Annotated in this window: 84 protein-coding genes and 17 pseudogenes; 54 read left to right on the top strand and 47 right to left on the bottom strand. The window is 63.9% G+C overall.

From position 1 onward, the window contains the following. Positions 1-89 precede the first annotated feature (89 nt). Together ABNQ39_RS36520 and ABNQ39_RS36515 are read left to right on the top strand one after the other, a co-directional pair. Positions 90-980 (top strand): hypothetical protein, encoded by an 891-nt coding sequence (locus tag ABNQ39_RS36520; RefSeq protein WP_376967727.1) that lies wholly within the window; start codon positions 90-92, stop codon positions 978-980. A 93-nt stretch (positions 981-1,073) separates the two neighbouring features. Then, positions 1,074-1,463 (top strand): DUF4167 domain-containing protein, encoded by a 390-nt coding sequence (locus ABNQ39_RS36515; protein WP_376968071.1) that lies wholly within the window; start codon positions 1,074-1,076, stop codon positions 1,461-1,463. Between the two features lie 320 nt (positions 1,464-1,783). On the opposite strand, the gene ABNQ39_RS36510 is transcribed toward ABNQ39_RS36515, so the two are convergent. Further along, a complete protein-coding gene (locus tag ABNQ39_RS36510) occupies positions 1,784-2,311 on the bottom strand; it encodes a tautomerase family protein (protein WP_376967725.1) in 528 nt (175 codons plus the stop codon). A 110-nt stretch (positions 2,312-2,421) separates the two neighbouring features. Between ABNQ39_RS36510 and ABNQ39_RS36505 the strand changes: the two genes are divergently transcribed. Next, on the top strand, positions 2,422-3,447 hold the full coding sequence (locus tag ABNQ39_RS36505) for a GlxA family transcriptional regulator (protein WP_376967723.1): 1,026 nt from the start codon (positions 2,422-2,424) through the stop codon (positions 3,445-3,447). 234 nt (positions 3,448-3,681) lie between these two features. On the opposite strand, the gene ABNQ39_RS36500 is transcribed toward ABNQ39_RS36505, so the two are convergent. Further along, positions 3,682-5,013, bottom strand: coding sequence for a hypothetical protein (locus ABNQ39_RS36500; protein ID WP_376967721.1), 1,332 nt, complete (start codon positions 5,011-5,013; stop codon positions 3,682-3,684). Between the two features lie 672 nt (positions 5,014-5,685). On the opposite strand from ABNQ39_RS36500, the gene ABNQ39_RS36495 reads away from it, so the two are divergent. Then, entirely contained in the window at positions 5,686-6,435 is a 750-nt protein-coding gene (locus ABNQ39_RS36495) for a hypothetical protein (RefSeq protein ID WP_376967719.1), read from the top strand. On the opposite strand, the pseudogene ABNQ39_RS36490 reads toward ABNQ39_RS36495, so the two are convergent. Then, positions 6,430-7,187 (bottom strand): annotated as a pseudogene (locus ABNQ39_RS36490) (IS5 family transposase). The gene ABNQ39_RS36495 and the pseudogene ABNQ39_RS36490 overlap by 6 nt on opposite strands. Positions 7,188-7,546: 359 nt before the next feature. Between ABNQ39_RS36490 and ABNQ39_RS36485 the strand changes: the two are divergent. The 3 genes and pseudogenes from ABNQ39_RS36485 to ABNQ39_RS36475 form a co-directional block, all read left to right on the top strand. Next, positions 7,547-7,654, top strand: a pseudogene (locus ABNQ39_RS36485) (DUF1353 domain-containing protein); the annotation flags it as partial. After that, on the top strand, positions 7,635-8,003 hold the full coding sequence (locus tag ABNQ39_RS36480; RefSeq protein WP_376968068.1) for a DUF1353 domain-containing protein: 369 nt from the start codon (positions 7,635-7,637) through the stop codon (positions 8,001-8,003). The pseudogene ABNQ39_RS36485 and the gene ABNQ39_RS36480, both read left to right, overlap by 20 nt. Positions 8,004-8,335: 332 nt before the next feature. Continuing rightward, positions 8,336-9,046, top strand: coding sequence for a hypothetical protein (locus ABNQ39_RS36475; protein WP_376967717.1), 711 nt, complete (start codon positions 8,336-8,338; stop codon positions 9,044-9,046). A gap of 32 nt (positions 9,047-9,078) precedes the next feature. Here ABNQ39_RS36475 and ABNQ39_RS36470 read toward each other — a convergent pair whose 3' ends face one another. After that, the gene (locus ABNQ39_RS36470; RefSeq protein WP_376967715.1) at positions 9,079-10,425 is read right to left on the bottom strand and encodes an IS701 family transposase; all 1,347 of its coding nucleotides are present in this window, start codon (positions 10,423-10,425) and stop codon (positions 9,079-9,081) included. A 57-nt stretch (positions 10,426-10,482) separates the two neighbouring features. Between ABNQ39_RS36470 and ABNQ39_RS36465 the strand changes: the two genes are divergently transcribed. Then, a complete protein-coding gene (locus ABNQ39_RS36465) occupies positions 10,483-10,764 on the top strand; it encodes a hypothetical protein (RefSeq protein WP_376967713.1) in 282 nt (93 codons plus the stop codon). 32 nt (positions 10,765-10,796) lie between these two features. Here the strand turns inward: ABNQ39_RS36465 and ABNQ39_RS36460 are convergent. Further along, positions 10,797-11,114, bottom strand: a pseudogene (locus ABNQ39_RS36460) (transposase); the annotation flags it as partial. A gap of 395 nt (positions 11,115-11,509) precedes the next feature. Between ABNQ39_RS36460 and ABNQ39_RS36455 the strand changes: the two are divergent. After that, on the top strand, positions 11,510-12,049 hold the full coding sequence (locus ABNQ39_RS36455; protein ID WP_376967712.1) for a TRAP transporter small permease subunit: 540 nt from the start codon (positions 11,510-11,512) through the stop codon (positions 12,047-12,049). Further along, entirely contained in the window at positions 12,046-13,497 is a 1,452-nt protein-coding gene (locus tag ABNQ39_RS36450) for a TRAP transporter large permease (RefSeq protein ID WP_376967710.1), read from the top strand. The genes ABNQ39_RS36455 and ABNQ39_RS36450 overlap by 4 nt, the downstream gene beginning before the upstream one ends. 36 nt (positions 13,498-13,533) lie before the next feature. Here the strand turns inward: ABNQ39_RS36450 and ABNQ39_RS36445 are convergent, their stop codons facing one another. Beyond that, positions 13,534-13,914, bottom strand: a complete 381-nt coding sequence (locus ABNQ39_RS36445; protein ID WP_376967708.1) for a hypothetical protein — start codon at positions 13,912-13,914, stop codon at positions 13,534-13,536. Between the two features lie 230 nt (positions 13,915-14,144). On the opposite strand from ABNQ39_RS36445, the gene ABNQ39_RS36440 reads away from it, so the two are divergent. Beyond that, the gene (locus ABNQ39_RS36440) at positions 14,145-14,327 is read left to right on the top strand and encodes a hypothetical protein (protein ID WP_376967706.1); all 183 of its coding nucleotides are present in this window, start codon (positions 14,145-14,147) and stop codon (positions 14,325-14,327) included. 25 nt (positions 14,328-14,352) lie between these two features. Here the strand turns inward: ABNQ39_RS36440 and ABNQ39_RS36435 are convergent, their stop codons facing one another. After that, positions 14,353-14,745 (bottom strand): response regulator, encoded by a 393-nt coding sequence (locus ABNQ39_RS36435; RefSeq protein WP_376967704.1) that lies wholly within the window; start codon positions 14,743-14,745, stop codon positions 14,353-14,355. Between the two features lie 645 nt (positions 14,746-15,390). On the opposite strand from ABNQ39_RS36435, the gene ABNQ39_RS36430 reads away from it, so the two are divergent. The 4 genes and pseudogenes from ABNQ39_RS36430 (at position 15,391) to ABNQ39_RS36415 (ending at position 21,800) form a co-directional block, all read left to right on the top strand. Then, on the top strand, positions 15,391-15,579 hold the full coding sequence (locus ABNQ39_RS36430) for a type II toxin-antitoxin system ParD family antitoxin (RefSeq protein ID WP_376967702.1): 189 nt from the start codon (positions 15,391-15,393) through the stop codon (positions 15,577-15,579). Next, positions 15,569-17,998: a PAS domain-containing protein gene (locus ABNQ39_RS36425; RefSeq protein WP_376967700.1), complete on the top strand. Its 2,430-nt coding sequence runs from the start codon at positions 15,569-15,571 to the stop codon at positions 17,996-17,998. The genes ABNQ39_RS36430 and ABNQ39_RS36425 overlap by 11 nt, the downstream gene beginning before the upstream one ends. Before the next feature lie 279 nt (positions 17,999-18,277). Continuing rightward, a pseudogene (locus ABNQ39_RS36420) lies at positions 18,278-18,800 on the top strand (recombinase family protein). Continuing rightward, positions 18,800-21,800, top strand: a pseudogene (locus ABNQ39_RS36415) (Tn3 family transposase). Before ABNQ39_RS36420 ends, ABNQ39_RS36415 begins: the two co-directional pseudogenes overlap by 1 nt. A 65-nt stretch (positions 21,801-21,865) precedes the next feature. Here the strand turns inward: ABNQ39_RS36415 and ABNQ39_RS36410 are convergent. From ABNQ39_RS36410 to ABNQ39_RS36345, 14 genes and pseudogenes are all read right to left on the bottom strand, one after another. Continuing rightward, positions 21,866-22,447, bottom strand: a pseudogene (locus tag ABNQ39_RS36410) (IS5 family transposase); the annotation flags it as partial. 99 nt (positions 22,448-22,546) lie between these two features. Next, positions 22,547-24,211 carry a glucose-6-phosphate isomerase gene (gene pgi, locus ABNQ39_RS36405; RefSeq protein WP_376967698.1) on the bottom strand — a complete coding sequence of 555 codons (1,665 nt, stop codon included), beginning with the start codon at positions 24,209-24,211 and terminating at the stop codon, positions 22,547-22,549. Then, the gene (locus ABNQ39_RS36400; protein ID WP_376967696.1) at positions 24,208-25,188 is read right to left on the bottom strand and encodes a carbohydrate kinase family protein; all 981 of its coding nucleotides are present in this window, start codon (positions 25,186-25,188) and stop codon (positions 24,208-24,210) included. Before ABNQ39_RS36400 ends, pgi begins: the two co-directional genes overlap by 4 nt. 30 nt (positions 25,189-25,218) lie before the next feature. After that, positions 25,219-27,897, bottom strand: coding sequence for a phosphoenolpyruvate--protein phosphotransferase (gene ptsP, locus ABNQ39_RS36395; protein WP_376967694.1), 2,679 nt, complete (start codon positions 27,895-27,897; stop codon positions 25,219-25,221). A 19-nt stretch (positions 27,898-27,916) separates the two neighbouring features. Beyond that, positions 27,917-29,374: a glycoside hydrolase family 32 protein gene (locus ABNQ39_RS36390; protein ID WP_376967692.1), complete on the bottom strand. Its 1,458-nt coding sequence runs from the start codon at positions 29,372-29,374 to the stop codon at positions 27,917-27,919. Between the two features lie 34 nt (positions 29,375-29,408). Beyond that, positions 29,409-30,779 (bottom strand): sucrose-specific PTS transporter subunit IIBC, encoded by a 1,371-nt coding sequence (locus ABNQ39_RS36385; protein ID WP_376968065.1) that lies wholly within the window; start codon positions 30,777-30,779, stop codon positions 29,409-29,411. Between the two features lie 317 nt (positions 30,780-31,096). Next, the gene (locus ABNQ39_RS36380; protein ID WP_376967690.1) at positions 31,097-33,397 is read right to left on the bottom strand and encodes a methyl-accepting chemotaxis protein; all 2,301 of its coding nucleotides are present in this window, start codon (positions 33,395-33,397) and stop codon (positions 31,097-31,099) included. A gap of 136 nt (positions 33,398-33,533) precedes the next feature. Continuing rightward, the gene (locus tag ABNQ39_RS36375; RefSeq protein WP_376967688.1) at positions 33,534-34,661 is read right to left on the bottom strand and encodes a porin; all 1,128 of its coding nucleotides are present in this window, start codon (positions 34,659-34,661) and stop codon (positions 33,534-33,536) included. Between the two features lie 385 nt (positions 34,662-35,046). Then, positions 35,047-36,045, bottom strand: a complete 999-nt coding sequence (locus tag ABNQ39_RS36370; protein WP_376967686.1) for a LacI family DNA-binding transcriptional regulator — start codon at positions 36,043-36,045, stop codon at positions 35,047-35,049. Between the two features lie 101 nt (positions 36,046-36,146). Continuing rightward, positions 36,147-37,244 carry an ABC transporter ATP-binding protein gene (locus ABNQ39_RS36365; RefSeq protein WP_376967684.1) on the bottom strand — a complete coding sequence of 366 codons (1,098 nt, stop codon included), beginning with the start codon at positions 37,242-37,244 and terminating at the stop codon, positions 36,147-36,149. A gap of 51 nt (positions 37,245-37,295) precedes the next feature. After that, positions 37,296-38,243, bottom strand: a complete 948-nt coding sequence (locus tag ABNQ39_RS36360) for a hypothetical protein (protein WP_376967682.1) — start codon at positions 38,241-38,243, stop codon at positions 37,296-37,298. A gap of 3 nt (positions 38,244-38,246) precedes the next feature. Next, positions 38,247-39,113 (bottom strand): carbohydrate ABC transporter permease, encoded by an 867-nt coding sequence (locus ABNQ39_RS36355; protein ID WP_376967680.1) that lies wholly within the window; start codon positions 39,111-39,113, stop codon positions 38,247-38,249. Continuing rightward, complete coding sequence (locus ABNQ39_RS36350; RefSeq protein WP_376967678.1) at positions 39,110-40,057, bottom strand: carbohydrate ABC transporter permease; 948 nt, start codon at positions 40,055-40,057, stop codon at positions 39,110-39,112. The genes ABNQ39_RS36355 and ABNQ39_RS36350 overlap by 4 nt, the downstream gene beginning before the upstream one ends. Positions 40,058-40,134: 77 nt before the next feature. Beyond that, positions 40,135-41,412, bottom strand: coding sequence for an ABC transporter substrate-binding protein (locus tag ABNQ39_RS36345; protein ID WP_376967676.1), 1,278 nt, complete (start codon positions 41,410-41,412; stop codon positions 40,135-40,137). Between the two features lie 181 nt (positions 41,413-41,593). Here ABNQ39_RS36345 and ABNQ39_RS36340 point away from each other — a divergent pair, with 181 nt between their 5' ends. Together ABNQ39_RS36340 and ABNQ39_RS36335 are read left to right on the top strand one after the other, a co-directional pair. Continuing rightward, on the top strand, positions 41,594-42,181 hold the full coding sequence (locus ABNQ39_RS36340; protein ID WP_376967674.1) for a transposase: 588 nt from the start codon (positions 41,594-41,596) through the stop codon (positions 42,179-42,181). An 88-nt stretch (positions 42,182-42,269) separates the two neighbouring features. Then, positions 42,270-43,208 carry an IS5 family transposase gene (locus tag ABNQ39_RS36335; protein ID WP_376967672.1) on the top strand — a complete coding sequence of 313 codons (939 nt, stop codon included), beginning with the start codon at positions 42,270-42,272 and terminating at the stop codon, positions 43,206-43,208. A gap of 85 nt (positions 43,209-43,293) precedes the next feature. Here the strand turns inward: ABNQ39_RS36335 and ABNQ39_RS36330 are convergent, their stop codons facing one another. After that, the gene (locus ABNQ39_RS36330; protein WP_376968062.1) at positions 43,294-44,982 is read right to left on the bottom strand and encodes a methyl-accepting chemotaxis protein; all 1,689 of its coding nucleotides are present in this window, start codon (positions 44,980-44,982) and stop codon (positions 43,294-43,296) included. Between the two features lie 662 nt (positions 44,983-45,644). On the opposite strand from ABNQ39_RS36330, the gene ABNQ39_RS36325 reads away from it, so the two are divergent. Next, positions 45,645-46,031 (top strand): hypothetical protein, encoded by a 387-nt coding sequence (locus tag ABNQ39_RS36325; RefSeq protein WP_376967670.1) that lies wholly within the window; start codon positions 45,645-45,647, stop codon positions 46,029-46,031. Positions 46,032-46,250: 219 nt separating this feature from the next. On the opposite strand, the gene ABNQ39_RS36320 is transcribed toward ABNQ39_RS36325, so the two are convergent. Next, a complete protein-coding gene (locus tag ABNQ39_RS36320; protein ID WP_376967668.1) occupies positions 46,251-47,219 on the bottom strand; it encodes an IS5 family transposase in 969 nt (322 codons plus the stop codon). A 247-nt stretch (positions 47,220-47,466) separates the two neighbouring features. On the opposite strand from ABNQ39_RS36320, the gene ABNQ39_RS36315 reads away from it, so the two are divergent. The 3 genes from ABNQ39_RS36315 (at position 47,467) to ABNQ39_RS36305 (ending at position 48,404) form a co-directional block, all read left to right on the top strand. Continuing rightward, the gene (locus tag ABNQ39_RS36315; protein WP_376967666.1) at positions 47,467-47,751 is read left to right on the top strand and encodes a type II toxin-antitoxin system RelE/ParE family toxin; all 285 of its coding nucleotides are present in this window, start codon (positions 47,467-47,469) and stop codon (positions 47,749-47,751) included. After that, complete coding sequence (locus ABNQ39_RS36310; RefSeq protein ID WP_376967664.1) at positions 47,751-48,062, top strand: HigA family addiction module antitoxin; 312 nt, start codon at positions 47,751-47,753, stop codon at positions 48,060-48,062. Before ABNQ39_RS36315 ends, ABNQ39_RS36310 begins: the two co-directional genes overlap by 1 nt. 153 nt (positions 48,063-48,215) lie before the next feature. Continuing rightward, positions 48,216-48,404: a hypothetical protein gene (locus tag ABNQ39_RS36305; RefSeq protein ID WP_376967662.1), complete on the top strand. Its 189-nt coding sequence runs from the start codon at positions 48,216-48,218 to the stop codon at positions 48,402-48,404. Between the two features lie 71 nt (positions 48,405-48,475). On the opposite strand, the gene ABNQ39_RS36300 is transcribed toward ABNQ39_RS36305, so the two are convergent. The 4 genes and pseudogenes from ABNQ39_RS36300 to ABNQ39_RS36285 form a co-directional block, all read right to left on the bottom strand. Continuing rightward, positions 48,476-48,604, bottom strand: a complete 129-nt coding sequence (locus ABNQ39_RS36300; RefSeq protein WP_376967660.1) for a hypothetical protein — start codon at positions 48,602-48,604, stop codon at positions 48,476-48,478. Between the two features lie 317 nt (positions 48,605-48,921). Continuing rightward, positions 48,922-49,871: pseudogene (locus ABNQ39_RS36295) on the bottom strand (IS5 family transposase). Positions 49,872-50,054: 183 nt separating this feature from the next. Then, positions 50,055-51,959 carry a ShlB/FhaC/HecB family hemolysin secretion/activation protein gene (locus ABNQ39_RS36290; RefSeq protein ID WP_376967658.1) on the bottom strand — a complete coding sequence of 635 codons (1,905 nt, stop codon included), beginning with the start codon at positions 51,957-51,959 and terminating at the stop codon, positions 50,055-50,057. 21 nt (positions 51,960-51,980) lie between these two features. Next, positions 51,981-57,131, bottom strand: coding sequence for a beta strand repeat-containing protein (locus ABNQ39_RS36285; RefSeq protein WP_376967656.1), 5,151 nt, complete (start codon positions 57,129-57,131; stop codon positions 51,981-51,983). Between the two features lie 510 nt (positions 57,132-57,641). Between ABNQ39_RS36285 and ABNQ39_RS36280 the strand changes: the two genes are divergently transcribed. The 6 genes and pseudogenes from ABNQ39_RS36280 to tnpC (ABNQ39_RS36255) form a co-directional block, all read left to right on the top strand. Then, complete coding sequence (locus ABNQ39_RS36280) at positions 57,642-58,331, top strand: response regulator (protein WP_376967654.1); 690 nt, start codon at positions 57,642-57,644, stop codon at positions 58,329-58,331. Between the two features lie 4 nt (positions 58,332-58,335). Next, positions 58,336-60,228: a sensor histidine kinase gene (locus ABNQ39_RS36275; RefSeq protein ID WP_376967652.1), complete on the top strand. Its 1,893-nt coding sequence runs from the start codon at positions 58,336-58,338 to the stop codon at positions 60,226-60,228. A gap of 258 nt (positions 60,229-60,486) precedes the next feature. Beyond that, positions 60,487-60,714: pseudogene (locus ABNQ39_RS36270) on the top strand (transposase); the annotation flags it as partial. Between the two features lie 120 nt (positions 60,715-60,834). Further along, positions 60,835-61,245 (top strand): IS66-like element accessory protein TnpA, encoded by a 411-nt coding sequence (gene tnpA, locus ABNQ39_RS36265; protein ID WP_376967650.1) that lies wholly within the window; start codon positions 60,835-60,837, stop codon positions 61,243-61,245. Further along, positions 61,242-61,589 (top strand): IS66 family insertion sequence element accessory protein TnpB, encoded by a 348-nt coding sequence (gene tnpB / locus ABNQ39_RS36260; RefSeq protein WP_376967648.1) that lies wholly within the window; start codon positions 61,242-61,244, stop codon positions 61,587-61,589. The genes tnpA and tnpB overlap by 4 nt, the downstream gene beginning before the upstream one ends. A gap of 86 nt (positions 61,590-61,675) precedes the next feature. Then, positions 61,676-62,737 (top strand): annotated as a pseudogene (gene tnpC, locus ABNQ39_RS36255) (IS66 family transposase); the annotation flags it as partial. A 552-nt stretch (positions 62,738-63,289) separates the two neighbouring features. Here tnpC (ABNQ39_RS36255) and ABNQ39_RS36250 read toward each other — a convergent pair. After that, positions 63,290-64,351 (bottom strand): annotated as a pseudogene (locus tag ABNQ39_RS36250) (recombinase family protein); the annotation flags it as partial. 354 nt (positions 64,352-64,705) lie between these two features. Here ABNQ39_RS36250 and tnpC (ABNQ39_RS36245) point away from each other — a divergent pair. After that, positions 64,706-65,249: pseudogene (gene tnpC / locus ABNQ39_RS36245) on the top strand (IS66 family transposase); the annotation flags it as partial. Between the two features lie 42 nt (positions 65,250-65,291). Next, positions 65,292-65,396, top strand: a pseudogene (locus ABNQ39_RS36240) (IS5/IS1182 family transposase); the annotation flags it as partial. A gap of 61 nt (positions 65,397-65,457) precedes the next feature. Here the strand turns inward: ABNQ39_RS36240 and ABNQ39_RS36235 are convergent. Next, complete coding sequence (locus ABNQ39_RS36235; RefSeq protein WP_376967646.1) at positions 65,458-66,168, bottom strand: IS6 family transposase; 711 nt, start codon at positions 66,166-66,168, stop codon at positions 65,458-65,460. A gap of 276 nt (positions 66,169-66,444) precedes the next feature. On the opposite strand from ABNQ39_RS36235, the gene ABNQ39_RS36230 reads away from it, so the two are divergent. Continuing rightward, on the top strand, positions 66,445-67,404 hold the full coding sequence (locus tag ABNQ39_RS36230; RefSeq protein WP_376967644.1) for an AraC family transcriptional regulator: 960 nt from the start codon (positions 66,445-66,447) through the stop codon (positions 67,402-67,404). Between the two features lie 400 nt (positions 67,405-67,804). On the opposite strand, the gene ABNQ39_RS36225 is transcribed toward ABNQ39_RS36230, so the two are convergent. Then, a protein-coding gene (locus ABNQ39_RS36225) for an IS3 family transposase (protein WP_376967642.1) occupies positions 67,805-68,967 on the bottom strand; the annotation gives its coding sequence in 2 pieces (ribosomal slippage) (positions 67,805-68,718 and positions 68,718-68,967; 1,164 coding nt in all). 151 nt (positions 68,968-69,118) lie between these two features. Here ABNQ39_RS36225 and ABNQ39_RS36220 point away from each other — a divergent pair. From ABNQ39_RS36220 to ABNQ39_RS36200, 5 genes and pseudogenes are all read left to right on the top strand, one after another. Then, a pseudogene (locus tag ABNQ39_RS36220) lies at positions 69,119-69,704 on the top strand (Tn3 family transposase); the annotation flags it as partial. Between the two features lie 636 nt (positions 69,705-70,340). Continuing rightward, positions 70,341-71,783 (top strand): methyl-accepting chemotaxis protein, encoded by a 1,443-nt coding sequence (locus tag ABNQ39_RS36215; RefSeq protein WP_376967640.1) that lies wholly within the window; start codon positions 70,341-70,343, stop codon positions 71,781-71,783. A 61-nt stretch (positions 71,784-71,844) separates the two neighbouring features. Continuing rightward, entirely contained in the window at positions 71,845-72,639 is a 795-nt protein-coding gene (locus ABNQ39_RS36210; protein ID WP_376967638.1) for an EAL domain-containing protein, read from the top strand. A 493-nt stretch (positions 72,640-73,132) separates the two neighbouring features. Then, entirely contained in the window at positions 73,133-74,827 is a 1,695-nt protein-coding gene (locus tag ABNQ39_RS36205; RefSeq protein ID WP_376967636.1) for a methyl-accepting chemotaxis protein, read from the top strand. 28 nt (positions 74,828-74,855) lie between these two features. Beyond that, the gene (locus tag ABNQ39_RS36200) at positions 74,856-77,375 is read left to right on the top strand and encodes an ATP-binding protein (RefSeq protein ID WP_376967634.1); all 2,520 of its coding nucleotides are present in this window, start codon (positions 74,856-74,858) and stop codon (positions 77,373-77,375) included. 137 nt (positions 77,376-77,512) lie between these two features. Here the strand turns inward: ABNQ39_RS36200 and ABNQ39_RS36195 are convergent, their stop codons facing one another. The 10 genes from ABNQ39_RS36195 to ABNQ39_RS36150 form a co-directional block, all read right to left on the bottom strand. Further along, positions 77,513-77,728 carry a hypothetical protein gene (locus ABNQ39_RS36195; RefSeq protein ID WP_376967632.1) on the bottom strand — a complete coding sequence of 72 codons (216 nt, stop codon included), beginning with the start codon at positions 77,726-77,728 and terminating at the stop codon, positions 77,513-77,515. Between the two features lie 437 nt (positions 77,729-78,165). Next, positions 78,166-79,278, bottom strand: a complete 1,113-nt coding sequence (fbaA, locus tag ABNQ39_RS36190) for a class II fructose-bisphosphate aldolase (protein WP_376967630.1) — start codon at positions 79,276-79,278, stop codon at positions 78,166-78,168. Between the two features lie 197 nt (positions 79,279-79,475). Continuing rightward, positions 79,476-80,567 carry an IS1595 family transposase gene (locus ABNQ39_RS36185; protein ID WP_376967628.1) on the bottom strand — a complete coding sequence of 364 codons (1,092 nt, stop codon included), beginning with the start codon at positions 80,565-80,567 and terminating at the stop codon, positions 79,476-79,478. A 1,037-nt stretch (positions 80,568-81,604) separates the two neighbouring features. Next, entirely contained in the window at positions 81,605-82,627 is a 1,023-nt protein-coding gene (locus ABNQ39_RS36180) for an IS110 family transposase (protein ID WP_376967626.1), read from the bottom strand. A 622-nt stretch (positions 82,628-83,249) separates the two neighbouring features. Next, positions 83,250-84,221, bottom strand: a complete 972-nt coding sequence (locus ABNQ39_RS36175; protein WP_376967624.1) for an acetamidase/formamidase family protein — start codon at positions 84,219-84,221, stop codon at positions 83,250-83,252. Positions 84,222-84,253: 32 nt separating this feature from the next. Continuing rightward, positions 84,254-84,949, bottom strand: coding sequence for an urea ABC transporter ATP-binding subunit UrtE (gene urtE / locus ABNQ39_RS36170; RefSeq protein WP_376967622.1), 696 nt, complete (start codon positions 84,947-84,949; stop codon positions 84,254-84,256). Position 84,950: 1 nt separating this feature from the next. Beyond that, positions 84,951-85,709 carry an urea ABC transporter ATP-binding protein UrtD gene (gene urtD / locus ABNQ39_RS36165; protein WP_376967620.1) on the bottom strand — a complete coding sequence of 253 codons (759 nt, stop codon included), beginning with the start codon at positions 85,707-85,709 and terminating at the stop codon, positions 84,951-84,953. Then, a complete protein-coding gene (gene urtC, locus ABNQ39_RS36160) occupies positions 85,706-86,830 on the bottom strand; it encodes an urea ABC transporter permease subunit UrtC (protein WP_376967618.1) in 1,125 nt (374 codons plus the stop codon). Before urtC ends, urtD begins: the two co-directional genes overlap by 4 nt. After that, the gene (urtB, locus tag ABNQ39_RS36155; protein ID WP_376967616.1) at positions 86,827-88,431 is read right to left on the bottom strand and encodes an urea ABC transporter permease subunit UrtB; all 1,605 of its coding nucleotides are present in this window, start codon (positions 88,429-88,431) and stop codon (positions 86,827-86,829) included. The genes urtC and urtB overlap by 4 nt, the downstream gene beginning before the upstream one ends. A gap of 148 nt (positions 88,432-88,579) precedes the next feature. Next, positions 88,580-89,830 carry an urea ABC transporter substrate-binding protein gene (locus ABNQ39_RS36150; protein WP_376967614.1) on the bottom strand — a complete coding sequence of 417 codons (1,251 nt, stop codon included), beginning with the start codon at positions 89,828-89,830 and terminating at the stop codon, positions 88,580-88,582. Between the two features lie 319 nt (positions 89,831-90,149). Between ABNQ39_RS36150 and ABNQ39_RS36145 the strand changes: the two genes are divergently transcribed. Then, complete coding sequence (locus tag ABNQ39_RS36145; protein WP_376967612.1) at positions 90,150-91,469, top strand: ROK family transcriptional regulator; 1,320 nt, start codon at positions 90,150-90,152, stop codon at positions 91,467-91,469. A gap of 287 nt (positions 91,470-91,756) precedes the next feature. On the opposite strand, the gene ABNQ39_RS36140 is transcribed toward ABNQ39_RS36145, so the two are convergent. Beyond that, the gene (locus ABNQ39_RS36140; RefSeq protein WP_376968060.1) at positions 91,757-93,313 is read right to left on the bottom strand and encodes an ISL3 family transposase; all 1,557 of its coding nucleotides are present in this window, start codon (positions 93,311-93,313) and stop codon (positions 91,757-91,759) included. A 164-nt stretch (positions 93,314-93,477) separates the two neighbouring features. Here ABNQ39_RS36140 and ABNQ39_RS36135 point away from each other — a divergent pair, with 164 nt between their 5' ends. Together ABNQ39_RS36135 and ABNQ39_RS36130 are read left to right on the top strand one after the other, a co-directional pair. Then, on the top strand, positions 93,478-93,603 hold the full coding sequence (locus ABNQ39_RS36135) for a hypothetical protein (protein WP_376967610.1): 126 nt from the start codon (positions 93,478-93,480) through the stop codon (positions 93,601-93,603). A 42-nt stretch (positions 93,604-93,645) separates the two neighbouring features. After that, positions 93,646-93,852 carry a transposase gene (locus ABNQ39_RS36130; protein ID WP_376967608.1) on the top strand — a complete coding sequence of 69 codons (207 nt, stop codon included), beginning with the start codon at positions 93,646-93,648 and terminating at the stop codon, positions 93,850-93,852. Positions 93,853-93,864: 12 nt separating this feature from the next. Here ABNQ39_RS36130 and ABNQ39_RS36125 read toward each other — a convergent pair whose 3' ends face one another. After that, positions 93,865-94,821, bottom strand: a complete 957-nt coding sequence (locus tag ABNQ39_RS36125) for an aromatic alcohol reductase (RefSeq protein ID WP_376967606.1) — start codon at positions 94,819-94,821, stop codon at positions 93,865-93,867. Positions 94,822-94,915: 94 nt separating this feature from the next. Here ABNQ39_RS36125 and ABNQ39_RS36120 point away from each other — a divergent pair, with 94 nt between their 5' ends. After that, entirely contained in the window at positions 94,916-95,329 is a 414-nt protein-coding gene (locus tag ABNQ39_RS36120; RefSeq protein WP_376968057.1) for a winged helix-turn-helix transcriptional regulator, read from the top strand. A gap of 363 nt (positions 95,330-95,692) precedes the next feature. On the opposite strand, the gene ABNQ39_RS36115 is transcribed toward ABNQ39_RS36120, so the two are convergent. Further along, the gene (locus ABNQ39_RS36115; protein ID WP_376967604.1) at positions 95,693-97,261 is read right to left on the bottom strand and encodes a matrixin family metalloprotease; all 1,569 of its coding nucleotides are present in this window, start codon (positions 97,259-97,261) and stop codon (positions 95,693-95,695) included. 837 nt (positions 97,262-98,098) lie between these two features. Between ABNQ39_RS36115 and ABNQ39_RS36110 the strand changes: the two genes are divergently transcribed. Next, positions 98,099-98,674 carry a hypothetical protein gene (locus tag ABNQ39_RS36110; protein WP_376967602.1) on the top strand — a complete coding sequence of 192 codons (576 nt, stop codon included), beginning with the start codon at positions 98,099-98,101 and terminating at the stop codon, positions 98,672-98,674. Between the two features lie 183 nt (positions 98,675-98,857). Beyond that, positions 98,858-99,615 (top strand): IS5-like element ISAzba5 family transposase gene (locus ABNQ39_RS36105; protein WP_376967600.1). Its coding sequence is split into 2 segments (ribosomal slippage): positions 98,858-99,191 and positions 99,191-99,615, totalling 759 coding nucleotides; the frame shifts between segments, so codons are not numbered across the junction. A 25-nt stretch (positions 99,616-99,640) separates the two neighbouring features. Here the strand turns inward: ABNQ39_RS36105 and ABNQ39_RS36100 are convergent. Next, positions 99,641-100,590, bottom strand: a protein-coding gene (locus ABNQ39_RS36100) for an IS630 family transposase (protein ID WP_376967598.1) whose coding sequence is annotated in 2 segments (ribosomal slippage) — positions 99,641-100,251 and positions 100,251-100,590 — 951 coding nt in all. Because the reading frame shifts where the segments join, the coding sequence is not laid out codon by codon here. Positions 100,591-100,642: 52 nt separating this feature from the next. Here ABNQ39_RS36100 and ABNQ39_RS37290 point away from each other — a divergent pair. Both ABNQ39_RS37290 and ABNQ39_RS37285 read left to right on the top strand, forming a co-directional pair. Then, positions 100,643-101,002, top strand: a pseudogene (locus ABNQ39_RS37290) (TniQ family protein); the annotation flags it as partial. A 795-nt stretch (positions 101,003-101,797) separates the two neighbouring features. Continuing rightward, positions 101,798-102,592 (top strand): IS6 family transposase, encoded by a 795-nt coding sequence (locus tag ABNQ39_RS37285; RefSeq protein ID WP_428846429.1) that lies wholly within the window; start codon positions 101,798-101,800, stop codon positions 102,590-102,592. A gap of 312 nt (positions 102,593-102,904) precedes the next feature. On the opposite strand, the gene ABNQ39_RS36090 is transcribed toward ABNQ39_RS37285, so the two are convergent. Next, entirely contained in the window at positions 102,905-103,996 is a 1,092-nt protein-coding gene (locus ABNQ39_RS36090) for a ribonucleotide-diphosphate reductase subunit beta (protein WP_376967596.1), read from the bottom strand. A gap of 49 nt (positions 103,997-104,045) precedes the next feature. Beyond that, positions 104,046-104,450, bottom strand: a pseudogene (locus ABNQ39_RS36085) (ribonucleoside-diphosphate reductase subunit alpha); the annotation flags it as partial. Between the two features lie 161 nt (positions 104,451-104,611). On the opposite strand from ABNQ39_RS36085, the pseudogene ABNQ39_RS36080 reads away from it, so the two are divergent. Then, positions 104,612-104,926, top strand: a pseudogene (locus tag ABNQ39_RS36080) (IS66 family transposase); the annotation flags it as partial. A 99-nt stretch (positions 104,927-105,025) separates the two neighbouring features. Next, positions 105,026-105,312 (top strand): annotated as a pseudogene (locus tag ABNQ39_RS36075) (integrase core domain-containing protein); the annotation flags it as partial. 38 nt (positions 105,313-105,350) lie between these two features. Here the strand turns inward: ABNQ39_RS36075 and ABNQ39_RS36070 are convergent. Further along, positions 105,351-105,638: a hypothetical protein gene (locus ABNQ39_RS36070; RefSeq protein ID WP_376967594.1), complete on the bottom strand. Its 288-nt coding sequence runs from the start codon at positions 105,636-105,638 to the stop codon at positions 105,351-105,353. Positions 105,639-106,142: 504 nt separating this feature from the next. Between ABNQ39_RS36070 and ABNQ39_RS36065 the strand changes: the two genes are divergently transcribed. From ABNQ39_RS36065 to ABNQ39_RS36025, 9 genes are all read left to right on the top strand, one after another. Further along, positions 106,143-107,114 (top strand): hypothetical protein, encoded by a 972-nt coding sequence (locus tag ABNQ39_RS36065; RefSeq protein WP_376967592.1) that lies wholly within the window; start codon positions 106,143-106,145, stop codon positions 107,112-107,114. A gap of 78 nt (positions 107,115-107,192) precedes the next feature. Further along, positions 107,193-107,432, top strand: coding sequence for an AbrB/MazE/SpoVT family DNA-binding domain-containing protein (locus ABNQ39_RS36060; RefSeq protein WP_376967590.1), 240 nt, complete (start codon positions 107,193-107,195; stop codon positions 107,430-107,432). Between the two features lie 6 nt (positions 107,433-107,438). Further along, complete coding sequence (locus ABNQ39_RS36055) at positions 107,439-107,765, top strand: type II toxin-antitoxin system PemK/MazF family toxin (RefSeq protein ID WP_376968051.1); 327 nt, start codon at positions 107,439-107,441, stop codon at positions 107,763-107,765. Positions 107,766-107,990: 225 nt separating this feature from the next. Continuing rightward, positions 107,991-108,365 (top strand): GNAT family N-acetyltransferase, encoded by a 375-nt coding sequence (locus ABNQ39_RS36050; RefSeq protein WP_376968048.1) that lies wholly within the window; start codon positions 107,991-107,993, stop codon positions 108,363-108,365. A gap of 41 nt (positions 108,366-108,406) precedes the next feature. Further along, positions 108,407-108,634 (top strand): DUF2188 domain-containing protein, encoded by a 228-nt coding sequence (locus tag ABNQ39_RS36045; protein WP_376967588.1) that lies wholly within the window; start codon positions 108,407-108,409, stop codon positions 108,632-108,634. A 550-nt stretch (positions 108,635-109,184) separates the two neighbouring features. Further along, entirely contained in the window at positions 109,185-113,714 is a 4,530-nt protein-coding gene (locus ABNQ39_RS36040) for an nSTAND1 domain-containing NTPase (protein ID WP_376967586.1), read from the top strand. Between the two features lie 34 nt (positions 113,715-113,748). Further along, the gene (locus ABNQ39_RS36035; protein ID WP_376967584.1) at positions 113,749-114,069 is read left to right on the top strand and encodes a CU044_2847 family protein; all 321 of its coding nucleotides are present in this window, start codon (positions 113,749-113,751) and stop codon (positions 114,067-114,069) included. Between the two features lie 236 nt (positions 114,070-114,305). After that, complete coding sequence (locus tag ABNQ39_RS36030; RefSeq protein WP_376967582.1) at positions 114,306-114,557, top strand: pilus assembly protein HicB; 252 nt, start codon at positions 114,306-114,308, stop codon at positions 114,555-114,557. 24 nt (positions 114,558-114,581) lie between these two features. Continuing rightward, positions 114,582-115,325: a hypothetical protein gene (locus tag ABNQ39_RS36025; RefSeq protein ID WP_376967580.1), complete on the top strand. Its 744-nt coding sequence runs from the start codon at positions 114,582-114,584 to the stop codon at positions 115,323-115,325. Positions 115,326-115,343 lie beyond the last annotated feature (18 nt).

The following is a 115,343-nucleotide window of genomic DNA, read 5'->3' as shown; positions in this document are numbered from 1 at the left end:
CCCCTCTGTGGTCTGGCTCTCAAACCGCGCTCGATCGGCTGGCGGGGGCCGCGCTACACTCGCTTCCGGCGCAGCGTCGGAGTTTGGCGATGAAAGCGTTCGCGGTCGCTCTTCTGCTGTGGACGGTGGGGACGGCGCAGGCGGCGCCCCTCGATCGGTATCTGGCCGTACGTGACCGACACATCGCCGCCCTTAACCGGGAGGCGGAGGCCGGTGGCGTCGACAGCGCGAGCCGGAAGGAGGCGGACGCCCGCCGCGAGCTGGAAGGGATGCTCAAGGCTATGGTCGGGCCGGTCGCCGTCCGGGGCTTTCCTGCCGATGGCCGGATTAGCCTGCAGACTCTGCTGAAGGAGTTGGGCTTCGGCATGCTGGACGGCATCGCCTACGGCGAAACGGACAACCAGCGGGTCGTCGTCGCCACTACGGAGGAACTGCTGCGGAATTGGCTGAAGGAGCATCGTGAGTGGTGGCCAGGGCTTGGCCGCATGCCGCAGGATCCCAGGGCGGCCCTCGGGGAGGAGGATTTCTACACCCAGGCGATCAGCACCGAGGCCGCTGTCGCCCGCTTCGCTGACCTGCCGATCAAAGCCCCAGGGGCGGGGTTCGCCGTCGCCATGCTGGCGGCCGCCCGGCAGGACATCGGGCTGGGGGTGCCGGACCGGATCGTCCTGTCGGTGCTCCAGGGTGGCAGGGTGTTCGTCGCGGTCGAGCCCGTCGCCGCGCCCATCGCACCCATCCCTGCTTGCAACGCGGTGTGGACGCAGCACGAGGAGGCCGCGCAGCGCGCTTGGAAGGTCTTTTCCGCCTCGAAACAGGACGAGGCGACGCGTGAGATGCTCTTCAAGAAGGCGACCGGTCTGGAGACAGAAGGCGACAGAGCCTACCGCCGCTGCTTCGCACAGCGGCTCTTAAGGGAGGCTGCCTTTCAGGCCGTGGTCCAGCAGGCGCAGGCCCTGATCGACCGCCTACCGCTGCCCTAAGAGCACCTTACTCTGTCGAAGGCCTCGCGCGCCGAGCCATTGAGCCGTTCCGCTCATTCTTCCAAGAAGGGGCGGTATGGCTATTCCGCCGGCATGACGGCGCCAGCGCCGGCGGCGCCATTCGCGCACCGGCAGACCCACCGTGTCGGAGAATTTCCGCGCGTTGTAGCGATGCACGGCGTAGACTCTGCCCGGTCAAAGGATGCCCCTCCACTCTATCCAAGGAAGTCGGTAGGCCCCATGCCACCCTCCAGGCCCTACGTGCCAGTACCGCGACCAAATTTCAGCAAGCCCCGTCCCACCACTGCCGCCTCGACCGGCGTTCGACCAGCCCCCGCGCGTGTGAATGGATCCGCGCTTCAAAAGCAGAGTCAATGGCTCGCCCGCGCTGCCGATGCCGAACGCACCGGAGATGGCGTGGAGGCTGAACTGTGCCGGCAATATGCCGAGCATTGGTTCCGCGTCTTCCGAGGACAGGATTGAGGGAGATGAGCTGGTGTCTGGATTATGACCGATGCTGGCGAAGAGGTTGTCGTTGATGCTCGCTACATCGTCGATGCAGAAACCCCGACCGATCCAAAATAGGAGCCTTCTGCCGTCTATGCGCGACCAGACCGCCAACAACGGCGGTATGGGCACCTCCGGGCCACTACGCAAACGTGCTTCTTTCGAGTAGTGACCCCAGTCCGGCCAAATCTGATCATGCCATCCGGAAGCCTCGGCAGATCCGCTTTAGATCGACTGGCTTGGCCGGGAGAGGCTGCCTCTGATGTCCGAAAGCTCCAGGCGCAGCTGGGTCGACCTTAACCGGCTCCTCTTCCAATGGCATCAGCCATACTCGCAATGACGTCCAACGCTTTCGTCCTGCGGCGGCGGGCCAGCCTTTCGCTACCCACACTGCGGTCCTGATCCCCGGAGATGAAAGCCTGGATCTCTGGAAGGTGACGGATTACGCCGCGGCTGCCCCAATGGCCGTCGGGCACCTCAGTCGGGAAAACCCAGACCCTCGGAGCGACATCCTCAAAGCGTCCACCATCGGCACGGACGATAGCTTCCGTCAGCTCCTTGACCAGACGCGCCATGGACTCCTGCGTGTACTGCCCCTCCGGGACGCTCGGGACGATCCGATAGCGCGGCGCCGCGGCGGGAAGGCCACCGACGAAAGTAGCGTCGGGCCGATGGAGGAAAAGCACGGATACGCTCTGCGCGACTTCGTTGGCAGGGTCGAACCCTTCGGCCCGAAGCAGGATGTCGGTCATCTCCTTGAGCAACCGCGCCTCGACGTCTTGCGCTAAGGCGCCCTTCGGAATCACCACGTCGATCATTGGCATGCTTGCATCTCCTTTATCTGCAGCCTTGACGGTTTGCATCATGCGGCTTGAGTACGGCGTGCGGGAGTGGCAGATTTGACAATGTTCGAGGCAAATCAGACAGGGTTGCGATGATCATCCGGATTTGGGTGTGTGATGGCACTCTGTCGTCTGGCGTCGCCGGTCCGGTGGATGTTTTTGCCGTCGCGAACATGCTTGCCGCCAAGCGAGCGGACCCCAGCGGGCAGCCGCCGTTGCGGTGGTTCGTCGAATCTATGGACGGTCGACCGGTCCAAAGCGCGTCCGGACAGATGATTGCGGTGGATGGCCGTATGAACCCCGAAGCGTCGGCCGACGCCATACTGGTGACGGCGCCCTACGCTCCAGACATCGACAGATTTCTGGAACGCCGCGAGGAGGTCGCTGCACTAACGCGGGCCCTGCGGCGGCAGCACGAGAGAGGGGCGGTGCTGGCATCCTACTGCACCGGCAATTACCTGCTCGCCGAGGCCGGCCTTCTCGATGAACGGCCGGCGACCACGCACTGGGCGAAGGCCAGGGATTTCACCCGGCGTTATCCACGGGTCGCGCTACGCGCTCAGGAAATCCTGACCGAGCAGGATGGTATCCTGTCCGGCGGCAGCGTGACTTCATATCTCACGCTCGCCATAAGGCTTGTCAGCAGGCTGTCCGGCGCGGAACTCGCCGCTGCCACGGCCAGGATGCTGCTGATTGATACCAATCGGGTCTTGCAAGCGCCGTTCGCGACGCTGATCGAGGAGCATGGACATGGCGACCGGCTGGTCGCCCGTGCCCAGCGCCGGATGGCCGCGACCATCCAACAGGCCTCATCCCTGTCAGAACTCGCCACCCATCTCGCGGTCAGCGAGCGGACGCTCAACCGTCGCTTCAAACAGGCAATTGGGATCGGTCCTTTGGAATATCTTCAGGCGTTGCGGGTGGAGATCGCAAAGCAACTGCTGGAGGCAGGAACTTTGAGCATCGATGAAATCTGCCTGCGCGTCGGCTACGCGGATAGCAGCACGTTCAGGGCGCTATTCAAGCGCTTGGTCGGGCATTCGCCGCGTGAGTATCAGCGGTGGTCTCAACAGTTGCGGCCACAATGCAACACCGCACCGGAAAAAGCCGTTTGCTGACAGACGAGGCCGCTCACGGATATGCCGGTGGTTCGACGGCGGCCTGTCGGAAGCATCCGACAACGATTTGAATATTTTCAATGCCGTGGCGGAACGTATCCATCAAAGGAGCGAATACAGGACCATTCCTTCGTGAGCGAGATCACCCGGAACCCCGACGACGCGGCGATCGCCGCCACCATCATCGCCATGGCCCACCGGCCGCCGGCAGCCTCGCCGTGCCGGTCTGAGCGCTCAGGCCTGCTTGAGGAACAGCGGCGCCGACGGGTTGTTGAGCGGAGCCCCGACCACCGTCCAGCGGCCGGCGCGGTACTGGAACAGCTCGAAGCGCGCGGTCGGCCGGCCGCTGCGGTGCAGGAGGACGATGCCGTCGTCCTTGGTCCGCCAGGAGGCCTCGGTCTCGCGGCCGCCCTCGACCCGTCCGTCCGGCTGGAGGCGCAGGACGGACAGGCGGTTCCCGCCGGCATCCTCCAGCACCCAGTCGCCAGCGGTCACGTCCACCGGCAGTGCTGCCGCGGCGGCGGGGGGCGGGGCGGCGGGGTCCGGCCGACGGGTCGCCGGCGCGCGCAGGACATAGACCTGCGCCGGATCGGCCGGGGCGTGGCCGCGCAGCACCCCGTCGCCAGCGACGGCGGGGAACAGCAGGGCGGTGCGGCCGTCGGCGTCGTAGAAGGTCAGGCCGCCGTCCTCGACCGACCAGAAGCGCGCCTGCGCCTCGTTGCCGCCGACGATGACGCCGTCCGCCGCCAGGGTGAGCGTGCCGGTCGGTGCGCCGTCGGCCGGGCCGAACGACCAGATGCTGTCCTCCAGCCCGCCGGGGGCCAAGGCGGGCTGGGACTCCACCGATGCGGGAGCGGGTGTCGGGAGCGGGGTCGCGGGGGGCGGTGCCGACGTGAAGGTGGGCGCCGGTGCCGGAAGGGGATCGGGCTGGCTGCTGTTGCCATCGACGACGCGCAGCGAGGAGACCGGCACGGTGCCGTACTGGCTGGTGAAGGTCAGCGTCCAACCGTTGCCCTGCTGCTGCAAGACTCCGGAAATCTGGTGGTCGCCGGTGTCGTAGACGGTCAGCGACCCGGCGACCTCGACCGCCAGCCGGCTGGTGCCGCCGAAATAGGCGTAGCGCAGGTCGTTCTGCGAGCCGCTGGAGTTCGGCATGCCGAGATCCGCCGGCCACCAGTTGCCGCCGCCGAACCCCATGCTCATCCCGGAGGAGAGGGAGGCGCCCTGGCCCTGCTGCTGGTGCTGCCAAGACGGGGTTGCCGGCGCCGGTGCGGCGTCCTGCCACAGGCCCTGCTGCGGGTTCAGCATCAGTCCGGCGAGGTCGTTGCACAGATTGTCGACGGTGGCCTTCAGCGCGTTGTTGAACAGGTCGCTGACCATCGTCATGCCGCCCTGCATCCACTGTCCCGAGCCACCGAACTCCGGATGGCTGAACTGCGCCATGGTGCCGCCGCCGTTCAGAAGTGCTGCCAGCATGGACTGCGCGGCGTCGGTGCTGACGCCCTGGCGGCGGGCGATCTCCGCAAGGCGGTCCTGGCCGGCCGCCGTCAAAACCCGCATCGCCATGGCCCGTCTCCCGCCTTTGCACCGCATCTCCGCCACGTCGCGGAGCGTCTCGCGTCTCCTTATCATGGCGGACATCCGGCGTCACCCGCGCACCGGAGCGCTGGCACCGGGGCAGGAATGCCTCGGCGTTGCAGCAACGGTGGCCGGGACGCGCGGCGGATGAGACGAATGGGACAGTATGGAACATGGAACGTCGCCATGTTCGATCCGGTGCGGGTGGCAAGCGGGACGGGAATGGGCTTTGCAAGTCCTTTTCCCCCTGCGGCAGGGCAATTGCATTTGGAAACTACATTCCTTGGAAAGGACCTCCGTCATCCCCGCGAAGGCGGGGATTCAGAGTTTCCAAGGCGAATCTGATGGAGGCCCCGCGCGCCGACGGCGCCGACCAGCAGAATTTTCGCGCATGGCGAGCATGCGCGCTGTAATCTCCTGCGGCAGACAAAGCGAGGCCTCATGAACCGCCGGTTATCACCCGTCCAGGATCCCGAAGTGACCGACATGCGCCGCCCGGCAGTTGCCGAGCCTCCGGAGGCTCTTGATCCGGCCGCGGCATTCGCACTGGGGCAGTGGTGCATGGCGGAACGGCTTGCCCAGCCCGGTCGACCGCCGCGCCGGCGCTGAAATGTCCGGGCAGGCATTGACCTGCGGCTTTCTATCAATGGAGAAGGTGTCTTGACTGCAGTTCTCGACCTGACCGATCCAACTTCATGGCCGGACAATCTGCACCGATGCCTCGACACTCTCCAGGACGTGTTCCATGGTTGGGAGAAAGGGGCAGGCGCCGTAAAAGCTGCGGATTACGATCATGCTGGTGCCGAACTGTATGAAGTACTGCAACCGTACTCGCTCCTCGCGTGGCACTGCACGCGGCTGACAGACCATGAACATCATTGCATTGTGCGGGAAGGTATGAAGCTGCCGAACGGCGACATGCTCCTGCGACGCATCGTGGCGGCTCGGACGGATGGGCTTCTAGCGCCGGACGTGACGGATCTCCTTCTGGCAAAGCATCAGGCAGATCACCCGAACCGGGTGAGTCGGATCTGGTTCTGCTTCTTTCCGCCGCGAGTTGCCGGAGAATCCGGCATCGGCCGGTTCTTTCGGTACTGGGGTGGTGAGGCGCTCTACGGGATGCATGAGCCTGATCCGGTAACCGGCCCGGCATTGAGGGTGATCGGGAGGCCCAGCCTGGTCGAGGCGGAGGTACCGGTCGCCAGCCTTGGGCGACACACGTACCTGACCACCAAGGTCGCTCGACGTTACCTCGTTCACCAGGGCTTTGAGACACGGGAGTGCACGGATCACGAGGGCTGTGCGCTCCAACCGTTGCCGGCTGCTGCGATCCGGCGGGTGATCACCTTGGACGATCCAGACTTTGTGGCGTTGACGGGATGCGATGGCTGGAAGGGTCCGGACTCATAACCAGTAGGCAACGGTTGCGGCGATGTGGATGGCCGCCATGAAGTTGGTGGCGGACCGGTCGTAGCGGGTGGCGATGCGCCGGAAGTCCTTAAGGCGTCCGAACATGCGCTCGATGACGTTGCGGTTCCGGTAGAGGTAGGGAGAGAAGCAGTTTTTCCAGCGCTTGTTGGCGCGTGGCGGAATGTTGGGCGCGGCCCCTGCCTCTTCGATCTTCCGGCGAACAGCGGCACTGTCGTAGCCCTTGTCGCCGTGCAGAAGGTCGGTGGCAGGCATCCGGTCGAGCAGACGGTCGGCGGCGGTGCAGTCGGCGACCTGACCGCCGGTCAGCAGGAAGGCGAGCGGCCGACCGCGCGGATCGCTCAGGGCGTGGATTTTGGTGGTTCTCCCACCTCGGGACCGTCCGATGGCCTGGGCACGCTCCCCCCTTTGCCGCCGCTCGCCGAACGATGGGCGCGCACGGCCGTGGAGTCGATCATTACCTGGGCCGGTGGCCCACCCGCCGCGGCCAAGGCATGGAAGATGCCCTCCCACACGCCCTTGGACGCCCAGCGGACAAAGCGGTTGTAGAGCGTCTTGCGCGGACCGTAGGCCGGTGGAGCATCCGCCCAGCGCCCGCCCGACTTCAGCACATGGACGATTCCGCTGATCACACGGCGATCGTCCACGCGCGGCTTGCCTCGGGTGTCGCGCGGAAGGTGCGGCTCAAGCCGCCCAAACTGCTCCACCGTCAACCAGAACTGACCGTCGCTCATCGCAAAGCCCCTTTCCAGGGTGTTGAATCACAACGGCTCCCTGCTGGAAAGACTCTTTATGGGTCCGGACCCGAAGGAACGTCTTGACGGTGGAGTAGCCAAGGGCCAGGGGGCTGCTTGCGCAGCGACATAGGCATTCGGCGCGGACCGCGCGAAGGACATCATGATGGACGCGAACTCGCCGGCGCAAACTGACGACGTCGTCCAGTAAAGGAGAAATTCATATGGATCGCATGTTGGTCACGGTTGTCAGCGTGGCTGTAGGGAGTGTTGGTGTATTGGCTGGCCTTTACAGACACCCACCTACAAAGGATTTTGCTGACGGCTGGCATGTAGTTTTGTAGGATACTCCGTATGAAAACCCAATAACAGGGGAAATATTAGTTGTTCCTGCAGGGTTCGTCACCGATTACGCAAGCACGCCTATGTTTTTTTGGGTACAAGTATATTGCATATACGCCTTATAACTACGCAGCAATATTACATGATTATCTTTATTGGACACATGCTTGTAGTCAGGATAACGCAGATCGACTTTATTACGAAATAATGAAAAGAACATCCGTTGGATGGGTTACCAGAAATATACATTATGGTGTTTTATGGGGTGTCGGTAAACGGGCATATGATGCCAGTGAACAAGAACAAAAAGAGGGGTTCTCAAGATTTGTTTACTTATCAGATCTAAATGACATAAAGATAAACAATACTTGTGCTTATTTCCGTGATAAGATTCGTCGAAGAGGACAGCAACCAGACGCATTACGGACATTTGAGGAAAAGATACGCCGATTCCCAATTTCTGAAAAGACTTAGCAATGCGTTAGGTGATGGTGATCGCAAGGAATGATTGTCCAAGAAGGGAGCAAATATACCGTCATGCTGAGAAATACCTCATATTCGGCAATCGCTGGCGTAGTTGGCGCGTCCCTCGCACTGCTGCTCACCACGTCTGGCGTTTGGGTTCCCGATATGCCCGGTGTGGCGGTTGTCCTGGCGGGTGCGTTTGCGGCTGCTATTACCTTCGGTTGGCGAGCTGGCGCTCGACACTGAGCATCATCTGGAAAAGGAGACTCTGATGCTGATGCCATCAAAAAACGCCTCGGGAAATTACGTGCCATCAACAATCGGTTGTCATGGGGTTAAAAATGACGGCAAGCGGTGACTTATCAGAAATCATTCTTAACGATGCTCTCTCTGACTTTCAAAAGCAGAACCTAGGCATTGCTGACCTGGAACGGGGATATGTAGGCCTTCAACTGAAGGCAATTATGGAACAATATGTCTTGATAGGTCTGCACACACAGGTGGAATTTGAATTAGCAATTAAAGAGCTTGAGGTTGCGAAACTAATAGATACGGGGCCATACGTTCCTTACGAGAACGATCCCGGATCGTCCGTCTTGCTTTTTGGAGGCAGTAGTAAGAGAGAGTATATTTTTCTCACTGAAAAAGGCTACAAAGCCGCTAGCATCGCAAGAAGGCCAAAAATTGCACCAATCGCGGCACACAGCGTTCATATCTCGAGGGGCGTATTTCATCAATCCCCCTTGGGTATTGGAACGAACATCCGACAAGACGTGAATTACACCGATCTCTCCATAACTGACTTCCAACGCTTGGCGTCCGAGTTGTCATTGTTGTGCAGCGCGGTCTTACCGCATGCCACCGCTCCGGAACACATAGCCGCAATCGGTCGGCTGGCCGAGGCGCAAATGGCAGCCCAAGCGAACGATGCACCAAAGGTCCAGCAAGCACTATCATCTGTTGGCCAAGCTGGAAAGTGGCTCCTGTCAACCGCTGAGAAAATTGGCGTCGGTCTGGCTGCTGCTGCATTGAAGACGCACCTCGGCCTGTAAACTTGATTCCATCTAAGCTGGACTTTGCGCATTTACGCCGGGAGGCAGACGGCATGAATGAGGCGGTTGAGGATAGGGTCCGGGGGTTTCACGATCTCCGCGTGGGAAGCTGATGCTGAGAAAGTCATTTCACGCCAGAGTTGGAGGCGTATGGCGGCGAGTGCATCACTGAAGGTTGGCTCAGCTTTGCGGTACCACAGCGCGGCCCGTGGTTTGATCGCTGCCCTCGCTGCAATGTCGTTGGCCCACAGCGTGACGAGCGAGAACAGCCCGAGCAGGGCCGGAGTGGTGCGGGCGATGGCTTGGTCTGCCCATTGCCGCTGGGTCTCAACCCCCAGGTGACGGCGTACTTCGGCGAAGGTCCCGTCGACGGCCCAGCGCCGAACAAACCAGCGCAGCACATCGAGTGGATCAGCCTGGAGGTCGGTGCAGAGAAAGCCCTGTGGCTCGAAGCCGCCCTGCACGTCGCGCACCAGCACCCATCGGATCGGAACCTGTTTGCCCGGATGATACCACAAGGCTGTGCCAGAGCTGATCTCCAGTTGCCGGTCCCCGCCGCCGTACCAGCCGTTCACCCGAACGCAGCGCCACGAGGTTCCTGCATCCTCAAGGCGTTGTGCCAAGGACGGCAACCGGGAGCCCGATACCCGCGGGCGCCCTATCGTTCCTGGAGATCGTAGCGGAGCTGGTTCGAACAAGCGGGCATCCAGGCGCAAGCGGGTGACGACGGTGAGATGGGCACGCAGATCGCTGAGCAACTCGATAGCCGCGTAGCTGCTGTCGGCAACGACGATCAGCTGGCGATCGGGCACCCAGCGCCTGACCTGGAGCAGAAGCTGGCGTGCCCAGTCGGTGAGCTTCTTATGCCGACGTCCGGTTTCCCGGGCAAACCGCTCCGACGGCGCCAAAGCGCTGAGGAACGGCAGTGCCCAGACCCGTCCGGCCCAGGAGATCGGCACCAGAAGCATGACCACAATCCAGCGCAGGCCGCTGGCTTTGACGAAGTGTCCATGGCTGGAGCGTACGGGGTCTCGATAGATGCCGCGCGCCTTGATCTTGGAACCCCAGCGCCGCTCGATCGTCTCGTCGATGCCGATGACCACCGGGCCCTGCGGCACGAAGGTGGCGATCAGGAGCGTGAACAGACGCTGGGCGACAGCGCGACCAGACCAGCGGTTCCGATTGAGCACACGGTGGAAATTGGCGAAGTTGCCGGTTTCGCGCCGTCCCATGATGCTCAATGCTGCCGTCACGGTGCGCCGTCCAGGGGTGAGAAGCGCTCCGGCAACCAGCACCAGGACATGGCGCCAGGTTGGCCGGGTGAACAGCGCCACAAAAGGCGCCATCCAGCGCTCGAGACTGTCTGGAACCGGAGACATGACAGGGCTCCGCTGGTTGGAACCCTTGGGTAACCCGGCTGGAACGGGAGGATCACGATGGGCGTGGACGCTATGCTTGAGCACATCCAGGGCTTCAATTTCGCCCGAGGCGGCGGTGTGATCGTGCGCAAGGTCGCGCGCGGTTACACGCTCCTCAGCGAGCGCACTGGCGCCCCCATCGTCAGGTTCCGACCCATCGGTGACGGTGACAAGGTGAAGGTGCTCTGGTGGAACGGCGAAAGTTGGGGGGCATCAGGCCCCCTCGGCGTCGCCACCATGCCGCTCTTCCAAGCCCTCGATTACGTCGCCAATGAGCCGGACTTCTGGATCCACGCCTGATCCCAACACAACAAAATTGGCCAAAGTCCAGGCTCACGGTCGATCATCAACGCCACGTCGTGGATCGTCTGGAACAGCAAGCGCCGCAGGAGATGCCGGAACCACCAATACACCGTCTGCCACGGTGGAAAATCCTTCGGTAAAAGCCGCCAGCCACAGCCCGTCCGGGCCAAGTAGCGCAAAGCGTTCAGGACTTCCCGAAGGTCAACAGACCTTGGACGGCCGGTGTCGGCCTTCTGCGGCATCAGCGGTTCGATCAAAGACCATTCCTCATCGGTCAGGTTCGTCAAATACCGCTTCGTCTGCTTCTCGATCCTGGCCATCCGGCTGCGCGTCGCTTCGGTCCACATCCGAAGCTTGAATCACATCACGCTTTCAGCGCCAACATTTTTCGTACGGTCTCTGAAGCGAATTGATACGCCCAACAATGTTGGGAGATAGAAGCGATCTGATTGCTAGAGAAGCGCCGGCATCTCCATTTAAGGTTGCATGACGACCCCGTAGATTTGTTCATGCGTCAGGCAATTATATTACGACACAAGCAGAAATGTGGATTGTACGTAGCTCCAACGTATGGGGTTCCTCTCCCTGCCCATTTGGTATACCCATCAGGAATATTCGCGTACTGGATTTCTGGCATCTTCTGCGCCTTCAACCAGTCATGCCGCGAGTGGATGCGGATGTTCGCGACCTTTGAAGTCAACAAAACGGGAGACACCTCTCTCCCGAGCAATGGGGGGATGCGGTGAGACGCCTTCTCGCTTTAAGCCGAGATATAGACTGGTTTAACGAACGCTTGGGCTACATTGCCAATTGGTTCGTCTTTGCCGCTTGCATGATCAGCGCCGGCAATGCCGTGGTGCGATACACATTCAATTATAGCTCCAATGCCTGGCTTGAGATCCAATGGTACCTGTTCGGTGCTATGTTCATGCTGGGTGCCTCTTATACCTTGAAAGTAAACGGGCACGTCCGGGTCGATCTCGTCTATGGCCATGTCGGGCCAAGAGCCAAGCTCTGGATCGACGTGTTCGGCACCATTCTTTTCCTGTTGCCAATGACGATCATCATCGGCTGGCTGTCCTGGTCGATGTTCTTTTCATCTTTGACCTCGATGGAATATTCCAGCAATGCCGGTGGCTTGATCCGTTGGCCGATCAAGTTCTGCCTCCCCTTCGGCTTTCTGATGCTGACCGCCCAGGGATTGTCCGAGCTGATCAAACGGATCGCGGCATTGCGCGGCGACGCGGACCTCGTCCAATCCTATGAGAGGCCCGTGCAATGATCCCCATGGACATGATGGCCCCCCTGATGTTCGGCGGGCTGGTGGTTTTCCTGCTGTTCGGTTATCCCGTCGCCTTCTCTCTCGGTGCGGTTGGCCTGTTCTTCGGCTTCATCGGCATCGAGCAGGGATTCTTCCAGACTTCGCTGCTACAGGCCCTTCCCGAACGGGTCTACGGCATCATGGGCAACGATCTGCTGCTGGCCATTCCGTTCTTCACCTTCATGGGAGCGATCCTGGAGCGTTGCGGATTGGCCGAGGATCTGCTCGACAGTATGGGGCAGTTGTTCGGACCGATCCGCGGCGGCCTTGCCTACGCCGTGATCCTGGTTGGAGCTGTTCTCGGTGCGATCACCGGGACCGTCGCCGCGTCGGTGATCGCCATGGGCATGATCTCGCTGCCGATCATGATCCGGTACGGCTACAATATGCGGCTGGCCACCGGCGTCATTGCGGCGTCGGGAACGATCACGCAGCTCATCCCGCCGTCACTGGTGCTGGTGGTGCTGGGCGACCAGCTTGGCAAGTCGGTCGGCGACATGTATGCCGGCGCGATCGGCCCGTCGATTGTCCAGGTCCTGCTGTTCTGCGCCTACATCGCCGTGCTCAGCATCGTGCGGCCGAACGACATGCCGGCACTACCGCCGGAGTTCCGCACCCTGCGCGGCTGGCCGCTGATCTGGAAATGCCTGTGGGGGATGGTTCCCTCACTCGTGCTGATCTTCCTTGTGCTCGGCACCATCCTGATGGGGTTAGCCACGCCGACGGAAGGCGGCGCGATGGGAGCGGTCGGCGCCATGGTCCTGGCGGCGATGCACCGGCGCCTGAGCTGGCAGTTGCTGTGGCAGGGGATGTCCTCCACCATGGTAATCTCGACCATGGTCGTGTTCATCCTGGTGGGATCGACGGTGTTCGGTCTGGTGTTCCGCGGCGTGAACGGCGACCTGTGGATCGAGCATCTGTTGACCGGGCTACCGGGCGGCGCCGTCGGCTTCCTGATCTTCGTCAACATCTTCGTGTTCGTCCTGGCGTTCTTCCTCGATTTCTTCGAGATCGCCTTCATCATCATTCCGCTTCTGGCACCGGTGGCTCAAAAGCTGGGCATCGATCTCGTGTGGTTCGGCGTGTTGCTCGGGGTGAACATGCAGACCTCCTTCATGCACCCGCCCTTCGGCTTCGCCCTGTTCTATCTGCGCGGCATTGCCCCGCCGGAGGTGAAGAGCCGCGACATCTATTGGGGCGCCATACCCTGGGTCGGCTTGCAGCTCATCATGGTGGGAATCGTGATCGCCCTCCCCTCGCTGGTGACGAGCTTCCTGGACGCCGAACCGAACATCGATCTCAACACGATCAGGATCGAGATCCCGCTGAGTGAAGACAATGCGCCTCCGCCCTTCCCGGATCAGGAAAGCAGTCCGAACGACGATCTGATGAAACAACTCCAGAAGTGAATAGCCACGGCTGCCAGTATGGCAGCCGTGCTTTTTCTACTCGAGAGAACTCCATGCCTCACAGTGGAATGAATCGAGCTGGAGACGATGGAGGGACCGAACCCTGCGCCCACCTACCGTCACTTGAGTCCCTACCGACTCGTCCAGGCGCTCGGCTACCTCTGCCAAGGTCAGGTCGAGCTTCTCCTCGATCCAGTCCAGGATGAGGTCCCGGTGCTCGTCGATCCGATGCGAGCGGACATTGCCACCGCGCTTGTCCGGGCTCAGGTCGCCGCGCGGTCGTGCACGGGCAACCCAGCGGATCGCCAGCCCGCCGGTATCAGCTTTCGCTACCTCGATGCAACAGCGTCCCAGCACATCGTCCGGGATGTCAACGCCAGCATACTGGCGCAACGTGGCGCCAGTGGTGGCGGCCACAACGCCAGCGAGGCCAGAGGCCCAGACCTAACGAGCCGGGCTCAGGGAAGCCATGATGATTGCCCTTCCTTTTGGGCACGAAAAAGCCCGCTACCTGAATGGCGCGGGCAGATGGATTGTCAGGTGGATCGGGTGGGCGCATGCTGACCGGCAGCAGGGAGGTCAGCATGCCCAAGCCACAGTATAGCAGCCGGACCGCCGCGTAGGGGTACCTGACACAGGACCAGGTCATGTGCCTGCTGACGGCAGATCCAGACACAGGGGAAGTTCGCGCGCCCGGCGCCGAGATCCCGCCGGACTGGCTGCTGGAAGAGTACCAAGACTTGGGGCTGGTGACGCCGGGCGAGAAGCCGGGCGTCTGGAAACTCAGTCCGGACGGGTGGGATGCGCGGGTTGCGCTGCTGTCCGAATGAGGTGGTCAGCCGGCGTCGAAGCTGGTCAAGAAATGTCTTTCGCTTCAAAGATCGCTCGCAATGCCATGAGCAAGGCGTTAGCGGGTATGGGTTTGTGCAATAGAACGGTCATACCGGGGGCGTCGCCTATAAGGTCCCTCACCCCGCCAGCAGGAGGATCGGCCGTCACAACGATAATTGGCAGGCATGGCCATTCAGCGCGCAGTTCTCGGATCATACGTCGGCCATCGCATACAGGCATTTTGAGGTCGGTTACTACCACATCAAACGGTGATGCGGCAAATGCCCTTAGTCCGTCTTTCCCGTTGTAGGCGCAGGTCACGGAATAGCCGACGGCTTCACATGTTTCGGCAAGTCCCAACAAGACAAGACCATCATCTTCTACAATTAAGATCCGAAAATGTTGTGAAATCATCATGGTATCCGTGATCCATGGTTGAGAACGAACGCGAGGCCATCGTCACGGCCATAATTTGCGAAATTCAAAATGCGCTCAACTTGCGGTCAACCCGAATATGGTTCCTAATCGGATGTCGACGTGGCTGCATACGTTTTCACTTGAAGTCGCGGCCAGCCGACACCTGAGCTATATTGGGGAATGCCCATGCTTTATCCTGGGGTCGCAGCCAGTGGCGAACAGGCTATTCCCCACCCGTCCACCGTGATCCTCTTCGCCTAGATGTTTAGTCCCGGCATTTGATGGTGCATCCTACGTGCAGGAATTGAGGGATGCACTATGTGTAGCTGCTTGAGATCGTCGGCGGCCATGCTCGCTTTCATCGCCGAATCCTGCTCGAAATCGGTGAGAATGGGACGGGGGTTGTGCTCAGATTAACTGCGACTGTGCTCACAGTCGGTGCGACATGCTCACAATCATCCGGTCTTGCTCACATTCCGTGAGACGATGGCTGATCGGGGAAAAGGTCCAGCAGCTTCGCTGGTCCCTCAAGCAACATTCAATCGTCATTTCGGAAGAATCTAACACTCTTCCCCATTGGATGCTTTTGCTCTAGTCTATCTGACGGACATTGTCGTACAGTTGATCTTTGCAAAAGGTCGGCCCATGGCAAGACGCATCAGCCAAAGCATCTCCCTGACACGGGAGCTCGATTGTTTCATCCGGGCTGAGGTTGCCTCCGGCCGCTACCAGACGGCCAGCGAAGTGATCCGCGACGCTCTTCGCCGGCTTCAGGAGCAGGAAGGTCCTCATAGGGGCGATCCATCCATTCAAGGTGAAGGACATGACCGCTGACGGAGAGCGCGTCTCGAAAGTTTGGCCGGTCGGCGGCGGTGTGATGGGCGAACTCATCCGGACCTTCAATTGGTCCTGTACACCTCTTGGTCCAACAGACGGGTGGCCGGCGGCTTTGCGCGTCGTCGTGGATCTGGTGCTGAGCTCTCCTATGGCCATGGCCGTTCTGTGGAGCCCCGACCTTCTGGTGATCGGCAATGATACCTGCCGCGAAATTGCCGCGGCCAGGCATCCCGGTTGCCTGGGGCGCCCGCTATGCGAGGTTTGGCCGGATGCCTGGCGGAGCAACTCGGCCGTCCTCGGGGCCGTCCTGCGCGGCGAAGCCCGCAGCATCCTCGACCAAAGGCTGACCGTTCAACGGCACGGCCTGCTGGAGGAGGCTTGGTTCGATCTGACCTATACCCCGGTTCGCGATGAGACCGGAAGCGTCGCCGGCATTCTGGCGATAGCGGCTGAAGTCACGGAGCGTCACCGCGTCGAAGCGGAAAACCGGCGGGCGGCTCAGGATCTACAGCGCAAGCGCGAATTGCTGGAAACGACCTTCGCGCAAAGTTTCGGGAGCGTCGCTCTGATCCGCGGCTCGGATCTCGCCGTCCTTCTGGCCAACTCCGCGTACCGGACCATGAGCCTTGGCAGTGGGCCGGCTGGTCTGCCGGCTCATGAAGTCTGGCCCGACGCCATACCGCAGTTCAAGGAGATCTGCCGGCGGATGCTGGAGACCGGCGAACCCTACGTGAGTGACGACGAACGGATCACGCTCCAGCATGATGAGGCCGGGCAGGGCCCGGCTTGGTTCAACTGGCGGCTGAGCCGTGTGATCCTGCCCCGTGGCGAGGGGTGGGGCCTTCTGCTCACGAGTTGGGAAACCACCCAACGGCGACGTGCGGAAAGCGCCCTTCGCGAGAGCGAGGCCCGCCTTCGGGCTTTGGTGGAGGCGACCTCCTATGCCGTTTACCGGGCGAGCCCCGATTGGGCCGAGGTCTTCCTGCTCTCCGGTGGCGGCTTTCTTGCAGCACCACAGGAGTTGAGCCGGACTTGGTTGGACGATAACATCCATCCCGACGACCGCTCTTTGGTTGAGAAGGCAGTCCGAGAGGCCATCGACACCCGGAGCGTTTTTGCGCTGGAGCATCGGGCTCGCCGGAGCGACGGCACGTTCGGATGGACACTCTCGCGGGCGGTGCCTCTGCTGGACGCCAATGGCGAAATCATCGAATGGTTCGGCGCAGCCAGCGATGTGACGGAGAGCCGTCTGGCGAAAGAGAACATTCAGAATGCAAAGCACGATGCCGAACGAGCGCGCGAGGCTGCTGAACAGGCAGCCCGGAGCAAATCGCGTTTCCTGGCGGCGGCCAGCCATGACCTGCGGCAACCCTTGCAAGCGTTGTTCCTGTTCCTGGAGGTTGTCAAACCACATATCAGTGCAGAGGGACAGGGCACATTCGGGCATTTGTCAGCTGGGCTGAACACGTTGCGCGAGTTGCTGGACAGCTTGCTGAATATCTCTCGCCTGGACGCTCAGATTGTCCGGCCGGCCATCGAGGACTTTGCCATAGGGGAAGTGATCGAACCGATCGCCAACGCCTACGCGCCGGTGGCTGCTGCCAAGGGCCTGGAGCTTCGCGTGTTTCATGGAAACGAGATGGTGCGCAGCGATCGTACTCTGCTGGGACAGATGGTCCGCAACCTGATCGAGAATGCCCTACGCTATACCGAACAGGGGTACGTCTCGATCACGTGTGCGAAGGCGGTCGGCGCCCTGCGCATCGACGTTGGAGACAGCGGAATCGGTATTCCAGCCGAGCATCTGGATTTGATATGGGAAGAGTTTCACCAAGTCGGCAACCCGGAACGGGACCGCAGCCAGGGACTGGGATTGGGCCTCGCCATCGTGAACCGTCTTTCGGAACTGCTCAACCACGCGGTGGAGGTTCGCTCGACGCCAGGGGCAGGGTCGGTGTTTTCCATTGAGATACCCTTCGGCTGCGATGCATTGCCCCCGGTTGCTAACCCGGTTGCCAACCCGGTCGCCGCCGTAGCAGAGGGCGGTGGGCTTGCCGTGCTGGTGGACGACGACACCATCGTGCTGCTGGGATTGACCGCGATCTTCGAACACTGGGGGTATGAGGTCCTGGCCGCCGATTCCCTTGACCTAGTGCTGGACATGCTGAAGGCAGATGGCCGGGTGCCGGATGTCATTCTTGCCGACTATCGCCTGCGTGCCGGGCAGGTCGGCATTGAAGTAATCTTCAACATACGGGATATCTACGGATCTGATATTCCCGGACTTCTTCTGACGGGCGAGACCGATGATGAGGTCAGCGGGAGGGCGGCTGCGCATGGCCTTGTCATCGTCCATAAGCCAGCGACGTCGCAAGGGCTGCGCACGGCCCTGCAGACCATCGCGCAACAGAAGTGATTTCGGACGGTTGGAAACACTTCTGTCCTCCAGGCTATGGAGGCGTCGTGGCGGTTTGCTCCCTGATCATCGGCGAAGGCCACACTCCCTCCAACCTCACCAAGTGTAGGCAAGGGGCGGGGGTGTATCTCTGTGGTATACCCATACGATGCGGAAACGTGAGACGATCCTCAGCGGCTCATTTGCATGGATTTCGTGTGAGCGAGACGTTACCGTTTGCTGGTTTAGAGGCAAATGAGACGATTCATGGCGGTCTAAGGCTACGCCCGCGCCTCCAAGCTGGATCAGGACGTTGTGATCCAAGAGGAGACGCTTCGCCATTTCGGGTGCGAGGTCATACGCTCGGAGAAGGCGAGTGGCACGACCCGCGCCGGCCGGTCGGAACTCGCTTTGCTCCTCCAGCTCCTCCGCCCCGGTGAAACGCTGCTGGTAACCCGCGTCGATCGCTTGGCGCGATCGATCAGGGACCTCCAGGACATCGTGCACGAGCTGCGCGCCAAGGGCGTGGCACTGAAGGCGACCGAACAGCCCATCGACACTTCAACCTCGGCCAGCAGGGCATTTCTCGACATGCTCGGCGTGTTCGCCGAATTCGAAACCAACCTACGCCGGGAGCGGCAGATGGAGGGCATCGCGCGCCAAGGCCAAGGGGGTTTACAAGGGCCGCAAGCCGTCGATCAACCCGGCGGAGGTCTGGCGCTTGCGGACCGAAGAGAAGCTGGGACCAACCGCCATCGCCCAGCGGCTCGGGATCGGGCGTGCATCCGTCTATCGAGCCCTCGCCGGCACCGATCGAACCTGATGCCGGTCAGCTTTCTCACCCCGGAACAGGAAGGGCGGTACAGCCAGTTTCCGGCCGATATGTCCGCCGAGTAGCTGGCCCGGTCTTTCCACCTCGATGATGCGGATCGCGCGTTCATATTGGCGCACCGCGGCCCCCACATGCGGCTCGGTTGCGCCGTTCAACTCGGCACGGTGCGGTTTCTCGGAACGTTTCTTGAAGATCCATGCAAGGTACCGCCGGGCGTGGTCGGCTTCCTTGGCGACCAACTTGGCGTGCCCGTCAACGGAGCGCTCGACGCATACCGGGCCAGTCAATGGCGTTGGCGACACCCGGTTGAGATCCGCAAACGCTATGGCTACCGCGATTTTTCGAATTCCGCCGCGCAACGGCGCCTCCAGCGTTGGCTTTACGCACTGTGCTGGATGGGGACCGACCGGCCGACGGCCCTGTTCGACCAAGCGACGGCTTGGCTGGTAACGCACAAGGTGCTGATGCCGGGGGCGAGCGTGCTCGAACGGACCGTCGCGCAGGTGCGGTCCCGTGCCAATAGCCGCCTGTGGCGCCCGCTGGCCGCCCGGATCACGTCCGAGCAGAAGGCACAGCTCGACGCCATACTGGTGGTGCCGGAGGGGGAGCGACAGAGCCCAATGGACCGGCTCCGCTCGGGACCGACCCTGCAAAGCATCAATGAATTGGTGCGCGCGATCGAGCGCCTCGACGAGGTGCGGCACCTCGTGGCTGGTCTGCCGCTCACCAACCATCTGCCGAAAAACCGCATCCTGGCTTTGGCGCGGTTCGCCGGCGTCGCCAAGGCCCAGGCGGTTGCCCGGTTGCCGGACGAGCGCCGCGCCGCCACCCTGCTGGCGTTTCTCCGGGCGCTGGAGGCAAGCGCGCAGGACGATGTGCTCGACCTGTTCGACCTGCTCGTCACCCGAATGTTCGTCGATGCTGTCCGCAAGGGCCGGGAGGCGCGGTTGCGCAGCCTGGGCGACCTCGACGCCGCCGCGCGCACCCTGAGCAGGGTCTGTGCTGTGGTGCTCGACGATGCTGTCGGCGATGCCGATCTGCGAGCCGCGGTCTTCGCGGCCGTCCCGCAAGCTGCCCTGGAAGCCGCCGTAGCACAGGTGGACGGCTTGACCAAGCCGCCGGACAATCCCTATTTCGACGAGTTGCTGGCGCAGCACCGCCGTATCCGGCGTTTCCTGCCACATTTCGTGCGCGTGGTCGGTCTGGGCGCCATGCCGACCGGACCCGGTACTGAAGGCCCTGCAGCACCTCCGAACAGTTGAGGACGGCGGCGCCCGCGGTGCGCCGTGGCCCACGGAGTTCGTGCCGAAGTCTTGGGAACGCCGGGTAACCCGGAACAGCGTTCTCGATCGGCGCGCCTGGACCCTCTGTCTGGTCGATCGACTGCGCGGCGCGCTTCGGCGCCGTGACGTGTTCGCGACGCCGAGTCTGCGCTTCGCCGATCCCCGCATCGGCCTGCTCGACGGCGACGCTTGGGAGGCTGCACGGCCAACCGTCTGCCACACGCTGGGAAAGTCGCAGAATGCGGGCGAAGAGATCGGTCAACTGACCGAGCGGCTCGATCAGGCGTTCCGAACGGTGACCGACAACCTTCCTCAAACTGCCGGCATCCGCCTCGAACGGAATGGCACCGACGAGGAACTGATTCTGACCGGCCTCGACCGCCTCGACGAGCCGGCCAGCCTCGTCGCTCTGCGGGACGCCGTGACAGCGCGCCTGCCGCGTGTCGATCTACTGGAATTGCTACTGGAAATTGATGCTCGGACCGGCTTCGCTGGCGCCTTCACCCATGCCAGCGAAGCTGAGGCGCGGGCGCAGGACCTGCCGACGACGCTGTGTGCATGCTGCTGGCCGAGGCGTGCAACACCGGCCTGGAACCGCTGGTGCGCCCGGACCTGCCGGCGCTCCGGCGGTCGCGCCCGAGCTGGATTCGGCAGAATTCTCTGCGGGCAGAAACCCTGTCCCTGGCCAATGCCCGCCTTGTCGCCGCCCAGAACGGCATCGACTTGGCGTGGCGGTGGGGCGGCGGCGATGTCGCCTCCGCCGACGGGCTACGCTTCGTGGTACCGGTGCGCCCTATCCACGCCGGCCCCCAACCCGAAGTACTTCGGCTCAGAACGCGGCGTCACCTACTATAACCTCGTGTCCGACCAGTTCACCGGCCTGAACACCATCACCGTGCCCGGCAGCCTGCGCGACAGCCTGGTGCTGCTGAGCGTCGTGCTCGAACAGGAAACGGAATTCGAGCCAACCGAGATCATGACCGACACCGGCGCCTACACGGACGTGATCTTCGGCATCTTCTGGCTGCTCGGCTACCAGTTCAGCCCGCGGATCGCCGATGTCGGCCGCGCCCGGTTCTGGCGGGCTGATCCGGCGGCCGACTACGGCCCCCTCGACAAGCTGGCCGCGCACAAGGTGAGGACGGGCCTCATCGCCGAGCATTGGGACGATCTGTTGCGCCTGGCTGGCTGGCTCAAGCTGGGCCTTGTGCAGGCCGGCGGGCTGATGCGGACTCTCCAGACGAACGACCGGCCAACCCGGATGGCACGGGCGCTGGAGGAACTGGGCCCGATCATCAAGACGCTCTATCTGCTGGCCTACATCGACGACGAAGCCTATCGCCGCCGCATCCTCACCCAGCTCAACCATGGTGAGGGCCGCCACCAACTCGCCCGTGTCGTCTTCCATGGCAAGCAGGGCGAACTGCGTCAGCGCTACCGGGAAGGGCAGGAGGACCAGCTCGGCGCCCTCGGTCTGGTCGTCAACGCCATCATCCTGTGGAACAGGATTTACATGGACGCCGCGCTTGACCAACTGCGAATGGAAGGTTTCGACGTTCGTAACGAGGACGTGGCCCGCCTGTCGCCGCTCGCCCATGAGCAGATCAACATGCTCGGCCGTTACGCCTTCACCCTGCCCGAGCCGGTCGCTCGGGGTGAACTGCGGCCACTGCGCAGTCCGGTGGCCTTGGCCTATGAGGACGCCTGAATGGTAACGCCGTCAGCCAGCATCCGCCGCGGCCTTACCTAGGTTTTCTGTTTCGCTACAACTTTGATCTGGTCGAGCAGCGGGCCGACCAGCGAGGCATCGCCGTCCTGCATGGTCGTCAGCTCCGAGGCGAGGATGTCGCCGGTATCAGGATCGACCGCCAGGTGGAGCTTTCTCCAGCTCCGGCGCGCCTGGCCTCCATGCTTTTCCAGGTGCCACTCGCCTTTCCCGAACACCTTCAGCCCGGTCGAATCGATCACCACGTTGACTGGCCGGTCCGTCCTGGAAAGCGCTGACACGACCTCCAGATTGGCGCCACGCCGGGAGAAGGTCGTGTGATTGGGAACCGGCAGGTCCAGGCCGAGCAGGCGCATGAGCGAGCTCAACAAATCTTCGGTCTGCCGCCATGGCCGACCGAACGCCAGACACAGCATCAGCCCGGCTTTGATCGCCACGTGCGAGTAGCGGGAAGGCCGCCTACGCCGCCCCGTGGCGGGCGGCGTCCACACGGCGATCGTCTCCGGCGTCACCCAAAGCGTCAGATCGCCACGCCGACGCAGCGCCGCATCGTAGGCAGCTCAGTTCTCCACACGGCACCGGGCCTTTGGGATCTCATGGCGGCGGGGCTCATTGACCTTGTACGGCATCAGCGGCTCGACTTCAGCGGGACGCCTCTGTCCCGCTCGCCCTCCCGACCACCACCAGTCCGGGCTTTGTGCACCAACGTCCGCGGAAGCTGGACGGGATCACCCACCGGCTTGCCGGTGTGCCTGCCACCACGCCATCAGTCCGGTGGTGGAGCTATCATGTGCCCCCTCAGCCGGCCCGCTCTCCATCTTCGGCAGGATGGAGTTGGCCAACTGCTTGCCCAACTCCACGCCCCACTGGTCGAAGCTGTTGATGTCCCAGACGATGCCCTGGACGAAGACCTTGTGCTCGTACAGTGCGATCAGGGCGCCCAGCGTCGCGGGGGTCAGGCTTTCCATCAGGATGGTGTTGGACGGGCGGTTGCCGGGGAAGACGCGGTGGGGGACCAGCGCCTCCACCTCATCCGCCGGCTTGCCGGCCTTGGCCATCTCGGCCCGCACCTCGTCGGCTGTCTTGCCGCGCATCAGCGCCTCGGCCTGGGCGAAGACGTTGGACAGCAGGATGCGGTGATGGGCGCCGGCCTCGGCCCCGATCGGGTTGTGGGTGGTTGCCGCCGCCACGAAGTCGCAGGGGATCAGCGAGGTGCCCTGGTGGATCAGCTGGTAGAAGGCGTGCTGGCCGTTGGTGCCGGGCTCGCCGAACAGCACCGGGCCGGTCTGGTAGTCCACCGGCTCGCCGCCTCGGGTCACCGACTTGCCGTTGCTCTCCATGTCCAGCTGCTGGAGATAGGCGGGGAAGCGGTGCAGATACTGGTCGTAGGGCAGCACCGCGTAGGACGAGGCGTCCCAGAAATTGCGGTGCCAGACGCCCAGCAGGGCCAGCAGCACCGGCATGTTGCGCTCAAGCGGCGCGTTCTGGAAATGCTCGTCCATCGCATGGGCGCCGGCCAGCATCTCGGCGAAGCGCTCCGGGCCGATGGCGATCATGATCGGCAGGCCGATGGCCGACCACAGCGAATAGCGGCCGCCGACCCAGTCCCAGAAGCCGAACATGTTGGCCGGGTCGATGCCGAACCTGCGCACCTCCGCCTCGTTGGTGGAGACGGCGACGAAATGCTTGGCGACATGCGCCTCGTCCTGCGCGGTCTCCAGGAACCAGCGGCGGGCGGAATGGGCGTTGGTCAGCGTCTCCTGCGTCGTGAAGGTCTTGGAGGCGATGACGAACAAAGTCGTCTCCGGGTCCAGCCACTTCAGCTGTTCGGCCAGATGGGTGCCATCGACGTTGGAGACGTAATGCAGCGCCACATGGGCGTGGGCGAAGGGCTTCAGCGCCTCCGTCGCCATGACGGGGCCGAGGTCGGAGCCGCCGATGCCGATGTTCACCACGTCGGTGATCGGCTGGCCGGTGTAGCCGCGCCACTCGCCGTCGCGCACCGAATTGGCGAAGGCATCCATCCGCTCCAGCGCCGCGCGCACCCCCGGCATCACGTCGCGGCCATCGACGGTGACGGCGCGGTCGGAGCGGTTGCGGAGCGCCGTGTGCAGGACCGCGCGCTTTTCCGTCAGGTTGATCGGCTTGCCGCCGAACATGCGGGCACGCGCCCCCTCGACATCCTGCTGGCGGGCGAGATCGAGCAGCAGGCGGACCGTGTCCTGGGTGATGCGGTTCTTCGAATAGTCGAGGAACAGCCCGGCCGCCTCCGTCGAAAAGGCTTTGAACCGGCCGGGATCGGCGGCGAACAGGTCACGCATGTGCGTGCCGGCCATGTCCTGGCGGTGTTGGGCGAGAGCAGCCCAGGCGGGGGAACGGGTCAGCGCGGTCATGATGCGTTGGACTCCTTGATGTCAGCGGTCCTTTGACGCGGCTTGACAAGCTGGGAAAGTTCGGCAGCACGGGGAAGATCGGCACCACGCCGCGAACAGGTAATTGCCGCGGCGGTGGCGGCCCTTTCGATGATCGGACGCAAATCGGCGAGGTCGAGGGTGCCGATCGCAGTGCGCGAGAGAAAGCCTTGGCTGGCGAGGCCATCGAGGAGGGCCGCCTGGAAGGTGTCGCCGGCACCGATCGTGTCGACGACGCTCACCGCCGGGCTGGGAACATGAATGACCTCTCCTGCGATCGCCGCGAAGGCACCATCGGGACCGGCGGTGACGACGGCGATTCTGGGTCCGAGCTGCGACCATGCGCTGACGGTCCTGGTGAGGTCGGCATCGCTGTACAGCCAATCGACATCCTCGGCGCTGGCCTTGAGAATGTCGACGAACGGAAGCAGCCGATTGAAGCGGGCGACGGTGGCGTCCCGGTCGGGAGTGACGGTCGGCCGCATGTTGGGATCGAACGAGATGACGCTTTGCATCCGTCGCGCCGCGACGAAATCAGCCAAGGTCTTCCCCGTCGGATCCAGGAAGGCGGCGACCGACCCGAAATGAATGGCGGGAAAACAGGCTTCCGCCATTGGCAGATCGCCTTCGGTCATCGCGAAGTCGGCGGCGCCGGCAAGGAAGAAGGTGTAGTCGGGGACACCCCGGTCGTCGAGCGCGGCCAGGACCAATGACGAGGGCCTGTCCGACCGGCGGGTGAAGCGGAGATTGACGCCCTCGCGACCCAGGGCAGCCGTGATCCGCATTCCAAGCCGGTCGCCCGACAGCGCGCCGAGGAAGGCGACGGGCTGTCCGAGCCGTGCCAGCCCGACGGAAACGTTGAGCGGTGATCCGCCAATGACCGGCTCGAAGACGTGACCGCCATCGGAATGGTGGCGCTCGACGAGATCGATGACGGCTTCCCCTGCGACCAGAATCATTGTTGTTCTCCTTGAGCGCGGCGGTCTTGTTTAGAGTTCCGGCCAATGGGTGGCGAGTAGGCTGCGGACCGCCTCGCCGTCGTCGAGGTCGAGAGCGGCCTTCGCCACCGCGATGCAGTCGGGCATGATCAGTTTGCGCACGGCGGCCTTTATCTCTGGGATCGCCTCGGGGCCGGCCGAAAGTTCGGTGACGCCAAGGCCGATGAGGAGCGGGGCCGCGATCGGGTAGGAAGCGAGATTGCCGCAGACCCCGATCCAGCGGCCATGCGTCGCCGCTCCTTCCGCGGCATCGGCGATCAGGCGCAGGACGGCCGGATGGAAGGGGTCGAGTTGCTGTGCCAGACGAGGGTTGCAGCGATCCATCGCCAGCGCATACTGGGTCAGGTCGTTGGTTCCGACCGAGAAGAAGTCCACCTCCCGTGCGAAGCGCTTCGCCGTCAGCGCCGCGGACGGCACCTCTACCATCACCCCCACCTCAATCGGCGTTTCGCGGCCGAGGGCGATCCGTTCCGCCTCGATCACCGTCTTGACGGTGCGGAAGTCGGCGAGCGTGGCGATCATCGGCAGCAGGATCCGGCAAGTGCCGAAGGGTTCGACCCGAAGGATCGCCCTGACCTGCGTTCGCAGGATCTCCGGCTGCCACAGGCTGGTGCGGATGCCGCGCAAGCCGAGCGCCGGATTCTCGTCCGCCGGCAGGTGGATGTACGGCACATCCTTGTCGGCGCCGGCGTCGAGGGTGCGGATGATGGTCGGGCGGCCTTCGAGCGCGGTCGTGATCGCCTGATATTCGCGATACTGCTCGTCCTCGTCCGGCGCCTCTGTGCGGTCGAGGAACAGGAATTCGGAGCGGAGCAGTCCACAGCCTTCCGCGCCGTTCGCCATCGCCCGGCCGGCGTCCGCAAGCGAACCGAGATTTGCGACGACCTCGATGCGGACCCCGTCGGTGGTGCGGCAATCGGCCCCGGCCGCCGCGCGCGCCTCGGCGAGGCGGGCACGGCGAACCGTGATCGCCCGCTCGACCGACGTGATGGAATCCGACGGAGGATTGATCCACACGTCGGCCTTTCCGGCGTCGATGATCACCGCCTGGCCGTCCTGCACACGCAGGGCGTCGGGGCCGATTGCCACCACGGCCGGGATGCCGCGGGACGCGGCGAGGATGGCGACGTGGGAGGTGGGGCCGCTAGCGGCGAGGCAGATGCCGGCCACGCGGTCGAGTTCCAACTCGGCGAACTGCGATGGCAGCAGGTCGTCCGCGATCAGGACGGTACGGTCGCCCAGTCGCAGACGCTCCTCCGTCCGCCCGAGAAGTTGGAGCAGGACGCGGCGCTGGATATCTTCCAGATCGGTCGCCCGTTCGGCGAGCACCCGGTTGCCGAGACCGCGCAACGCGGTGATCTGCTCATCGACCGCGGCCTTCCAGGCGAAGGGCGCGCTCTTGCCCGAGGCGATCAGGCGGTCGGCCGCGGCCTTCAGGAAGGGATCGTCGAGAAAGGAGAGATGGGCGCCAAGGATCTCGGCTTGCTTGCCGCCGTGGCGGCCCCGTTCGCCCTCGTCGCCGAGTTCCGCGATCAGGGCGGCGATCCGCGCGCGGGTCGCCACGAGCGCCTGTTCGAGAGCGGCGGTTTCCGCGGCGGGGTCGGCGGCCGTGGCGGCGAAGGCGAGATCTTCGCGGACCAGCCGCAGCGTATGGCCCACGGCTTGCCCGGGAGCGGCGGTGACGCCACGCAGGCTCACCGGCTCGCCGAACGGCAGGGGGGAGGCATTCACGGCGACCGGCGCCGCTTGATGCTCCTCTGCGGCGGGCCGGTCCTCGCCGGCCGCTGTCGGCGTACCGAGAAAGGCGACGATCGCATCGACGGCGGCGGCGCCATCCTGTCCCTGCGCCTCGATGGTCAGCAGATCACCGCAATGTGCGCCGAGCACCATCAACGAGACGGCGCTGCGGGCATCGGCCTGCCGGCCGCCAAGGCTGACGGTGATCGGCACCGGGCTTTTCTTGGCGTGATCGGCGACGACGCCGGCCGGTCTGGCATGCAGGCCGAACGGATCGCGGATTTCCGCGATCCGGCGGACGATTGCGGTCTCGGCAGGGGCCCGGGTCGCTGGAACGGTCATCGGAAGGGAGGCGCTCAACGGGGAGGCGTCGGTGGCCTCATCGACCGGCGCCAGCCGGCAGCAGATCTCCCCGATGCCGACCGGTCCGGGCTCCCGGAGGTCGCGCAGGCTCCAGCTTTCGCCGTTGGTGACGATCATCAGGACGACCATCGAGCGGGCCTTCGGCCTGATCACGTCCGGTTCGAAGGTGACCAGCGGGGCGCCGCGGCCGACCTGGGCGCCTTCGGCGACATGCAGATGGAAGCCATGCCCATGGAGGCCCACGGTGTCGATGCCGATGTGGATCAGGACCTCCGTCCCGTTCGCGGCGCGCAGATTGATCGCATGGCGGCCTTCGTGCAGCCCCGTGACCCGCCCGTCGAACGGCGCGTGGAGCACGGCGCCGTCGGGGTCGATGGCGATTCCATCCCCCAGAACGCGCCCGGCGAACACTGGATCCGGCACCTCGCCGATATCGATCAGCCGGCCGGCGAGCGGCGCGGCGACGTCGACCGGGCCGGACACCGGGGCGCCGGTCGGGGCGCCGGTCGGGACGGTGGCTTCCGCGGTCTCGGCGGCCGGCTTGCGACCGAACATGCGGCTCAGGAACATGGTCTCGTCTCCTTGGATGTCAGCGCTGTTCCGCGCGACATGTCTGCTTCTCGTGGCTGAACGACTCGCCAAGCGGCCAATGGGTCAGGCGCAGCACCCTTGCGCCCTGCTCGGAGCGGAGGCCGATTCTCGTGGGCGACGGATGCGGATAGGTCCTGGCGGAAAGAACGATGTCTCCGCCGTCGATGAAGACCTCGATGCTGGAGCGGTCGACGAAAACGGTGACCGTCTCGACCGGCCGGCTGGCGAGCGCCAGGCCCAGCAGCGATATCCGCCCATCGATCCCTGGCCCATGCAACCGGATTTCGCCGGTGTCGCGCCGGAAGGCGAGGATGACCGGCTCGCCGGCGGCGGCCCGCAGGACAAGCGCAAGATCGCCTGTTTCCTCCGGGGCTAGATCAAGCCTGATTTCGCATGCCGTGGCTTCGAGGCCGTCGATCCACCGTTTCCCGGCGACGGCGAGACCCTCGAGGCTACGTTCTTCCCCCCGCAGGGCGGCAAGCTCGCGGGCCGGACGCTGGTGGAGACGATCACCGGCCAGCACCAGTTCCCTGGGGATGGTCAGGCAATGCATCCAACCTGCGTCTACGGTGGGAGCCGCCGTCTGTTCCGGCAGCCCCATCCAGCCGATCAGCAGGCGTCTGCCGTCGGGTGCCAGCCAGCTCTGCGGTGCATAGAAGTCGCGGCCATGGTCGAGCGGATGGAAGAGGCCATGGTCGAAACGGCCGGTGTCGAGATCGATGCGCCCGATCACCACCCCGGCGACGTTGGGGGAAAACCCCGAGCCGCCATCACCGTGCCCATGGTGCTGTTCGCAGAATATCAGCGCGTCGCTGCCGCCAATCCGGAACAGATCGGGGCATTCGCACATGTAGCCATGTTGGCCGGCTGCGAGGATCGGTCCGACGACGCTCCAGCCCAGCAGGTCGGGCGAACGCAGCAGCAGCACGGTGCCGGCGAGATCCGTGGTCTGGACGCCGAGCACCATCCACCAGCCCGTCTCGTCGCGCCAGACCTTCGGGTCGCGGAAATGGGTGGTATAGCCAGGAGAGGGTCCGGTGATCACCGGACCCCGCTTGTCGAACCGGATGCCGTCGCCGGAGCGGGCGAGGCATTGGTGGGTTTCCCGTTCCCCCAGCCCGTTCCTGACATTCCCGGTATAGACCAGCACCAGCTCGTCCCCGTCGGCGACCGCGGAACCGGAATAGCAGCCGTGGCTGTCGAAGCGTTCCGTCGGCGCGAGCGCGAGCGGCAGGAACTCCCAGTTTACGAGATCGGCCGACCGCGCATGGCCCCAGCACTTGTTTTCGTGGGTGCAGCCAAGCGGATTCCATTGGAAGAAGATGTGATGAGCCTCCTTCCAATGGATCAGGCCGTTCGGGTCATTGATCAGCCCGACCGGTGCCGAAAGGTGGAACTGCGGGCGCCAGGGATCACGATTCGGGTCCGGCATGGGAATGCTGTTTTCGGTGCGCAAAGAACGCTCTTTCCGAGGTCGGGGAATGGGGAAATCAGGCTTGGCCCTTCTTGAGACCGAAGAGCCAGGAGCCGGCGAAGGCGACGGCGAACGCGATCAGCATCCCGATGAGATAGCTCGGGATGGAGGTCGGCTCGACGATGGCGATGCCGGGAATGCCGGTGACGCCGACCGCCGTCATGCCGACCTTGGTGGCGACGACGAAGGCGCCGCCGACCGCGCCGCCCGCCGCCGCGCAGACAAAGGGCCGGACGAAGCGCAGGTTGACACCGAAGATAGCGGCCTCGGTGATCCCGAGCAGGCAGGAAAGCGAAGCCGGCAGGGCGATCTGCTTCACCTTGACGTCGTCCGTGCGGAAGAAGACCGCCAGGGCGGCACCGCCCTGGGCGACGTTGGCCATCGCCCAGATCGGCAGAAGGAAGTTGATGCCGATCGCCGGATTCGCCAGCAGGCCCGCCTCGATCGCATGGAAGGAATGGTGGACGCCGGTCACCACGATCGCCGAATAGACGCCTCCGAAGAGGAGGCCGGCGAGGACGCCGCCATGGGTGTAGAGCGCCTGGAGGCCGACGGAGATGCCGTCCCCGAGGATCCGGCCGGCCGGACCGAGGACCGTCAGGGCGAAGAAGGCCGAGACCAGGAGCGTGAGGAACGGCGTCAGCACGATGTCGAACATATCGGGCACCACCCGGCGGACCAGCCGGTCGATGTGGCTCATGACCCAGACCGCGATCAGGATCGGCAGCACGGTGCCTTGATAGCCGAGCTTGGCGACCGGAATGCCGAACAGATCCCAGTATTCCTTCACGCCGGTGCCGACCGTCCAGGCATTCTGCAAATCCGGATGGATCATGATGCCGCCCAGCGCCGCAGCCATGAAGGGGCTCACACGGAACTCTCGGGCGGCGGAGAAGGCGACGAGGATCGGCAGGAAGACGAACGCGGTGTTCGACACGATGTTGAGAAGCTGGAACAGCGACGACTGGCCGGTCAGCCAGCCGAGCGTCGTCGCCATGCCGAGGGCGCCCATCAGCAGGCCGCTGGCGACGATCACCGGGATGATCGGAACGAAGATGTTGGAGAGCAGCCGTGCCAGGCGCTGGAGGATGTTGAGGTTCGCGGCGGCGTCCGCCTTCGCCTCCTCCACCGACACCGATTTGACGCCGAGGGCGATGACGCCGTCGAACACGCGCTTCACCGCGCCCTGACCGATGACGATCTGGAACTGCCCGCCGGAGAGGAACGTCCCCTTGACGGCCTCGATCTTCTCCAATGCCGCCTTGTCGACAGCGGCGGGGTCTTTCAGAACGAGGCGCAGGCGCGTTGCGCAATGGGCTGCGCTGACGATGTTCCCCGCCCCTCCGATGGTGGAAAGGATCGCTCTGGCGGCGTTGAGTTCCAAGATGACTTCCTCCTGTTCGAACGCGTTTGTTGTTGCAAAGGCAGACCGCCGGACGCATGGCGATGGCGGCTTGAACAGACTGTCTTCTCGGCATGACGGCCGGACCCGCCGGGGAGAAGGCAGCGCCGGGAGCAGCGGACCGCTTGCCGCATCCTGTTCGGACCCCGTTCGGATCCGCTGGACATGGATGCTATAGGGTACGTTCCACTATCAGTCAATCGGTTCAATAAAACGCTTTATCAAACCGGCGCGCGCAAGCTGTCGTGGCTGACGGAGGCATTTCGGTCACTGGTCTCCGGGCTGGCCAAAGGGCTAGGGAGTCAGCGCCTCATGCGGGCCACCAGCGTGCCGACCTGCGTGTCCAGGGCCTCGACCGCCCGGACGACCGTCGCCGAGGCGGACAGGACCCGATCCGCGGTCTCGCCGGCAGTGCCGGCGGATCTGGTGACGGTGTCGATGGTGTCGCGGACCCGCCCAGCGCCCGTCATGGCGACTTCGACGTTCTGCGCGATCATGCCGGTGATGTCCCGCTGCCGTTCGACCGTTTCGGACACGTCGAGGGAGAGGTCGTTGAGCTGGTTGACGACGGTGGCGATGCTGCGGGTCGCCGCTACCACCTGTTCCGTCGTGTTGCGGATGCTGGCGATCTGTCCGGTGATGTCGTCGGTTGCCGCCGCGACCTCTCCGGCCAGGGCCTTCACCTCGGCCGCGACGACGGCGAACCCCTTTCCGGCCTCCCCGGCATGGGCTGCCTCGATCGTGGCATTGAGCGCCAGGAGATTGGTCTGGGCCGCAATCCGGCTGATCAGTCCGACGACGTCGCCGATAGTGCGCACGCTGGCGGCAAGGCCGTCGATGGCCTCGTTCGTGCGCGTGACCGTCGCGGCCGCGTCGCGGGCGATCGTGCCGGAGCGCAGCACGCGGTCGCGCACCGCGCCGATGGAGTGCGACAGTTCCGCCGTCGCCGCCGCCACCGCCCTGACGCTGTCTTCCGCCTGACGGGAGCTGTCGGTCGCCATGACGGTCTCCTCGGCGGTCGCACGCGCGGTCCGGCTCATTCCCTGGGCGATCTCCTGCATTCCCGATGCCGAGGCCGACACGCTGTGCAGCACCGACCGGACGAGGTCTTCGATCTGCTCGGCGATCTCGTGCATCGTGCGCGACCGTTCCTCCGTGGCGCGGTTCCGCTCGCGTTCGGCACGCGCGCCGGCATCGCGGGCGACGAGGGCGGTGTCGCGGAAAACCGTCAGCGCTTCGGTCATCTCGCCGATCTCGTCGGCGCCGCCGGCCGGAATTTCCGAATCGAGCCGGCCGCCGGCAATCGCCAGCATCGCCGAGGCCAGCCGGCGCAGCCGCGACACGATCATCCGGTGTCCGACGCCCCAGATCAGCAGCAGTGCGGCCACGGCACTGGCCGCGGCGGAAAGCATCATCGTCAGGCGATCGGCCGCCAGGGTCGCGCCGACCGTTTCGACCGCGGCGTGGGCGTCCGCGCGCATGGCGGCGATCCGCGTGTCGACCCCTGCGGACAATTCTTCCGCGCGTTGCCGGTTTTCGGCCAGGATCGCAGCGCCTTCCCGCATCGCCGACGTTTCGGAGCGGCGCAATGCGAAGAGACCGTCCTCGCCCCAGCCATGGGCGATCAGTGTCTCGACAGTTCCGGCAAGCGCAGCGACGTCCTTCCCATCGCCGCCCCGCTGGAGAAGCCTTACCCTGTTCGAGAGCAGGACCGTCTGGCTCGAATACTCCTGTTCCAGCTGGGCCAAGCGCCGTTCGTCGATCGTCTGGCTCGCCTCGCGGAGAATGCCCGCGACGATGCTGCCGTGGGTTGCCGTTTCCAATGCCGCCCTGAATCGCAGCAGGCCCCGGCTCAGAAGGGGTGACAACCCTTCGCGCAGTTCGGCGCGGGCATTGTCGGTTGCCGTGGCGACGGCACGCTCCAGGGCGGCCAACGGCTCGCCACCCGAGGCGGCGTCAGGGGCAGCGCTGCCGGACACCTGCCGGAAGCCGGCCAATGCCTCCGTCAGCGCGTCGAGTTCGAAATCGAGGGAGGATTGAACCGTGTCTCCCTTGCTGCGGAGCTCTACACCCAGCATTTCGATCAGGGGGGTCAGTTCCGCGTCGAGCCGGTCTGCATCGTGATCGAGCGCCACGAGCACCGCCTGCCGGCGGGCACGGAGGTAGAGCCGTCGCGCCACCGTTCCGTTTGCCGTCCCGAGCGTCGCAAGCAGGCTCGTCATCGAGCTGCGCAAATCGTTCCCGAATTCGCCGTCATGGCGGCTCTCGACCTCATTGATCAGGGCAGTGAGCATCCGGCCGCGATTGTTGATGTCCTCGAACAGCCGGGCCCTCGTGGCCTCGCTGTCGGCTGCGTCCAGCGACGGGGCGGCCAGAGCGATGCCGGCGCTCGCGGAAGCCAGGCGATTTGCCAGTTCCATATTGGGCAGGCTGACCGAAACCACGCGGTCGAGCGGCTTCCTCAGGGCGGAGAGAGACAACAGCCCGCTTCCGCAGACCCCGACTGTGATGGCCGCCATGCTCATGAAGGCGGCAAGCAGTTTCGCCTGGACGCCGAATCGGCGGCCTCTCGGCAAGGCGCCGGTCGAGAGTGCGGAGTGCATGGCGAGGGACTCCGAAGCGAAAGGTTGATGGAAAAAAATTGCCGGTTGCCGGGCATTGGCCGTCGTGAGAAGGCACATGCCGGCAACCGGCCAGTCGTACCGGGATGGACGCAAACGTCAGAGGACGATGGGAGACCTAGAAGTCCAGGCTCGTCCGGACCAGGACCATGTTGCCGCGATCGTTCTGGCTCGCGACGTCGGAGTTCAGGCGGAAGTGGTTGTATTCCGCCCCGAAGGCCAAGCCCGGCGCCGCGACGTAGCGGATGCCGGTGGTGATGAGGTCGAAGTTGCGGTTGCCGCGCACGGCGAGGTCGCCGGCGTCCATCGAATGCATGTAGCCGACGCCCAGCGTGTAGGCGGCCAAAGTGTATTGCGCGCCGACGGTCCAGACATTTTGACCGCCGCGGTCTGTGGCCGCGCTGTTGCTGGCCCTGCGGATGTAGCCGCTCTCGCCGCCCCAGGAATAGCTGCCGCCGAGCTTCAGCCCGCCATAGGCGGCGGACAGGCCGAGATGGTAGGAGGTCAGCCGCTCGAACGACGCGCCGGCGGCGGAGTTGCGGGCCTGGCCTCCTAGGACGTAGGCGGCACCCTTGACGGCGACGTCGCCCAGCTGGTCGTCGTAGTTCACGCCGCCTTCAACGACGTCGGAGTAGCCGCCGGTGTGGGTGGCGTCCGCCGGGGTCAGACTCTTGTTGCGGTCGATGTTGGTGTTGAAGCTGCCGGTCTGCGGCTGATAGCTGACCACCGCCTGCAGGCCGGAGAAGCGTGGCGAGGAGTAGACCAGCCGGGTGCCGGCGTCTCCCGACTTCAGCGCCTTCAGGTTGGTGGTCATCGACGGCACGTTGGCGCCGGTGTTGCCGAGGAAGGCGGCGAAGGCGCCGTCGACGCCGCCGGTTCCCCAGTCGGACGGGGCGATGACACCGCTGTCGTCGCTGGGGCCGCCCTGGCCGCCGGCGCTGATCTGGCCGAAGCCGCCCTTCACGAACAGGTAGGCGCCGTCGTCGGACGCGGTGCGGTCGCCGTTGGCGGCCATCAGGGTGAGGCGCGCGCCATATTGCAGGCCGTTGTCGGCGGTGGCGGTCGGGGCGACCTTCAGGCGGACGCGGTTGCGGAACTCGACGGAGCGCTGGCCGGCGTCAAGCTTCTGGTCGACGGCCCCGCCTTCGAAATAGGCGTCGCCGCCCAGCAGCAGCTTGAAGCCGGTTTCGGCCCTTGCCTCGGCCGCTCCCAGGCAGCCGGCCAATGCCAAAGCCGCGGCGGACACGCCGCAATACCGTGAAAATCCAGGCATAACTTCCCCCCTTTTGGGCGTTCGTTGTCGTGATGGCGGGCCGCGTCGATATGGCGGCACGGGGTCATCCCGCGGCGTTGCGCGGGATGGCGATGGCGGGAAAGCGGGATGTTCCGCCAGCACAGGAGCGGCCGAACCGGTTGGGTCGAACCGGGACGCTGGCAGCAGAGCGGATGATCCTCGCCCCGTCGTCGCCCCGGTTTGTCCGGCTGAAATTAATTGTAGGACATACGATCAATTTGAGTCAACCGATTTAGTGAAGCGATTTACTAAATCGGCAATGCAATGGGTGCGGCTTGTGCCGTCGTCGCGCCGGGCAGCGCGGATACCTGCTGTTTTTCTACGATGGCCGTTGGTATCAGATGGAGCTGCGGCGGATCAGCGGGCAGGGCACGCGGATCATCCGGTTGGCCGCCTGCGCCTCCGGTGATCCAAGAAGATATTCCACCGCCTTGCGGCCGAGTTCGTAATGAGGCAGTTGCATGGTGGTCAAACCCGGCCGCAGCAGCCCGGCCAGCTCGTGGTTGTCATAGCCGACGACGGCCACGTCCTTCGGGATGGACAGTCCAAGCTCCTTGAGGGCTTCGTAGCAGCCCATCGCCACCCAGTCGTTGATGCAGAACAGCGCGGTCGGCTGCTGTTCCAGCGCCATCAGAGCCATGGTGGAGCGGTGGCCGCCTTCCGGGAACCAGCAATCGCTGCGGACATACCGATCGTCCCAGGCGATGTCGGCCTCCGCCAGCGCCCGCCGGTAGCCGGCCAGCCGTTCGCGGCCGGCATCCACTTCCGGCAGGCCGTACAGCAGGCCGATGCGTCGGTGTCCGGCTTCGATCAGCGCGCGGGTGGCGGTATAGCCGCCCAGCTCCTCGTCCGCGAGGATGGAGGGAAAGCGGTCCCGCGGGTCATAGGCGTTCACCAGCACCGTCGGCATCGTCAGCAGTTCGGCCGGCAACTCTACCGCGCACATGGACATGGCGGCGTAGATGATGCCGTCGACCTGCCGGTCGCGCAGCATATCGACCGCGGCACGGGTGATGGCGGCATCGCCCCCGGTGTTCACGATCAGCAGGACTTTGTCGTTGGCCCAGCTCAGTTCCTGCGCGCCGACGATCGTGCGGCCGGCATAGCCCGACGATGCGATCACGTCCGTGATGAAGCCGATGGTATGGGTCTGGGAAGAACTGAGCGCCCGGGCGCTTGGATTCGGCCGGTAACCGAGCTTGCGCACCGCTTGCCACACCCGCTCGCGGGTCGTTTCGGGGATGGCGTCGGCGTTGTTGTTCACGACCAGGGAAACCGTGGTCGTGGACACTCCGGCTTCGGCGGCGACGCTTTTGATGGTCGGACGGCTGGACATGGCACCCAGGACATTGGACGGATGGAACCGCGATCCTATACCGTCCCCATGCGCATGGGAATGCAACCCCGCCATCCGGCGGCGGCTTCTAGAAGAGCCTGTTAGCGGTTCGCCCGCGCCAGGGCGGCACCGGAGGCATCGAACAGGTGCAGCGCGTCGGGTTGGAAGAAAACCTCCACCCGCTCGCCGACGCGGAAGCGCTTTCCACCGGGAATCGCCGCGGTCAGGGCCTCCATGCCGGGGCCGGCACCATGCAGGAAGCCGCGGTCCCCATGATACTCGATGTCCCGGATCTCCAGCATCAGGCGGAAGCCCCATTGGTTGCCGGCGCTCAGGGCTTCCGGCCGGATGCCCACGGTGACGGAATCGCCGACCTTGGTCGTCGGGCCGGGACGGCAGTCCGACTGCACCGAACTGCCGTCGAGGAGCCCGACCCGCACCCCGCCCCCGTTAACCGCTTCGACCCTACCGGTCAGGAAGGACATGGCCGGCGACCCCAGGAAACCGGCGACGAACCGGTTGGCCGGACTTTCGTAGAGCTCCAGCGGCGTGCCCACCTGTTCCACCCTGCCGGCGTTCAGGACGACGATGCGGTCGGCCAGCGTCATCGCCTCCACCTGATCGTGGGTGACGTAGATCATGGTGTTGCCAATGTCCCGATGCAGCCGGGCGATCTCCAGCCGCATGTTGCCCCGCAAGGCGGCGTCCAGATTCGACAGGGGTTCGTCGAACAGGAACACCTTGGGATGGCGGACGATCGCCCGGCCGATTGCGACGCGCTGGCGCTGGCCGCCCGACAGCGCGCGGGGGCGCCGGTCCAGCAGATGCTCCAGATGGAGGATCCGCGCCGCCTCCGCCACGCGCTGGTCGATCACCGCCCGGCTGGCCTTCGCCATCTTCAGTCCGAACGCCATGTTCTCGCGCACAGTCATGTGCGGATAGAGGGCATAGGACTGGAAAACCATCGCCACGCCGCGCTCTACGGGATCCTGGTCATTGGCCCGCAGGCCGTCGATCAGCATCTCGCCCGACGAGATGGGCTCCAGCCCGGCGATCATGCGCAGCAGGGTCGATTTCCCGCAGCCCGACGGGCCGACGAAGACGATGAACTCGCCATGGGCGATGTCGAGATCGATGCCGTGGATGACGGCGTGCTGCTGATAGCTCTTGCGGATGTTGTGCAGCGTCACGGGTGCCATTGCGCGAGGACTCCCAATCCTTGTCAGCGGTTCCGATCGGGGCGGGGCCGGTCATGGCGTCAGGCAGTCGATCCGGGCGTCCGGCCCGATGCGCACCGGCAGAGGGTCGGTTACCCCGCCCAGGAAACTGCCATCCGGCTGGTAGCCCCGCCAGCCGATCGCGGCCGGGCTTCCATCCGGGGCCGGCAGCAGCTTGATCCCGAACAGCGCATTGGTCGGTCCGACCGCCAGGGGACCGGCATAGCGGAAGCCGCCGTCGCAGCGGTCCGACACGGCATAGAAGGCGCCGGTGGCCACCGGTGCATCGCTGTCCTCCCGCACCCAGCTGCGGTCCGCATTGAAGACCAGGATGTAGCGGCCTTTCCATGGGATGACCTGCGGTATCTCCATCAGGAAGAACTCGTCCATCTCGGTGACCGGCCCGCCGACTGTCCAGGAGCGCAGATCGGCGGAACGGGCCAGCGCCACGCAGCCCGGCTTGCCCGGTGCCGTCCCGCGCCGCTGCGCCGTGATGTAGGCGAGATAGCCATCGCCGGCGGGATCCGGCATCAGGAAGGGATCGCGCCAGGCCAGTTCCTGATGATGGGCGGGATTCCGGCCGAGGTAATGCGAAGGGTTCGCCTCGATCACCGGGTTGGCGGGATCCTTGCTCCAGCTGATCAGATCGTCCGACCAGGCGAGCCCGACGCGCTGGATCTTGCCGTCCTCGGCCCAATTGGTTCCGGTGTAGAGCATGGCCCAGCGCCCGCCGGCCCGGCACACGCTGCCGGTCCAGATCGCGCGGTCGTCCCACGACCCCGCCGGACCGGGTTCCAGCGCCATCGGCAGTCGGGTCCAGTGAACAAGGTCGCGGGACACCGCATGGCCGCAGCGCGCATTGGCATGGCGCATTTCGGGATCCGGCAGGCTGCGCGGGGCGCTGAGATAGAAGAGATGGGTGACTCCCCGGTCCTCGACGGTCCAGAAATCCCACACATACTGATCGGGCGGATTGAACATCGCTTATCCTTTGACGGCGGCGCCGACGACGCTCTGGATGAACCAGCGCTGAAAGACGAGATAGGCGGTGACGACGGGCAGCGAGGCCATGCTGGCGAAGGCCATCGCCTCGCCCCACTGCCTCGGCTCCTGCCCGAAGAACTGGGCCACGGCGACGGACAGCGGGCGGAACTCCGGCCCGCGGGTGACCATCAGCGGCCACAGATAGGCGCTCCAGAACTCCAGCCCCTGGAGGATGGCGACCGTCGCGATCACCGGTGCGCTCAGCGGCATGATGATCGACCAGTAGATCCGCCAGGTGGAGGCGCCGTCCATGACCGCCGCCTCGTCCAGATCCTTCGGAAGCTTCGCGAAATACTGGTAGAACAGGAAGATCGAGAAGGGATGGGCGATGAATGGAACGATCTGGACGTGGTAGCTCTCCGTCCAGCCCAGCGCGTTCACCATCATCAGCAGCGGGACGGCCAGGCTTTCGACCGGGACGATGATGAGCGCGATGACGACCGCCAGCAGCAGGTCGCGGCCGCGGAACCGCCGCCGCGCCAGACAGTAGGCCGCCATCGAGTTGACGATGATGCCGAAGCCGACGATGCAGACCACCACCACCACCGTGTTCAGCAAGAAGCGCAGGAAGGGCATCTGCCGGTCGGTCAGGACCGCCCGGTACTTGTCCAGGCTGACCGGACCGGGCATGAAGGCGCGGGCGCTGCCGAGATCGCTGACGATCTGCACGTCGTCTGCCTTCAGGCTGGTGACCAGCATCACCACCAGCGGACCCAGCATGATCGCCGCCGCCGCCAGCATCGCCGTGTAGATCAGCACCGCGGCCGGCGACAGCAGCCGCAACGAGGGAGGGCGTGGCATGGTCATGATCCGATCTCCCGGTCTTCGCGCATCAGGGCGCGCTGTACGAGCGCGATGGCCAGCACCAGCAGAAAGAAGATCACCGACGCCGCCGAGGCATAACCGACGCGGTGTTCGCGGAAGCCGGCGGTGAAGATGTAGCGGACCAGCGTGTTCGTGCTGTCCAGCGGTCCGCCCTGGGTCAGCACATCGACCTGTCCGAACAGCTTGAAGGCCAGGACGGTGGTCGCCAGCACGACGAAGATGTGGGTGTTGCGCAGGCTGGGCAGGGTGATGTGCAGGAATTGCTGGAAGCGGTTGGCCCCGTCGATGCGCGCCGCCTCGTAGAGTTCGGTGTTGATCGATTGCAGACCGGCCAGATAGATCACCATCTGGAAGCCGACGCCTTGCCAGATCGAGAGCACCATGATCGTGGGCAGGGCGAAAGCCTCGTCGCCGAGCCAGTCATAGGGGCCGAGCGTGCCGTTCGACAGGATGCCGACCAGAGCGTTGAGCACGCCCTGCGGCGCCCGGAGCAGCCCGGCCCACACCACGCTGACCACCGCCATGGACAGCACCGTCGGCAGGAAATAGATCCCGCGGAACAGGTTGCGGCCGGGCAGGCCGGCATTGACCAGCACCGCCAGCAGCAGCGCCAGCGCGGTCTGCACCGGCACCACCACCAGGGCGAAGCACGCAGTGTTCCAGGCGGCATGCCAGAACCGTTCGTCGCCCAGGATCGACAGGTAATTGTCCAGCCCGACAAGCAGGGTGACGGTCCGGCGGTTGAGCAGATTGTGGTTGGTGAAGGACAGCCCGATCGACAGGGCGAAGGGAACGATCAGGAACAGCGTCAGCAGAATGAGCGTCGGCGCCAACATGAGGGCGACCGCACGGCCCTTCTTCGGTCGAGTTGCGACCGCCCGCCGCGGCAGGTCGGTCGCCTGAGATGCGATTGAGGTATCAGTCACGTCGCCAACTCTTTCAACAGCGCGCCGGGCCGGGCCGGACGGTCGAGGGGGGCGGTGCCTCATGGGCAAGAGGGCGCCTACTTCTTGCCGCCGAAAGGCGGATACCCGCCATTCTCGGCGATCCCGCGGTCGATCCGGGCAGCCGCCTTGCGCAGTTCGGTCTTCACGTCGGCACCGGATGCGACATTGCTGACGGCGTCGGCAAAGGCGCGGGTGATCAGCGGATAGGCCGGGTGGAAGGGGCGGGAGACGCCGATGGTCAGCAATTGCCTGTAATACAGGTTCAGCCTGCCACCCTCCTTGTAGAGGCTGGAAAGCGGGATCGCGGCCTTGCGGCCGGGAACGGCGCCGTTGGCGTTGGAGATGCGGACCACCTCTTCGGGCCGCATCAGGAAGGCGAGAAAGGCCGCCGTCTCGGTCGGGTGCTTGCTGTCGGCCGAGATGCCCCAGTTCCAGGAGCCGAGGCCGGTCACCTGCCGGTCGCCGAACTTCGGCATCGGGATCAGGATGGCGTTCTCGCCCAGACCCTTGTCATGGTTGGGGTAGGCCCAGTGGCCGACCAGCGCCATGGCCGCCGTTTTGTCGCCGTAGAAGCTGGTGTCGCCGGCCGATGCGGGCGTCACCCAGCCGCGCCTGATCCAGCCCTGCAGGGTCTGGAGCCCGCGGACGGAGGCGTCGCCATCCAGGGTTCCCGCGGCCTTCCAGCTCTTGCGGTCGATCAGGTCGCCGCCGAAGGACTGGAGGATGGGCGAGAAGCCGTAGGTGAACCATTCGCCGTTGCCGTAGCTGAGTTTGGCGTCGAGCGGCCATTTGATGCCATCCAGCTTGGACAGCCGCTCCATCGCGTCCTCGAACTCCGCCAGCGTCCAAACGTCTTCCGGGAGGGTTGGGATGCGGATGCCCGCCTTTTCCAGGAGCGGACGGTTCGCCCACAGCGCCAGCCCGCTGTCGAAGGTGCCGATCCCGTACAGCTTGCCGTCGACCGGATAGGTCCCTTGCGCCTTCAGCGAGGGCAGCAGATCGTCGAGAACGTCTTTGGGTAGCAGATCGTCCAGCGGCCGGACATATCCCGACCAGACATAATTCGCCAGCAGCGGGCCGTCAAAGTCCAGCAAGTCGGGCAGGGCGCCGCTCATCGCCGCAGCGCTGATCTGGTCATTGTAGCTCCCTTCCGGCAACTGGACCGCTTTGATCTCGACATCCGGGCGTTCGATGTTGAAGCGGGCAATCTGGTCTTCCAGAACCTGGCGTTCGCCACCGCGGCCAGCATGGAACCAGACATTGACCGTCGTCTTCGCTTCGGCGACCGTACCCAGGCAAAGAAGTGCCACCGTCGCCATCATCGCCAACTTCATCGGTTTCCTCCAAATTCGTTCTTGTCGGCCCTTTCCGTTTGTTTCTCGCTGGGCATAAAGAAAGTCCGATACCCACACTATAGGCAACTCAACCGATTTAGTAAAACATTTTATCATGATGCGGAACGCATGATATGGCCGCATTTTTCCAGGCCGGGCAGCAATCGGCCGGCTGCGGTTGTTGTTCGGCACCGGGCTGAAGCTGCGGGGACCGGGCGAGTGGCTGATCGAAAAGCACGGCACCAGGGAGCAGCGCTCCTGGAAGAGGTTGCACATCGGCATGGAGGCGGCGAGCGGCCGGATCACCGCCGCCACGCTGACCGACCGCGACGTTGATGGCGGCCCGTTGCTCGACCAGGTCACGGGCCCGGTGGTAGCACTCACCGGCGATGGCGCCTACGACCGGAGCGCCGTCTACGCCACCATTCACGAGCGCCATCCCGAAGCGGCTGTGGCCGCGCCGCCTCGGGCGGACGCCGTGCTCAGCGACACCGCCTCGACCGTGCCCACGCAACGTGACCACCGCATTCAGGTGGTCGCCGAGACCGAGCGCATGGCTTGGCAGCGGAGCAGCGGCTACAATCAGAGGGCAAAGGTCGAGGGACAGATCGGATGCTGGAAGCAGGTCCTCGGACCGACCCTGCGGTTCCATACCGACCGAGTGCAGGCCACCGAGATCGCCATCGCCGCCGCTGTGCACAACCTAGAGTGTGATCGGTTCAAGCGGAATCGCTTAAAACGTGAATCACACGGAAAACCAATAGCCTAGAGTCTGGACGTTGGTGCAAAAAGGGCGGGCTGGTGGCGGTCTGGAGGGCGAGCGGATATAGAAGCGGCCCGCTGAAGCCGAGACCTCGATGCCCCACAAGACCAACGAGCCGCGCCGCCACAAGATCCCGAAGGCCCGGTACCGTGTGGAGAACTGGGCGGCCTACGATGCGGCACTGCGCCAGCGGGGCGACCTGACGATCTGGGTGACGCCGGAGGCGATCGACGCGTGGACGCCACCCGCCACGAGACGGGGTGGCCGGCCCGCGCGCTACTCCGACCTCGCCATCGAGACCGGGCTGATGCTGCGGCTGGCGTTCGGTCGGCCATGGCGGCAGACCGAGGGTTTGCTGGGCGCGCTCATGCGCCTGCTCGGCCTGGACCTGCCGGTCCCGGATCACACGACGTTTTCCCGGCGCAGCGCCGATCTGGAGATGGCAAGCACCCTGGCCAGGACGGACGGGCCGGTCACCGTGGTCATCGATTCCACCGGGCTGAAGGTGTTCGGCCGGGGCGAGTGGCACCTGGAAAAGCACGGCGGCACTGCGCGCCGATGCTGGCGCAAGCTGCACCTGGCCGTTGATCCCGCCACCGGCGAAATCCTTGCCTCGGCGTTGACGGGCAACGAGGAGGGAGACGCCTCGCTGGTCGGTCCGTTGCTCGACCAGATCACGATCCCGATCGGCGCGGTCCTGGCGGACGGCGCCTACGACGGCGAGCCCGTTCTTTCCAGGGCGGAGTCCATCAACGCGCCGAGTTCTGCACCAACGTCGTCCGGCGGCGATCCGGCGGTAGGCATCGTTGTAAATCAGGACGAGGTCGGATCCCCACAGGACGGCCTTCGCCAGAGGGGAGTCCGACACCAGATCCACGACGACGCGCAGGAGCGCCGGCCAGTCCTTCTCCGGCCCGAGAGGCGTACGGGACCAGTCGAAGGTTCGGATGATCCCGCCGGAGGCACCGCGACAAGCCGGGCCGATCTTCGGGAAACAGGTTTCTTCAGCGTCCATGTCCGTCATCCCGGTTGAATGGGCCACCGCCTTCGGATTGGGCAGACGGCTGGGGGGCACCCAGCGCCTTTGCCGCGGGGCCTTTGTCCGAGGCCCAGAGCCGTCAGGCCGCCTTGATCGACGACAGGAAACGGTCGACATTCACCCGCAGGGTTTCGGCCTGCTGCGACAGGCTGCCGGCCGATCCCAGCACCTGCCGTGCCGCGGCGCCGGTCTCGCCGGTCGCCAGGGTCACGGTGCCGACGATGCCGGACACCTGCTGCGTTCCGGTCGCGGCCTGCTGGACGTTACGGGCGATCTCGCCGGTGGCCGCCCCCTGCTCCTCGACCGCGGCGGCGATCGAGGCCGAGATCTCGTTGATCGATCCGATGGTTTCGCCGATACCGGCGATGGCGCCGACAGCCTCCCCGGTCGCGTCCTGGATCGCCGCGATCTGGGCGGCGATGTCCTCCGTCGCCTTCGCCGTCTGGTTGGCCAGGCTCTTCACCTCGCTGGCGACGACGGCGAAGCCCTTGCCGGCCTCGCCGGCGCGGGCCGCCTCGATGGTGGCGTTCAACGCCAGCAGATTGGTCTGGCCGGCGATGTTGGTGATGAGCTGCACCACCGCGCCGATGCGCTGGGCGGTGTCGGCCAGCCCGCGCACCGTCTCGTTGGTGCGTTCGGCCTGGGTGACCGCCCGCCCGGCCACTTCCGTCGAACGCGTGACCATGCCGGCGATCTCGCGGACCGAGACCGCCATCTCCTCCGTTGCGCTCGCCACCGTCTGCACGTTGGCGCTGGTCTGTTCGGCGGCGGCGGCGGCGGTCGCCGCCTGGGAGCTGGTGCGCTGGGCCGTCGCCTCCATCGCCTGGGCTGTGCTGTCCAGTTCGGTGGCGGCGGCGGCCACCATGCGCAGGGCCTGGGCGGCGTTCTGCTCGAACTGGGCGACCAGCCGGTCGACCGTCTCGGCGCGCTTTTCCTTGGCGGCCTGTTCCGCGGCCTGGGCGGCGGCGAGCCGCTCCGATTCGATCAGTCCGTCCTTGAAGACCTGGACGGCACGGGCCATCGCGCCGATCTCGTCGCCGCGCGAGCCACCATCGACCGCGGCGGCATAATCGCGCTGTGACAGGAGCAGCATCGTTCCGGTCAGCCGCGAAATCGGACTGGAGATGGTTTTCACCGCCAGCCAGCCGCCGAGGATGCAGAGCGCCAGCGCCAGCATGATGGCGGTCACGGTGCCGACGAGCGCCTCGTCATAGACGGCTTCCCCCTCGCGCGCCGCTATCTTGGCTTGGTCGGCATTATAGGTGATCAGGGTTTTGATCGCGCTTTCCGTCTTGAGCAGGGCCTCGCGGGATTCAGTCTGCATGATACCCAGCGCTGCGTCGTTCTGGTTCCGGCGGGACAGCGGAAGCAGTTTTTCGGCGCTGATCGTCTGGAAGTTCCGCCAAATGGCAAGAAATTCGCCGTATAGCGCTTTCTCGCGGTCGTCGTCTTCGACCAGTTTGCGGTAGCGCTCATTCGCTCCGTCAAAATCCTTCAGTGCGTCAGATAGCCGTAGCTCTGCCTTTTTCTGGTTCTCCTCCGTATCTCTGATGATGTGCTGCGCCTCCTGAATACGATATCTCAGGATAGATTCATGTATATCAGAAAGTGCTTGAATGGATGGCAGCGCGTTCTCACGGACGTCTTTCGCCCCTGCGTTCAGCTTTGAAAGTTCAAAGAAAGAGAACCCACTCAGCATGACAAGGAGTACGAGGGCAAGGCCCTGCAAAAGCAGGATCTTCATTCGAATTGATACTCTGTCCAACATGTTCATTTTGGAACCCCTACACATGGGTGGCGTGACACGGGCGGCAGTGTGGCGGCCGGTGGGTCATCGAGGCTTTCGGGAGACACAATGCATTGATACACGCTTTTGCGTGCCCTGTCCCTACGAATTTAGAAAAATTAAAGCAAAATAGAAATTTTTCATAGTCGTTACCTATGACATACATTAGAAGTCACGGTAGAAGCCATTTCACCACAAGAGAGTAGCAATATTATAAAATGAAGTTTTTCCGCAACAATAAAGAATAATTATCGAATTTAGACAGATTTTGAGGAATTCAATTTCTGCAACATTATTTAACCACATCACTGTGTTGGTTAGCTCTTTCTGCCATGCATAGGTAAACGGCTTTGCAAGCCTAAGCATTCATCATCCATTTATTGATATTTATTATGGCTATTCCAGAAAGTGACCTTCAGGTCGGCAACTGTCAAAAAGCGGCAGTACATTGAATAATATGCTTACCGATGCAAAGTCGGGCGTCTTTTCAGCAAAATACACATTAATAAATGTCTAAAATAAATACTTGCGAAAGCATCGATTTTGATGTCAAGAAGCGATTTAAAATCGGAGATTTGATTATGAATAGACTCTCGGAAAGGCTGAAGATTATCAGGGATCATATGAAAGAAACTCAAAGATCCATGTCGAAACGATTCAATCTTGGCGAGAATACGTGGCAGACATATGAACTTTATGGAAAGGCTCCGAAAGGAGAAACGCTTGCGGCCCTCGCCGAACTCGGCTTCGATATCAATTGGTTGCTGACAGGGCAGGGCAGTATGACGATTTCGGGAGATGGGCCGCGGATGCCGCTGCCCCACATCGATGACCGTTTGGTTGGCGAGGCGGTGGAATTCGTCGAGCAGTGGTTGGCGGAACACGACACGAAGTTCGACGCGCCACTCAAAGGAAATCTCGTCGCCGCCATATGCCGGCTCGCCGTCGAAGAGGCTGACAATGAGCGGCCCAGGATCAATCCGGCCGCCGGCAGGCAGATGATGTGGCTCGCTCGACAGATCAACAATTAGCAGGACGCGGGAAAACGAACATATTTTGACTTTTTGCGTCCGCTGATGCTTGGAAATGGCGTTTTCGGCGTCCGTTTTTGTCAAAATGGAGCGCCTTTTCGCGGGTCCGAGACGCCCGGAGCCGCTGTTGAGGCGGAGTCCGGGCGTGATTATGCCTCCGCCAGCCACTTTGGTGCACAATTCGGCGTGAGAGCGGAGTCCACCCGCAGCCGGTGGGGATCAGACACCCTTGCGGGAGGCGGGCATTCCCAAGCTGGTCATGATGTTCATGACTTTGCAGCCATAGGCGGCCTCGACCTGCTGGGCAGGCAAATTCCGGGCACGCAGGGTGCGCCCGATCAGCTGCTTGTAGCGCATCATCGCGACCTCGCCCAAGGAGCGGCGGCCGTAGCGGACGTCCCGCTGCCAGCCCTGCCGACCACGCTCGGCAATCCTACGGATGTGGTGGTCGCGTTGGCCGGGGGCGTCGGCAGCGGCCTCGCTCGGTACCGCGGTGGAGCGTGGCGGGATGATCATCTCGGCGTCGGGTGTGTGGGCGGCGACAGCGCAGTAGACCGGCTCACCGTCATAGGCGCTGTCCGCCAGCACCGTGCCGATCGGGCGCTTGATCTGGTCGAGTAGCGGGCCGACCAGCGAGGCATCGCCGTCCTGCGTGGTCGTCAGCTCCGAGGCGAGGATCTCGCCGGTATCGGGATCGACCGCCAAGTGGAGCTTTTTCCAGCTTCGGCGCGCTTGGCCTCCATGCTTCTCCAATTGCCACTCGCCTTTCCCGAACACCTTCAGCCCCGTGGAGTCGATCACCACGTTGACTGGTCCGTCCGTCCTGGAAAGCGCTGACGCGACCTTCAGATCGGCGCTGCGCCGGGAGTACGTCGTGTGATCCGGAACCGGCAGGTCCAGGCCGAGCAGGCGCATGAGCGAGCTCAGCAAACCTTCGGTCTGCCGCCATGGCCGACCGAACGCCAGACGCAGCATCAGCCCGGCTTCGATCGCCACGTCCGAGTAGCGCGTTGGCCGGCCGCGTCGGCCCGAAGCCGGTGGCGTCCAGGTGGCGATCGCCTCCGGCGTCACCCATATCGTCAGGTCACCGCGCCGGCGCAGCGCCGCATCGTAAGCCGCCCAGTTCTCAACCCGATAGCGGGCCTTCGGGATCTTGTGACGACGGCTCTCGTTCGCCTTGTACGGCATCCGGCTCTCGGCTTCAGCGGGATGCCTCTATACCCGCTCGCCCTCCCGACCGCCACCAGCCCGGCCTTTTTGCACCAACGCCGTGCCGGCAATATGCCGAGCATCGGTTACGCGTCTCAGGCTGTCGGGAAAGGGAGTGGCCGACGTCCGAACGCTGTCGCGAAACGGGGGCTCCATGACCAAGGTGTAAATCCATGCCTTACAGAATTCCATTGACCCGCTAGGTGTAAATCGTTACTTTACACCCATGATCCGTACCATTCAAAACAAGGTGCTCCGGCGCTTCTTCGAGACCGGCAAGGCGGACAAGTTGTCAATCGAGGGGGCAGCCAATATTGCCCGCCTTGGCCGCATCCTGCTGGCGCTCGATGCCGCCGGGAAGCCGGAGGATCTGAACCTGCCCGGCTTCTACTTCCATGGGCTGGAAGACGCTCCGCCACGCTGGTCCGTGCGGGTCACTGCCAACTGGCGCGTCACCTTCGCATGGGACGCTCCCGACGCCATCGCTGTCGATCTGGAGGATTATCACTGATGACTGAAACCCCTCTGCGGCGGGGCCTTGCCCCGCTCCACCCCGGCGCCCTCCTGCGCGAAGACGTACTCCCGGCTTTGGATCGGCCCGTTACTGACATTGCCAAGCTCTTGCGGGTGTCGCGCCAGACCTTGCATGCCCTTCTGAGGGAAGAACAGCCGGTCACCCCGGCCATGGCCCTGCGGCTCGGCAAACTGTGCGGCAACGGGCCGGAGTTGTGGCTCAACCTTCAAGCCAAGCATGATCTTGATCGGCTTGGCCGCGAGATGGCCGCCGATCTCGCTGAGATTCCCACCCTCAACGCCGCCTGAAACCTGGGGGGGCGGCGGCCATTGTCGCGAAAAGGAGGAGCCTTCACCTCCCACTGATGCCGTCCTGACGAAACGGCTCAGGATAGAGGCTCCCCGAGCGGAACGGTCGGCGCCTGCGTTAACAGGGGTAGGGAGTTAACGGAGTACAGCAGCATGACCACGGCTACCTATCATGTCATTCGGTACACCGACGGCCGGCTGTTCTATGAGGGGGAACCTGTCACGCTTGCTGAAGCTCAGGTGATGATCAATGAGGCCATTGTTCGTGGCACCCTTGAAGTGAACTCATTCTTGCACATCGATGAAGACCTATTGGTCATCGAGTTTGACGCCGCACCGTGACGAAGCGGCCCTGCTGCCCTTCAGCTGTCACGGAAAGAGCCATGGCCGCCTCGCCAGCATGTCGGCGGCGATCAGCTGGCCAGCACCGGTTCGGCCGGTTCCTCGATCTCCACCGCGGTCGCCGACACGTCGACGTCGAGGCCCTGCGCTTGGTGCCCGATGTCCGGCGGCGACGGCGCGGTGCCGCCCTGGACGATCACCTCGCCGGCACCGCCGCGGCGATCCGGTTCCGGCTGGCCGCCCCATATTCCATAACGCCCGGTGGCTGTTTTACGCCGCTGGTCGGTCGGCGGGAGCTGAGCCCCCCTCGGGCTGGCACTGTCCGAGCTTATCGCTGTGGCAATAGCGGCGGGGGGAGTTAGACGTAGACGGCGAAATCCTCCTCAACGGCTCGGTCCGTGGCCCTGTCGTCGCCGACCGCTTCCGGACCGGACCCGGCCGGCGCCATTATCACACGCCCGTCAGCGTGTTGCAGGGAGATTCGACAGGTCGAGAAAATCCCTTTTCCAGTTGCCGCTCACACGACGCGGAGGGACTTCGGGCGTCCGAAATCGAGCATGCGGTTGAGGACCTCGACGGCGACCGCGATTTCAGTGGTTTGCGCCGCATCGGTGTGGGAGCGCAGGGCGTCGGCGATCACCCGCTTGAAGCGCCCGATCTGGGCCTCCACCAGGGCGCGTAAATTGTATCGGCTGTCGCGTTGCCAATTCAGCCGCCCGGTTTCGGCGATCTGCTGAAGGTGCCGGTCGCGCTGCGTCGGCGCGGTTCCAGCGGTGTCGCTGAGCACGGCGCCGACGCGCGGCGGCACCACGACCGCGGCCTCCGGATGGCGCGCGTGCATCTCGGCGTAGACGCCCAGACAGTCATAGGCGCCGTCGCCAAGCAGTGCGGCGATCGGGTCCGCCACCTGATCCAGCAGTGGCCCGACCTGTGCGGCGTCATTGACCGCTCGGTCGGTCAGAGCCGCGGCGACAATCCGGCCGCTTGCCGCATCCATGCCGATGTGCAACTTCCGCCAGGATCGCCGCTTCCTCGTGCCGTGCTTTTCGATCAGCCATTCGCTGGGGTCGCACAGCTTCAGCCCGGTGCTGTCCACCAACAGGTGGATCGCGCCGCCGGTCGGGCGTCGCGCCGGCAGGACCATGGTTCGGGCGCGTCGGCCGAGCGTGGTGTGGTCGGGCACCGGGAGATCCAGGCCGAGCAGCTGGAGGATCGAACCGATCAGCCCCTCGGTTTGGCGCAGCGCCAACCGGAACACCGCGCGCAGCGTCAGCGCCGTCGTGATCGCGAGATCCGAATAGCAGGCTTGGCCGCCCGGCGTGCTCCGCGGTGCCGCTCTCCACGCTGCGATCGCCGCGTCGGTGAACCCCGCCGCCCCAACGCCGCATCGTACTCCGCCGGGTTGGTCACGCGGCGCTTCGGTCGCGGGATATGATGGCGGCAGGCGGAATTGGCCTTGTGCGGCATCAGGAAACCATGGGAGCAGCGGAACGGCGGCCCCTCTCTATCGCGGCCGGCGCCTCGCTGCAACACGCTGACACCATCAGTTCAGTCGCCGCCAAGCCGGTCGATTTCCGCAAGGGCATGGATGGGTTTAGCCGACCGCATCGTCGTGTGTTGGAGCGGTTGGGGGGTATGCACAGACGTCCGTCAAAATGAGATCAGCACCCTGGCTTGGCCGGTCAGGGTGCCGCGGCTGGTTTCCGGCCCGTCGGTGAGGGCCACGCCGATGCTCATGCCAGCCTGCAGGACCCGCGCCAACGTATAATCGACGCCGGCCCCTAGCCCTACCAGCGTGGTATCGGCCCGTTCGCCGATGCTCCGAAGGGCACCGACATTGTAGTTGTGGCCATGGCCGACATCGAGAAAGGCAAAGGGCGAAACGGCGTCCTCCACCGGGCCGATCCCGGTACCGCCGAGACGACCCAGGGCGGCGAACGGCTGCAACCTCATTTCGTTGCGCAGCACGAAACCGGCATCGACACTGCCGTCGTTCAGCGTATAGCCGCGAGTGGCGTACAGCCCGCCGATGGCAAGCTGCTCGGTTTCCGGCAGTGCCTTGCCCGCCATCTGGCCCGTGAACTCGGTGTTCCAGGAGACGCCGTCCAGCCATGACACGCCGGTCAGCGGGGTCTCCCGGCTGAATACGCCATAAAGATAGGCGTAATCGGCCTCCTCGACGCGGCCATTGGAAAAGCTGTTCCATGCCGCACGGCTGTTTCCAGGCACCACGCCGGCCCGGTTGACCACGGCACGAAGGTCGACGGTAGTCGAACCGCCCGCCTGGGTCCAGGAGCCGCCCCAGCCGATGGTCAAATCGAACACCCCCGCGGACCCGTTGGCCAACCCAGCCCCCTGGCTCAGCACCTTGCGCGACAGCCACTTGGGCGTCACGCCCCCGTAAAGGTCACCCCATCCGGCAAGGCCCGTGTCGATGTTGGACAGCGCCGAGCGGTAGAGGAGCGGCAGTTCGACGGTGGTGTTGCGGATGGTGAGAAGTCCGCCGGCGCTGTCCTGGGACGTGGCGACAAAGTTGGGTGTCAGGCTGAGCGCCTGCCGTGCGAAAGTCGGGAGGATGATGCGCCCGGCGTGGCTGGCATAGGATGGCCGGTTGCTTCCCGACAGTCTCAGGGAGCCTGGATCGGACACCGCATCGCGGCTGCCGGTCAACTGGTACGACAGGGCGAGATCGTTGAGAGGCTCAAGGCCAGCGGCGAAACCAATGAAGATCCGATCAAGCGCCCTGCTGCGCAGGCTGCCGGTGTTGGACGCTCCGGCATAGACCTGCCACGGCCGTTGTCGGGTGACCTCCAGCGTCAGGTCGCTGGAGCCCGGATCGGAGCCCGGTTCGAATACCCCGTTGAGCTGGCGGTAGGGGAAGCGGTTGAGCCAGTCGAGATCCTCCGAAATACGATCGGCCTCGATCAACGCGCCGGCCGGAGCGCGGATGGAGGCGGCGAGACCGTCGCCGGCCGCGGCGCCGTCCACCTCCCTGACGCGAACTTTCCCTGTTCGGAAGGGCAGGACGCGGAGTTGCAGCACGCCGGCGGTGATCTCCTGGGGCGGGGCGGTGATCGAGACGAACGGCCGCCCGGTCTCACGATATGCTTTGGCCAGGGCCGCCTGGGCCTCCGCCAGCCGCCTTTGCGAGAGGGGCTGGCCGAGAAGCGGGCCGAGCGCGTCGGCGATACGCTGCTGGTCCAGCCCCTCCACCCCCGATGACGTGATGCCCGCCGGGGGATCAGGCATCACCGGATCGGTCAGCCCGATGAGCCGGATGCCCTTGAGGTCGACGCCGAGCGAGGTGTCGTCGGCATCGGCTGCCGGGCCGCTGCCATAGCGCAGGCCGCCGCCCTGACCTGCGATCGCCGGCGGCAGGTTGCGCTCCACCGGTACCGGCGCCTGCGCCGACGCCGCGTCCGGAGACAGTATTTGCAGCAGGACGAGCAGGGCTGCCGAAGCGGCAAGCCATCGTAGCGGTTCGGCCAGCCGGGCGGACGCCGTGGCGTCGCGGTGGGAGGTCGGGCTGTTGGCGGTGGAGCGTGCGACGATCATGGACCGGAATCGTTCCGTTCATCAAGGCATGGAGAAGTGGAGGAACCGGCCGAAACGCGTGTTCTCCGGATGGGGGGCCGCTGTGCAGTCGCTGCTGGCCGCGGCACCGCCGATGCAGGCCGCGGCACCGCCGGCGGTTTCCTGGGAACCGGAGCCGCCCGAGGAGCCTCCAGACGCGCTGGCGGCGGTGGCGCTTGCATCGCCGGATGCTGCTTGAGGACCGGCTGTCAGGAAGGACACCGGAGCATCCTCGTTCCGGAGAGGCTGCGTCGTCGGCGAAGCCGTCAACACCACCCGATTTCGTGGCAGGGCAGCAACGGCGAGAACCTGCGTCAATTCCTCCATCTGCACCGGCCCCGATGGGGGCTGCGGAGTCACGGTTTCCGCGGTGGCGGTCACCGTCAGCACCCCGGGCATGAAGGTGAGGCTATAGTTGGAGGAAGCCGCCAGCATGCCCTGCTCGATGGTGTAGGATCCGGCCGGCGAGGCGGTCCCTGCGGCCGTGCTCAGGACCCCACCGAGCGTGTCGCCGTTGACCAGCCCCTGTCCGCCAATGGTGTAGATCAAGGCCGGGTTGCCAGTACCGATGGGACGGCTGAGGCTGTCTGCCGTCACCAGGATCGAACGGGGAAGCACTGTCAAGGCTCCATCGACGTAGGTGACGGTGTAGTTCGACAGGCCGCTGCCCTGGGCCGACGCCGCGGCGATGCTGTAGCTGCCGACCCCGGCGGTGGCCGCCGTGCCGGTGCTGGACAGGCTGACCCCGGTCACGCTGTCGCTGTTCTTCAGCCCGGTGGCGGTGAAGCCGGTCAACGAGGCGCTGTCGCCGTAGGTCTTGCGCGCCGCGTCGGCGGTGACGGTCAGCGCGGCGGGATCGACCGTCAGCGCGGCGCTGCCGTAATAGAACACGCGATAGTCCGTGCCCTTGGCGCTGGTGACCGTCGCGTTCGACGCGGGCAGGCTGGCGGTGGTCGGCATTGCCGAAACGGCCGCGGTCGGGTCGGTGGCGATCATGGCGCCGGTCAGGGGCAGGCTGTCGCCGGCCTTGCCGAAAATATAGCTGCTGAGGCTGCTCTGCGTGCCAATCGCGGTCACCGTGCCCGAACCGCTACCATATACCGTGTTGGCAGACACGGCCTTGACCCAGGTCACGGGCGCCATGGAGTAGAGAACGGGATAATAGCCACTGCTGGGCGGTACCCAAACGGTGTCGAAATCCCAGCCTGACGCCCCCGTCATGAACGACGCCGTGTCCTGGAATTGCGCCGTCGTCAGACCGGTCATTCCCGTCACCCTGGATGCGGAACCGGCGTGTTCGGCCGTCCCGGCGACGGTGGTGTCGAAATAGGAGGATGTGATGGTGCCGCTGGCATAAAAGCCAAAAAAGCCGCCGACTGTCGAGGATCCCGACACGGCTTTCGCCGCATAGGATTGGCTTATGTTGCCGTTGTTCATCCCGACAAAGCCGCCGACTGAGCTGTTGCCGGATACCGCTCCCCCGGTTGCGTAGGATTGGGAAATGCTGCCCGTGTTGTTGCCGACGAAACCGCCGATGTCCGTTCCAATGCCTCCCGTCACCGCCCCCGTGGCGTAGGACTGGGTGATCGTGCCGGAATTCTTGGCGGCGAAGCCGCCGACCGTGCCACGGCCGGTCACGTCTCCGGTCGCATAGGACTGGGTGATCGTGCCGGTGTTCTCGCTAACCAGACCGCCGATCTCGTCGCCGCCGATCGTGGGTTGCGACACCGTTGCCTTGACGTAGGATCGGCTGATCGTGCCGGTGTTCTTGCCGACTAGACCGCCGGCCGCGGACCCCTTGACGCTTCCGGTGACATAGGCGTTGGTGATGGTCCCGTCGTTTTGGCCGGCAAGACCGCCGACGGTATAGCCGGCGCCGGTGATGGCGAGATCGGTAAGGCCGATGTCGCGGACGTTGCCGGCGGCGCCGATGACGCCGAACAGCCCCTGATTCGTCCCGGAATAATCTTCCGGCCTGATCGCCAGCCGCTGGATGACGTGCCCCTGGCCGTCGAGCGAGCCGGTGAACGGGGTCGAACTGCCTCCGACCGGCACGAACCCGTGCTTGTTTCCACCGATGCTCCACATCCCGGCCGCGTTGCTGCCGCCGGTTTCGCCGGCATCCACGTTGGCGGCCAGTGTGTAGGCGGCGGACAGGTCCAACCGCATCAACTGAAGCTGATGGGCGTTGGCGATGGATGTCGCGTGTTCCGAGCGCAGGAAGGGCCGGGTTTGCCCATCCACAAGATACCAGCTGTTGGCCAGGTCGAAGTTGCCATAGGTGGCGGTGCTGAAAGCGTCCGCCGTCTCGATGCCGATGACGGTGTTGACGGTGCCGTTTCCAGGATCACCGGCTGCGGTGGCCCGCCCCGTCGTGCCCTTGTCCCAATAGCTGGTGTTGATGCTGCCCTCGGCGTTCCGGCCGGCCAGCCCGCCCGCCTTGCAGTCGCTGGCGGTGCAGGTGGCGGCCAGGGTGACCAGTCCCGTCGCATAGGCGTTGGTGATGGTGCCGTAAAAATTGTCGCCCACCAAGCCGCCGACGTAATGCTCGCCATCGCTGGCGTCGATGGTGCCGGTGGCCGATCCGGTGGCATAGACGTTGGTGACGGTGGCGTCCTCGACCCCGCCGAGCAGACCGCCGGCCTTGTTTACCGTCGCCGTGACGGCGCCGGTGGCGTAGCTTTCCGAAAGCGATCCTGCGCCGTTCCGCAGGGCACCGATCAGGCCACCGACGGTTTCGTCTCCGCTCACTGCCCCGGTCGCGTAGGCCTTCGTCACGCTGTCTGCGGAGCTGTCGCCGATGAGACCGCCGACGCTACTGGAACCATGAACCGCGCCGGTCGCATAAACGGTGTTGACGGTTCCATTCTCGGATTCGCCGACAAGACCGCCGACATTGGTGTCTCCGGTCACGGTGACGGCCGCATGGGATTGCGTGATGGTGCCGGTGTTGCGGCCGACCAGACCGCCGACCCCGGTCCTTCCCGTCACGGTTCCCCCGGCGTCGGACAGGGTGATGGTCCCCATGTTTAAGCCGGCGAGAACGCCGACGTCGTCGCCGGCCCCGGTCACGGTCCCGGTGACATGGGTACGGGTGATGGTACCTCCATTGCTGCCGGCCAGACCGCCGACAAAGCCCTTGCCGCTCAAGGTGGCGCCGGTCAGGGTGAGATCCCTGACCACGCCGCTGCCGCCGATCGTCGCGAACAACCCGACATTGTCCGTCCCGGGGGCATTGACCGTCAGGTTGGAGATGGTGTTGCCCAGCCCGGCGAAGGTTCCGTTGAACATTCGGGATACCAGCGCGCTGGTGTAGGTGGTTCCCGCCGCGTCCAGGTTCTTGACCAGCGCATAACGCCCCGTTGCCCCGCTGCTGTCGATGGACGCCAGATCCGCCAGGCTGGAAATCGTCTGGTAGTACTGGAACGTTCCCGTCTCGCCGATCCGCAGAGTGGGGGCGGAACCCGACATCGTGACCGACGCATTGCTTGCGATCGAATAGCCCCGGCCCACGCCGTAATCCAAGTTCAGCCTTGCACTGTCTCCCGTCGCGGTGATCGAGGCGTTGATGACGATGTCGCCGGCCGCGGCGAGCGTCAGCGCGGCGTTGGTAGACCATGTCACGGGCGCCGCCACGGTGATGGTGCCGGCCTGGCTGCCGCCCGATCCGGTGGACACCTCGACGTTGGCCCGTGTCAGGGCGTCGTTCAGGGTGGCGACGCTGAGCACGCTGTCGTTACCGCCGGCGGTAAACACGCCGGAGAGGTCGGAGACGTTGCTGTCCGATCCCGCGGAGATCGTCACGTTGTAGGGATCGAGCAGCAGCGTGCCGAACGCGCCCGACACTGCGGTCAGGTCCGCGGTGCCGTGGAAGGACAGGGTCGCCTTGCCCGACACCTCGGCATCGCCGCCCTTGCCGCCCGCACCGGCCCCCCTCGCCGTGATCGTACCGGCGAAGTCGGTATGCTCGTCCGACCACACGACCACGCTGCCGCCATCGCTGTCGGCACCGTCGGCGGACAGCCGTGCCCCGGCGGCGACGCTGGCCGTCCTGGCGGTCGCCACAGTCTCCTTCAGCGTCTTGCGGGCGGCGTCCTTGCCGCCCTGATAGTCGCCGCCCACCGCGATCGCCCCGCCGCGGCTGCCGGAGACGTCCACCGTGGCCGTGCCGGTCACGGTCACCGCCGTGCCGGTGACCGCCACCGTGCCGCCCTTGCCCGCAGCGTTCTTTCCCCCCTTGCCTTTTTCCTCCTTGCTTTTGCCGGCCGATCCCCTGGCCGACAGCGTGCCGGTCACCGTGGCCTTGCCGCCGGAAACCCGGATGTCGCCGCCCTCGACCGCACCGGTTTCCGTCGTCCGGGTCGCGGCAAGGGTGCCGCCCGCCTCCACCGTACCGCCGTCGCCAGCGGTCAGGAAGATGCGTCCCCCGCTGCTGGCGGTGCCGGTGGCTGCGATCACGCCGCCGGTGTTCCCGGCCAGCGCATAGACGTTGCCGCCATTGGCGCGGATCTCCGCCGCCGCCGCGGCGATCCGCCCGGACGTCGTGGCTGCGGTGTCGCTCCCGCCTACCTTGACCTGGAACTTGCCGCCCTCGACCGCACTATCCTTCACCAGCACCTCATAGCCGGCGGCGAGGCCCACCGTGCCCTTGGGGGCGGTCAGGGTGCCGGTGTTGGTCACCTCCCGCGCGATCAGCGCCACGTCGCCGCCCAGCGAACCGATCGACCCGGCGTTGGTCACCGTCGCCTTCGACGTGCCGGAGAAGCTCTTGTCCCCGCCGTTCAGGAAGGCCGCGTCCGGGATGTCGAGGGTGGAGGCGGTGAAGGACCCGCCGGTGAGCACCTTTCCGCCCGGCCCCACAGCCACACCGGCCGGGTTGACCAGATAGACCGAGCCCGTTGCGGTCAGCGAACCGTCGATGCGCGACGGGATGTTGCCGGTGACGCGGTTCAGCGTCGCGCCGCCGCCATTGTTGATGGCGACGCTGTTCCCCGATCCGATGGAGAAGCTGTTCCAGTTGATGACGGCGTTCCGGGAGGTCTGGTCGATGATGACACTGGTGCCCGACGGGGTGGCGATGGACACCGCCCCGGCGGTGACCGACGGGCCGGCCGGCAAGGTCTGGGCCGAGGCCGGTGCGATGGCGCTTTCCATCAGGGCGACACTGGCGATCAGCCACAGCGATAGCTTGGCCAGGGATCGTCCGGAACACCGGGGCGCCGGGTGCCATGGTGCTCTGGACGATTCCTGGCCGGGCGTGGCACCGTGGAATGCGGCCGGCTTCAGAATATGGGCAGTCTTGGCAAGACACGTCATCGCGCTCACAACGCACCCCTGTCGTTCCGCTTGGTGGCGCACCTGTACCGGCCGCACTCCCGGTGGGCTCGTCCTGACGATGTAGGGCAGCCAGGAGGAGTTGCAGCGCGTCACTTCGGAACACCCAATATTGCAGACCATAAAGGGGTGCCCGATGGTGCGGCACCCCATGTTCATGGGGGCGGTAGAGCATCTCCATGAATATGGGGGAAGGGTCGGGGCGCTCACCGATAAGGGGTTGTTGGTCCGGAAGACGACGATTATCGTCAATTGGTATGTTCATCCCACGCATGAGGGCGGCGGCGGCAGCCAGTCCGAGCCATGCCGTTCGAGGACAGCGGGGAATTCATGTCATCGTGCCCGGACGACCGACCGCTTTCCGGTTTCCATCAACTCACGGTCGTTCTGGTGGAGGACGACCTGCCGACGCGTGATCATCTGGCGGAAACTCTGACTGCATGCGACGACATCGCGCTTCTGGCCACGGCCGATACGCTGGAGGCGGCGCGGGCTGCCTGCGAACATTTCCTCCCCACCGTTCTGATCACCGACCTGCAATTGCCGGACGGTCACGGCACCGACCTGATCCGCGAGGTTCGGGACCGGTATCCCGCTACCGAGATCATGGTGATCTCGGTGCTGGGCGACGAGGACAGCGTCGTGACGGCGATCCGCGCCGGAGCGTCCGGCTACATCCTCAAGGATTCCGAGCCGGTGGACATGGTGGAGGCGGTCCATGGCCTGATTGAGGGGCGTTCGCCCATCTCCGCCTCCATCGCCCGCTACATCATAAGACGGGTCCAGGACGGCTCGTTCAAGGACCGCAAGCCGGCGCCGCTGCTGACCCCGCGCGAGACCGACATCCTGTGGGGGATCGCGAAGGGCTTCACCTACAACGACATCGCCGACCGCCTGGGCCTGTCGCGGCAGACGGTGCCGTCCTACATCAAGAACATCTACCGCAAGCTGGAGGTGAACTCGCGGTCGGAGGCGGTCTATGAGGCGATCGGGCGCAAGCTGATCCAGCTTGGAGAGTGAGGCCGTGGCCGTGCGCCTCGTCGAGGCCCTCGAAGGCCGCGGATGGCTGCGCCTGTTGCGCCGTCCGGTCATCGTCCTGTTCTACCTGACCGTTCTGGCGGTGGGTATCGGCTTGCCGTTGTTCACCCTGTCGCCCCCGGAGGGCGGCATCGAGCTCGATCGCGCCATGTTCCGACCGCTGGAAACCATCGGCCGGCCAGCCGATGTTCCGGAGTCCGCCGTATCCCTGCCCCACAGCTTCAGGGTACCCGGCGCGGGCCGGTTCGGCGGGGGGCTTTACCGGCTGGAGTTCGATCATTCCCCGGACGGCCCGGAGCAATGGTCCGTGCTGATTCCAAACTATTCCGGCCGCATTCTGGTCCGGGTCAATGGTGCCTTGCTGTACGACAGCGATTGGACGCATTCGGGCCGGATCGTCACCCTGATCTGGCCGGACATCATCACGATCCCGGCCCCGGTGCTGAAGGTCGGCACCAACACGCTGGAGATCAGCGCAGTGATGCTGTTCGGCCGGAAGAACTATCTCAGCGTCATCCATGCTGGACCCGATAGCCTGCTGCGCCCGGTGTACCAGCAGCATCATTTCCTTCTGGTCATGCTGCCGCAGCTGCTGTTCGCCTGGCAGTTCGCCTTCAGCGTGATGCTGCTGATCCTCTGGGCGGTTCGCCGTTCCGAATGGTCCTATATCCTGTATGCCGGCATCCTGTTCTTCAACTCGATCAGCAATCTCGTCGTCGTCTTACCCGAGCCTCTGGCTTCTCCGCTGGTCATGCAGCTTTCGAACCTGGCCTTCTGCTGGGTGACGGCGATGCTGGTGCCGTTCGCCTTCAGCTTCGTGAACCGCCGGCCGCCGCGGGCCATCTTCCTGTTAGCGGCATATCCGGTGAGTGTCACCTCGGCATTTTTGCTGCTGCCTCCCGAGATCGTCTATGTCCTGAACTGGTACGTCGCGGTGCCGGTCGCCTGGGGCCTTTCCTTCTGGGCCCTTGGCGTGTTTTCCTACGCGGCCTTCCGGCGAGGCAGCAACAGTGCCCATATCGTCCTGGGCGCTATGATGCTGTCCTTGCTGATGATCCTCCATGAAGTGCCGATCCTCTACGGCCTCGTTGGCAAGCGGCTGTTCATCAACCCGTTTTCCATCCCCATTTTCATGCTTCTCAGCGTTATCAGCACCGTCCTGATGTGGCGCTTCGCGACGGCGCTGAATGCTGTGGACCAGTTCAACGCCAAACTGCGCCGGGAGATCGCCGATGCGGAGGCGGCACTACGCATCAGCTTGGCCCGCGAGCAGGCCAAGGAAAGGGAGATCGCGCTCGAAGCCGAACGGTCGCGCCTGACCCGCGATCTCCATGACGGAATCGCCGGCCAACTGGTGTCGATGGTTGCGCTCAGCCGCCGGACGGATACCAAGGTGCGCGACTTCGGCACCGCGGCGCACAGGGCGCTGGTCGATCTGCGTCTGGTCATCGCCTCGATGGCCGAGGTCGGGGACGATCCCGGCATGATGCTGGCGAATTTCCGGGATCACATCCAACCCCAGCTCCGTACGCTCGGCATCGCCCTGGACTGGCAGATGCACGCCCTGCCTGAAGGGGCCGGCTGGTCGTCTTCGACCGCGCTGGAACTATTCCGCCTGCTTCAGGAGGCGACGATGAACGCCGCCAAGCATTCGGGGGCGGATCGGGTGACGATCGAGATCCGGCCGACCGACGACGGGGTTCGCGTGGTGGTCGCCGACAAGGGATGCGGCGGCGCGGCAGATCGCCCCGGCGGCTACGGGCTTGCCAACATGCGGCGACGGGCACGGGCCATCGGTGCCCGGCTTGACATCGTCTCCGGTCCGCACGGCACCGACATCATTCTGGATCTGCCCAGACCGACAATCAGCCAGCCATGAGGCGGCAGAAGCATCGTCCCCGGACCCGGCGCGGTGTCACTCGTGCAGACCCCGCAGCCCCTTTGCCCGCTTGGCCATAGCCTCATACCAGGGTCAGATAGTTTTAACCTCTGACCCTGGTATTGGGGCCGCGACGGAGGCCGCGTGGGCACATGCCGGCCACGTCCCTCAGAGACCGTTTGAAAAGTGTTGGCGCTAAATGCGCGATGCGATGCAATCTTTGGATGTGGAGCGAAGCGACGCGCAGCCGGATGGCCAGAACGGGCTGGCCGCGAAGCCAGTCCGAGCGCCGGGGTTGTCGACAGCCAATCGGTGAAGGCTCCCGCCGCTACGGAGCGCGGCTACGATGCGGGCAAGAAGATCAACAGGCGCAAACGGCACATCGCGGTCGACACCGATGGCCGCCTGCTGACGGTGAACCTGACCACAGCCGACATTTCCGACTCCGCCGGAGCCCAGAAGATCCTGGAGGCGATGCGCAAGCGTTGTAAGCGTCGTCTGTGGGCTGCCTTGCGGGAGCAGTGTGCCGCGTGCTGAAAGCTGGACGTCGGCAGCGCCACTTGGTGTGGCCGGCTTGGCATCGTGGCAAGCAGCGTGGTTTGCACTATGGCAGTCCAACGTATCGAGGTCATCACCGGAACCGGTGGGCGGCGGACCTATTCGCCCGAGGAGAAGATCCGCTTGGTGGGCGAAGCCCACGGCGGACGTGGCGCCGTCGCCGCGGTGGCGCGCCGCCACGGCGTATGCACCAGCCTGATCTCTCGTTGGCGCCGTCAGCTCGAGAATGAGGAACTGTCCGCCGAGGCTCCGGACTTTGTGCCGGTCCATGTGCTGGCGGCGGCCCCCGCCGGCTTGCCGTCTGCTGTGATGACATCGCCGACGTCGGAGCCGGCGCCCGTCGAGCGCCGTGCCGCCCTGGTCGAGGTGGTGCTCTCCAACGGTCGTGTGCTGCGGGTCGCCGAGGACATCGCCCCCGCCATGCTGCGCCGGCTGGTCGGCGCGTTGGATACTCCATGATCTCGGTTCCCGCCGGGGTGCGGGTCTATCTGGCGATTGGCGCCACCGACATGCGCAAAGGCATGGACGGGCTGGCCGTGCTCGCCCAGCAGGTTCTCCAGCAGGACCCCTTCGCCGGCCATTTGTTCGTTTTCCGCGGCCGGCAAGGTTATCTGGTGAAGGTCCTGTACTGGGATGGCCAGGGCTTCTGCCTGTTCACCAAGCGCCTGGAGAAGGGGCGCTTCGTGTGGCCGATCAGCCGCGAGGGCGTGGCGACGCTCACCCCGGCTCAGCTCGCGATGCTCCTCGAAGGCATGGACTGGCGCGCGCCGCAACGCCCGTGGCGCCCGGAGACGGCAGGGTGAGTCCCGGCCGCCACGCCCGCCGACGATCGGCGCCGGGCCGGTGATCGTTCCTCCTCCGGGAGCCGCCGATCGGGTAGACTCCGGCCATGTCCGCCACCGCCGAGCCGCTGCCCACCGACATCGAGACACTGCGCGCGATCATCGCCGCGCAGGCCGCAGAGTTGGCCGCCGAGCGCCAATGCCGTGAAGCCAGCGAGGCCGAATTGGCCGCTGCCAAAGCCGGCTTGCTGGCCAAGGCGCTGGAGGTGGAAAAGCTCAAGGTCCAGTTGGCCCGGCTGCGGCGCATGCAATTCGGGTGCTCCTCCGAGAAGATCGACCGCGAGATCGACCAGCTTGAACTGGCGCTGGAGGACCTGGAGGCTGCAGCGGCTGCCGAAGGGATGCCGGCTGTTTCCACCAAGCCGCCGGCGTCCTCGCCGGAGAGCCGTGCCCAGGCCGGCCGCCGCAAGCTGCCGGAGCACCTGCCGCGCACCGAGATCGTGCACGCGCCACATGACGCGTGCCCATCCTGCGGCGGTGCCCTGCGTCCGGTGGGCGAGGATGTCTGCGAGGTTCTGGATTACGTCCCGGCGCGTTTCACTGTGATCCGCCACATCCGCCCGGCGCTGTCGTGCCGGTGCTGCGAGGGCATGGTGCAGGCGCCGATGCCGTCGCTGCCCATCGAGCGCGGTCTGCCCTCGGCCGGGCTGCTGGCGCATGTGCTCATCGCCAAATACTGCGATCACCTGCCGCTTTATCGGCAATCGGCCATCTACGCCCGCGAAGGCGTGGAGTTGGAGCGCTCGCTGCTGGCTGACTGGGTCGGCAAGGCGGCGGCACTGATGGCGCCGCTGGCCGAGGCCATCGCCCGGCACGTGCTGGCCGGTTCGGTGCTGCACGCGGACGACACGCCGGTTCCTGTGCTCGATCCCGGACGCGGCAAGACCAAGACGGGGCGGCTGTGGGTCTACCTGCGCGACGAGCGCCCCCATGCCGGACAGGACCCGCCTGCGGTGCTGTACCGCTATACCCCCGACCGCAAGGGCGAACATCCGCAACGGGAGCTTGCCGGCTTCCGCGGGCACCTGCATGCCGACGGCTATGCCGGGTTCGACGCCCTGTACGAGGCCGCTGTCGCCGAAGTGGCCTGTATGGCTCATACCATCCGAACACAATCCAACCTCCGTTGGCAGGCACGTTGCTGATCCAGGGGCGGGACTGCGCAACGGAATGACATGGTGGATCTCCAACGTGTCTTCGTGGACGACGATGCGTTCGACCACCAGCCGCAAGATGGCCTGCCGCTCGGTAATGCTGGCGGTCTGCAATCGTTCACGGATGCGTTCACTGAACGCGGTCAGGCTGGCCACGGTTTCTTGGGCTTGGAGCCGCTGCTCGTGCAGCCGTCGATGTTGTTCATACCGCTGTTCAACCGCATGGCGTTGGTCGGCGAGGAGCCGACGCTGTTCGGCCAATTCCGCAAGGCTGATCACCTCGGCTTGGTAGGCCTCCAGAAGACGCCGATCAGCCCGCTCCAATCGCTCCATGCGGGCCCGCAACTGCTGGCCGGGCAGAGCCTCCCGGGCGTCGATCGCCACGCTCTCCGCGACAAAGTGCTCGAACTGGGCCAGCAGTTGGGACGGATCGCTGAGCAATCGGACAACGTGATCCCAGACTACCTGCTCGATGCCATCCGCGCCGATCATGGCGCGGGGGCATTTGGTTTCCCGTCCTGTCGTCAGCCGATCGACGCCGGCACAACGGTAGTAGCGCAGGCCCGGCCGGCCGCCCTGCGGAGGGAAGCAGCATCCGTGCAGGCCAAGTCCGCAGGTGCCGCACTTCAGCAAGCAGCGCAGCAGATAGTCGTGTTTCTTGTTGCGCCTGTAGGCCAACGCGGCGTTGCGCGCCATCTGGGCATGGACGCGCTCCCACGTGTGCTGATCGACGATGGCGGGCACGGGAATGGCAATCCATTGCTCTCGCGGCCGCAAGCGTCGGCAGGTGCGTTCCCCGCTGTGGTGCGACCGGCGGCGGCTTGGCTTCTTCGGGGCGAAGTACTCGTAGCGGTTGGAATACGCGGTACCGATGTACACCGGGTCGGACAGGATATGGTGGACCACAGACGCCGACCATTGGCGACGCCCGGAGCGGGTGATCCAGGAACTGTCATTGAGCCGCCGGAGACACTGGCGGATGGTCAGCCCCTCATCCGCCGCCCACACGAAGAGTTGGCGGACCATCTCGGCCTCGGCGTCGTCAACGACCAGACGGGCCGGGACGTCTCCGCATCTCGGCTCGTAGCGGTAGCCGTAGGGTGCCTTGCCGCTGAGGATGTGGCCGTCGCGCGCCTTCTGGAGCTTGCCGCGCCGGAAGCGCTCGGCCAGGACGGCGCGCTCGTATTCGGCGATCGCCCCCTGGATCTGGAGCAGGAGCTGATCATTCGGATCGTCCGTAATGGGACGCTGCAAGAAGACCACGTCGCAGTTGGCCCGGCGGAACTCCTCAAGCAGCAGCACTTGGTAGGCGTATTTGCGGGCGAGGCGATCCGGACTGAACACCGCAACCACATCGATGACGGCATCCCGGGCGGCATCTCGCAAGCCATCCAACCCCGGTCGATCCAATCGGGAGCCGCTGCAACCGTCATCGCGGAAGACATGATCCTCGGCAAGGGTGTGGCCCTGGTCGGCGGCCCAGGCTTGCAAGGCGGAAAGCTGACTGTCGATGGTCTGCTGGCGTTCTTGGCGTTCGGTCGAGACGCGGGCGTAGATGGCTGCGCGCATGGTCATCTCCTGGAATCGGAAGGGCTGCCGAACGCGGCGGCGCCGGCCGAGATGTCCGAACTGGCTGGCGCCCTGTCGGCGGCTGGGTCGTTGAGAAGGCGGCGGTAAGCTTGGTCGAGGCGCTCGGGTCCATCCCGTGTGCGGACCGCAACGGAGCGGATCGTCCAGGTCGGCACCACCGCGAGGTGCGGGCCGGAGGGCATTGGGCGGCTCCTGTGTTTGGAAACCACCCCTGACAACCCGCTGCGCCCCTCATCCACAAGGGACCGGGAGGCGCCGTCGGCGCTTGGAGGCGATGAACGGGCTGACGAACCGCACCGGGATCGAAAACCGCAATCCGTCGACTGTGTTCGGATGGTCCACGTGCGCCGGAAGTTCTTCGACGAGCATGCCGAAACCGGCTCACCCCTGGCCGCCGACACACTGAAGCGGATCGGCAGGCTGTTCGGCATCGAACGCCCCCTGATTGGCCAACCGGCCGAGGAGCGCCGCAGGGTTCGCCAGGCGCAAGCCCGGCCCGTTCTCGACGAACTGGCCGCTTTCCTCGACACCGCGTTGGCGCGTATCCCCGGCAAGGGCGACCTGGCCAAGGCAATCCGCTACGCCCGCTCGCGCTGGACGGCGCTGACACGCTATGTCGACGACGGCCGGCTGGAGATCTCCAACAATGCCGCCGAGCGGGCGATCAGGCCGCTGGCCATTGGAAGACGCAACTGGATGTTCGCCGGCTCTGATGCCGGCGGGGAGCGCGCTGCGGCGATCTACACCATCATGGAAACCGCCAAGCTCAACGGCCTCGATCCACAGGCCTACCTACGCCATGTGCTCGCCTGCATCGCCGATCACCCGTATCGCCGAGCTCCTGCCCTGGAACGTCACGATTCCCGAACAGGGGTGAACAGCGCCGGCAACTCATTCATGCCGCAGTCGCCAGACGACGCTTACCAAGCGTTGGCCGTGGATGAAGCACCTTTTCGCCGACAGTGCCCATGATCGCAAGAATCTGATGGACAAGGCTGGCCTCCTCGACTTCACTGTCGGGGTGGCATTCTCACATTAACTTGATCGAGACCGAATGGGGGCCTTCAGCAGCCCGCCGATGCCCATCATACCATCTTGCTGGCACACGTCTCCTGCAGCCAGAGGACGAAGGCGTTGGCACGATAGGCCCGATACTCTGCGGCCGTCATGAGGTGCCGGCGCGGATGGCAAGGCTGGTGAATAGGACCATGGGCGGAGAGAAATTGCTGAGCTTGGCGCGGTGATTTGAAGCGCTTCATTTGTCGCTCACGCACGCGGGTCGGCTGGTGAGAGTTCTCGGCGCGGTTGTTGAGATACTGGCTTTGCCGGTGCTGAACCCTGGGGATGATCTTGGCCTCGGCGGCGCCATACGACCTCAGCTTGTCGGTGACGATGACACACGGCACGTAGCACAAGCTCTTCAGCAGCTTCCTGAAGAAGCGCTTGGCCGCCTTGGTGTTGCGCCGGCTCTGCACCAGGATGTCGAGCACCGCACCCTCCTGGTCAATAGCGCGCCAAAGATAATGCTGAACGCCATTGATCTTGATGAACACCTCGTCCAAATGCCAGTGTCCACCAAGCCGTGGACGCCGGCGGCTTAGCCGGTTGGCGAAGGTCGGGGCGAACTTGCGACACCAGCGCCGGACCGTTTCGTAGGAGACCTCGATCCCGCGTTTGGCCAGGAGCAGCTCAACGTTGCGGAAGCTGAGCGGGAACGTGTAGTACAGCCAAACCGCATGCGCGATCAGCTCGGCCGGGAAGCGGTTGCGGTAATGGGGATCGGGCTCACGTCTCATCCCGCCACCATGCCCAGGGCAGACCCAGCTCGCCAACAACAAGCTTTATGTGACCATGCTCTTGATTATATTATAACCTCGAATTGGCAACAAAACATCTAGCGCCCATTACTGGAGGCCATACGCCAATCTCTTGTTTGGATGACATCGAATAACATCCCACATGCTCGGGAATTTACATTTTAGCCGAAGGAAATCTGATTGATAATTTTTTCATCGAACTCATATAAATTGGAGACAGCCTTTGAGTTTCGAAAGGCAGTTATGGGGGAGTAAATGACGACTGACACTTTTCTACAGATGAAAACAAAAGGGTTGAACCAAAAGAAAGCAAAAGAGTACTGGTCAGACCATGTCGGCAATGCATGCTACAATGTGCAACTTAACTTTAATGATGACGAGATTTTTGAAGCGGATGTCGATTGCAAAGTATTCAGCTTTGGCACCCTTACTCATTTCCGGCTGAATGGATCCCATGAGGCGGAACGTACCCCATATTATATATCGAGAGACAATTCAGAAGCTTTCTGCGTTGCGCTAGTATTGGATGGCAATGCAGAGGTGTCATGTGGCGGCCGTGACCTCATGTGGAAGGGAGAAGGCGTTTATTGCGGCGGAAATTCAACTCCCTACCATTTCGCCGCAGACCGCTCTCTGAACTTCACAGCGATCTACTTCGATATTTCTTACATGCGATCCATCATCCCAAATCCTGAGATCTTACATCTGAAAGAAATGTCCTCGGCGACCGGATGGGGCAGGGCTTTGGCAGCCGTGATGAGGGAGATCACGCCACGGACCATCGATCATCTTGCCCTCCCTCCCGGTGCCGTCGCGGATCATGTCCTGGGACTACTGGCCTTATCGATCGGTCCTGAAATCGATCATTTGACCAGCAGTCAGCGCTCGCTGCGTGAAAGGCTTCGCCAGAATATGCGCGACCGCCTTTTTGATCCGTCCTTGAACCCGACAAGCTTTGCCGCCGAGCATGGAATTTCCGTTCGCACCCTGCATGCAGTGTTCACCGTTTCGGGCAACAGCTTCATGCGGGAGTTGCTTGGCATGCGCCTCTTTCAAGCCCGATCCCTTCTGGAAGACCGACGCTATGATGCCAAAACGATTGCGGAAATCGCCCTCCTTGTCGGCTTCGTGAATGCCGATCACTTCACGGCTCGATTCCGCAAGGCCTTCGGAGTGCCTCCGACCGAATGGCGGAGACGAAGTGGGGGAAAGTAGAACTGTGTCGTCGTTCTGGCATATAGCCCTGTTCTGGGATTTCCGGGCACAACGAAGCACCGCCAAGCCAAAGCCTGTCTACGTTCCGGAACCGTGGCGCCGCGGGACTGAAGCCGCGGCGCCAATGATGGGGCGCATGGTAAACGCCCTCCGCCCCGTCCGATTCTTGTCTTTTGGTTCCGTTCCGCTCTACTGCTTGGGTGAGCGGCAATTCGGATCGTTGCGGGAACGAGAGTGCTTATGGGCGATCATCCATCTCGGCCTCAGCCGCTTGCCACGGCTCATCTCCTGAGAACCGGGGCAGCCTGCCCCAGCCCGTCACCCAATCCCGTCCACCAACTCCGCCCGCTTCACCACGCCATCTACATGGCGGCTGACCTGAGACCGAGGTTTCCTCCGGTCATCGGCAGAGTCTCTGTAAGTTGTGATGCCCGAAGCGGGCGGTGATGGCAAGCCGGGCCGGGGCATGCCCCGGCCCGGCTTGCGATGCGGCTGCGGCGACCTCGGCGGGCGTGGCGCCGCCGAGACCGGAGTGCGGCCGGACATGGTTGTAGTCCTCCTTCCAGGCAGCCAGGACGGATCGGGCATGAGGCAGCGACGCGAACAGCGTCTCGTTCAGGCATTCATCCCGAAGCCGCCCGTTGAAGCTCTCCACGAAGCCGTTCTGCATCGGCTTGCCGGGGGCGATATAGTGCCACTCGATCCGGTGTTCCTGGCTCCAGCGCAGGATTGCCATGCTGGTCAGCTCCGTCCCGTTGTCGCTCACCACCAGCAGCGGCTTGGCGCGCCGGGCGATCAGGGTGTCGAGTTCACGGGCGACGCGGGCGCCAGACAGCGAGGTGTCGGCCACCAGTGCCAGGCACTCGCGTGTGAAGTCATCCACCACGGCCAAGATCCGGAAGCGCCGCCCGTCGCAGAAGCTGTCGGTGACGAAGTCCAGCGACCAGCGCTGGTTTGGCCCCTGCGGCAGCGCCAGCGGCGCCCGCGTGCCCAAGGCGCGCTTGCGTCCACCGCGCCGGCGCACCTGGAGCTTCTCCTCAGTGTAGAGCCGCCGCAGCTTCTTCTGGTTCATGGCATGGCCCTCGCGGGCCAGCAGCAGATGCAGCCGCCGATAGCCGAAGCGCCGCCGCTGGCGCGACAGCTCGCGCAGCCGCTCGCGGACAGCCGCATCATCCGGGCGCCGGGAGCGATAGCGCACGGTCGAGCGATCCGCTCCCAGCACAAGGCACGCCCGCCGCTCGCTCACCCCGTGGTTGGCACGGACATGAGCAACGGCATTCCGCACAGCCGCGGGCGTCACCATTTTTTTGCGGCGACGTCCTTCAGGATGGCGTTGTCCAGCATGGCTTCGGCCAGCAGCTTCTTCAGCCGCGTGTTCTCGTCCTCGAGCGCCTTCAGCCGCCGGGCCTCGGAAACCTCCAGCCCGCCGTACTTGGCCTTCCAAGTGTAGAAGGTCGCCTCGCTGATCCCATGCCGGCGGCACACGTCCGCCGTCTTCTGGCCGGCCTCCTGCTCCTTCAGGATGCCGATGATCTGCTCCTCGCTGAACCGGCTGCGTCTCATCCGTCCGTCTCCTCTCGATGACGGACCCTACCTTTCCCTGGAGGAACTTTCCGGTCTCAGGTCACGGCTGACGGCGCGCCTCCACACAATCCTGCGATGAGGATCTCCACTCGGCCATCAGGCCTCTCGCCACCACGGTGAATAAAGGCGGCTAGCCTCTCATACGGTGAACATCAACCTGATCGTCCAACATTGGGTTGACCTGTCGCGCTTTGCCGGATCGCCCGAGCTGGGCCTTGTCCAGACTGGCGGGCTGATGCGGACTCTGCAGACGAACGATCGGCCGAACCAGCTGGCGCTGGCATTGGAGGCTCTGGGACGGATCATCAAGACGCTCGACCTGCTGGCCTACATCAACGACGAAACCCACCGCCGCCGCATCTTCATCCAACTGAATCGTGGCGAGGGCCGTCACCAGCTTGCCCGTACGGTCTTCCATGGGAAGCGCGGTGAACTGCGCCAGTACTACCGAAGGCCAAGAGGACCAGCTCGGCTCCCCCGGTCTGTTCCTCAACGCCATCATCCTGTGGAACATGATCTTTATGGATGCACCACTCGACCAACTGCGGACGTAAGGCTTCGATGTGGGTGACGAGGATGTGGCGCTGCTGTCGCCGCTCGGTTTCGAACACATCAACATGCTCGGCCGCTACGACTTCACCTTATCGGATGGGGTTGCCCGCGGCGAATTGCGCCTGCTTCATGATCCCGCCCAGGTCATGGACGAATTGGCCTGAGGCTCTAAACTCCCTTATGTCGGCTGTCTGTTCCATTACTCCCGGAACTCCGAATACTACAAGCATGAGGATCAAGCGATTGCCCTGGGGCGTGAGCGCATGCGTAGAGAGAGAAAATACTCCTAAAAGTAATTTTTTGTACTCCGCCGATTACAAATCAGATGATTACGTGATAAAAAAGTACAGATCTTCCCCCGATGCATAGATATATTACTTTATTCATATAGCTAAGTCTTCGAACTATTTTGGACGGGACTTTCTATCAGTGCAGAAAACCCATTCTCTTAGCGCGAAATCGCTGTTTTAGGATGATTTTCAGTCAGAAAGATTTGATAATCATACGTCTGCAAATCACTTGATGACTAGGGAGTTGGCATTGAAACGAGAGATTAATCATAAATTGAAATGTAATCGTTTTCTGCGCCAAGAAATACAGTTCTGCGGCAGAGAAAACCCGTATAGCTTTCCAAGCCACTACGGCCCGATCACCCATCCGGCTAATGATTCAGTTGCGGCTGAAAGCGCAGAAAGCGGCTGAGAACGTGATCATCATGTCCAGAAAAGTGAAAACACCAAGTATCCCAGAAAAGTGAAAACACCAAGTATCAGCAGTAGGAAATCGAGAAGGATTCTAAGGTGTTCTTTCAATCATCAAAGCGCAGCGACGCTGAAGCAGTCCTTGCATCCCTGGATCGCTCGCAAGCCTTCATCGAATTCGATATGGAAGGGACCATTCTCGCCGCCAATGGCAACTTCCTTGTAACGATGGGATATACCTTCGAGGAAGTGAAGGGAAAGCACCACAGTTTTTTTGTCGAGAAAGCCTTCCGGGACAGCCCCGAATACCAGGATTTCTGGAACAAGCTGAAAAGCGGCCAATTCATACGCACGCAGTTCAAGCGCATCGGCAAGGGCGGCAGAGAGGTCTGGCTCGAGGCGTCCTACAATCCGGTCCTGCGCAAGGACGGCACCCCCCGCAAGGTGATCAAATATGCAACGGATGTCACCGACCAGAAACTGGAATATGCCAATCTGATCGGTCAGTTCAACGCCATTAAGAAATCGCAAGCCGTCATCGAATTTACTCCTGACGGAACTATCATTTCGGCAAATGATAATTTTCTTGCAGTGATCGGCTATGGCTTCCCCGAAATCCAGGGAAAGCACCACAGCCTGTTCGTTGAGCAGGAATTCCGGGACAGCCTCGAATACCGGCAGTTCTGGGAAAAGCTCCGTCAGGGGCAATTCCAGCGCCGGCAATTCAAGCGGATTGCCAAGGGCGGTCGCATCATTTGGCTAGAGGCCAGCTACAATCCGATTTTCGACCTGAACGGCTCGCTGTTCAAGATCGTCAAGTTCGCCACGGACATCACCGACCAAGTCAGCCTGCTGGCCAACCTCAAGACGATGATCGATTCCAACTTCACGGAAATCGAGGCTGCCGTTTCGCAATCCAACTCCTTGGCTTTGTCCGTCGGCTCCGCCGCCAGTCAGACATTCGGCAACGTGCAGACCGTCGCAGCCAGTTCCGAAGAATTATCCGCCTCGATCAACGAAATCGCCCAACGGATGGTCGAATCGCAAATCGCCGCCGACCGGGCAGCCGAGCAAGCCCAGTCCGCCGACACCTCGTCGCAGCGTCTTTCACAGGCCGCCGCCGACATGGGCAACATTCTCGGCATCATTCAAAATATCGCAGCGCAAATCAATCTTCTCGCCTTGAACGCCACCATCGAGGCCGCCCGTGCAGGCGAAGTCGGAAAAGGCTTCGCTGTGGTGGCTGGCGAGGTGAAGAACCTAGCCAATCAGGCGGGAAGAGCCACCGAGCAGATCGGCCAGGAAATCGAACGGATTCAATCCACGTCGCATGACGTCGTATCCTCCCTCGGCCGCATTACAAACTCCATCAGGGATGTACAACGGAACGTGTCTGTTACGGCTTCTGCCGTGGAGGAGCAGACGCCGTCACGCGCGACATGTCGTCCAATATGCATAGCGCAGCCATCGTCGTCGGAACGATCACCGGAAACATTGCTCAGATTTCCACTGCCATCAACCAAAGTGCCGATGCATTGCTGAAGACAAGGAACGCTGCGCAGATACTCGCACGTTGAGAAACAAAGAAGTCAAGGTGCAGACCATGATGCACACGGCCATCGCCGACGCTCTGCGGGATTCTCTCACCAATTCCAGCCAATGGCTCAGGATGGTATTTCAACCCCAATATGCCCTAGACGACAATCGTCGTTTGGTTGGTACCGAAGCCTTGATTCGTTGGCGCCATCCGCGTCTCGGAGAGATTTCGCCGGCCGATTTCATTCCCGTCGCCGAAATGATCAACCAGATCGTCGATCTCGATCGTTTCGTTTACAGAAGGATTATTGGGCTGATTCAGGCTTGGCAGGCGTTCGCCGTCAATTTTCCGCCGATCAGCGTCAACATATCGCCTCTGTCCTTATGTATTCCCGGCTTTATCGATGAGCTTATTCAAAACGTTGAAGATGCAGATATTCCTCAACGGATACTGAGAATTGAGATCACGGAGCGTGAGCGTTTGGAAACAAATTCTGGATCCTTGAAGAAGATGGAACTCATAAAGCAGGCGGGGATAGGCATATCAATTGATGATTTCGGCATCGGATATGCTTCTTTTCCATATATCAAGCACAAAATTGCCTCTGAGCTTAAAATAGACAGGAGCTTTGTATCTGGAATTGGACATACATATGTAGATGAGGCGATGATCCGATCAATGATCATCCTTGGGCATTCGCTTGGCCTGAAAATCGTTGCCGAGGGTATAGAGACCAGAGATCAATTTGATTGGCTAAAGACCTCCGGTTGTCAAATTGGTCAAGGATATTTTCTGTCAGTTCCATTGGAATTTGAAGATTATACAAGGTTGATATCGCATCAAGCTTTAGTTCTACATTAATTGCCGCAATGTTCGGTCAATATTTGTTGATCGATTATGCTCGATTCCGCAAGGCACCTTAGAGTGCCTCCAACGAAATGGAGGAGAAGCAGGGAGACGTAAGCCAGCAAAGGCCGCATCCGCGTGAGAACTTGCCAACAATGATACCCGCGCACTGAGCGCGGGATCAGCCTGCCTTCGGGACGAAGAAAGGGTTGCGCGGCACGCTTGGCCGCCAAGCCCTGCGCCGAAGGCGCGTCGTTGCGCGGCAGCAGGGCTTGCCGCGCCACGCGCAGGGGCATTCATGTCCCGGATGCTGGAAAGCGGCCTGATGCTTGGAAAAGGCCCAGACCACAGTTACGGGTGACGAAGGCGCTCGGCAGGCCATGGCACACCGGGGCTTGTTAAGCTCACCCATGGTGAAGAGGAGTATTGCGCTTTTCAACAGCTTCGACGAAGCGCCAGAGGGCACGTGTTTATCCAAACCAAACCACCAATGGGATAGGATCTCACAATGCAAATACTGAACAGCGCATCCATTCGAATGAAGATTCTGCTTCTCCTGAGCCTCTTCCTCGCACTTCTTATCGCCCTTGGCGGATTTTCATTCTTTGAGATTTCCAAACTCAACGCGGGAGCAAGGAAAGTCCGTGAAAATGTATTGCCATCCATCCAGACACTTGCGGAGATGCATGAAGCCGCTCTGAAGTATCGTGTTCAGGAAACTCAGCACATCCTCAGCGAAACGGAGGATAGCCGGAAAAAGGTCGAGCTGCGGCTATCCGCCGCATTGAAGGCTTTCGACGACGCCCACGACCGGTACCGCCAGATGATCGTCGACGACGACAGGGAGAAAGCCCTGTACGGCGACTTCCTGACTGCTTGGCGGGCTTATCAAACAATCAGCAGCGAAAAGCTCCTCCCGCTGTCCCGCGACAATAACAACATGGGGGCGCTGGCCGTCATGCAGCGCGAAGCCCGCGACGCCGTGACCAAGGTGGAAAACACAATCAACACCTTGATCACATACAATGCGGATCAGGCCGAGATGGCGGCGAAAGCTGGTGAGGCCGCTTACGACGAGGCGGTCGTCGGCACGGTGATCACGATCCTGCTGGCTCTGGCACTCTGCATCTTCGGTGGATGGCTGGCGGTGAAAACCATCTCGCGTCCGATTTCGAGCCTGACCGGCACGATGTTGCTCCTGGCGCGTCGGGACTATGCCGCCGCGATCGATGGCGGCACGCGCGGCGACGAGATCGGCGCGATGGCCCGGGCCGTCCAGATCTTCAAGGACGGGCTGATCGAATCGGACCGGCTCGCCGCCGTCCAGGCCGCGGAACAGGAAACCAAGGAGAAGCGGGCCGAGATGGTCGACCGGCTGATCATCCACTTCGAACAGGACGCCGCCCAAGCCCTGCGTACGGTGGCCGCAGCTGCCGCCGAACTGAACAGCACGGCGCAGGCGATGGAGGCGACGGCCCAAGGCACCAGCACCCAGGCGACGACCGCGGCAGCCTCCGCCGAACAGACTAGTGCCAACGTGCAGACGGTGGCGAGCGCGACGGAGGAGATGGCGGTCTCGGTCCGCGAGATCGCCGGCATGGTCACGCGGTCGACGGCGGTGGCCGGGCAGGCGGTCACCCAGGCCGAACGCACCAACGCAACGGTGCGCGGGCTGGCCGACACCGCCCAGCGCATCGGCGCGGTGGTGCAACTCATCACCAAGATCGCCGGCCAAACCAACCTTCTGGCGCTGAACGCCACCATCGAGGCGGCCCGTGCCGGCGAAGCCGGCAAGGGCTTCGCCGTCGTCGCCAGCGAGGTCAAGAGCCTGGCCAACCAGACGGCGAAGGCGACGGAGGACATCGCCGCCCAGATCGCGGCGATCCAGGACGCGACCGGGGAGGCTGTCGGCGCCATCGCCGACATCGGCGAAACCATCGGCTCGATCAACGAGATCTCGGCCTCGATCGCCGCCGCGGTCGAGGAGCAAGGAGCAGCCACCGCCGAGATTTCCCGCAACGTCCAGCAGGCTGCGACCGGAACGCGGCAGGTGTCCGGCATCATCGGCGCCGTGACCCTGGCGACCGGCGAAACCGGTGCGGCGGCACGGCAGGTGCGGGGTTCGGCCGGCAGCCTGTCGCAGCAGGCCGAAACCCTACGATCGAACGTCGACCGCTTCCTGTCGTCGATCAAGGCCGCCTGAACGTCGCAGATACCCAGGGAAAAAGACCATGAGCAAAAGGAATATGGGCGAAGGGTCCTGTCCAACCGTCCACCTACCCCCGAAGGCCGCGGCCTATTCACCCTGGATGACGAACATGGATGCTGGCGAAGACCGATTGTCGACGATTGGGCCGGCTTGTGGTGATGCCTTGGGGCAGGTCATCCGAACCTTCGACTGGTCCCGCACGGCTCTCGGGCCGGCGGAGGACTGGCCGGCGCCCCTCCGCATCGTCGTGGAACTGATGTCGGGTTCCCCTCTGGCGAAGGCCGTCCTGTGGGGGCCCGACCTCGTCCTGATCTACAACGATGCCTATCACCGGATCGCCGCCACCGGAGATCACGGTGGTGGACGATCCGCCATCCTGGGGCAACCGGTGCGCGGCTGCTTGGCGGATGCCTGGGGACTGGATGCGGCGGCCGTCGAAGCCGCACTGCACGGCGAGGCCGGCCTTGTTTCGGATGTGGAACTGGCAGTCCAGGGGCACGGCATAGGGGAGAAGGCTTGGTTCGATCTGGCCTACAGTCCGGTCCGCGACTCCGGCGGCGGCATCGGCGGCGTCCTGATGACGGCAGTCGAGGTCACGGTGCGGCATCGCGTCGAAGCGGAGAATAGGCGGATCACGCGCGATCTTCAACGCAAGCGCGAATTGCTGGACGCGACCTTCGCGCAGAGCTTCGGCGGCAGCGCCCTGATCCGGGGAACCGATCTCACCATCCTGCTGGCCAATCCCGCCTTCCAGGCCATGGTCCCCGACAGGACGGTCGTCGGACGGGCCGTGCACGAGATATGGCCGGGTTTCTTGCCGCACTTCGAGGCGATCTGCCGTCGGACGCTGGAAACCGGCGAGCCCTATATAGTCAATGACGAACAGGTCATGCTGGAAAGGGACGGTAGGTGCCCTGAACCGGCATGGTTCAGCTGGCAGTTGAGCCGCGTGGCCTTGCCGAGGGAGGAGGGGTGGGGTCTCCTGCTCACGAATTGGGAAACCACCCGGTGGCGGCATGCCGAAACGGCCCTCCACGAGAGCGAGGCCCGGCTTCGTGCGCTGGTGGAAGCAACCTCCTATGTCGTTTATCGCGCCACCCCCGACTGGACCGAGATGCGCCTGATCGGCAAAGGCTGCCGTTCTGCCGATAGGCAGCGACCGAACCGCAATTGGCTGCATGATTACATCCATCCTCAAGACCGGACCTTGGTTGAGGAGGCGATCCGGGATGCCGTTCACAAACGGGAGGCTTTCGTTCTGGAGCACCGGAGCCGCCGCGCGGACGGTACGTTCGGGTGGACGCTTTCGCGAACGGTGCCGCTTCTAAGCGCTGACGGTAAAATCACCGAATGGTTCGGCGCCGCTACCGACGTGACGGAACGCCGGCTGGCGGAGCAACAGATCCAGACGGCGATGGAGGATGCCGAACGCGCCCGCGATACCGCTGAGCAGGCGACGCGGAGCAAATCGCGCTTCCTGGCGGCCGTCAGCCATGACCTGCGGCAACCCTTGCAGTCGTTGTTCCTGTTCCTGGAAGTCGTCAAGCCGCACATCGCCACGGGCGGTCAGGATCCGGCAAGGCATCTGGAAAGTGGATTGAACACCCTGCGCGATTTGCTGGACAACCTTCTCAACATCTCCCGGCTGGATGCGAAGGTGGTCCAGCCCGACATCCAGGAACTTGCCATAGGCGCCGTGATCGGACCGATCGCGGACGCCTATGCACCGCTGGCCGCCGCCCGGGGCCTGGAACTGCAGGTGATCCATAGAAACGAGACAGTGCGCAGCGACCGTGCTCTGCTGGGACAGATGCTGCGCAGCCTGATCAAGAATGCCATACGCCACACCGAGCGGGGGCATGTCTCCATCACCTGCAAGGAGATGGACGGTGCCTTGCGCCTCGACGTCGCGGACAGCGGGATCGGCATCCCGCCCGTGCATCTGGAACTGGTATGGGAGGAGTTTTACCAGGTCGGCAACCCGGAGCGCGACCGCAACCGGGGATTAGGGCTGGGGCTCGCCATCGTGCGTCGCCTTTCCGCACTGCTCGGCCACCCGGTGACGGTCCGGTCGACGCCGGGCGTGGGATCGGTGTTCTCCATCGAACTGCCTCTCGGTCGGGGCATGTCATCCCGCGGTCCCACCCCGATCCCCACGACGCCCGCAATTGGCCGCCTCGCCCTGGTGGTGGACGATGACGTCAACGTGCTGATGGGGCTGAAAATAAACTTGGAACAGTGGGGATTTACGGTTCTGGCCGCAGAGTCCCTCGATCAAGCCCTGGACAAACTCAAGGATGGCCGTCGTCCCCCTGACGTCATCGTCACCGATTACCGCCTGCGCGGGGGGCAGGTCGGCACCGATGTTATCCTCCATCTGCGCGAGAGTATTGGCAGCGATATTCCCGCTCTCGTCCTGACGGGCGAGGCCGACTTCGACCTCAGCGGGAAGATTAGCGGGCACGGCTTGGCCGTCATCCACAAGCCGGCCACGCCCCAGCAGCTGCAGAGGGTGCTGGAGACGCTCACCGGGCGACACTGATGTGGTGGAGGGGCCAAAAGGCACTATTAGTGTTGGCTGGATACTGGTTCTCCCGCACTTTGCGTGATGCTGGCCCCGGCGCCCGGTGTGTTGCAGCGAGGCGAGCGGTGCAAGAGACGCCCCAGTTCCGTTGGTGATCAGGCGACGCGGACGGAGTTCGGGCCTCCGAGGTCGAGCATGCGGTTGAGGACGATGACGTCAATGGCGACTTCGGTGGCCTGCGTCTGATCGGAATGGGAACGTAGCGCCTCGCCGAGGACGCCCTTCCAGTGCGCCATTTGGCTCTCCACGCCAGCCCTCTTGTTGTAGTCGCTGGTCTGCTGCCATCTCATCCGTCCGGTCTCGGCGATCATTTGGATGTGACGGTCGCGTTGGGTGGGAGCGGTCTCAGCCGTGTCGCTGAGCAGGGCATCGCGGCGCGGTGGTGCCACCGCCACGGCTTCGGGATGGCGCTCGTGGACCGCCGCATAGAGGACAGCGCGATAGGTGTCAGCTAAACAACGCCGCCATTATCAACCAAAGACAGCTACGGCCGAGCGGATGCTGATCCCGCCCTCCTTGGTCCGCCGGAGTTGGCGCCCGACGGTGTAACGAAAGACGGCCGGAAGCTGGAGGGTTGGGGGAACACGAGGCCAAAGGGGTCGGATCACCGTCCACCCCTTTCGGCTTCGGCGTTCAACCTGACCTACCGCTCCAGCAGACGTCACGCTGACGGTGTGCACATTTCCCGGCGATTATCCGCTCTGAAGCACATCGGATGCTTGATGAGCACCCGATGTGCTTCATGCGTTCAGCCCGCCAAACTGCGTCCGGCCGAGCCAAGATCGGCGAAAGCCTCGTTCAAGCGGGTGACGATCCCTTGTTCGCCGGCCCGAAGCCATTTGCGGGGATCATAGAGCTTTTTGGTCGGTTTGCCATTGGCCGGGTCAATCTGATGTGCGAAGGCCGTGGAGTTGGCCTTGACGTAATCGCCGATGGACGAGGCGAACGCAAACTGGGTGTCGGTATCGATGTTCATCTTGAACACGCCGTACGACACCGCGTCGCGGATCTTGTCCTTCTCCGATCCGGAACCGCCGTGGAAGACGAGGCTGAGCGGCTTGTCTCCGGCCCCGAACTTGGCGGCGACCGCCTCCTGCGAGGCTTTCAGAATTTCGGGGCGCAATTTCACATTGCCCGGGGCATACACACCGTGGACGTTGCCGAAGGAGGCGGCAATGGTGACATGGCCGATGGCAGAGAGCTCTTCCCAGGCGCGGCAGACATCTTCCGGCTGGGTGTACAGATGGGCGTTGCTCGCCGACTCCTCTAGGTCGTGGCCGATGCCGTCCTCTTCACCCCCGGTCACTCCAAGTTCGATCTCCAGGCTCATCCCGAGCGGTGCCAGCCGCTTTAAGATCTTCACGCACTCGGCGATATTGGTATCGAGCGGCTCCGCCGAAAGGTCGATCATATGGGAAGAGAAGAGAGGCTTTCCCGTGCGGGCCATGTGCGCCTCGCTGTGGTCGATCATGCCATTCACCCAGGGCAAGAGAGACCTGTCCGCATGGTCGGTGTGCATGATGACGCAGACGCCGTAGGCTTGTGCGAGCAAGTGGACATGCTGCGCGGCGGAAACGGCGCCGAGGATGCGCGCGGTCTCGGCATTCGGGCACCCTTCACCCGCGAAGAAGCGCGCACCACCATTGGATAGCTGGATAATTACGTCCGACCTGTTGCGCGCGGCGGATTCCAGAACAGCGTTGAGGCTGTTGGTTCCGACTACGTTCACGGCTGGCAGCGCATAGCCACCAGTCCGGCAGGCATCGAGCAGGGACAGATAGTTAGCTCCCGTGACCACGCCTGCCGGCAGTGAATGTGGCCGTGTAGAATCCGGAATCGACACCGCGCTTCTCCGTTCCATTAATTATAGTGAAGCAGTGTATGCTAAACAGCCGTCGCGCATTTGGATGGGTGGCACCCCTCAACACCGAATCCCGTAAAGCCTATCAAGGCCCGCTATCGCCTAGGTTGAAATATCCCATAGGCCGGGCAGAGTGTCACGGGAGAAATGGGACGTGGAGGGGAGCCCGATAGGTGTCAGCAACAACGCCGCCGTTATCAATCGAAGACAGCTACGGCCGAGCGGATGCTGATTCCGCCGTCCTTTGTCCGCCGGAGTTGGCGCCCAACAGCATAACGGAAGACGGCTGGAAGCTGGAGCGCTGGGGGAACACGGGACCAGAGGGTTTGGATTACCGTCCGCCCCTTGCGGGTCCGGCGTTGGGCCTGACCTGCCACCGTGCGCTGGGCCCAGCGGAAGCCGATCTCGCCAAAATACAGGTCAGCATGGTCGGGGCTGATGTGATGGAAGACGCCGGCGATCGTGCGCCGGACACGATCGTTGAAGCCCTCGGCCGAATTGGCATGCACACTGCCGCGAACGTACTCGCGCTGGGAATGGCGGACGGTATCGTGCGCAGCGAATGCGCTGCCGAAGGCGACGAACGCCTTCCATTCGTCGCTCATCAGGTGCGCGTCAGGATCGACAGCGGCTTCCAGCACCCGCTCGGCCTCGTCGAGCGACAGATCACCAACCACGGCGGCACGGGCCTCGCCCGCCGGCGTCCCTGGTTCCCGACTGCTTGGCCGCTGGACGACCGCGAGAGCTGGCGTCTTCGTCGTACGGGGATGGCCCTTGCGTCCGCGCCCCAGCTTGGGAGGGTTGGGGTCACGGCGCGGCTTGGCGCCGAAGTGGAACTCGTCGATCTCCACTGTCCCGCCCAGCGGATGGTCGCGCAACACCAGGAGCCGTAGGACGTGACCCATTCGCCATGCTGTCGACTGGCTGATGCCGAGTGCTTCGGCCAGACGGATGGACGAGATGCCCTTGTCCGATTGCAGGATGAACCACAGCCCCATGAGCCAGGTCCGCAACGGCAGTTTCGTTCCATGCAACGGGGTTCGCGTCGTCACGGTGAACTGGAAGCGGCAGTCCGGATTGCAGCACTGATAAAGCCCTGGCCGTGACCGTCGTCCCATGTCGCGCCCGGCCAGGGTGATCGAACGCCGCGAGCCGCAGGCCGGACAGAACCGTCCGTTCGGCCACACCATCGCCTCAACCAGCCGGCGGCACCGCGCCTCGTCGCGGAACGCTTCGGTCATCTCCGCCACGGTCCGAATGGCCGTCAGCTTTTCGAGAACCGATTCCATCGCCCCCTCCGTGCTTGATGGCTGAGAGTCGCATGTAAGCGCTGGGGAAGCTATGCTTTACTGTGTTTAGTTGATAATGGCGATATACGCTAAGCGGACAGAGCAAGAACATAGGCTTGTCACGGGGCGTTACGGTCCACTTCTGGAGCTGCTGCAGCCCCATCGCGCGCGTGTTTCACGATGCCAGCCACAGTGTTCTTGCTGAGTCCCAGCTCCAGGCCTGTGAAACAGCACGCAGGTGGGGCTCTTCCGCGCTTTCGGTGCAGATGGTCGCGAGGCATCACGGAAAAGCCACTGATCACGCTTAGGAATCTCAAACCTGCCGCCGCAATCGCGGACCTTGCTCTTTCCAGAGCTGACACAAGCGAGATTCTTATGGGAAATCAATGACGTGCTTTGGATCGGCTTCCGTTGGCTGCACCGAAAGCGCGGAAGAACCGCAGGTGGGCCCCCAAGAGTTCTCATGCCCTCAGTAGGTTACTGTGCCGATCGGTGTCGAAACCTCGTGCCGATTCCCACATCATCTCCCGCCGGCCGGCAAACTTTGCAACATCTATGGACGCCCCCTGCCCTGCAAGAGCGTTTATCAACGTGACGGCTCAAGGTGTCGGTTGCTGCCATCTATCCGGCCTTTGGGTGCAGCCCAAGAGCTGCGGGCCTTGATGAGATCCGCGGATCAGTTCCCAATCAGAGCCTCGAGCTCTTCGGCTCGTTGTTGCAAGCGGGTTTGGCTGATCCCGGTCCGACTTGGTGTGCCATCACGTCGTTCATCGCCCTCGCAACCGAAGGGGAGCTTGCTGTGTCGCGCTCACGACGCTGGTCCGGCGTCTGGTGTGGCTGCATTCATCGTCATCTCATCGTCCAACCTCTCTGTTCGAGCGTCGGGACCACCTCTCCGTCCCGACCTGTCAGTCGTGACAGCGCCGCGCGCGGTGCCGGGCAAGGCCGGCCCTGTGGGCCGCCGCGCCAGCGGCTTGGCCTTGCCGGGTACAAGCCCGGCGCTACGCTTACTCTGGTCGGGGGACCAGCCTTCCACGTCAGGCACCTGCCGAAACCTGGGAGGGGCGCCGGTAGGTCTCACCGCGCGTCATCACCGCCCAAGCGATCCGCGCCGTCTTATTGGCCAGCGCCACGATCGCGACATTCACCGGCCGACGCTCCAACAGCTTGCTGACCCACGGCGAGGAGGAGCGCCACCAACGCAGCAGCGCGCGGGCGCCGTGCACCAGCATGCGGCGCAAATAGCCATCCCCCGCTTTGGAGATGCCGCCCAGACGCTCCTTGCCACCGCTGGAATTTTGCCGCGGCACCAAACCGAGCCAAGCCGCCAAGTGGCGCCCTGAGGTGAAGGTCTTCGCATCACCGATCGTGGCCACCAGCGCCGTCGCAACGATCGGGCCGATGCCGGGGACGGTGAGCAAGCGCCGGCAGGTCTCGTCCCTCTTGGCCTGCTCGGCCAGTTGGGCATCAAGTTCGTCAATCCGGCGTTCCGTATCCCGGAGTTGCTCCACCAGCACTTGCAGCACCGCCTTGGCGGCTGCAGGGACCGCCTCGTCGCCGGGTTCCGCCAGCCGCATCGTCAGTTGCGTGACCTTCTGGGCCCCTTGCGGCGCCACAATGCCGAACTCGGCCAGATGGCCGCGCAGAGCGTTGATGACCTGCGTCCTTTGTCGCACCAGCGTCTCACGCACGCGATGGATGACCAGTGTGCTCTGCTGGTCCTCGCTCTTGATCGGCACGAAGCGCATGCTGGGGCGCTGGACGGCCTCGCAGATTGCCTCGGCGTCGGCCTGGTCATTCTTGTGACGCTTGACGTAGGGCTTCACGTACTGCGGCGGCATCAGGCGCACCGTATGCCCCAGCTTGCTGATTTCACGGGCCCAGAAATGCCCGCTGGCGCACGCTTCCATGCCGACCACACAGGCCGGCAGGTTCGCGAAGAAGCTCAGTACACCATCCCGGCGCAGGCGCTTGGTGAGAACGACCTCGCCGCGCTCGTCGACACCATGAACCTGGAACACTGACTTGGCCAGATCGAGGCCGATGATCATGGGCTGCATGGGAAGGATCTCCGTTTCCAGAGGGTCGATCCCCTTCAGGTGGTGTCACTCACCAGAAACAGGGGGCGTCCATCCCATTAGAGCCCAAATATCGTGCGGCTTTCGCCCAGGGGTGCGGGGTCGCTTGGGATAAGACCGGGACGTTCAACCAGCGCAATGCCATCCCGGTTACAGACGTGACAGCGTGGATTGGCGCGAACCTTATCTCGCCCCATAGCGCGTAGCCGTGTGGCGGCGGCATGATCGGCGCGATGCTCTGATCACAGCAGGTGTCGATGCGCGCCACCTGTTCGAGGACAGGGCATCGGGGGCACGGCGGCAGCAAGAAGGAGAGGCTGTCATGGTGGCCACCCCGTTGCCATCAATCCCGAAAAGTTGGAAGCGGTGATCACCGCCCTCAACGATGGCACCAGCAAAGCCTATGAAACCGTGATCCACGTCTCTGGTGGCGCGATGCGGACCGACGTGGAAGGCCCGCCACTCCGGCTAGGCTGCCATTGAAAGCGGTGGTCAAAGGACGTTCCGCATTGCGCCGACACCGAGGCCGGGCCGGAGGCTGTCCGACGGAAGGAGGGTGTCCCCCGGCCCAACATGTGGACGCCCCCCTGAACCGGTCGCGCGTCTACCGCCTTCCGCCGAGGTAGGCCTTGGGGAACAGCATGTGGACGCCCTTGTTGATGTCGACGAGCTGCGTGACGTGCAGATCCGCGACAAGGCTGCACAGCATGTAGGCCTCGTTGCGCGTCAGGCTGGAGCGCTCGCAGACCAGCCGGACCATCTCCCGCACCGCCTGACGCGCCGCCTCGTCGAGATCGACATTGAGGCCGATCGACATCAGCTTGTCCGGTGTCTCAGCGAAGGGCTGGGTGATGCTCATGTCCTTGCGGACGGTCAGCCGGAAGGTGCCGTTCAGCGCCGTCTCAAGCGCGGTTATGCACACCTCCCCATGGCCCTGGCAGCCGTGACCGTCGCCGGCGGAGAACAGCGCCCCTTCGTTGAAGACCGGCAGGTAGAGCGTGGTCCCCGGGCGCAGATCCTTGTTGTCCATGTTGCCGCCGAAGGCGCGGGGTTCCGGCGAACCGACGCGGCCCCACTCCTTGGGCGGGGCGACTCCCATGATGCCGAAGAACGGGTCGAGCGGGACTTCGGTGCCCCAAGGCAGCACGCCCACCCGCTTTTCGCGGTCCACGCGGATATGGATGCGCTCGTAATCGGTGAATTCCTCCGGCAAGGTGCCGAGCAACGGCAGGATGGCGCAGAAACCCCAGTCCTGTCGCGGCTCGACCTCCAGGATATCGACCTGGAGCACGTCGCCCGGCATCGCGCCCTTCACGTAGATCGGCCCCGTCATCATGTGCGGGCCGACCGGGCCGACCACCACCTTGGACCCGTCGCCGCCGGGGGAAAGCGCCTCGATGGCCCGCCGGTGGTCGGGGGTGACCAGCGCCGGGTCGGGCGGCAGATCTTCCTGAAAGCAGGCCGGCAAGGTGTGGATCTTGACCGTCTCCCCGGACTCGACGGTCAGCACCGGCGGCGTGTCGGCGTCGAAATAGCCCCAGAAGACGTTTTCCGGATTTGCGTGCAACTCTTGCATCAATGGGATCTCCAGTTCAGAAGCGCGCTCGGTCACACCGAGACGAAGGACTTGATCCGCTCATGGTCCATGGCGGACGACTCACCGCTTTCGATGACGCCGCCGCGTGAAAGGACGACGTAGCGGTCGGAAATGCTGCGGGCGAAGTCGAGGTATTGTTCGACGAGGAGGATGGCGATGCGCTCCTTCAACGAAGCGATCACCTCCTCGATGCGCTGAACGACGGAGGGCTGGATGCCCTCCGTCGGCTCGTCGAGGATCAGCAGCGACGGGCGGGTGGCTAGCGCGCGGGCGATGCTGAGCTGCTGCTGCTGCCCGCCCGACAGGTCGCCGCCGCGCCGGTTCCACATCTCGCCCAGCACGGGGAACAGGGTGACCAGCTCGTCGAAGACGGCGTCCGCGTCGGGGATGGCGCAGGCGCGCGACGCGATCTCGATGTTCTGCCGCACGGTGAGGTTGGCGAAGATCTCGCGTCCCTGGGGCACATAGCCGAAGCCGGCGCGGATGCGGCGATGCGGCGGCAGGCCGGTCAGATCGGCGGTGCCATAGCGGACGCTGCCGGAACTGACCGGCAACAGCCCCATCAGACAACGCAGCAGCGTCGTCTTGCCCGCGCCGTTGCGTCCCAGCACGGCGAGGCACTGGCGCTCCTCCATGGCGAAGGAGATGTTGCGCAGGATGTGGCTGCTACCATAGTGCTGGTTCAGCGTATCGACGGTCAGTGTCATCTCAGCGCCCCAGATAAACGTCGCGGACCTTGGGGTCGGCCTGGACGCGCGCCATGCTCCCCTCGATCAGCGGGCGCCCCTCGTGCAGCACGGTCACCAGATCGGCGATGCGCTCGACGAAGGACATGTCGTGTTCGATGACGACGATCGCCCGCTCGGGCGACCGCAGCGACAGCACCAGCTCGGCGGTCCGTTCGGTCTCCACGTCGCTCATCCCGGCGACCGGCTCGTCAAGCAGCAGAACGCGCGGTTCCTGGAGCAGCAGCATGCCGATCTCCAGCCACTGCTTCTCGCCATGGGACAGCACGCCGGCGCGCCGGGTGTCGACGCCGGCCATGCCGATGCGGTACAGCATGGCGTCGGCCCGCCCTTCCTCGTCCGCGGTCAGCCGGTGGCCCATCTCGCGAAGAATGGAGCGGCCGGCCGAGCGCAGGGCGAGGCGCAGGTTGTCGCGCACACTCAGCGCCTCGAACACGCTGGGCTTCTGGAACTTGCGGCCGACGCCCGCCAGCGCGATCTGCGGCTCCGACATGGCCAGCAGATCGAGCGTGCCGTCCAGCATCACCTGTCCGGTATTGGGCCGCGTCTTGCCGGTGATGATGTCGAGCAAGGTGGTCTTGCCGGCGCCGTTGGGACCGATGATCGCACGGATCTCGCCGCGGTTGACCAGCAGAGACAGGTTGTCGATGGCGCGGAACGACCCGAATCTGACCGACAGGCCGTCGATGTAGAGGGCCGGGTGTTGGGCTGGCGCACTCATATCTTGCGCTCCCGGCAAGCGGCGATCCGCCGCCGGACGCCGCCGCCCAACGCCGCCGTATCTGCCAGCCCGTTGGGCAGCTGGATGACCACCAGCAGAACCAGGACCGATAGGATGAAAGGCCAGACCGCGGGGATCCAGGCGGTCAGCAGGAACTTCAGCGTGGTGATGAGGACGGCGCCGAGGAAGGCGCCGACCAGCGTGCCGCGCCCGCCGATGGCCACCCACACGGCGATCTCCAGCGACAGTTCGGGCGACAGCAGCCGCGGGTTCACGATGCCGACCTGCGGCACGTAAAGGGCGCCGGCCACCGCCGCCAGCACGGCGGACACGCACCAGACTGTCAGCTTGATCCACAGCGTGTCGTAGCCGAGGAAGCGCAGCCGCGCCTCGTCGTCGCGCACCGCCACCAGCATGTGTCCGAAGCGGGAGCACACCAGCCGGTCGAGTCCGAACAGCGCGATGGCCGCGGCCAGCATCGACGCGGCGCTCAGTCCGGCCACTGTGGCACGCCCGGCAAGCGGCTGCCCGGCGATCTCGGTGAAGCCGGTCATGCCGTTGTTGCCGCCGAAGCCGGTGTCGTTCCGGTAGAACAGCAGCATCGCCACATAGACCAGCGCCTGGGTGATGATGGCGAAATAGACGCCGGTGACGCGCGAGCGGAAGGACACGAGTCCGAACAGGAAGGCGACCAGGGCCGGCAACGCGACGATCAGCAGCACGATGTAGCCGAGGTGCCCCATGCCGGCGTAGTAGAAGGGCAGTTCCTTCCAGCCCATGAACAGCATGAAGTCCGGCGGCGTGCCGGTCGCCTGGAAGGCCACCGTCACCAGATGCATGGCGATGAGATAGCCGCCGACGGCGAAATAGAGCCCGTGGCCGAGGCTGAGAATGCCGGCGTAGCCCCAGATCAGATCCAGCGCCACCGCCAGCAGACCGTAGACGGCGATCTGTCCGACCAGATTCATCAGATAGACCGATGGGCCGGCGTCAGCCCGCCCGGCGAGCAGGACCGCGACGGCGCAGCCAGCCAGAACCACCGCCAGTGGCGTCGTCAGGCCCCGCGGCGCGGCGACGATCCGCCGCCACGGGGCGCGGGGAGAGGGGGAGAGAGCGTTCATCGGCGCCCCTTTACGGAAAAGATGCCTTCGGGCCGAAACTGGATGAACAGGATGATCATCAGCAGGACGATGACCTTGGCGGCCACCGCCCCGTAGAGCGGCTCGATGGCGACGTTGACCTGCCCGATGCCGAGCGCTGCGACCAGCGTGCCGGCGAGGTTGCCGACGCCTCCCAGCACGACCACTAGGAAGGAATCGACGATAAAGTTCGTGCCCATGGTCGGATTGACGTTGTAGATCGGGGTCAGTGCCAGTCCCGCCAGCCCCGCCAGTCCCGATCCCACCGCGAAACTCAGCAGGTCGACGCGGCGGGTGGAGACGCCGACACATTCCGCCATGTCGCGGTTCTGCGTTACCGCCCGGACGAACAGGCCGAGCCGCGTCCGGCGCAGGACGAGCAGCGCCAGCGCCAGGATGGCGGCGGCGAAGACGATGGCGAACAGCCGGTTCCAGGTCACCACGAAGTCGGCAAAGACGCGGGTGCCGCCGGACAGGTACGAGGGAATGATGAATTCCAGGTTCTGCGTGCCGAACAGCACCTGCACCAGATTGACCAGAAAGAGGCTGATCGCCCAGGTGGCCAGCAGAGTCATCAGCGGGCGGCGGTAGAGATGGCGGATGACCAGCAATTCCATCGCCATGCCGACGCCAGCCGACGCCGCGAAGGCGACCGGGACGGCCAGCGGCAGATACCAGTCGATCATCGCAGGGGCGACGGCGCGGAGCACCTCCTGCACCAGATAGGTGGCGTAGCTGCCGATCATGATCAGTTCGCCTTGGGCGAGGTTGATCACGCCCATCAGGCCGAAGATCACCGCCAGCCCGAGCGCCGCCATGAACAGGATGCTGGTGTAGCTGAGGCCGCTGAACAGCACCGACGCCAGGCGGCCGGCCTGCAACCGGCGGTCCATCGCTGACAGCGCCTCGTCCAGCGCCGCGCGGACGCGGGGATCGGCGGTGTGGTCGGGCTTGCCGGCGAGCGTGACCAGCGCCGTTCGGTTCCGCGCGGTGGGCATGCCCGCGATGTTGCGGATCGCCGCCACGCGCGTCTCGACCGACGGCGCTTCCAGCGACTGGAGAGACTGGACGAGTTGCAGCCGGTCGCGCAGTTCCCCCGCCTTCTGCCGCTGCACCGCGGCCGTCAGCGCGGCGTCCGGCACGATGTCGTACTGCTTTTCCAGCACCGCCACCTGCGACGCCGCCTGCGGCCCAGTGGGATCACCGAGCAGGCCGAGCAGGCTTTCCGACATCTCGACCCAGGCGCGGGTGCGCAGATTGACAACGGGGGATGACGGGGGTTGGGCGGGGGCCGGCATCTCCTGCAGGGTCACCGGATCGCGGTAGGCACTTCCGTCCTTCAGGAGGCGGGGGCCATTGCGGGCGCAGCGCAGATCCCGCCCGTCGAGGGCGGCGAGGATCCGGCTGCCCCAGGCGGGGTCCTCGCGTCCGGCGGCGACCGCCGCAAGCAGGTCCCCGATGGCTTCGGTCATCGGCGTGGTCTTCGCCTCGCAGAGACGCTCCACCACCGCGTCGCGGCTGTAGGCTTGCGGCGCGTCGCCCGCATACGCCCGCCCGGCCCCGGCGAAGACCACGACCGCCATGGCCAGAACCGCCAGGGCGTGGTGATGGCCACGGGACCGGCCCTGGGCGCGCGATAGGAGGCAGTTCTGAATAAAGCCAGTAATCATGCCACACTGACGGACACGTCGGCCGGCCCGACGGGCAGGCCGACGCCGTCCGCTCCCTGGTTCAAGCGTAGGGGCTGAAGGGAACCGGCTTCGGCGTACCCTCCGACTGCCACAGGATGTCGAAGCCCTGCTTGTCGTTGACCGAGCCGATGAAGACGCCGCGTCCGACGTAGTTGTTCTCGCCGGTCATCGACAGAGTGTAGCCCGACGGATCGTCGAAGGTCAGGCCGGGGAAGGCCGCGCGCACCGCGTCCACCTCGGTGGTGCCGGCCTTCTGGCAGGCCGCCGCCCACAGATGGACGCCGTCGTAGGTCGACACCATCGGGTCGATCACCACGTTGTTGCGGAAAGGCAGCTTGTTGGTATCGACGTAGTCCTTCCAGGCCGCTTTGAAGGCGTCGTTGCGCGGCGAACCGGCGTTCTGGAGATAGGCCCAGCAGTTGAGATGCCCGACCATGGTCGTGGTGTCGAGCCCCTCCAGATCCGCCTCCAGCATGTCGAGCCCCAGCACCGGGATGTCGGTGGCGCGGAGGCCCTGGCTGATCACTTCCTTGAAGAAAGCCGGGATCGAGGAGCCGACCACGGTCAGGATGACGATCGGCTGGCCGCCCGGCTGGCTGGCGAACTGGCGGATGTCGTTGACCAGCGTCTGGAAGTTCGAGAAGTCGAAGGGCACGTAGTGCTCGCGCCAGCTCGCCTCCTTGAAGCCTTTGGAGGTCAGGTAACCCTTGCAGATCTTGTTGATCGTCCGCGGCCACACATAGTCGGAGCCCAGCATGAAGAATCGCTTGGCCGCGCCTCCGTCGTCACTCATCAGATATTCGAGCGCGGGCAGAACGGAGCTGGACGGCGGGGAATTGAGGTAGACGACGTTCTTGGAATTCTCCTCCCCCTCGAAATGCAGGGGATAGAACAACAGGCCGTTGTTCTGCTCGACCACCGGCAACACGGATTTGCGCGACACCGAGGTCCAGCAGCCGAACAGGCTCGCGACCTTGTCCTGGAGCAGGAGCTGGCGGCCGAGCTGGGCGTAGAGCGGCCAATCGGAGCCGGGATCGGTGACCACCACCTCCACCGGCCGGCCGAGCACGCCACCCTTGGCGTTCAGTTCCTTGGCGGCCATGCGGCACACATGGTTAAGGCGACCCTCGGTGTTCGCCATGGTCCCCGACGACGAGAAGAGGCAGCCGATCTTGATGGGTTCGGCGGCCTGGGCGCCGCGGATGATCGACGGCATTCCGAGGGTACCGGCGGCCATGGTGGCCGTCTTCAGGAAGGTGCGACGCTTGACGGCTGATGTGATGAGCTTCATCGCTGACCTCAGTCCTTGCCAGTTGCGGGCTGGACCTACATCAGCAAGCGACGTGCCAATTTTCTTACATTGCGTAAGAATATTTAGATCGTTGAAAAGCATACATAATTTTCATGGCCCGGACCTGGGAGCCCGAACCGTCGCGAACGACGCCCTGAACGAAATCGCACATCTTTCGAGCAAGTGTCCCATGGGTGGGCTGGCCGCACAAATTTCGAGCAGATTGTCGGAGCGGACACTGGGATTCCGCCGCCTTGACACTCCGGTGTGATCGGGGCAGCCTGCCGGTCTGCCCGATCATTCTGGTTGTACCCATATCATGCCGCAGGTGCCGGCCTCCCCGACCTCACTGCAGATACGGAACCTCAACCGGTCGCGCATCCTGACCGAAATTCGGCGTGTTCCGGGTGTATCGCGCAGCCAACTGGCCAAGAAGATCGGACTGACGGAGGCCTCCCTGTCGCGGATCACCCGCGACCTGATCGCCGACGGACTGATCGCGGAGCGGGAGGGTGCCGCCCGTCCCATCAGGGGCCGCCCCAATGTGGGGCTGTGGCTGCGCGCTGACGGAGTCCATGTGCTGTGCGTGGCCCTGACGGCGTACGAGCACAAATTCTCGATCGTCGGCTCGACGGGGGAGCGGGTTGTGGAGGGGTCCATTCCCGGCCTTCCCGGCGCCACGGCCGAAGCGGTCGTCGACCACCTGCGGGACCAGATCGTGGCCCTGCGCAAGCGCCCTGACATCAATCTCGACCGGCTGAGCGGCGTGGCGATTTCGATTTCCGGCGACATCGACGCGCAGCGGCGGATCGCAGTCAGCGCGTCTGGCGTTGGCTGGAGCGACAGCCCGCTCGGACAGCTATTCGAAGATGCGCTGCATGTGCCGGTGGTCCTTCAGAGCGTGTCGAACGCGCTTCACATCGCCGAGGTGCGCTATGGCGAGGGGCAGGCTCCCCCCCACAGCCTGCTGCTGCACGCTGGCCTCGGCATCAGCGCCAGCCTGATGAGCAACGGCATGCTCTCGGCCGGCGCCGAGCATGAAAGCGGAATCGAGCAAATCCTGGTCGGCCGGGGGCCCGGTGATCCGCTGCGGCTGACGGATGTGTCGTCCGGCCGCGCCATCCTTCATCGCCTGGGGCACCCGAGTGCCATCGACGGGTCGGTGACTGCCGACGTCGGGCTGCATCTGGGATTGCCGCACGCCGTCCGTCAGGCCAACGCGGGCGACCCCAACGCGGTGGCCATCTTTGCCGAGGCAGGGCACCGGCTGGTCCAGTCGTTCCTCGGCGTGGTCGCCCTGGTTCACCCCGAGCAGATCATCCTGGCCGGACCGCTGACGGCGGCTCGGCCCTTTGTCGATGCGATCAGGACGGGCCTGCGCGAGTTCACCCGGTCCACGCGGATCCCCGAGCCGGCGATCATCGTCGGCCGTACCGGCTATCTCCGTGCCACGGAGCTTACCGGGTTGGACAGATTCCTGTTTTCGCAGGTCGCCGACGGCCACGTCGCACCCCGCCCCGTGCCGGAAGCGATGACGCCCGATCCGACAGCGTCCGGGGCCATGGACGTTCGGCAGGTCCCTGCGTCGCCGTATCTGGAAGACGCAGTCAGCCGCGGGATCGGCCGGCATTCAGGCTGACCTTCCTTCGAAGCGGTGGATACCTCTGCTAACCTCCGGTTGGAGCGGACGGATGAAAGGCGCTGGGCGCCAAGGTCAAGCATCGGAAATCGTCCGCCTGAAACGCGAACTCGCCCGCGTCCACATGGAGCAAGATATATTAGAGCGGATTTACGCTGACCAGAGACGGTACCCGGCATTTTTGATGAATGCTTTTGCTTCATTGTAAAGCAGCACGCAGGTGGGGTTCATCCGCGCATTCGGTGTTGAGGTGGCGTGGGCTGCAGTGATGGCCGGCGTGGCAGTCGTCAGGCGGTGCACAAGACGCGCTGACGGAGCAGATCGAACTTGGCGCGGCCAAACATCTGCCGCTTGATGAGCTTCAGGCGGTTGATCTGCCCCTCGACCGGGCCATTGCTCCAGGGTTCCTGGAGAGCCGCTTGCAAAGCGTCGAGATCGGCGGCCAGACCTTGAGCGAAGTTACGCAGCGCTGTTGCGGAGGCCACCTCCAGCCACGCGGCGAGGGACCTCTCGCTCTGCCGGCGGAGGAGTTTGCCAAAGTCATTGATGAGGTCTGCCACCTCACGGATGCTTGGCGCGATCGCCCGCACGATGTCGACGAACCGGCGGTCGGCATTACTCAGCGTGGTCGGGTCACTCGTCAGCAGGCGGGCCGCGCGGCGGCTGGATGGCACCCGCCACGACAGCAGGGGAGCATCAGGTCGCTCAGACTCGGCCATTCGCCGCCGTTTGGCCCAGCGGCGCACGATGTCATAGCCGCCCTCGAACCCCTGCTCGACAAGGGCGCGCCAGATGGCGGCGGCGTTGCGCCGTCCACTGCACCATGCGGCCTCGGCGAAGGACGTGTAGCGATCCAGCAGGCTCGGCCCCGGAAACCGTCGATACGGAGTGGCTTCGCCGGCACGAAGCCACCGGCGCACCGCGTTGCGGGCTACCCCGGTCCGGCGGACGATCTCCTTGATCGGGAGCCCCTGCGCGTGCAACTGCGCGACCATGCGGTAGCGCACCTGCCGCCGGGCGTCGGCATTGCTGGGCGACGGTTTCATCGCGTCCGGTGGGAAGGCGCATGCGGACGGGCGAACACCGGAGGCGCACAGCCGTGCAGCTTCGCGCAGTTCAGCGTGGTGGCGGTCCAGGAAGGAGCGCGGGGCGTCCGACGCGTTGACGAGCAGGTGCCACCGATCCGCCACCTGCACGGCGCCCGGCGCGCCGGTGCGGATGGCTTCGGCATAGGGGCCGGATCGATCACGGCTGACCAGCGCGACGGTCGGGTGTCGCTTCGGCCACGCGCGCAGAGGAGCGGCGGAGCGATCCGGCAGCAGGTCGATCACCCGGCCGCGTTCCAGGTCGCACACGATGGTTCCGTAGCGCCGCCTGCGGCGCCATGCCCAGTCGTCGACACCGATCACCCGCGGAGGCGGACACGGTGGTGGCGGCAGTTTGCGGATGAGGCGCAGGATGGTATCGCCGCTCACCGGCATGGCCAGCTTCGACGCCAACCGCGCCCCCGGCTCGCCGCCCAGCACCAGGCCGATCTGGGCTTGAGCCAACGCTAGCCGTCCCGTCCGCCGCTCCTTGCGGGCAATCTCGGGCAGGCGCTCGGCAAAGATACGCGATCCGCAGTGCCGGCAACGGAAGCGACGAACCTGAACCCGCAGAACGATCTGGCATCCCTGCCACGGCAAGTCAGCGATGGTGCGCCAATAGTGGCTGTGAACGTGGTCCGATCCCGTTCCGCAGGTCGGACAGGTTGCCACCGTTCCAATCGTTCGGGCGGTGACGACGATGCGATCCTGCTCGATCATAACCTCCGTCGCTTGAAAGCCGGCCGGCACCAGCGGCAGGGCGCGATCCGAGATCTGCATCATGTGTATCTCCCCGCTCCACATGTGCACCAACAGCTACGAGCCGTCCGTCTCAACACCGAATGCGCAAATGAACCGCAGGTGGGACCCCAAGAATTCTCATGCCATCAGTAGGTTACTGTGCCGGTCGGCGTCGAAACCTCGTGCTGATTCACACGCTGGTCATGCCAACCGTTTCCACTGCCGTCATGAGCCTGTTCTTGAATGGCTTCTCCGAGAGCCTGGAACCGGACGTCCAGGTGGTGCTCGTTCTCGATCAGGCCGGCTAGCACAGAGCGCGGACGCTGATCGTCCCGGACAACATCACGCTGGTGCCGCTCCCGCCCTACAGCCCTGAACTCAACCCCGTTGAGCGCGTCTGGCTGTACCTGCGCGAGCGCTTTCTGTCCCACCAGATCCTGGACGACTACGACGCCGTCGTCCAAGCCTGCTGCGACGCCTGGAGCGCTCTCACCGTTACGCCCGAACGCCTACGCTCCCTTACCAGCTATCCATGGCTCCCGTGTGTCAGTGCTTAAGGCTCGGCGGTATTACTCGCTGCACTGGTCGGGGCGCAGATCGGCTTCGATCAGGTCCGACACATCCGTTACCGGGATGCCCTGCCGATCATTGAACGTGCCCGCCTTCGGCCACGATACGCCGCGACCGATCGCGAAGGCGGCGCGGTACTTGCGCATCATGTTCTTCGGATCATTCGCCAATTCTTCCATGAGGAAGGGCACGGTCCAGACGGAGCGCTTAAAGGGACGCCCCAGCGCCGCTTCCAGCTTGTCCGCGACCTCGCCGTAAGTGACGGTGTCGCCGGCCAGAAAAACGATCTCGTTGCGGAGCGTCGGCTCGAAGAACACGATTTCAGCCGTCAGTACACCGATGTCGTCGGGGGTCGTCAGCGTCACGGCGGTGTCGAGACTGCCGAGCGCGTGAACCTCGCTGTTTTCCAGATCGACAACACCGAAATCCGGCTCGAACAGATAGCTCATGAACATGCCGGTGGAGATGATGACCCACTCGGTCTTGTCCTGCGAGCGCAGCAGCTCGCGCACGTCGAGCTGAGCATCAAAAATGTCCTGCGGCCCGCCACGGCCGATCGCCTCGAAGTCGACGCCGAACTGCCACGGAAAGTAACGAGGGATCCGCGCCTGCAAGGCGGCCTTAGCCAGCTTCATAGGCGTGTCGATTCCGGCGGCATAGCCCGCGCATCCGATCACGGTGTCATACTGCTGGAAAACCGCCGCAAGCTCGTCGACCGAACTCTTCACCAGATCGCCCACAACGATCTCTATCCCGAGGTCGCGAATCTCGCCGATATCGCGCTTCTTGGCCGGCTCATTGGATGCAGCGGCACTGGCGCGCAACAGCACGCTGATCTTGGCTCCATTCACGTTCTTTGCGCGACGCGCCAAGTTGCGCAGTACCGGCATACCGAGTTCGCCAGCACCCAGCACGAGGATGTTTCGTGACTTTACGACGGAGACTGCTTCGTTCATCGTTCTGATCCACTAAGGATTGGTTGCCACCATGATCTAGCAATCCATATGCAAGCGTGAAAGAAGGCACATGCGTGATACTGGGGTCGGATCGTTGAACCGGGACGACGTTCTCAAGTACTCACAGACCGTCTGCGACGGCCTTAGAGATGACGACGACGGATTGAGGCGAGAGGTGCTAGCTCATGCCGGCAATCGCTGGTCGCTCGGCGTCATTCATACGCTCGGCGTGTACGGCCAACTACGCCATGCGGAAATCGGCCGGCGCATGCACGGTGTTACTCAACGGATGCTGACGCGCACCCTTCGTCAGTTGGAGCGTGACGGTTTGGTGATCCGCCACGACTTCGAAGAGGTGCCCCCTCGCGTCGAGTATCAGCTGTCTGACTCCGGCTTGGAGCTACTTGTCCGGATGGTTCCGCTATGGACGTGGATCGTCGAGAACGCGGACAACTTTCGGACAGCAAGGGAGACATTTGATAGAAACCACCCTGGTGAAGTGTCATAGCAGCTGGCCTGAGGGCGCAAACTTCCTTATGTCGGTTTTCTGATCCATTGCTCTCGGATCCCCCACATCGGACCCGAGATTGATCAATTCTGGTGGGCGCAGTTTGGGTGGCCGATCCACAACATTGGAATCGGTCAGTGAGATGGAACTGGCCCAGAAACTGAGGGACACCAATGGTCGGCCCATGCCCTGAAAACGGCAAAGGCCGCCGGCTGGATGCCGGCGGCCTCGCTGTCGCGAATAGGTGGGGTATAGCGAAGGATCGGAAAGTGCTCAGAAGCAGAAAGCTTGACCGAATCTCTCGGCCTGTGGCGCGAGGGAGCGGACACCGGGTGTCCGCCGCCCGCGAGCCATAGGTTGTCGTCAGGTCGGCGCCCAAGCCGCCGAGGTCAGCATCGGATCCCTGGTCTGGCCGGAAAGGGCGGCGAAGCCGGGGACGCCGCCGAAGGCCGCGGCGGTGTCGGGATGCGTGATCACCAGATCCATCGCGTCACGGCCCCAGGACTCGCTGATCGAGGCGAACAGGCTCGTCACATCGGCATGTTCCTCGATCGGCCCAGCTGTCTGGAACGCGAAGCTGTCGGCCGCTACCATCGCAGCCGGCTGAAGCGTGGTCTCGCTCTGGGTGGGAAGCACGGGGGCTGCGGTCGGCCGGCTCACCAACGGAGCGATCGTACGGCGCCCCTCACGCCAGCCAGCTTCGACATAATGCTGGGTGGCACGATCAGGATCATTGTTGAATGCAGCCGCTACATCCGGGTTGAGCTGCATGTAGGTTTGAGCGTTGAATGCAGTCGTAGACCGTCCTTCGGCGCGGCCTGACTGGAGGTAGTGCTTCGCAGCAGTCTCCGGATCGGTGCCGAGGGCGACGATGAGGTCGAAGTTCGATGCCAGATAGTTGTAGGCCTTGAAGGTGACGGTCCGGCCCTCAACCCGTCCTGACTTGAGATACTGCATCTCTGCCGCGCGGGTGTCAGTGCCAAGTGCCGCCTGGAGGTCCGAATAAGAGGCGATATAGGACAAAGGCCGGAACGACGTCGTGTTGCGCCCTTCGAAGCGGCCGGCGTTGATATAGTGCCGCGCTGCCGCGACCTCGTCGGTGCCGAACGCGGCCGCGAGATCGGTGTTGCTTGCCAGATAGCGCAAACCGTCGAAACTGGCCGTGCGGCCTTCCCGCATGCCGCTCAGAAGGTAATGGTCGTCGGCCGCCGCCTCGTTGGGACCGAAGGCATTCAGCAGATCGGAGTTCGAGGCAAGGTAACCGGCCGAGCTGTAACCGGCGGGGAAGAGTGCCTGGACGGGGACATTCGGGCCATACAGATACTGAATGGCGATGACGTCATATGGTCCAAGGGCGTTGGTGCTCGGCACATCCGCCGTGTAGGACATGACGGTGTTGGACTTTTTGTCTTCGCCGCTGGGAAGGGTCACACCGGACTGACCCAAATCGAAAGGATGCTTGAGTCCAAAGGCATGTCCGAGTTCATGCAGAGCCAGATCAAGGGTAACATCGGATTCACCCAGGGTGGCCTTGTTAGCTTCGTTGAAGAAGATGTCACCGCCCAGGCCGGAGCCGGGAGCATTCGCATAGCCGGATGTGGTGGGCGAAAAGCTATGGATGCCGATCTGGATGTCACCCTGACCGGCGCCGACCTCGCGCAGTACAAGCCCACTTGCCGCATCCCACATGGCAGCAGCTTGGCGGACGGTAGCCCGTTCGGCCTCGCTCAGCGGGCGGAAGCCCGGAAAGTTCGCGGCTGTCAGGCCAGGCGGAAGCGGCTGGAGCGCGTTGCTGAAGGAGTAGGTAACCAGAGTCGGCGTGCCCAGCGGCTTCACGTATTGGATACGCTTCGGAACGTCGTAATAGTATGTCCAGCGGACGTTCTGTCCGAGAGTTAAACTATTGATGATCGTGGAAGAATCCAGAGCCATTTTCCGCGTTCCGTTTGGTTGGGTGAGGGCCGCTGGTCAAGCCGTGCGGCCTATCGCCGATCGTTCACATGTTAGAAGTTGTGAGCATGAAGCCCATTTGTACAGCGTTTAGGTGCGCAGAAAGCTCATAAGTTGTTATGACGCAGAAGGATGGGGTTGAAGGATATACACCTCCTCGGCGAACTCAAAATTCGTAGAGCAAATGGCAGAGATGCAAGTGCAAAGAGAAGAAATAAGCACAATACTCGGTTATGTGGTTCCTCTTCCGTTTAGTCATAGCCGAGGAGGAGTTGCATCTTCCGTGCAGGATTCCGATAGACTCATGCGGAAGCACGCAGCAGTTCAGGTCGCGGTTGATACGTCAGATCCGAACGGGAGATTGAGTATGGCGAAGTCGAAACAGGAGTCGAAGGCCCGGGTAAGTGCTTCCAACTTGCCAAAGGGAAGGCGCGCTGTGTCCCGCTGCAGCCGCCGATCCTTTGTGTATGACAACACGAAAGTGCGTGGATTGCCCGGGATGTAGAAACGCGGTGTGAACGTAGGCGTGGCTGCGCGCTTTCATCCGAACCAGTGATGGCGAAAACGGTCGGCCCATGCCCCGGAAATGGCAAAGGCCGCCGGCTGGACATCGGCGGCCTCGCTGTCGCGAATAGGTGGTGAGCGCCACGACGTCCTTTCCTGCTCGGAATGCTTGAGAGCATCTGTACGCTCGCGTTGGCCAGCGTGGTCATAGACTGGTGACATGCGCCCTGTCGCCGTGCGACGGGCGCTGCTACCATCCCTCACCTGTTCCGGGTAGTATTACGTTGCACTAAATGGGTAGACGGGGCGGATATTATGCAGAGGCTCTCCTTTTTGACGGCCATTGTGCTGGGTGTTGCGCTGACTGGATGTCAGTCCAACCGGCACGCGGCCACGCCGACGAAGGCGGCTGTGATTGCTGCTTCCCCGACACAGTACCCCTACAGAGTACAATGGAAAAAGGTCGGGGCTTTTCCAGAACTCTACGCGGCCAACATAATTCGAGAAAAATACAGAATTGAAGAAGTGGAATTCTCCCATAAGGGTTATGCGAAATCCGTCAATGATATTGATTTCGCGTGGATCGATCTGGACGGAAGCGGCTCACCAGCACTTCTTCTGAATGGACTGAGCGGTTATTGTGGAGCGTCGACTTGCTGGACGCAAATTTTGGTCAAACAAGGAACAGAATGGCGAGATATTCCAAACAACTTGAGTGAAGATGTGACCATTGCTGCTGAGATGACGAATGGGATGCACGACGTGCTCTCCCCTCGCAGGCAATATGATCCTGACGTGGTTGGGCTAGTTCGGGAGGCGTTCGACGGGCGTCAATACATAACCAAAGGGCGGGATCGGATTTTGTGCAGCCCCGCGCCGTGCAATTGGTAGCCCCCATGCTTTCGGTTAAGCGGAGGAGTGTTCGATAGGTTTTCGCCGACCGGGGGCATTACACGAAAGCGCGCAATCTATATGGGACCTGGGAGCACGGCATAAACGTTAGGGTCCGGACCCATAAAGAGTCTTTCCGTCAGGGAGCCGTTGTGATTCAACGCCCTGGAAAGGGGCTTTGCGATGAGCGACGGTCAGTTCTGGTTGACGGTGGAGCAGTTCGGGCGGCTTGAGCCGCACCTTCCGCGCGACACCCGAGGCAAGCCGCGCGTGGACGATCGCCGTGTGATCAGCGGAATCGTCCATGTGCTGAAGTCGGGCGGGCGCTGGGCGGATGCTCCACCGGTCTACGGTCCGCGCAAGACGCTCTACAACCGCTTTGTCCGCTGGGCGGCCAAGGGCGTGTGGGAGGACATCTTCCATGCCTTGGCCGCGGCGGGTGGCCCACCGGCCCAGGTAATGATCGACTCCACGGCCGTGCGCGCCCATCGTTCGGCGAGCGGCGGCAAAGGGGGGAGCGTGCCCAGGCCATCGGACGGTCCCGTGGCGGACGAACCACCAAAATCCATGCTCTGAGCGATCCACGCGGGCGGCCACTCGCCTTCCTGCTGACCGGCGGTCAGGTCGCCGATTGCACCGCCGCCGACCGTCTGCTCGACCGGATGCCTGCCACCGACCTTCTACACGGCGACAAGGGATACGACAGCGCCGCTGTTCGCCGGAAGATCGAAGAGGCCGGGGCCGCGCCCAACATTCCGCCACGCGCCAACAAGCGCTGGAAAAACTGCTTCTCTCCCTACCTCTACCGGAACCGTAACGTCATCGAGCGCATGTTCGGACGCCTCAAGGATTTCCGGCGCATCGCCACCCGCTACGACCGGTCCGCCACCAACTTCATGGCCGCCGTCCACATCGTGGCAACCGTCGCATACTGGTTATGAGTCCGGACCCTAGAGCGGATTCCGATCATTCTGGTTCGTAACCGGCGGCAGTGAAGAAGGCTCGACTGTCGGTTGGTGTCACGTTGTCGATGGCATCTCGGATGGCATCCCACAGTTCGGGGAGTGTCCTTGCCGCGGCTTTCCTGAGGTTCGCTTTGATTTTTGAGAATGCCATCTCGATGGGGTTGAAGTCTGGGCTATAGGGCGGCAGGAGCTTCAGGACGGCGCCTGTCCGCTCGATTGCCGCCCGCACGGCCGGAAGCTTGTGGGCGGGCAAGTTGTCCATCACGACGACATCTCCGTGGCTCAGCGTCGGCCCCAGAACCTGTTCGACATAAGCGAGGAAGGCGGCACCGCCCATGGCACCGTCGAGCGTCATCGGAGCGGTGACGCCCGACAAGCGAAGAGCGCCGACGAAGGTCGTCGTCTTCCAGTGCCCATGGGGAACCGCAGCGCGGCAGCGTTCTCCTCGCGGCGCACGGCCGTACATCCGCGCCATCTTGGTGGAGGTGCCGCATTCATCGATGAACACCAGCCGCTCCGGGTCCAGGTCCGGCTGGGCGTCGAACCAGGCTTGGCGGCTGTCGGCTATATCCGCTCGATCCTGTTCGGCAGCGTGCGCTGTCTTTTTTTCCGCGTCACGCCGTGACGTTGGAAGAACCGGCACACGATGCTGGGCAGTGGCCGATACCCCACCGCCTCGTCCAGGCGCTCGGCTACCTCTGCCAAGGTCAGGTCGGGCTTCTCCTCGATCCAGCCAAGGATGAGGTCCCGATGCTCGTCGATCCGATGCGAGCGGACATTGCCACCGCGCTTGTCCGGGCTCAGGTCGCCGCGCGTTCGTGCACGGGCAACCCAGCGGATCGCCGAGGAAACCCCAACCTCGAAGCGCGCCGCAGCTGCCCGGCAAGACGCTCCAGCCGCAACCGCCTCCACCACACGCCGACGAAGATCGACAGACAGGGCTTTCGACATCCAGACCGGCCTCCTTCAACCGGTCCGAAGCTTGAATCACAAATGGCCGCTCGTGGAAATCCCTCGATTCAGATGCCGGTCAATCCGCTCTAGCGTGAGCTGGACGACTGCGCCGCCATTGTCGCTGGTGCAGTACTTGACACATCATGCCGACCAGTCCGCCGAGACAATCCTTCGATCGGCCCCGGTGGTTCCCAGCCGCCTGGTCTCGCGAGAAGACTTCATGGGTAGGCTCATCGCAGCCTTTCCGAAAATCCTCCTCCGGCCAAACCGGATTGCCAACGCAGCCGCCGGCGACCTGAACAGGGAGCAGGCCCACCTGCTTTACTGTCCTCTCTGCCTGCAGGAGGATGATGAACCTTACTTCCGCCGCACTTGGCGCAGCCGGCTGGTGACGGGCTGCGATCGTCACGGCGTGCGCCTCCTGCACGGCTGCCCGAAATGCGGCAGGGATATCGCTCCTCATTTGTCTCGCCATATCAACGGCATCTGCTTTTGCGGCCGTTGCGAGGCTGATTTGCGCGAGGCAGTGACGGTGTCTCTGACCGAACGTGAAGCGGCAGACTCGTTGGACACTCTAACCTATATCGAAACCGTACTTGGCCGTCTGCCGGCTGGAGAGTTGGGTGCCTCCGGTGAAACTCTGATGCGCCGTGCGATCGCCGTTGCATCCGGCGCAACCAACTTCTGGCACCTTTTCTTTGCGCCCAATGAAATTGGCGGCAACCTTGAATGGGTGCGCCGCCCGAAGACCGCCTGGCGGGATGGCATGGCATCAGAGATGGGCGCGGAACGCCTCGCAGGAAAAGGCGCGGCCTGGAGCATGGAGATGTACGGGGTCGATCGGATCGTGCCGTGGAACGGCGAGACGCCCGCCGAGATCGGTACCGGTCGTCTGATTGGCTACGCCAACCGCTACAGCGATGGCGATCCGAACCTGGACAAGCTGCTGGACATGCAAATTGGCGCCCTCCGGCTCATCGGTATCGCCGACACTGCTATATACGTCGATGACGCACAGTTGGGCGTTATGGAGGTTCGGGACGGTTTGCGGGCGGCGCTGAAGACCGTACAGCTTGGCGACACTTTGGTCGTTCTGGGCCTGGAGTTTCTTGGCCGGTCTACGCCGGGTTTCGTCAGGGCTTGCGCCAAGTTGCCAGGAGCTTGGCCATTCCCTAGATCTCCCCTCTCAACGAGGAGGAGACGGATGCGTTGCCCACACTGCCAGTCGGCGAGCACGACCGAGCGTTCGGACCGTACGGCGCATGGGTATCGGCGCTTTCGTTGCTACGACTGCCGGCGCCAATTCAATGAGCGTACCGGCTCGGTGCTGAACCGGCTGCAACTGCCTTCGGACGTGGTGTTCCTGATCGTGTTGTGGCGGCTGCGGCTCAAGCTCAGCCTGCGCGATCTGGCGGAAATCTTGCTGTTACGCGGGCTGGTCTTCAGCCACGAGGCGGTGCGCGACTGGGAGGCCAAGCTGGCGCCGCGGCTCACCGAGGCTTTGCGCCAGCGCCGCCGAGGTGAGATCGGCCGCAGTTGGTATGTGGATGAAACGTACCTCAAGGTGGCGGGTCAGTGGCAATACCTGTACCGGGCCATCGACAGCGACGGTAATCTGGTCGATGTCTTCCTCAGCGCTACCCGCGACCAGGCTGCCGCCGAAACCTTCTTCCGCTCCGCTATCAAGGTCACTGGCATCATCCCCGAGACGATCACCACAGACAAGCACGCCGGCTACCCACCCGCGATTGACGAGGTGTTCGGCGAGGACGTCGAGCACCGAAAATCCAAATACAAGAACAACCATTTGGAGCAAGATCACCGCGGAGTCAAAGGGCGCACCCGCCCGATGCGTGGCTTCAAGTCCCCGGTCAGCGCCGCACGGTTTTGCCGGGCTTACGACGAGGTGCGCAACTTTCTGCGCCCGGCGACCCGGCGCAAGCAGCACATCCCCGCGGTGCGCCGACGGGCAATCCATGTCCAGAGGGTCGCCGCCTAGCGCGACATACTCGCTGTCGCATAATTCACGGCGACCGCCCTCCGGGCCATTCGCATCGCCGGCTCAGGCGGGGCGCGACACCTGACGGAATCGTCTCGGGCGCGGTCATGGTCATCGGGTGGTTCCCTATGCGAGAGCTGCCTGTTGGATGACCGCATCATCGGAACCTGCCCCTGTTTGGAGAAGGGCTGAAAAGGTGGAGATTTGTTGGGCGATTCCTGCAAATCGGCGAATGTTGCAAAAGCTTGCCCGCGCGCGGCTGGAGCGGACGGAATGGAGCGCGCGGTGCCAGAGCCTCCTGCGATGCTGTTTTCAGGATATGGTCGCATCACGCGCACGCACCCGGTCGAAAGCGGCCCAGACACCGTCCGCTCCGTCCCATTGACCGCTGGTGGCGCCTTTCGAATATTCGGTGGCGCGCTGCTCGAAGAAGTTGGCGTGCTCGACGCCGTTCAGGATCTCGACGAGCCAGGGCAGCGGGTGCGGCTTCACCGGCTCGTAGCCGCCGTCCACCGGCTTGAAATAGCCGTAGAGCGTCGGCAGCCGCAGCTGCGTCAGCCGCCAGTCGGCGATGTAGTGGACATAGGCCCGGATGTCCTCCGGCGTCATCCCCTGCACCGGTCCCAGGCCGAAGGCCAAGTCGATGAAGCGCTCCTCCAGCCCGACCATGGTGCGGCAGACGTCGAGGATGTCGTCGCGCACGGAGGGCGTCATGGCGCCGGTCTCGCGGTTCCATTCATGGAACAGCCGGATGATGCCCTCGCAATGCAGGCTCTCGTCGCGTACCGACCAGGTGACGATCTGGCCCATCCCCTTCATCTTGTTATGGCGCGGGAAGTTCAGCAGCATGGCGAAGCTGGCGAACAGCGCCATGCCCTCGGTGAAGGCACCGAACATAGCGAGCGTGCGCGACACGTCGGCCACCGTGCCGACGCCGAAACTGTGCATGTAGTCGGCCTTGTCGCGCATCTCCGCATAGTCGCGGAAGGCGGCGAACTCGGTCTGCGGCATGCCGATGGTGGTCAGCAGCAGGGCGTAGGCGTCGATGTGCACCGTCTCCATGTTGGTGAAGGCGGCCATCATCATCTGCACTTCCAGCGGCTGGAAGATCGGCATGTAACGCTTCAGGTAATTGTCGCTGACTTCCACGTCGCTCTGGGTGAAGAAGCGGAAGATCTGGGTCAGCAGGTTCCGTTCGCCGTCGGTGACGCGGTCGGAGGTCCAGTCCTTGATGTCCTCGCCGAGCGGCACCTCCTCGCCCATCCAATGCACCTGCTGCTGCTTCTTCCAGTAGGCGTAGGCCCAGGGGTAGCGCTCGACATTGTAGGCGGCGGAGCCCTGCAGCAAGCCGACGCGGCCGGTGCCGATCAGGCTGACGGGATCGAGGTGGAGAAGCGAGGTCATGGCGACGGATCCGTGATGGCGGAAAGGAGGGGTGCGGTCGGACCGCCGGTCACTGGCAGGCGAGGCATTCCTCGTAGTCGGTGCGCGGCGTCTGCATTGCCTCCGCCTTACCCATGGCGCTGTCCTTGCCGGCGAATGCGGCGCGCTGCACCGACTTGGAGCGGCAGTAGTAGAGGCTCTTCAGTCCCCGCTCCCACGCCGTCCAATGCAGCATGTGCAGGTCCCACTTGTCGATGTCGCCCGGCAGGTAAAGGTTGATCGACTGGCTTTGGCAGAGGAAAGGCGTTCGGTCGGCGGCGAACTCGATGATCCAGCGCTGGTCGATCTCGAAGGCGGTGCGAAAGACCGCCTTCTCATCCTCGCAGAGGATATCGAGGTGCTGGACCGAGCCCTCATGCTCGATGATCGACTGCCAGATCTCCGGCCGGTCGGCGCCCTTGGCGGCCAGCAGCCTATGAACTGCAGTTAAATTCCAGACTAGTCAGTTAAATTTCAGACTTTTCCAGCTAACTTCCAGACTCGGCGAAGCTCGCGCCGCTTTAGCAGCGCCGTGATCTGATTGGGTATGCCGTGTCGGACCGCAAGAAAGTCGATTGAAGAAGGATTAATCGAGCCGGTTCGGTTGTCCGCGAGCTTCTGGATTACATCCCGGCGCGTTTCACCGTGATCCACCATATCCGCCCGGCGCTGTCCTGCCGGCTCTGCGAGGGCATTGTGCAGGTGCCGATGCCGTCGCTGCACATTGAGCGCGGCCTGCCCTCGGCCCGGCTGCTGGCGCATGTGCTGATTGCCAAATATTGCGATCACCTGTCGCATTATCGGCAATCGGCCATCTACGCCCGCGAAGGCGTGGAGTTGGAGCGCTCGCTGCTGGCCGAGTGGGTCGGCAAGACCGCGGCGCTGATGGTGCCGCTGGTGGAAGCCATCGGCCTGTTAAACAGCACGCGGATGGAACCCCAACAGATCTCATACCTTTAGCAGGTTACTGTGCCGATCGACGTCGTAACTACCTGTCGATTCACACACCCGATCGAGTGGCACTATATCGCTCCGGGCAAATTGATGCAGAATGGTTTCGTGGAAAGCTCCAACGGGCGGCTTGAGGACGAATGCCTGAACGAGACGCTGTTCGCGTCGCTGTCCTCGCCCGAACCATTCTGGCTGCCTGGAAAGAGGACTAGAAATTTGTGCGGCCGCACTCCGCTCTTGGCGGCGTCACACCCGCCAAGACTGCCGCGGCCGCAACGCAAGCCGGGAAGGGGCATGCCCCTTCCCGGCTTGCCATCACTGCCCGCTTCGGGCATCTCAACTCATAGAGACTTTGCCAATAACCGGGGGAAGCTTTGGTCTCCGGTCAATACACGTTCCAGTTCGCAACAATCCAATCATGTACGTTTTTGTGGCTGCGCACATTCGATGGCAGATGATCGTGGATGAACCGTTCGACCTTCTGACCTGAGGCGACTTGCTTGAGGTCATGCTTCGCAGCAAAACGATTGATGAAGTCAAGAACTTCATAGCCTTCGCTACGATTGAGCAGTGCGTTATCAGGGAACCCGGTGATTTTCGGATTATCTTTGTCGTCTTTGGCTTTCCAATTATAGTCTTTATAGATAAGATTTGTTTTCGTCATTAGCGACATCTGAGGAATCCCGTTCAGAGTGAGGCCAAATAGGCGCATACATTAGTATGTATTTCACCGAAATTCGGCTGGCGCTATGCATATGGTTTCAAAAAAGGAAAGCGCAATCTCCTTGTGTGCCCTTACTGGCTGTATTCGGTGTCAATGATACCAATTGATGTCTCATACATAGTGAAGTCGACTGACACCGGATGAGCCAAGCACGGCACCACAGCGGCGATCTATGATCACCGTGAAACTGGACAGCAGCTACTCCATTCCCGGATCGATCATCATCCTGTCCAATTTGGCCTGCGCCTGGACTACACTGTGTTTCGAAAGAGCGCCTCCATGGCTGTTGATACCGGGTCATGCTGCTGGTAAAGCTATTGGGCTTTATACCATGCTCCCATACGCGACTCGTCGCGACTTCTGCTCCATGGGCGCTCCGTTCCCTCTTGGCGTTTTCTCATGCCCGTTCTCATGCCCGCGTCCTGTGCCCTCTGGTTCGCGGGGTGACGGACCATGCTTGAGCTGCTCTGGCAGGCTATCGCAGCGCAGTTGAACAACCAGGTCTTCACCGGCGGGCTGGCGCTGGGCGCCTTCGGTTTCGCCGGCGCGGCGGTCCTACGGCTGCTGCCCTCGCTGGGGCGTTACGTCGTCGAAGCTTGGCTCATCAGCACCGTCACCGTGGACAGCCGTTCACCGATGTTCGATGCGCTGGTCGCCTGGTTTGCCGTCCTGAAGGACGAGCCGGCCGGGCTCGCGTTCGCGACCGGAGTCAGTCTCAACCAGTACGTGGTGGCGGCGATAGCGTCGCGTGTTGGGGCACAAGCTGAAGCGGCGCGCTATACTTCGCCGCTCGGGCGGCTCGCGCGACCCCGGAACGCGCCAAGGACATCCTGGGCCGGTCCGGCGTCAGAAACGCACCGCGTGATGACGATCGCATGGAATGACCGTCCAGGAAGGGAGCTGACTATGAGCGTTTGCGAGCTACAACCGTTGAACTTCTTCCGAGGTTCATTAACCGCCGCCCGTAGGTCTCTGCTTCAGCGCTTGGGCGACGCTGGCGGCTCGCTGGTTGGGGCAGCTCTGTCTACCCGTGAACGGTCCACAGCGTTCGGTATGACTGACGCGGCGGCAAAGCTGGTCGAATGGAATCCACCGCAAAACGGGGCGCGCGACCGAATTGTGGCCGAGTGGACCCTGTCTATCACGGACGCTGGCCGCACCGCCATGCGAGACATACCCCAGGATCTCGACAGCAGGCACGTCGCTGCCTTGCGCCATCTTGATCTGCGCACTTGGCGTAACTGGCAGGATGCTCCTGCTCCAGCCGATGCGCAGGCGTACGAGGACTTGGTGGTCCTCAAGCTGGTCAAGGTCGATGCAGCAGGAGTGCTCTGCCGCCTGACCACGCATGGGGCCGCGGCGGTAGAGGGGTTTAAGATGCTCGGCGACATGTCGATCGAGAAATGGCGCGGTAGTCTCGATTGAAGAAGCGGATCAGCAATCCATCTGCAGATACGGCGGCTCTACGGACGTATAGTCGACGTATCTACCGAGGAGAAAGCCATGGGCACTGAGATCGCCCGCTGGGGCAACAGCCTCGCCCTCCGTCTCCCGAGGCCGATCGCCGATCAGGCTGGGATTGCCGAGGGGACCCCCGTTGAGATCGACATCAAGGGCGACCAACTCGTCATCCGGCCGGCGTTGCCGCGCTACTCGCTGGACGAACTGCTCGCCGGCATCACGCCGGACAACTTGCCCGATGAATCTTTCGACGATGCGCCGCGCGGGCGGGAGCTGCTGTGATGCTGCCTGACCGCGACGATCTGGTCTGGATCGACTACCCCACAGGCGGGGCACGAACAGGCCGGCCGCAAGCCGGCGCTTGTGCTTTCCCCGCGCGCCTATCACCAGCGGGCGCCGTTCACCGTGGTCTGTCCGCTCACAAACAAGGCCAAGGGCTATCCGTTCGAGGTGCCGCTGGCCGAAGGGATGCTGATCGGTGGCGTCGTGCTTGCCGATCAGGTGAAGAGCCTCGACCGGCGGGTCCACCAACTCGATCCTGCCGGTGCCGTGCCAGCACCGGTGCTTCAGCAGGTCCTCGCCAAGTTGGCGCCCCTACTAGCGCTGCGCCTTTGACCATCTAGAAAGGGAGCGTCGTCGGTGCCAATTGCCAGCAGGATTGCTCGCGACCCGGCCGGTCGGCCCAGCTGCGCGAATGCCCGGCCCGCCGACTACCGCCTGCAGATTTCGCGTGTCGACTTGGGCGATCAGCAGCGGGATTATCAACAACCTGGCTGGTCGAGCACTGTGCAAATTCTCCAAGCGGTCACTGCGGCCGATCTTGTCGCAGTATATGGCATCATGGTCAAAGCCTGGGTTTCGGTACCTGCCGCAGCTCCCAGTCGCCTCCTGCTGCCGCCGACACTTTCAACCCGATATCTCCTCGCCCGGATGGGATCCGAGCCGGCGGCGGCCGTCCGGCTGCACTCAGGCGACGACGTTCTTCATCTGGAGAAGCTGTCCGTCCTGCCGCGATTCCGTGGCTCCGGCTTGACCCGTAGGTTGTTCGAGGCAGCCGTCGCGATTGCCCGTGTTCACGGAGTTTCAGCTGTTACAGCTGAGGTCTATGCTCGACATCACTGGGCGTGGCAACGGTGGGGCGCTCGGATTTCTGGCGCACCCGGCTGGATCGATGGAGTTCCGGCAGTGCCCTTGCGGTTCGATATTCGAAACTGACATCTCGGCCCGACCGAAGCCGAGACCACTTTGAGGCTCCGATGCATCAGTCTCCTGTCTGGTCTGTTCGTCACGTAGTGACCCGACTCCACGGGTGCGATCTCGCTGTGACGTGGCGGTCGGACGGTTGGGGATGGGTGGTGACCGTCGCCGGTGAGCATGTCGCCAGCGGGAGAGCACGCAGCCAAGCGAGCGCCCAGGATGCTGCCGTGCAGGCAGCACGACGACACGCGGATGATGGTGGCAAGGTGCAGCTCCCGCTGTTTTGAGATGGGCGCTGATCAGCAGCAGGAGTACCGGCCCGGCCGCCGCGGTGGTGGTGCTGGGCGAGCGCCCGGCGCTGCCCTCCGCCAGCAGACCCTGCGCGTCGACGGCGCCGATCAGCAGCCAAAATTTTCGCGCATGGCGAGCATGCGCGCGGTAGACTACTCCGGCAAACAAAGCGAGGCCTCATGAACCGCCGGCTATCACCCGTGCAAGATCCCGAAGTGCCCGATAGGCGTCGTCCGGCAGATGCCGAGCCTCCGGAGGCTCTTGATCCGGCCGCGGCATTTGCGCTGGGGCAGTGGGGCAGGGCGAAGCGACTGGCCCAGCCTGGTCGAGCGCCGCGCCGGCGCTGAGATGTCCAGGCAGGCATTGACCTGCCGCTGTCTATCAATGGAGTCGCTTGAGGGGCGCCGCACTTTTGGTCAGCTGCCCACCAGCTCATTCACTGGATGAACCTCCATCCAGAATATTGGAGAAAGCCCAAAGGCAGTACATCCTACACGGGCTGAATATGAAGGTCTGATTCATCGTTGGAGTGAGTAGTGGTGGGAAATGAGCGCACCGCTGCATGATTGCGTAATCCGTTTCTGGCGGGACACCGGAACCGGCCGGACGATCGCCGGCACCGGCTTCCTGGTGGCCGGAACGGACGGCCAGACCTATGCCCTGACCTGCGCCCATGTGGCGAACCTCGCGTTCGGCCGCAGCGTGGCCGAGGACCGTTCCCCTCGGGATGGCAGCGTCAGCGTCGATCTGGTCGGCCGGGGCGCCGCGCTCACCCTCGACCTCGTCGAGTGGCGGCCGCCGGCGCCGCTGCGCGAGGCGCGCACGAGCGCGGTGGCCGACATCGCCGTCTTCACCGTGCGTCCCCCCTTCGCCGCGCCGTTCCGCCCGCCCTTGCGAATCGAGCCGCCCAGCCGCGTGGTGCCGCCGGGTGGGCGTGTGCCGTTCCACAGCTTCGGCTTCATGGGAACCCAAAACGGCGTTGCCACCCAGGGGGTGCTGACCGCGGTCGACGCCGGCGGCTGGTTTGTCGCCGATGGCGATGAACGCTTCCAGCGCTTCATCGAGGAGGGGCTGAGCGGCGCCCCGATCTTCGCCGACGGCCGCGTGCTGGGCTTGGTGGTCCAGCGCCTGGAGCGCGACGCCAGGCAGGGGCTGGTCATCCCGGCCCTCGCCCTGGCCCATGCCTGGCCGCCGCTGGCAAGCCCCTATCCTGGCTTGCCCGCCTTCGACGCCGGCACCGCGCACCTGTTCTTCGGCCGCGGCCGAGCCTCCGCCCCGGACGTCGAGCCGTGCGGGACGCTGAAGGCGGTGCTCGACCGCCTGCGTTCGCAGCGGCTGCTAGCGCTGATGGGGGCGTCGGGCAGTGGCAAATCCTCGCTGGCCAAGGCCGGGGTGGCGGACTTCTACCGTCGACAGGGCTGGGCGGTGCTCACGCTGCGGCCGGGCCTCACGCCGCTGCGAAATCTGGCGGAGGCGATCGCCAGCGAGGTCGAGGGGTTGGGTCCCGGTCCGGAGCGCCTGATGGCGATGGACCGCTGGGAACTGGCGTTGGAGGCCGACCGCCTGACGGAGGCGCTGGCGCTGGCGCAGGGGAAAGGCGCGGCCGGTGTCCTGCTGGTGGTCGACCAGTTCGAGGAGTTCTTCCCCGGCCGCGAGGAGCAGGGCGCGAATCGTGTCGGCGAGCCGCTGGCCACGGTCGAGGCGGCGGGGATCGCGCGCCAGCGGGCGCGGCTCCTGCCGCAGCTGCGACGGGTGGTCGAACGTGGCGAGGCGCATTGCCTGCTGACGGCGCGGCTGGACCTGATCGAGGGCATGGTCAGCGGCGATGCGGAAGCGGCCCGGCTGCTGAAGGATCCGTACCCGATCTTCGTGCTGACCCGGATGGCGGCGCGGGAGGTGCGGGAGGCGATCGAGGGGCCGGCGGCCCTGTTCGGGGTCGCCACCGATGCCGGCTTCGCCACCGACCTCGCCGCCGCGGCGACGCAGGGAGAGGGCCGTCTGCCCTTGCTGCAGGAGACGCTGCGCCAATGCTGGGCGGGGCTGCAGCGCGGGCCCGACGGCTGGTGGCTGCGGCCGCCCAGGGCGGCCGACGGCGGCGAGCCCGCTCAGCTGCTAGAGGAGTCGCTGGCGCGGCGCGGCGACCAGGCGCTGGCGGCGATGGGCGCCGATCCGGTCGACGTGCAGCGGGTGCTGCTGGCGCTGGTGCGGCTGGTGGCGGGCCGCCCGGTGCGCCGTCTCCTGCCGCTGGCCGAGGTGGCGGCGGCGGACCGGGCCCTGCTCGACCGGCTGGCGGACGAGCGGTTGGTGGTGATCGACGGCGAGCGGGACACCGCCGAGCTGGTGCACGAGGCGGTGATGGTGCGCTGGCCGCTGCTGGCCGGCTGGATCGACGAACAGCGGGCGTTCCTGGGATGGCGGGACCGCTTCGAGCGGGATTTCATCACTTGGCGCGACGGTGGACGCGAGGCCAAGGATGCGCTGCGCCCCCACGACCTGGCCCAAGCGCTGGACTGGGAGCGCAGCCCCGGCCGTGTGCGCGGCTGCCCGACCCCGGAGCAGACCGCGTTTGTTCGTGCAAGCCACGCCGTCCATGAGGCGGAGAATCGGCGCAAGGCGGAGCAGCTGCGGCGGATTCGGAAATGGCTGCGAGTGGCAATCGTGGCGCTCGGCCTGATGGTTCTGGCCATCGGTGCCGGCGGGTTCGCGTTCAAGCTCGCGCTGGACCAAACCAAGCGCTCCGAGGAAGAAGCTAGTCGAGCAGACGAGCAAGCCAAACACGCCCAACAGCAGACAAAGTTGGCGCAGGAAAAGACCGAAGCGGCTCAGCGTCAGGAGAGTCGCGCGCTTGCCATTCTTGCCCAGCAAGAGAGCGCTAAAGGCGATCAGGGAACGGCTATGCTGCTGGCGCTGGAAGCCCTTCCTGAACCGGCCTTTGGCGGGAACCGACCGGTGTCACCGGAGGCCGCCGCGGCTTTACACCAAGCCTTGATGCGCAACAAGGAAACGGCGCTTATTGGTCACCAAGCCGGGGTGTCGGTCGTTGCTTTCAGCCCCAACGGCCGCTATGTCGTCACCGCGTCGTTCGACAAGACCGCCCGGCTGTGGGACCTGTCGGGCTCCACGCCCACCGCGACCGTCTTGGAGGGACACGCCAGCGGAGTGCTGGCGGCGGCCTTCAGCCCCGACGGGGGCCATCTAGTCACCGCGTCATCTGACAGCACCGCCCGCCTGTGGAACCTGTCGGGCTCCACGCCCACCGCCACCGTCCTGGCAGGCCACACCGACCGAGTGTGGGCGGCGGCCTTCAGTCCCGACGGAGGCCACTTGGTCACCACGTCGTCCGACCGCACCGCCCGGCTGTGGAATCTGTCGGGCTTCACGCCCGCCTTCACCGTCCTGGAAGGCCACACCGACGTGGTGAAGGCGGTGGCTTTCAGCCCCGACGGGCACCGCCTCGTCACCGCGTCATTCGATGAAACCGCCCGGCTGTGGGACCTGTCGGGCCCTATGCCCACCGCCACCGTCTTGAAGGGCCATACCGGTGGGCTGCTGGCCGCGGCCTTCAGCCCCAACGGGCACCACCTCGTCACCGCGTCGTTCGACAAGACCGCCAGGCTGTGGAACCTGTCGGGCTCCACGCCCACCTCAACCGTCCTGAAAGGCCACACCGACCACGTGCTGGCGGCGGCCTTCAGCCCTGACGGGCGCCATCTCGCCACTGGGTCGGCGGACAACACCGCCCGGCTGTGGGACCTGTCGGGCTCTACGCCCACCGCCACCGTCCTGCAGGGGCACACCGAGCGAGTGGTGGCGGTGGCCTTCAGCCCCGACGGGCACCGCCTCGTCACCGCATCGGTAGACAACACCGCCCGGCTGTGGGGACTGTCGGGGCGCCCGCCCACCGCCACCGTCCTGGAACACTCTGACATGGTGAGGGCAGCGGCCTTCAGCCCCGACGGGCGCCGCTTGGTCACCGCGTCCTCCGACAGGACCGCCCGGTTGTGGGACCTGTCGGGGGGTCTGCCCACTGCCACCGTTCTGGAGGGGCACGCCAATCAAGTGTTGGCAGCGGCCTTCAGCCCTGACGGGCGCCGCCTCGTCGTCGGGTCGGACAACAGGACCGTCCGGTTGTGGGACCTGTCAGGAGCCACGCCCACGTCCACCCCACTGAAAGGGCACACTGGTTCGGTGACGGTGGCAGCCTTCAGCCTTGACGCACACCGTCTGGTCACTGCGTCGTTCGATGATACCGTCTGGCTCTGGGACCTGTCGGAAGCCTCACCCACCGCCACCCCTTTGAAGGGACACACTGGTTCGGTACGGACGGCGGCCTTCAGCCCCGACGGGCGCCACCTCGTTATCGGTGGATCAAGCGATAAAGCTGCTCGGCTGTGGGACCTGACAGGCGCCACGCCCACCGTTACCGTCCTGGAGGGACACACCGGCCGAGTGGAAGCGGCAGCCTTCAGCCCTGACGGGCGCCGTTTGATCACTGCATCGACCGACAAGACAGCCCGATTGTGGGACCTGTCGGGGGACCCGCCCACCGCTACCGTCCTGCAGGGGCACACTGACCAAGTGTTGGCAGCGGCCTTCAGCGCCGACGGGCGCCGCGTGGTCACGGGGTCGTGGGACAACACCGCCCGCATTTGGGAGATGACGGGAGCCAAGCCTACTGCCACTGTGCTGGAGGGGCACACCGACACGGTGAGGGCGGTGGCTTTCAGCCCCGACGGGCGCCGCCTCGTCACCGCTTCGAACGACAAGACTGTCCGGCTGTGGGACCTGTCAGGGATTACGCCCGTTGCTACCGTCTTTGAGGGGCACACCGACCGGGTTCTGACGGCGGCCTTCGACCCCGATGGGCGCCACGTCGTCACCGCGTCGTTGGACAAGACCGCCCGGGCGTGGGGCGTGTACCCGGACACCAACGAGCTTTCCGCTCTGGTGCGCAGCCGACTCACCCGTTGCCTGTCCATTGCTCAACGGGAACGATTTGGTCTAGCCGTAGAGGATAGAACTCGTCCCCGTGACTTCATTCCCGCTCCCGATACGCAAGGCCTGTGCCCCCATTGATCCACCATGTCGCAAACTGCAACCAGGAGGTTCCATGCCAACCCGTCTCGTTCGTTACGACCTCGCCTCCGGCGGCAGTGTCATTGTCGAGGAGACCGTCACCGACCAGGGCGGTCTGGTTGGGGCCGGCGATGTGGTGGAAGCCGCCCGTCAGCGTTTCGAGGAGGCTCTGGCAGGCATCCGGCCGGCGACGGCCGCCGTTCTGGACCAAGTCGCTAGCTTAGTCGACGGACCGGACACGGTGGCGCTGGAGTTGGGCTTTTCCCTGAAGGGCGAGCTTGGGGCGATCATCGCCAAGACGGCGGCGGAGGGGTGCTTCAAGCTCACCATGACCTGGAAGAGAGGCGGTGCCTAATCTCGGGCAGCGCGAACGGGAACGGGCAAGCGACGGCGCGCGGTGCTGGTGCTGATCGCTGCGGTGCTCGGGCCTACGCCGACCGCAACGTCTTACGACCTCGCCGACTGGCTCGGACGCCTGCTCGCCCGGGGGCCGGATGCCGCGCAGGCAGCCTTGCCCGACAGTCGAGCGGACCAATAGCGGCGGTGTGCAGCGGAATCCCGGCCGGCGGATTTCCTGCGAGGAGTAGCGATATGAGCAAAGCGACGTATCCTCTGAAGCTTCCTACGTCCGTTAAGGATGCTGCCGCTCGGCTGGCGCGCGAGGACGGCGTGTCGCTGAACCAGTGGATCGCTGCGGCCGTGGCCGAGAAGGTGGGTGCCGTCGAGACAGCCGCCTCCTTCCTGAAGGCCCGCGCCGGCGCCGCGACCGGCGCAGGGCTAAGGTCCTTTCTGGACAGGGTGCCCGACGTTGCCCCGGAACTTGGTGATGAGCGAGAGCCGTAACATCGTCCATTAAAGGAGTGAGACGTGGAGAAAGGTACCGCGATTGAGCGTCTCGATTTCATTGGTGTACTTGATCCTATTCGCGCTGTCCACGAGCAGATAACAAGACATGGGATCCCTGTAACATTTCACCCTGGTTTCATAAGTCCTCTGTCAGGCTATGGCGCTGACTTTGCATCGGCCGATCTCTATCATGGACATGCTCAAATTTTTTTGCCGGCCGGAAAGATTAGGGCACACCAAGTGTTCCATGAACTAGTACATTTAGAGCGCTCCTACGTCCTGGCCGTGCCGTTCATTAAGGCGATGCCGGCTTGCCTTGACCACCACAAGGCCAACATTCAGGAACTGAGCAACGACTTCGAACATGTCGATGTGATCGCGCGGGAGGTCTCGGTCTATCCGGAGGCGGCGGTCTACTGGGAGGGCGATTTCCTTCGCAGCATAGAGGAGGCCCAACATGCCGAGGTCCCGGCCGAACTTGTTAGCCTGCAGCGGCGGGTGACTCTCCTACGCCAGTGGATTGTTGTTTCGGCAGCGCTGCCTCGCAGCGCCGCTGTAGGTGTTATCAGGTCATTGCTCATCGAGCATAGCCTGTCGGAGGTGGCCGACGAGCTCAGCGAATCATTCCGCCGCGCCGGCAATGACACCCAGGCCAAAATCGTGGCATTCGCCGGGGCGGCCTCCTATCCGCGGCTGGAGACGCTTCAGGTTCTGCAGTACCGTCCCGCCATCCGGCAGTTTCAAGCCTTCCCAATGGTAGCCTGACAAGTCCCAGAAGAGGAG

Origin of the sequence: Azospirillum sp. A26 (assembly GCF_042604635.1) — a bacterium.
In the GTDB taxonomy this organism is placed as follows: domain Bacteria; phylum Pseudomonadota; class Alphaproteobacteria; order Azospirillales; family Azospirillaceae; genus Azospirillum; species Azospirillum palustre.
Note: the sequence above shows the minus strand (reverse complement) of the source record. Positions and strands in the feature narration are given on the sequence as shown.

Coding starts and splice junctions, on each gene's coding strand:
- ABNQ39_RS36030 (WP_376967582.1), top strand. CDS start 114,306: ATGAGCAAAGCGACGTATCCTCTGAAGCTTCCTACGTCCGTTAAGGAT.
- ptsP (WP_376967694.1), bottom strand. CDS start 27,897: ATGTTCCTGAGCCGCATGTTCGGTCGCAAGCCGGCCGCCGAGACCGCG.
- ABNQ39_RS36360 (WP_376967682.1), bottom strand. CDS start 38,243: ATGTTCAATCCGCCCGATCAGTATGTGTGGGATTTCTGGACCGTCGAG.
- urtC (WP_376967618.1), bottom strand. CDS start 86,830: ATGAACGCTCTCTCCCCCTCTCCCCGCGCCCCGTGGCGGCGGATCGTC.
- tnpA (WP_376967650.1), top strand. CDS start 60,835: ATGGCAGTCCAACGTATCGAGGTCATCACCGGAACCGGTGGGCGGCGG.
- tnpB (WP_376967648.1), top strand. CDS start 61,242: ATGATCTCGGTTCCCGCCGGGGTGCGGGTCTATCTGGCGATTGGCGCC.
- ABNQ39_RS36180 (WP_376967626.1), bottom strand. CDS start 82,627: ATGCAGCCCATGATCATCGGCCTCGATCTGGCCAAGTCAGTGTTCCAG.
- ABNQ39_RS37285 (WP_428846429.1), top strand. CDS start 101,798: ATGCGTTGCCCACACTGCCAGTCGGCGAGCACGACCGAGCGTTCGGAC.
- ABNQ39_RS36185 (WP_376967628.1), bottom strand. CDS start 80,567: ATGGAATCGGTTCTCGAAAAGCTGACGGCCATTCGGACCGTGGCGGAG.
- ABNQ39_RS36370 (WP_376967686.1), bottom strand. CDS start 36,045: ATGTCCAGCCGTCCGACCATCAAAAGCGTCGCCGCCGAAGCCGGAGTG.
- ABNQ39_RS36205 (WP_376967636.1), top strand. CDS start 73,133: ATGCAAATACTGAACAGCGCATCCATTCGAATGAAGATTCTGCTTCTC.
- ABNQ39_RS36440 (WP_376967706.1), top strand. CDS start 14,145: ATGTGCCTGCTGACGGCAGATCCAGACACAGGGGAAGTTCGCGCGCCC.
- fbaA (WP_376967630.1), bottom strand. CDS start 79,278: ATGGAACGGAGAAGCGCGGTGTCGATTCCGGATTCTACACGGCCACAT.
- ABNQ39_RS36115 (WP_376967604.1), bottom strand. CDS start 97,261: ATGGCTCTGGATTCTTCCACGATCATCAATAGTTTAACTCTCGGACAG.
- ABNQ39_RS36060 (WP_376967590.1), top strand. CDS start 107,193: ATGGGCACTGAGATCGCCCGCTGGGGCAACAGCCTCGCCCTCCGTCTC.
- ABNQ39_RS36090 (WP_376967596.1), bottom strand. CDS start 103,996: ATGACCTCGCTTCTCCACCTCGATCCCGTCAGCCTGATCGGCACCGGC.
- ABNQ39_RS36040 (WP_376967586.1), top strand. CDS start 109,185: ATGAGCGCACCGCTGCATGATTGCGTAATCCGTTTCTGGCGGGACACC.
- ABNQ39_RS36110 (WP_376967602.1), top strand. CDS start 98,099: ATGCAGAGGCTCTCCTTTTTGACGGCCATTGTGCTGGGTGTTGCGCTG.
- ABNQ39_RS36465 (WP_376967713.1), top strand. CDS start 10,483: ATGGGCGTGGACGCTATGCTTGAGCACATCCAGGGCTTCAATTTCGCC.
- ABNQ39_RS36335 (WP_376967672.1), top strand. CDS start 42,270: ATGCCCCACAAGACCAACGAGCCGCGCCGCCACAAGATCCCGAAGGCC.
- urtE (WP_376967622.1), bottom strand. CDS start 84,949: ATGACACTGACCGTCGATACGCTGAACCAGCACTATGGTAGCAGCCAC.
- ABNQ39_RS36365 (WP_376967684.1), bottom strand. CDS start 37,244: ATGGCACCCGTGACGCTGCACAACATCCGCAAGAGCTATCAGCAGCAC.
- ABNQ39_RS36520 (WP_376967727.1), top strand. CDS start 90: ATGAAAGCGTTCGCGGTCGCTCTTCTGCTGTGGACGGTGGGGACGGCG.
- ABNQ39_RS36450 (WP_376967710.1), top strand. CDS start 12,046: ATGATCCCCATGGACATGATGGCCCCCCTGATGTTCGGCGGGCTGGTG.
- ABNQ39_RS36515 (WP_376968071.1), top strand. CDS start 1,074: ATGACGGCGCCAGCGCCGGCGGCGCCATTCGCGCACCGGCAGACCCAC.
- ABNQ39_RS36310 (WP_376967664.1), top strand. CDS start 47,751: ATGACTGAAACCCCTCTGCGGCGGGGCCTTGCCCCGCTCCACCCCGGC.
- ABNQ39_RS36500 (WP_376967721.1), bottom strand. CDS start 5,013: ATGGCGATGCGGGTTTTGACGGCGGCCGGCCAGGACCGCCTTGCGGAG.
- ABNQ39_RS36315 (WP_376967666.1), top strand. CDS start 47,467: ATGATCCGTACCATTCAAAACAAGGTGCTCCGGCGCTTCTTCGAGACC.
- ABNQ39_RS36145 (WP_376967612.1), top strand. CDS start 90,150: ATGCCGCAGGTGCCGGCCTCCCCGACCTCACTGCAGATACGGAACCTC.
- ABNQ39_RS36210 (WP_376967638.1), top strand. CDS start 71,845: ATGATGCACACGGCCATCGCCGACGCTCTGCGGGATTCTCTCACCAAT.
- ABNQ39_RS36320 (WP_376967668.1), bottom strand. CDS start 47,219: ATGCCGTACAAGGCGAACGAGAGCCGTCGTCACAAGATCCCGAAGGCC.
- ABNQ39_RS36305 (WP_376967662.1), top strand. CDS start 48,216: ATGACCACGGCTACCTATCATGTCATTCGGTACACCGACGGCCGGCTG.
- ABNQ39_RS36150 (WP_376967614.1), bottom strand. CDS start 89,830: ATGAAGCTCATCACATCAGCCGTCAAGCGTCGCACCTTCCTGAAGACG.
- ABNQ39_RS36195 (WP_376967632.1), bottom strand. CDS start 77,728: ATGATCGCCGAGACCGGACGGATGAGATGGCAGCAGACCAGCGACTAC.
- ABNQ39_RS36175 (WP_376967624.1), bottom strand. CDS start 84,221: ATGCAAGAGTTGCACGCAAATCCGGAAAACGTCTTCTGGGGCTATTTC.
- urtD (WP_376967620.1), bottom strand. CDS start 85,709: ATGAGTGCGCCAGCCCAACACCCGGCCCTCTACATCGACGGCCTGTCG.
- ABNQ39_RS36290 (WP_376967658.1), bottom strand. CDS start 51,959: ATGATCGTCGCACGCTCCACCGCCAACAGCCCGACCTCCCACCGCGAC.
- pgi (WP_376967698.1), bottom strand. CDS start 24,211: ATGACCGCGCTGACCCGTTCCCCCGCCTGGGCTGCTCTCGCCCAACAC.
- ABNQ39_RS36070 (WP_376967594.1), bottom strand. CDS start 105,638: ATGTCGCTAATGACGAAAACAAATCTTATCTATAAAGACTATAATTGG.
- ABNQ39_RS36400 (WP_376967696.1), bottom strand. CDS start 25,188: ATGATTCTGGTCGCAGGGGAAGCCGTCATCGATCTCGTCGAGCGCCAC.
- ABNQ39_RS36045 (WP_376967588.1), top strand. CDS start 108,407: ATGCATCAGTCTCCTGTCTGGTCTGTTCGTCACGTAGTGACCCGACTC.
- ABNQ39_RS36345 (WP_376967676.1), bottom strand. CDS start 41,412: ATGAAGTTGGCGATGATGGCGACGGTGGCACTTCTTTGCCTGGGTACG.
- ABNQ39_RS36355 (WP_376967680.1), bottom strand. CDS start 39,113: ATGACCATGCCACGCCCTCCCTCGTTGCGGCTGCTGTCGCCGGCCGCG.
- ABNQ39_RS36510 (WP_376967725.1), bottom strand. CDS start 2,311: ATGCCAATGATCGACGTGGTGATTCCGAAGGGCGCCTTAGCGCAAGAC.
- ABNQ39_RS36325 (WP_376967670.1), top strand. CDS start 45,645: ATGTCGAAACGATTCAATCTTGGCGAGAATACGTGGCAGACATATGAA.
- urtB (WP_376967616.1), bottom strand. CDS start 88,431: ATGGCGGTCGTGGTCTTCGCCGGGGCCGGGCGGGCGTATGCGGGCGAC.
- ABNQ39_RS36470 (WP_376967715.1), bottom strand. CDS start 10,425: ATGTCTCCGGTTCCAGACAGTCTCGAGCGCTGGATGGCGCCTTTTGTG.
- ABNQ39_RS36200 (WP_376967634.1), top strand. CDS start 74,856: ATGAGCAAAAGGAATATGGGCGAAGGGTCCTGTCCAACCGTCCACCTA.
- ABNQ39_RS36285 (WP_376967656.1), bottom strand. CDS start 57,131: ATGGAAAGCGCCATCGCACCGGCCTCGGCCCAGACCTTGCCGGCCGGC.
- ABNQ39_RS36330 (WP_376968062.1), bottom strand. CDS start 44,982: ATGTTGGACAGAGTATCAATTCGAATGAAGATCCTGCTTTTGCAGGGC.
- ABNQ39_RS36235 (WP_376967646.1), bottom strand. CDS start 66,168: ATGAGACGTGAGCCCGATCCCCATTACCGCAACCGCTTCCCGGCCGAG.
- ABNQ39_RS36280 (WP_376967654.1), top strand. CDS start 57,642: ATGTCATCGTGCCCGGACGACCGACCGCTTTCCGGTTTCCATCAACTC.
- ABNQ39_RS36125 (WP_376967606.1), bottom strand. CDS start 94,821: ATGAACGAAGCAGTCTCCGTCGTAAAGTCACGAAACATCCTCGTGCTG.
- ABNQ39_RS36035 (WP_376967584.1), top strand. CDS start 113,749: ATGCCAACCCGTCTCGTTCGTTACGACCTCGCCTCCGGCGGCAGTGTC.
- ABNQ39_RS36425 (WP_376967700.1), top strand. CDS start 15,569: ATGACCGCTGACGGAGAGCGCGTCTCGAAAGTTTGGCCGGTCGGCGGC.
- ABNQ39_RS36230 (WP_376967644.1), top strand. CDS start 66,445: ATGACGACTGACACTTTTCTACAGATGAAAACAAAAGGGTTGAACCAA.
- ABNQ39_RS36430 (WP_376967702.1), top strand. CDS start 15,391: ATGGCAAGACGCATCAGCCAAAGCATCTCCCTGACACGGGAGCTCGAT.
- ABNQ39_RS36475 (WP_376967717.1), top strand. CDS start 8,336: ATGACGGCAAGCGGTGACTTATCAGAAATCATTCTTAACGATGCTCTC.
- ABNQ39_RS36050 (WP_376968048.1), top strand. CDS start 107,991: ATGGTCAAAGCCTGGGTTTCGGTACCTGCCGCAGCTCCCAGTCGCCTC.
- ABNQ39_RS36435 (WP_376967704.1), bottom strand. CDS start 14,745: ATGATGATTTCACAACATTTTCGGATCTTAATTGTAGAAGATGATGGT.
- ABNQ39_RS36065 (WP_376967592.1), top strand. CDS start 106,143: ATGCTTGAGCTGCTCTGGCAGGCTATCGCAGCGCAGTTGAACAACCAG.
- ABNQ39_RS36380 (WP_376967690.1), bottom strand. CDS start 33,397: ATGCACTCCGCACTCTCGACCGGCGCCTTGCCGAGAGGCCGCCGATTC.
- ABNQ39_RS36505 (WP_376967723.1), top strand. CDS start 2,422: ATGATCATCCGGATTTGGGTGTGTGATGGCACTCTGTCGTCTGGCGTC.